Origin of the sequence: Serratia sp. EWG9 (assembly GCF_019913725.1) — a bacterium.
In the GTDB taxonomy this organism is placed as follows: domain Bacteria; phylum Pseudomonadota; class Gammaproteobacteria; order Enterobacterales; family Enterobacteriaceae; genus Serratia; species Serratia ureilytica.
The window spans coordinates 110,908-223,944 of the sequence record NZ_JADNRO010000006.1 but is presented as its reverse complement, the minus strand read 5'-3'; the positions used below and the strand labels follow the sequence as shown (position 1 = coordinate 223,944).

The following is a 113,037-nucleotide window of genomic DNA, read 5'->3' as shown; positions in this document are numbered from 1 at the left end:
GCGGCCAGTGGCTGACCAGCTTTAGCATGATGTTCCTGATGTACGCCCTCACCGCCGCCTACATTAGCGGCGCCGGCGAACTGCTCGCCACCAGCATCAGCCAATGGACATCGCAGGACTTCCCGGTGTCGCTCGGCGTCCTGCTGTTCACCCTGGTGGCCGGCGGCGTGGTGTGCATCGGCACCCACTCGGTCGACTTGTTCAACCGCATCCTGTTCAGCGCGAAAGTGGTGTTTCTGGTGGTGATGCTCGGCCTGATGTTGCCGAATATCCACCAGACCAATCTGATGACGTTGCCGCTGGAGCAAGGCCTGGCGTTATCGGCCATTCCGGTGATCTTCACCTCATTCGGCTTCCACGGCAGCGTGCCGAGCATCGTCAACTACATGGGCGGCAACATCCGCAAACTGCGTTGGGTGTTCATCATCGGCAGCGCCATCCCGCTGATCGCCTATATCTTCTGGCAGCTGGCGACGTTGGGCAGTATCAGCTCCGACACCTTCGTCGGCATTCTGGCGCAGCAGGCCGGGCTGAATGGCCTGTTGCAGGCGGTGCGTGATGCAGTAGCTTCGCCGCACGTTGAACTGGCGGTGCACCTGTTCGCCGATCTGGCGCTGGCGACCTCGTTCCTCGGCGTTGCGCTTGGGCTGTTCGATTTCCTGGCTGACCTGTTCAAGCGGCAAGATAACGTGCGTGGCCGCCTGCAAACCGGCGCCATCACCTTCCTGCCGCCGCTGGCCTTCGCGCTGTTCTATCCGCGCGGTTTCGTGCTGGCGCTGGGTTTCGCCGCCATCGCCCTGTCGGTGCTGGCGCTGCTGCTGCCTTCGCTGCTGGTGTGGAAAACTCGCCAAAAGCATCAGGCGCAGTACCGCGTCTGGGGCGGCACCCCTGCGCTGGCGCTGGTGTTTGTCTGTGGGGTAACGGTGATCGCCATCCAACTGGGCATCGCCAGCGGCATGCTGCCGGCGGTCGGGTAAGCGACGAAAGACAAGGAATGATAAAGAGAAAGGGGCCGCCATGGCCCCTTTTTGCTGAGCGTCAGAAGCTCAGACCGACACCGACATAAGGGCCATCGGCCAGGGTGTTGTCGCGACGCCCGTCTTTGCCTTCCATCTGCATGTAACGGTAGCCCACGTCCACGCTCAGCGGACGGAACTTCCAGCGCAGGCCGCCGCTGGCTTCGTTATAGGCCTTCACGCCGCTGGTGAAAGACTCAGGGGCAAAATAACCTTCGCCGTGCAGGCTGAAGTAACGGTTAATTTCCCACTCCAGGCCGCCGCCCAGCGCCACCGCCCCGCCGCTTTTCCCGTCTTTCGGGCTGAGGTACAGCGCTTTGGCGCCCACGGTCGCCGTCAACGGCCCCAGCGGCACGCCGAAGTTCAACCCCACGCTGCCGACGTTGCCGTCATGGTCGCTGCGCGCCCAGTTGCCGGTCAGGCCCAGACCTGAAGAGCCGGTGCTCATACCAACGCCCAGGTTGGTGTAGTGTTGCCCGGCTTCGCCCGACACGCTGATGGCGTTCGCCGCGCCGGTCACAAACAGCAATCCTGCCGCGCACGCGACCCAAGTCTTTTTCATCATCTTTCCCTCTGGTTTGTCATCCGTACCGAATGATCGAATCAACGCAAAATAATAACGTCATGAGTCTATACCAAAGCGCAATGAGTATTTAAGGGATAAAAGCGAAAAAATTCTTCAATAATCAAATAAATGTAAAAATTTGCAAACAAAAATCCATATTCGTCAAGGCGATGCCAACGATAACCGAGACCTATTTGCCGTCGCTCGGCAATAGGGCTACAACTAGTAGTGGCTTTGACCAAGGTCAGGGGAAGAAGCCCCGCCAAAGGACTATGCTGATGAACGCTTAAACCGCCCGAATCTTTACTTAACTGCACTACGATAAGGAGCAAGTGATGAGCAAGAAAGGACTGACCACCGCAGCCGGCGCCCCGGTTGTCGATAACAATAACGTGATCACCGCGGGCAAACGCGGCCCGATGCTGTTGCAGGACGTGTGGTTCCTGGAAAAACTGGCCCACTTCGACCGCGAGGTCATCCCCGAGCGCCGCATGCACGCCAAAGGATCCGGCGCCTACGGCACCTTTACCGTCACCCATGACATCACCCGCTACACGCGCGCCAAGATCTTCTCCGAAATCGGTAAGCAGACCGACATGTTCATCCGCTTCTCCACCGTCGCCGGTGAGCGCGGCGCGGCCGACGCCGAACGCGACATTCGCGGTTTCGCCATGAAGTTCTATACCGAAGAAGGCAACTGGGATTTGGTGGGCAACGATACGCCGGTGTTCTATCTGCGCGATCCGCTGAAATTCCCCGATCTCAATCACGTGGTGAAACGTGATCCGCATACCAACCTGCGTAATCCAGTGTACAAGTGGGATTTCTTCTCTCACCTGCCGGAATCGCTGCACCAGCTGACCATCGACTTCAGCGATCGCGGCATTCCCAAGTCCTACCGCCACATGCACGGTTTCGGCAGCCACACCTTCAGCTTTATCAATGCCGCCAACGAGCGCTTCTGGGTGAAATTCCACTTCCGCTGCGAACAAGGCATTGAAAACCTGATGGATGAAGAAGCGGAAGCGATCATCGCCAAGGATCGCGAAAGCTCACAGCGCGATCTGTTCGATGCGATCAAACGCGGCGACTTCCCGCGCTGGAAACTGCAAATTCAGATCATGCCGGAACACGAAGCCTCGCAGACGCCGTATAACCCGTTCGATCTGACCAAGGTCTGGCCGCACGGCGACTACCCGCTGATCGACGTCGGCTTTTTCGAGCTGAACCGCAACCCCGACAACTACTTCTCCGAGGTCGAGCAGGTGGCGATGAACCCCGCTAACGTGGTGCCGGGCATCAGTTTCTCGCCGGATAAAATGCTGCAGGGCCGCCTGTTCTCCTATGGCGATGCGCACCGCTACCGCCTGGGCGTCAACCACCACCAGATCCCGGTGAACGGCGCCAAATGCCCGTTCCACAACTATCATCGCGACGGCGCGATGCGCGTGGACGGCAACAGCGGCAACGGCGCAACCTACGAACCGAACAGCTTTGGCCTGTTCCAGGAACAGCCGGACTTCAGCGAACCGCCGCTGAGCATTGAAGGCGCGGCCGACCACTGGAATCATCGTGAAGACGACGATTACTACAGCCAGCCGCGCGCGCTGTTCAACCTGCTGAGCGCCGAAGAGCACCAGCGCATGTTCACCCGCATCGCCGGCGAACTGTCGCAGGTGCCGGAACACATCCAGCGCCGTCAGGTCGAGCTGTTCACCAAGGTGCACCCGGACTACGGCGCCGGCGTCGCCAAGGCGTTGGGACTGAAATAACCCGCCGTCATCATTCGCTCAGCCGCCCTTTCGGGCGGCTTTTTTATGCCTGACGCAGGCGCTCCGCCACCCACGCCTGCAACCGGCGGCGCGAAATCTTGATGCCGCCGTTTTTCAGCTCATCAGGCAGCGGAAGCAATGCCGTCGGGCGTTGGAAATTGGCGAGCTTATCCTGCGACCAGGCGAGCAGCGTCGCCAGCGACAGCGACGGATCGCCGTCGATCACCGCCACCGGCCGCTGGCCGAATTCGGCGTCCGCCACCGGCACCACAAACGCCTGCGTGATCTGCGGATGCGCCACCAGCACGCGTTCGATATCTTCCGGCTGCACCCCTTCGCCGCCGCTGAAAAACAGGTTGTCCAGCCGGCCGAGAATTCGCAGTTCCCCCTCGATCATCGCGCCGCGATCGCGGGTCGGGAACCAGCCCTGCTCATCGGCCAACGGCTGCAGATGCCCATGGCGCCAGTAGCCAAGCGCCAGGCTGTCGGCGCGGATCCAGACCTCTTCATCCACCAGTTTTACCTCGCGGCCGCCGAGCGGCAGGCCGACACCCGCCCGCGCATCGGCGCGCTTGGCGCACACCGTGGAGGCCAGTTCGGTCAGCCCGTAGCCGCACCAGCAACGGATCCCCGCCGCCTCCGCCCGTTCGGTCAGTTCCACCGGGATCATCGCGCCGCCGAGCAGCACCGCCTTCAGCGTCATGCCCGCCAGCGGTTGCGCCAGCAGCCGCCACAGCTGGGTCGGCACCAACGAGGCATGCGTGCATCCCGCCAACGCCTCGTTCAGCGGGTGCATCTCGCGCACCGCCAACCGGGCGCCCGCCGCCAGCCAGCGCCAGACAATGCCCTGTCCGGAAACGTGAAACAGCGGCAATGACAGCAGCCAGCAATCCTCGCGCTGAAACGCCATCAGCCCCAACACCCCGGCGGCGCTGGCCAGATGGTTGGCATAGCTGTGCGCGGCCGCTTTCGGCATGCCGCTAGAACCGGAGGTCAACGTCAGCGTCGCCAGACGCTGCGCATCCCACGTCGGCAGGTCTGGCCAACGCGGCTCGGTTGACGGCGGGGTCAATCGAATCACGTCTTCCGACAGCGCCGGCAACGAGTCCGGGCCGAAGACAAAGGTCATATCCAATTCCGGCAACAGCTGCGCCAGCAGCGGCGTCGGCAAGGCGGGATTGAGCGGCAACAGGCGTGCGCCGCACTGCAACAGCGCCAGATAGGCCAGCAGCAGTGGATAGCTGTTTTTACCGCACAGCGCCACGCCGCAGCCCGGTTCAACGCCCTGATGCTGGAAATCCGCCGCCAGCTCATCCACCTGGCTCTGCAACGCCAGCCAGCTCAGCGGTTGTTCGCCGAGCATCAGCGCCGTCGCCTGCGGCTGAGTGCGCGCCCAGTGTCGCCACGGCCAATCGTTCAACGGCGCCATAGGCACTCCAGCGCCGAGACATCCAGCAGCGGCAACGCGCTGCCCGGCCACGGGCGCAGCACCTGCGCCTGCATCAACCCCAGCGTGTCCAGGCCCGGCACGGTATCCGGCGTCAGCCAATGGGCGATGCGCGCCAGTTGAGTCAACCCCAGGCTGGATTCGAGGCTGGAGCTGATCACCGCCGTCAGGCCCGCCGCGTGCGCCTGCGCCACCAGCGTCTGGCAACGCGCCAGGCTGCCGACCAGCGTCGGCTTGATCACGATGGCCGCCACGCCCGGCTCGGCCTGCACCACAAAGTCCGCCTCCCGCACGCTCTCATCCCAGGCGATGGCGATACCGGTCGCCCGGGCGAAGTCGCGCGATTCATCACGGGTCTTGCAGGGCTCTTCCAGGAAGGCGATGCGATCGCGCCACGCCGGGTTAACGTACCTGGCGAAGCCGTCGGCCTTGGCGCGGGTCCAGCTGCGGTTGGCGTCCAGCCGCAGCCGCAGATCCGGCAGCGCCTCCAGCAACACGTTGACGATCATGCCGTCCCGCACCGCCTCATACAGCCCCACCTTCACCTTGGCGACTTTCTCGCCCGGCAAAGCGCTCAATGTCTCGAACAGCTCATCCGGATCGCCGGTGCACAGCGGCGCCTTGCGAAAATCCGCCTGCATCGGCAAACGCTGCTCCAGCTCGGCCTGCGCACAGCTGAGCCCAAAGGCCACCGAGGGCAGCGCGCTGTGCTCCGGTTCGTTGCCCGCCAACCACGCCTGCAGCCAGCCCAACGCGGCCTGTTCGGCCTGCGCCGGCGTTTCCCGGCTGAATTCCGGCAGCGGCGCGATCTCGCCCCAACCTTCACGCTCGCCCTGACACAGCTGCACCACCCATCCGTCACGCGTTTTCAACCGTTGATTGCGCAGCACCACGCCCGCCTCCATCGGCAGGCTGTAACGGTATAGCGCCGCGCTGCGGTTTGCCCCGCTCATTACGGGTTACGCTTGAATTTGCTGAAGTCCGGTTGGCGCTTCTCGTTGAACGCGTTGCGCCCTTCCTGCCCTTCGTCGGTCATGTAGAACAGCATGGTGGCGTTGCCCGCCAGCTCCTGCAAACCGGCCTGGCCGTCGCAGTCGGCATTCAGCGCCGCCTTCAGGCAGCGCAGCGCCATCGGGCTGTTCTGCAGCATTTCGCGGCACCAGCGCACCGTCTCTTTTTCCAGATCGGCCAGCGGCACGACGGTATTGACCAGGCCCATGTCCAGCGCGGCGGCGGCGTCGTACTGGCGGCACAGGAACCAGATTTCGCGCGCCTTCTTCTGGCCGACGATGCGCGCCATGTAAGACGCGCCCCAGCCGCCGTCGAACGAGCCCACTTTCGGGCCGGTCTGGCCGAAGATGGCGTTATCCGCCGCGATGGTCAGATCGCACATCATGTGCAGCACGTGGCCGCCGCCGATCGAATAGCCGGCCACCATCGCCACCACCGGCTTCGGGCAGGTGCGGATCTGGCGCTGGAAGTCCAGCACGTTGAGGTGATGTACGCCGCTGTCGTCGCGATAGCCGCCGTAGTCGCCGCGCACTTTCTGATCGCCGCCGGAGCAGAAGGCCTTATCGCCGGCGCCGGTCAGAATAATGACGCCGATGCCGTCGTCGTAACGGGCGTTGGCCAGCGCGTCGATCATCTCTTTGACCGTTTGCGGGCGAAACGCGTTGCGCACCTGCGGCCGGTTGATGGTGATTTTGGCGATGCCGTCGGCGGACTTGTGATACAGAATGTCTTCGAAATCGCCGGTGCAATCCTGCCAGGCGATAGCGGCATACAGGTATTCTTCATTCGGATAAAGCATGTTCGGTTCCTTTAACCAGGGTTAACGAGAAAGGTCTGCAGCTCGGCGACGAAATCCTGCGGATTGGCCAGATGCGCGTTGTGGCCGGCCTGCGGCACGATGCGCAACGGCAACCCGGCGTCGCGCGCCAGCCGTTGAAATTTGGGGTCGTTCTCACCGCACAGCACCCGCAGCGGCACGGTCAGTTGGCGCAGCTGCGACGCCAGATAAGGCTGTCTCCCGAGCGAGGTGGCTTCGAGCATGTCGGCAATCGCCGGGCCGCTGTTGACCGAACGCGCGGCGATCAGCGCCTGGCGGTGCACATGGCTAAGCTCTTTGAACACCGGCTGCTGATACCAGTCCGCCAGGACTTCGGCAATCGGCTCACTGCGAAAACGCGCCGCCCATCGCGCATCCTGCTCGCAACGATCGCGGCGCTGTTGTTCGTCCTCAAGCCCCGGGTTGCCGCCCTCGACGATCACGCCTTGCAGGCCGTCATGGCGGCCGTGGCAAGCGTGATACATGGCGATGCGCCCGCCGAGCGAGTAGCCCACCAACCAATAACGTTCAATATTGCGCAGTTGCAGGGTCGCGGCGATTTGCGCGCTGATGTCGTCGAAGCCGCGGCAGCTCACCGCCACGGAATCGCCGTGGCCGGGCAGATCGATGGCCAGCGACGGCCATTCCGGGCAACGCGCGGCGATCACCCGCCATTCATTGTTGTTGCCCAGCAGGCCGTGCAGCCATACCAGCCACGGACGCCCCGCTTCGCCCTGTTGCAAAATTCGCGTCGCCAGCATCATTGCACCGCCATCTGTTGCACCAGGTATTGCAGGCTTTCGGCCCCTGCGCTCGGCGACACCTGCAGTTCTATCAGCGTGGCGCCGCCGCGCCGCCAGCCTTGCTCAACCGCCTGTTGCAGTTGGCGCCAGTTTTCCGGCCGCGCGTAGTCAAGCTGGAACATCGCCGCCGCGTGGCTGAACTCGACGTTCTGCGGCATGCAGTAAAAGCGTTGGCGCTCCTCGTCCGGCGTCGGCAACAGCGAGAAAATTTGGCCGCCGTTGTTATTGACGACGATCAGCACCGTCGGCGCCGAACAGTGGCGCAACAACGCCAGCGCATTGAGGTCATACAACGCGGAAAGGTCGCCCACTACCGCCAACGTCGGCCTGGCGGTGGCGCGCTGTACGCCGGCGGCGGTGGAAATCAGACCGTCGATGCCGCTGGCGCCGCGGTTGCTGAATACCGGGTAAGCGACAGGCAGCGTGGTTAACGCGTCGATCAGTCGCACCACCAGGCTGTTGCCGAGAAACAGCTGGCCGTTCTCCGGCAGCAGTTCCGGCAGGCGGTGCGCCAGCTGCGCTTCGCCAAAGTTATCGTGCAGATGCGTGGACGCCGCCGTCAGCGCCTTATCCGCCAAGGCGCCAGCCCGGCGGCCCACGGCGCGCGCGGTTGCGCCGGATGCTGCGCCAACCACTGCGCCACCCCGGCACGCAGACGCCGCCCCTGGTGCTGGGCCGGATCGAGCCGCCCCGGCAGCTCGTCGATGACCCAATACTCTTCCGGCCGACACTGCGCCTGCCACTGCAGCAAGCGTTTACCGGTCAGACTGCCGCCGAACTGCACCACCAGCTGCGCGTCTTGCAACACGCGCTGCGCCTGCGGATGAGCGAGCCATAAATCGGCGCAGGGCAGCGGTTGCCCGGTCTGCGACAGCGCATCGCCGATCAGCGGCCAGCCCAGCGTCTCGGCCCAGTCGGCCACCTGTGCGCCCTCTTCCGCGCTCATGCGGCCAGCCAGCACCACGCCGCGTTTTTGCCGCCAGAAGAACCAGTCCGGCTGCGGCGACGGCGCCGCACGCGTCTCGCTTTCCTGCAGCCAAGGCCGATCGCTCTGCCACCAGTCGCCCAGCGCGGCAGACCAATCGGCATACTGACGTTCATCGCCGCCGTACAGCGGTTCGGCGAACGGGCAGTTAATATGCAACGCGCCGTGCTGCAGGCGCGCCATCGCGCTGTCGACGCTGGAGGCCAGCCACGCGGCCGGAATATCCGGCGTAGGACGCGGCAGATCGATCGCCAACGTCGGGTGGCTGCTGTAGAGGCCGTTTTGACGGATCGCCTGATTGGCGCCGCAGTCGATCAGTTCCGGCGGCCGATCGGCGGTGAGAAACACCAGCCGCTCACCGGTCAGGCCGGCCTCGATTAAAGCCGGGTAAAGGTTCGCCGCCGCGGTGCCGGACGTGACAATCACCGCTACCGGCTCACGCGCCGCCTTCGCCAGCCCAAGCGCCAAATGGCCAAGCCCGCGTTCATCAAAGTGGGTATGACAGATAAAAGATCGGTTGGCCGCAGCGGCCAGCGTCAACGGCGTGGAGCGCGATCCCGGAGCGATACAAACATGCCGCACCCCATGGCGGGCCAGCGCCTCGAGCAGCACAGCCGCCCACCGGCGATTAAAAACACTTGTCGACATAGTTCGCTCACAAGTCAGTTAGCAGAGATCGTCCCCGGCGCAGCCGACGGACGCCGCGCCTGTAGTTACGCTCTGTATTATATGAGGTGTTATTTTCACGGCTTTTGCGCCAGCGCAAAAACGCCGTATATCCCTGGGTGTTTACACCAGATAATTATTTGATTTAGAACAAAAAATAAACAATAAATACACAAACACTTTACACCTGCGGCGACATGGTCTCAATCCGTCCGCACAAAAAACAGGGGAATAGCGCCCCGCCTGCGGCGGCTAGCGGAAAGTATAGGCGGGATATGGAAGAACTATCGGAGAAACAGCGGGATGAAGCACACAGTCTGCAGAAAAGAACGAGGCGGCTTGCGCCGCCCCTGGGCCGTGATTTATTTGCGGGCCAGCAGCAGCCCCAGCACCAGCCCGACGGTGGCGCCGATGCCTACGCTGTGCCAGGGTTTATCCCGCACATAGTCGTCGGTGCGGTGCACCGCTTCTTTGGCGCGGGCATAGTAGGATTCGCCGGTGTTCACCCAGCGCGCCTTGACCTCACTCAGCGCCTGCTCGGCGTGCGACTTGATGTCGATGTAGGCCTGATCCGCGCGATCGCCGCTGTATTGCAACACTTCTTCCAGCGTTTCGGTCAGCATTCTCAGATCGTCATCCAGCGTAGTTTGCTCAGCATCCGTATGTCTTGCCATCGTGAGATCTCCGTGGTTGAAAAATTAAGCGTTCCTACACTATAGACAACGATCGTCACCTGCGGCCATCGGACTTTTACCCTAAAACACTAATTGCACCTTGGCGGCCTGGCGCTTGTCGCCGGCAAACTCCAGCGCCTGCGCCAGTTGGTCCCCGGCGAACTCCGCCGACAGCAGCGGCAGCGGATCGACCACATCACCGGCCAGCCAGGCCACCGCCAGCGCGAATTCCTCCACGAAGCGGAAGGAGCCGAGCAGATTCAACTCCTTGGCGATCAACAGCATCAGCGGGAAATCAGGGAAGCTGCCGCCCATCCCGACCTGCACGACGGTGCCCTTGGCGCGCGTGACTTCCAGGCAGCGCTGCAGCGACGTCGGATGCCCTGCTGCCTCGAAAGCGATGTCGAAATAGCCTTTGTGTTGCTGATATACGCTGAAATCGTCGTCTGCGGCATGCAGACAGCGGTCCGCCCCCATCTGGCCGGCGAGCGCCAGACAGCGCGGGCTGAGATCGGCGCAGACGATCTCGGCGGCGCCCAGCGCTTTCAGCGCCGCCACCAGCAAACAACCGATCGGGCCGACGCCGGACACGAAAACCGTTTTACCCTTCACCGCGCCGGGCTGTTTCGCCGCGTGGATCGCCACCGCCAGCGGTTCGGCGAATACCATCACCCTGTCGTCGCGATCGGCGGCGTAAGGAATGCACTGCGCGCTATCCACCACCTTGTATTGGGTGAAAGCGCCGTCGACGTGCGGGAAATACATCGCGCTGCCGAAAAAACGCATCTCGACGCACTGATTGCTTTGCTGTGCCAGACAATATTTGCACTGCCCGCAGGGTTTGCTGGGATTGAGCGCCACCTTCTGCCCGATCGCCAGCTGCGGCGAATCGCTGGCGACCACCTCGCCGATCGCCTCGTGGCCCAGCACCATCGGCTGGCGTACCTGAAAATTGCCGACCTTCCCTTCCTGAAAGTAATGCAGGTCCGAGCCGCAGATGCCGCCGCGGCGGATTTTCACCAGCGTGCCCTGCCCCTGATAATTCACTTCTTGCGCGATCACCGCCACGTCGCGTTTGCCGTTGACCATGCAGGACTGGGTTTGAATTTTCATCTCAACACTCCACGAAAGAGGGATTACACCGCGGCGGACATGCCGCCATCGACAAACAGCAGTTGCCCATTGACGAAGCTGGAAGCGTCGGCGGCCAGGAACACCGCCGCGCCGATCAGCTCCTGCGGATCCCCCCAACGCGCGGCGGGCGTGCGCTGGGTCAGCCAGGCGGTAAAGGCCGGGTCGTCGGCCAACGCCTGTGTCATCTCGGTTTTGAAATAGCCGGGGGCAATGCCGTTGACCTGAATGTTGTAACGCGCCAACTCCACGCACATGCCGCGCGTCAGCATTTTCACCGCCCCTTTCGACGCCGCGTAAGGGGTGATGGTGTCCCGCCCCAGTTCGCTTTGCATCGAGCCGATATTGACTATCTTGCCGCGCCGGCGCGGCACCATGTAACGGGCCACGGTCTGCGACACGATGAAGACCGCCTTCTGGTTGACGGCGATGATGTCGTCCCAGTCTTGCTCCGGGAATTCGGTGAAGGGATGACGGCGCTGGATGCCGGCGTTGTTGATCAACACGTCTATCGCGCCGATGTCCGTTTCGATACGGCCGATGGCGGCATGCACCGCCTGAGAGTCGGTGACGTCGAACGCCGCCGCGTCGGCGCGCAGCCCCTCTTCGCGCAGGCGATCGGCGGCGTGCCGGGCATGTTCTTCGGTGGTGGCGTTGACCAGAATATGCGCGCCTTGCTGCGCCAGGCCGCGCGCCAGCAGAAAACCGATGCCGCGCGAGGCGCCGGTGATCAAGACGGTTTTGTTATCCAGAGAAAACAGGTTGTTCATGGTGATTCCCGGCCTTCAGGCCTCCAATCGGACAGGCCTCTATCTCAGCCGATTGTTACCGGTAAAAACGTGATGGAAATCACTGAAAATAATGTTACGAAACCCTGTTACCCTTAACGTGAACTCACGCAGACAGCGAGAGAACAAAGCCAATCTATCCAATTGAAAAATAGCCACTTTCAATAAAATCGCATGCGTTGTTATCACCAAATCGATTTGTTAACATACCGCTATCCACCCTTGCCGCGCCGCCCGTTAAGGCTACCGAATGAAACACCCCCGCGTAACGCTACAGGACATCGCGCAATTGGCCGGCGTGACCAAAATGACCGTCAGCCGTTTTCTGCGCACGCCGGACAAAGTGGCGGCCGACACCGCTGAACGCATTGCGCAGGTCATGCGGGAGCTGAACATCACTGACGTCGATACCGCACAGGCCGGCAGAAAACCGCGCATCGGCGTGTTGATCCCCTCTTTCAATAACCAGATTTTCGCCGATCTGCTGGCCGGCATCGAATCCGTCACCCAGGCGCGGGGTTATCAAACGCTGGTGGTGAACTACGATTACAGCCCGCAGCGGGAAGAAGAGCAGATTGCACAGCTGCTGGCTTATCCAATCGCCGGGCTAATCCTCACCGATTCGGCGCACACCTTGCGCGCTGAGACCTATCTCGCCGCCGCGAAAATTCCCATCGCGCAGGTGATGGATCTCGACGCGCCGCCGGGGCGGATCGCGGTGGGATTTGACAATGAACAGGCGGGGTATGACATGACCGCCGCGCTGCTGGCCAGCGGCAAACGCCATATCGTTTACTTTGGCGCCATGTCCGACGCCCGCGACACTAAACGTTACCAGGGTTACTGCCGCGCCATGGCGGCTCAGGGGCAAACGCCGCGCCAGATCACGCCGCATCGGGTCTCATCGGTTTCGATCGGCGCCGACATGCTGGCGATGGCGCGCGAACGCTACCCGCAGTTGGACGGTATCCTGTGCACCAACGACGATTTGGCGGTAGGCGTGTTGCAGGCCTGCCTGCGTCTCGGCGTGCGCGTGCCGCAGGAGGTTGCGCTATCGGGTTTTCACGGTCTGGATATCGGCCAGGCGACCACGCCGGGCATCGCCAGCGTGATCACGCCGCGCTTTGAGATGGGTAAGGCCGCCAGTGAACTGTTGCTGCAGCGGATCGCGGGCGAGCCCTGCGCCGAGCGTCTCGATCTGCACTACCGCCTCTCACTCGGCGGCACCGTTTGAGCCGGCATGCCGGCTGACCGGCTGTGCGGCGCGGGCTTTTTCGCTGCGCGCCGCCCACCACAGCCCGCTGTTTTTCATCGCATAGCCGAATAGCAGGCCCACCAGCAAAGAGAGCGTCACCAGCGGCCAGTCGCCGCCGCCGGCGAAGGTCGCACAGGCGCCGATAAAGGTGCCGGGCACGAACCCCAGCCATTGCTGTTTGGCCTGTATGCACATCAAGAACGCCACGGCGCCGGTCAGCAGATACCCCAGCAAACTCCATTGCGGCGCCAGTTCGCTGCCGTGGATGATGACCATTGCCCAGAAAACGCCGCTGCAGCAGGTCAACGCGCCGATCAACAGCCCTTTCAGGCCGCCCTGCGGGCAGGCGAAATAGGCCGTGCAGCCGAGAAAACCGGCCCAACCGATCAGGCCCAGACTGACGGCAACCCATCCCCAAACGCCGGACAGGATCCCGGTGGTGACGGCAATGGCGAAAAGAACGTTCATAAAGTGACCTGCAGCAAAAAGAAAGCGCGCAGTTTACCCGAAAACAGGCCAATTTATGCGATACAAATCACATCATAAATGTAATTAAAGAATCATTAATTATAAAAAATAGATATTCATCACAAAATAATTAGCAAGGGAACCCCACCCGGGACGTTTTCCATGCCAGCAACAGGCACACTGCGCTGCTGCTCAAGAACAGCAAATGGGTCGCCTGCTGCAGATCGACGCGATCGACCACCACGCCCAGCAAGATCGGCACCCAGTTGGCGATATAAGCGATAACGTAAAACAGAGAAAGCAAACGCGCATGGCTGGTCGGCGGCGAAATCAAGTTCACCAGGGTCGCGCTGCCGACGAAAATGGCGCCGTAGGCATAGCCGGCCACCACCAGCCCCACCGCCGCCAGCCCCAGAGAATGCCACTGGATCGCCATGGCGAACACCACTGCCGCCAGCACCTGCGCCAGGCAACCGAACAACAGCGAATGACGGGCGTTAACGCGGCGGCTCAGGATCTGGCTGATGCCGGCGATCAGCAGATACACCGCAATCGCATAGCCAAAGACGCCACGCTGGTGCATGCCTAACAGCGTTTCCGCCACGCCGGGGCCGATTGCCAAAATACTGGCGGCCAGCGCCCAACAGACAAACAGCGCGCCGGCGCACACAAAGAATTTACCGCCGGTAGCGCGCAGGCCATCGAGCAGCGTGCTTTTTTCCTGTACGGCCGGCACAGCGCGGGCCGGCGACGCAACCTGGCCACGCGGCCACAGCAGCATGACGCCCAACGCCGCCATGGCGGCAATGGCCATGATGAAAACGAACGGCAGCGTCGTAGGATGAAAACCGGTCTGCAAAGCGATGCCGCTGAAGATCGGCCCCAGCGCTAATCCGGTGGTGAATGACAGCGTTGCGATTAACGCCGCGCTTTTACCGCCGTCGCGCGGTCCAAACCGCACCAACGCGATGTTCGCCGCGCCGGTCAGCGCCCCGGTGCCTACCCCGGCCAGCAGCCGCGCCATCAGCATCATGGCAAAGGTATCAGCCAGCGCGAACAGCAGCGCGCCGCTCAACACCACCAGCAACGCCGGCACGATCATGCTGCGTAAATCCTTTACTTTGCCGGCCAGATTGCCGACGCCGAACAAAGAGATCAGCACGCCGGCGGCATAGGCGCCGTAGATGACGGTCAGACTGACCGAGCTTAGCGCAAGCTGCTGCTGATACAGCGGATAAAGCGGCGTCGGCGCGCTGCTGTTCAGCAATGCCGACATCAAAGCCAGCGCCAGGAACAGTAAAATGGCCGTGCGCGACGCCTGTGCGTTTGCTGGCGCCGCGTCCTGGATGGCGGTATTTTCTGACATGCTTCCACTCCCAAAGTCGGCAGGCGGCGGCCTGCCATCGTCGTCTTTCCTCACCCGGTCTGCCGGGAACGGCGCTTATCATAGCGTTACGGCGACGGGCGAAGTATCGTCAAGAATGAATCACCCTGATGCATTCTTGCATCACCGGAGAAATAACCGCCGATGTGCGTGCCGTTGACCGTCTTTCTCTCCCTCCAGGCGGAACAACGCTTTATGATAGATACCGGTATCGTTCGCCCGGCCCGCACTGCTCCCCTGGCGCCGACAAATCTGCAGAGAGGAAATGGCATGATGAATTGGGATGACGCGCGCTTCTTTCTGGCCGTCGCACGCTGCGGCACGTTACGTAAAGCCGCCAACCAGCTGCAGGTTGATCAGGCGACAGTCGGCCGACGTCTCACCGCCCTGGAAAACTCGCTGGGTTCGAAATTGTTTATCCGCACGCCAAAATCCTTCTCCCTCAGCCCGCTGGGCGAATCCATGCTGGCGGACATGATGAAGATGGAAAATGCCGTGCAGGCGATCGCTCGCAAAGCCGCCGGCGGCGACGAAAGTCTGTGCGGCAACGTGCGCATCGCCACCACCGATACCCTGGCCGAAGCCTTCGTGATACCGGCGCTGCAAGATCTGCGGCAACGCTATCCGGCCATCACCGTCACGCTGTTGACGGCGCTGAACATCACCGATATCGCTTACCACAGCGCGGATCTGGCGATCCGCGGCGCGCGCCCCGATGACGATGAGCTGATCATCAAACGCTTAGCCACTATCGAAATGGGCCTGTACGCCAGCCCGCACTATCTGGCGCAACGCGGCATGCCGGTCAAAGGCGAGCAGCTGCGCGGCCACGATCTGCTGATGTTCCCGCGCGAACTGGTGCCGCGCCACTGGAGCAATTTCGGCGGCGAGACCCTGTTCGAGCCCAACGCCGTGCTGCAATGCAATTCGCAGCTGTTGTTACGTTCGGCCACCCGCAGCGGGCTGGGCATCGGGCTGCTCTTGTCGTGCCTGGCCGACCACGACCCGGAACTGGTGCGCCTCTTTCCCGAGAGCAAAGACTGGGTGGATATCTGGCTGGTGCTGCACCCCGATTTGCAACGCGCCGCTCGCGTGCGCGCGGTGGTGCAGGCGCTGGAAACGTCGTTTAGCGCCCATTACGACTGAGCGCCGTTTCTCCATAAAAAAAGGCCGCCGAAGCGACCTTTTTAACGTCTGAAGCGTTATCAGAACGTCGGCTGAGCCATCTGCACCAGCGAAATCAGCGGCTGAGGATAAACCCCCAACAGCAGCACCAGCGCGGCTGAGATCAGCACCACGACGCCACCGGCGGTCAACGCCCAGTTGTTCGGGGTGTCGCGCTGCAGCGATTCCGGCGCGCTGAGGAACAGGCTGACGGTCACGCGCAGGTAGTAGTACAGGCCGATGGCGCTGCCTACCACGACCGCGCCGGTCAGCCACCACAGATGCGCGCTGACGCCCATCGCGATCACGAAGAACTTACCGATAAAGCCCAGCGTCATCGGGATACCGGCCAGCGACAGCATCATCACCGTCATTACCGCGGACAAGATTGGCTTATGCCAGAACAGACCACGGTAAGAGAACAGCGAATCCGCATCCGGGCCGCGGTATGGGCTGGACATCAGGCTGACCACGCCGAAGGCGCCCAGGCTGCTGAACAGGTAACCGGCCAGATAAACGCCGGCGGTTTCCAGCGACAGCTGATGGGTTTGCACCGCAATCAGCGCCACCAGCAGGTAGCCCAGGTGAGCGATCGACGAGTAGCCCAGCAGACGCTTGATGTTGGTCTGGCTGATGGCCATCAGGTTACCGAACAAGATGGAGCAGAACGCGATGATCGACAACACCATGCGCAGCGCTTCGTTGTCGGCGGCCGGGGCATACAGGAACAGACGCATCACGACCGCAAAGATCGCGATCTTGCTGGCGGTCGCCAGGAAGGTCGAGACCGGCGCAGGCGCGCCCTGATAAACGTCCGGCGTCCACAGTTGGAACGGCACCAGCGACAGCTTGAAGCCCAGACCGACGATCATCATGCCCATGCCGGCCAGGATCAGCGGCTGGTGCATCATGTTTTCCTGCAGGCTCTTGCCGAGGCCGGCCAGCGACAGATCGCCGGATTCGGCATACAGCAGCGCCATGCCGAACAGCAGGAACGACGACGCGGCGGCGGACAGCAGCATGTACTTGATGGCGGCTTCCAGCGGGCGCTTCTGGCGGTAGGCATAGCCCACCAGGCCGAACAGCGGCAGCGAGATCAGCTCGATACCGATGAACAGCGAAGCCAGATGGTTGGCGCTCGCCAGCAGGATGCCGCCCATGGCGGCGATCAGCACCAGCAGGTAGAACTCTTCGCGGTTATCCGGATAGCCGACCAGCCACGGATACGCGAAGGTGCAGGTCGCCAGACTCGCCAGCAGCACCAGCCCGGTGTAGAACATCGAGTAGCCGTCAACCCGCAGCAGCGGGGTGACGTCCATTGGGCCTGCCTGGCCGACAAAGTACAGCGAAAGCAGCGCCAGGTTGAGACCGATCACGGTCAGGGTGGCGTTGATAAAGTGGTCGCGTCGCCACGCAATGCCTAGCATCACAACCACCACCGTCAATCCGACGATCAACAGCGGCAGCAGTGCGATCAGTTGTTGAGGAGTTATTGTCATGGCGAATTACGGCCTTGTTGTTGAAATTGCTGAAACTGACGAACCAAACCAGTGTTGCACGTTGCTCATCGCCGCGTTGGAAGTATCCAGAATCGGCTGCGGGTAAACCCCCAGCAGAACCAGCAACACCACCAGCAGCAGAATGATGAACAGTTCGCGCGCGGTCATGCCCTGCAGCGGCTGGTCGGATTTAGGCGCACCGTAGTAAGCGCGCTGCATCATGATCAGCGAGTAAACCGAAGCGAACACCAGACCGAAGGTGGAGATCACGGTGATCACCGGCACCACCTGGTAGCTGCCGAACAGAATCATGAATTCGCCGACGAAGTTACCGGTACCCGGCATCCCCAGCGTAGCCACGGCGAAGAACAGCGACAGCGCAGGGATGAACTTGATGCGCCCCCACAGGCCGCCCATCTGACGCATGTCGCGCGTATGCAGACGTTCATACAGCTGGCCGCAGATGATAAACATGCCGGCGGCGGACAGGCCGTGCGCGATCATCTGGATAACCGCGCCCTGGTAAGCCAGCTGGCTGCCGGTGTAGATGGCGATCAGCACGAAGCCCATGTGCGATACCGAGGTGTAAGCGATAAGGCGCTTGATGTCGGTTTGCGCGAACGCCATCCAGGCGCCGTAGAAGATGCCGATCACCCCCAGCCACATGGCGATTGGCGCGAACTCGTGCGAAGCCTCAGGGAACAGCGGCAGGCTGAAACGCAGCAGGCCGTAGGCCGCGGTTTTCAGCAAGATGCCCGCCAGGTCAACGGAACCTGCGGTTGGCGCCTGGCTGTGCGCATCCGGCAACCAGCCGTGCAGCGGCACCACCGGCATTTTCACCGCGAAGGCGATGAAGAAGCCCAGCATCAGCATATATTGCACGTTGTGGGACATCGGCGTTTGCAGCAGGTCTTCGTAATCGAAGGTCCACACGCCGGTGGCGTTGTAGTGCACGAACACCAGGCCCAGGATCGCAATCAGCATCACCAGACCGCTGGCCTGGGTGTAGATGAAGAACTTGGTCGCCGCGGTGATGCGGGTTTTACCGTCCGACGCCTTGTGACCCCACAGCGCGATCAGGAAGTACATCGGCACCAACATCATTTCCCAGAAGAAGAAGAACAGGAACATGTCGATGGCGAGGAACACGCCGATAACGCCGCCCAGGATCCACAGCAGGTTGAGGTGGAAGAAGCCCTGATACTTCTGGATTTCACGCCAGGAACAGAGGATCGCCAGCACGCCCAGCAGACCGGTCAACACCACCATCAGCAGCGACAGACCGTCCAGCGCCAGGTGGATGGAGATGCCGAAGCGCGGGATCCACGGCAGCAGGAATTCGCTCTGCCACTGCGGAATGCCTTTCGGCGTAGTCAATGTATAGCCGCCCTGCATCCACAGCTGCAGAGAGAGCGCCAACGTCAGCCCCATTGCGATCAGCGCTATCCAGCGCGGCACCTTAGTACCGAAGCGCTCAAGCTGCCAGCACAGCAGACCGCCGATAAAGGGGATAAGAATTAGCCAAGGTAATAGCATGGCGTTTTGTGTCCCTTATACGAATAATTTCAAACTTTGTACGTAGCGCCTGCCCGGCGCTACGCCCGAAAAATGCGTCTGTTTAAATTATTCAATTAAACCAAAATCAACAGAGCCAATACGACCACTGCACCCACACCCATAGACGCTATATACCAACGCACCTGACCGTTCTCGCTCACCGTCAGACCGCGGTTCCCCCAGCGGGAGAAGACGGCCGGCAGATTCATCAGCGAGTTCAGCGGATCGCGTTGCAGCAGCTTCGCAATGCCCAGGTACGGCTTGACGAACACTTTGTCATACAGCCAGTCGAAGCCCCAGGCATGGAACCACCAGGTCGAGAAGAAACGACCCGGCGCGCTGTTGGCGATGCTGTTGACCAGGCTGCGTTTGCCCAGCCACAGCGCGGCCGCCAGCAGAATGCCGACGATAGCCACCACGCCGGAGGTGATTTCAAGCCGCAGCACGCTGCCGTGCGCCAGCTCGGTGGTCTCCGGCAGCACGCCCTGCAACGGCGGCACGATCATCGCGCCGACGAAGGTGGACAGCACCAGCAGAACCAGCAGTGGCAAGTGGTGAGTGATGCCTTTACCGGCATGCGCTTTGATTTTCTCTTCGCCATGGAACACGATGAAAATCATACGGAAGGTGTACAGCGAGGTCATGAACGCACCGACCAGGCCGGCAACCATCAGGTTGATGTGGCCGTTGGCCATCGCGCCCGCCAGGATCTCGTCCTTACTGAAGAAGCCGGCCGTGACCAGCGGCAACGCAGACAGCGCCGCGCCGCCCACCAGGAAGCAGACGTACACCAGCGGGATGCTCTTGCGCAGACCGCCCATCTTGAAGATGTTTTGCTCGTGGTGGCAAGCCAGGATCACCGAACCGGACGACAGGAACAGCAGCGCCTTGAAGAACGCGTGGGTCATCAGGTGGAAGATCGCCGCGTCCCATGCCTGCACGCCCAGCGCCAGGAACATGTAACCGATCTGGCTCATGGTGGAGTAAGCGAGCACGCGCTTGATGTCGGTCTGCACCAGCGCGGCGAAGCCGGCCAGCAGCAGAGTGACCGCACCGACGATGCCCACCAGGTGCAGCACTTCCGGCGCCATCAGGAACAGGCCGTGCGTGCGGGCGATCAGATAGACGCCCGCGGTCACCATGGTCGCAGCGTGGATCAGTGCGGAAACCGGGGTTGGGCCCGCCATCGCGTCCGCCAACCAGGTTTGCAACGGCAGCTGCGCCGATTTGCCGACCGCGCCGCCCAGCAGCATCAGGGTCGCCCAGGTGATGGCCGTGTCGCCCACCGCCAGTTTCTGCGGCGCCAGGATCATCAGCTCGCGGATGTTCAGCGTGCCCAGCTCGTTGTAGAGGATGAACAGCGCGAACGCCAGGAACACGTCGCCCACGCGGGTCACGATAAAGGCTTTCATCGCCGCCGCGCCGTTGGCCGGATCTTTGTAGTAGAAACCGATCAACAGGTAGCTGCACAGGCCCACGCCTTCCCAACCCAGGTACATCAGCAGCAGGTTGTCCGCCAGCACCAATACCACCATGCTGGCGATAAACAGGTTGGTGTAAGCGAAGAAGCGCGAATAGCCCTCTTCACCGCGCATGTACCAGGAAGCGAACATGTGGATGAAGAAGCCGACGCCGGTGACCACCGACAGCATGGTCAGCGACAGGCCGTCCAGCACCAGAGTCACGCCGATATTGAAGTTGCCGACGGCCATCCAGGTCCACAGGCTTTGCTCGAACAGCTGCACGCCGGCGGCTTTCTGGGCGAAGAAATCCATCGCCACATACACCGTGACCAGCGCAGCCAGGCCGATAGAACCCACGCCGACGGTGGCCGCCGTGTTTTCAGACCAACGACCGCGGGAAAATGCCAACAGCAGGAACCCGATCAGCGGTAGCAGAATTGTTAAATATAATAGGTTCATCCGCGCATCTCACTGACAGTATCAATATTCAGGGTATGACGACGACGGTAGAGCTGCAGCAGCAGCGCCAGGCCGATACTGGCCTCGGCTGCCGCCAGGCTGATCGCCAGGATGTACATCACCTGTCCGTCCGCCTGGCCCCAGTAGCTTCCCGCCACGATAAACGCCAACGCCGCAGCGTTGATCATCACTTCCAGGCTGATCAGCATAAACAGCAGGTTGCGGCGCACCAGCAGCCCGGTCAGCCCGAGCACAAACAGGATAGCCGCCAGGATCAGGCCATGTTGAAGAGGGATCATGCTTGCTCCTCCGATTTTCTTCTCGCCATTTCGCCACTCGCCGGCGCGTTGCTCAGCACCTCGCCAGGCTTGTGCTCGCGGCCGATATGGAAGGCGACAACCAGACCCGCCAACAGCAGCATTGAAGCCAGCTCAACCGCCAGTACGTAAGGCCCGAACAGGCTGATGCCCACCGCCTTCGCGTCGACCATCTCACCGCTGATACCCTGATCGGATACGCTGCGGATCGCGACGATCAATACCACCAGCAGCGCCAGCGACAGCAGGCCAGGCCCGATCCACACCGTCGGCTTCATCCAGTCGCGCTCTTGCTGCTGCACGTTGCCGAGGTTCAGCATCATCACCACGAACACGAACAGCACCATGATGGCGCCCGCATAAACGATGATTTCCAACGCGGCGGCAAAGTAGGCGCCGAGAGAGAAGAAGACTGCCGAGATCGCCAATAACGAGACGATCAGATACAGCAGCGCATGCACAGGGTTGGTATGGGTGATCACGCGAATCGTCGCGGCCACCGCAATCAAACCTGCCAGATAAAATGCAATTTCCATGCTTGCTGGCTCCTTAGGGCAACAGACCTTTGACGTCGATCGGTTTGGCTTCGTTTTCGGCTTCGCCTTTGGCTTTGCCGTCAATCGCCATACCGGCCATCCGGTAGAAGTTATATTCCGGATATTTACCCGGCCCCGAGATCAACAGATCTTCTTTTTCGTACACCAGATCCTGACGCTTGTACTCACCCAGTTCGAAATCCGGCGTCAGCTGGATAGCGGTAGTCGGGCAAGCCTCTTCGCACAGGCCACAGAAAATGCAGCGCGAGAAGTTGATGCGGAAGAACTCCGGATACCAACGGCCGTCTTTCTGTTCCGCTTTTTGCAGCGAGATACAGCCGACCGGGCAGGCAACCGCACACAGGTTACAGGCGACGCAGCGCTCTTCGCCGTCCGGATCGCGCGTCAGCACGATGCGGCCGCGGTAGCGCGGCGGCAGGTAAACCGGTTCTTCCGGGTACATCTGGGTTTCACGCTTGGCGAAGGCATGCATGCCAATCATCCAAATGCTGCGCACCTGGGTGCCGAAACCAACCACTAACTCTTTCAATGTCATGGTTTATTCACCCCTTATTGAGCGTTGTACAAAATGACCGCGGCGGTTGCCAGCAGGTTCAGCAGCGTCAGCGGCAGGCACACTTTCCAGCCGAAAGACATCACCTGGTCATAACGCGGACGCGGCAGCGCGGCGCGGATCAGGATGAACATCATCATGAAGAAGGCCGTTTTCAACGCGAACCAGATGAATGGCGGCAGGAACGGACCCTGCCAGCCGCCGAAGAACAACGTCACAATCAGGGCGGACACGGTGACGATACCGATGTATTCCCCCACGAAGAACAGACCGAACTTCATGCCGGAATATTCGATGTGGTAACCGTCAGCCAGTTCCTGTTCGGCTTCCGGCTGGTCAAACGGGTGACGGTGACACACCGCCACGCCGGCGATCGCGAAGGTCACGAAGCCGAAGAACTGCGGAATGACGTTCCAGACGTGCGCCTGCGATTCAACGATAGCCTGCATGTTGAACGAACCCGCCTGCATCACCACGCCCATCAGCGACAGGCCAATGAACACTTCGTAGCTCAGGGTTTGCGCGGAGGCACGCATCGCGCCCAACAGCGAGTATTTGTTGTTGCTCGACCAGCCGGCGAACAGCACGGCGTACACCGCCAGGCCGGCCATCATCAGGAAGAACAGAATACCGATGTTGAGATCGGACACCGCCCAGGTCGGGCTGACCGGCACGATGGCAAATGCCAGCAACAGGGAAGTAAAGGCGATCATCGGCGCCAGGGTGAAGATCACCCGGTCGGAGAATCTCGGCACCCAGTCTTCCTTGAAGAACATTTTGATCATGTCGGCGACCAGCTGCAGCGAGCCGCCCCAGCCTACGCGGTTCGGTCCGTAACGGTTCTGGAACAGGCCGAGCAGGCGGCGTTCGCCGAAGCTCATGAACGCCCCGCACGCCACGACCACCAACAGGATCACGACCGCTTTAAGAACGGCGATCAGAATGTCGATCACCTCAGGGGTAAACCAGCTCATCGTGCCGCCTCCCGCAGATTGTCTACCTTAGCACCCACCAAAATCGGCGGGATCCCTGGCAAGCCGAGCGGCAAACCAACCTGGCCCTGGGTCAGGGTTTCACTCAGACGCACCGGCAGACGCAAGGTCTGGCCCGCACAGCTGAACTCCACCAGGCTGCCCGCGTTGACGCCAAGCGTCGCCGCGTCGGCCGGGTTGACCATCACGTAGGCTTCCGGCATGCGCTGCTGGATCACGTGAGAGCGCTGCGACATTTCATCGCTGCCGAACAGGTGGTAGTAAGGCGCGACACGCCAGCCGTCGTTCGGATTGAAGGCGGCTGGCACGCGGTCGAAGTAACCGAGGCTGCCCTCCCCCGCTTCGATCAGGCGCACGCCCGGATCGCCGTGGCGCAGTTTGCCGCCCACTTCAGCCTGGAACTTGTTCCATGCCTGCGGTGAGTTCCAGCCTGGCGCCCAGGCGAACGGGATCTGCTGACGATCGGCCAGCGGGCTGTTGTTCCCTTCCATCGAGAAGGCGAACATGGTGTCTTTATCCTGCGGCTGACGCGGCTCGTGCACGCTGATGTTGGCGCGCATGGCGGTACGGCCGCTGGAACGGTGCGGCGAACGCGCCAGCTTCTGACCGCGAATGCGGAAAGTCGCGTCCGGCGCGGCATCGACGATGCCCTGCAGCTGCGGCAACGCGGCGACGCAAGCGGCGATCACGTCATCGAGCTGAGTCCAATCCACATGGCGGCTGGTGTAGGTGGAGTGCAGCGAGTGCATCCAGCGCCAGCTTTCCAGCATCACGGTGAACTGATTCTTCTTGGCGTCGTCGTAGTAAGCCGGATCGTATACCTGGAAGAAGCGCTGCGCGCGGCCTTCCTGGTTGATCAGCGTACCGTCGCTCTCGGCGAAGCTGGCCGAGGAGAGGATCAGATTGGCTTTGTCCATGATCGCGGTGCGCTGGTGATCGGCGACGATCAGGTTGCTGACCTTGGCCAACGCTGCGTCCACCTGCGCCGCCGGCGCATGGCGATAGAGATCGTTTTCCATCACGATGGCGGTATCGGCTGCGCCGCTCGCCAGCTGTTCCAGCGCCTGATCGAGCGAACCGCCGCCGATCATCGCCAGGCCCATGCTGTTGGCGGCGCCCGCCACGAAGGTGATGCCGACGTCGGAACCGCGGCCCTTCAACGCTTTGGCGATGTTGGCCGCCGCTTCGATGATGGCTTCGCTGCCGGCGTTGCTGCCGGTAATGATCAGCGGTTTGCGTGCGCCGGTCAGCGCCTGCACGATGATGTCGACTTTCTTGTTCAGGCCATCGGCCAGATCGTTCACCGCCGGCGCCGCGCTATCCAGCGCGTGCGCGATGGCGAAGCCGAAGCGCGCCTGCTCGTCTACCGGCGCGCGGTAGTTCCAGGCGGCGATGTCGTCCAGGCGGGTATTGTCGACGTTGGTGGTAAACAGCGGGTACTTGGCGTGCTGGCCGATGTTCTGCACCGCCGCGATCTGCCAGTCGGCAACGCGCTGCGCCGCCGCCATCGCGCGGGCTTTACCCTTGACGGCCTGACGCACGGACAGCGCGATGCGCGCGCCGGTTTGCGTCAGGTCTTCGCCCAGCACCAGCACCGCGTCGTAATCTTCGATCTCACGCAGCGCCGGCGTATGAACGCCGCCGTTCTTCAGCACGTTCAGCATCAGCGCCAGGCGTGATTGCTCCGCCTGAGCGATACCGGTGTAGTAGTTCTCGGCGCCGACCAGCTCGCGCAGCGCGAAGTTGCTTTCCAGGCTGGCGCGCGGGGAGCCGATGCCGATGGTTTTCTTCGCCTGACGCAGGATGTCCGCCGCGCCCTGCATCGCCTGCTCGGCGTTCAGGGTGATCCAGTCGTCGCCGCGCAGCTGCTGCGGTTGACGCGGACGATCTTTCTGGTTGACGTAGCCGTAACCGAAACGGCCGCGGTCGCACAGGAAGTAGTGGTTCACGCTGCCGTTGTAACGGTTTTCGATACGGCGCAGCTCGCCATAGCGCTCGCCCGGGCTGGTGTTACAGCCGATGCTGCACTGCTGGCAAATGCTCGGCGCGAACTGCATGTCCCATTTACGGTTGTAGCGTTCGGAATGCGTTTTGTCGGTGAAGACGCCGGTCGGACACACTTCCACCAGGTTGCCGGAGAACTCGCTTTCCAGCGTGCCGCTTTCCGGGCGACCGAAGTAGACGTTGTCGTGCGCGCCGTACACGCCGAAGTCGGTGCCGTCCGCATAGTCTTTGTAGTAACGCACGCAGCGGTAGCAGGCGATGCAGCGGTTCATCTCGTGCGAGATAAACGGCCCCAGCTCCTGGTTGTTGTGGGTGCGCTTGGTGAAGCGGTAGCGACGGAAGCTGTGGCCGGTCATTACCGTCATATCCTGCAGGTGACAGTTACCGCCTTCCTCACAGACCGGGCAATCGTGCGGGTGGTTGGTCATCAACCACTCGACCACGCTTTCACGGAACTGCTTCGCTTCGCCGTCATCGATGGAGATGAAGGTGCCATCGGATGCCGGGGTCATACAGGACATCACCAAACGGCCGCGCGTATCTTCCGCGTTTTGGTATTGCTTTACCGCACATTGGCGGCAAGCGCCGACGCTTCCCAGCGCCGGATGCCAGCAAAAGTAAGGAATATCAAGGCCGAGGGAGAGACAAGCCTGCAGCAGGTTGTCCGCCCCGTCTACCTCATACTCTTTGCCGTCTACATGAATCGTAGCCATAGTCAGCATGCTTCCAAGTGGCCTGCCTTGCGGCAGGCGTTAATCAAAAATTCTGGCCGTGTTCGGGCGAGTCGGCTTACCAGCGTTGCTTCAGCAGATTGTTCGGCTGAATGCCGCCAATCGCATGCGCGTTGCCGAAGTGCTGCACGGCGATACCCGCCTCGAACTCTTCACGGAAATATTTAATCGCGCTTTGCAGTGGCTCTACGGCACCTGGCGCGTGGGCGCAGAAGGTTTTGCCCGGGCCGAGGGAACGGCACAGCTGTTCGAGGGTTTCGATATCCCCCGGCTGCCCTTCGCCGTTTTCCAACGCACGCAGGATCTTCACGCTCCACGGCAGGCCGTCGCGGCATGGCGTACACCAGCCGCAGGACTCGCGGGCGAAGAACTCTTCCAGGTTGCGCACCAGCGGCACCATGCCGATCTCGTGGTCTACCGCCATCGCCAACGCGGTGCCGAGACGGCTGCCGGCTTTGCCGATCGCGCCGTATTCCATCGGCAGATCGAGGTGATCGGCGGTCAGGAAGTCGGTGCCCGCGCCGCCCGGCTGCCAGGCTTTGAAACGCAGACCGTCGCGCATGCCGCCGGCGTAATCTTCCAGGATTTCGCGCGCGGTGGTGCCGAACGGCAGCTCCCAGACGCCCGGATTTTTCACCCGGCCGGAGAAGCCCATCAGCTTGGTGCCTTTGTCTTCACTGCCGGAGATGCCGGTGTACCACTCCACGCCGTTCGCCAAAATGGCCGGCACGTTGCACAACGTTTCGACGTTGTTGACGCAGGTCGGCTTGCCCCAGACGCCGGCGCTGGCCGGGAATGGCGGCTTGGAACGCGGGTTGGCGCGGCGGCCTTCCAGCGAGTTGATCAGCGCGGTTTCTTCGCCGCAGATGTAACGGCCGGCGCCGGTGTGCACGATCAGCTCGAAATCAAACCCGGTGCCGAGAATGTTCTTGCCCAGATAGCCGGCTTCGGTGGCTTCCGCGATGGCGCGACGCAGGTGCGCCGCCGCTTCGATGTACTCGCCGCGCAGGAAGATGTACCCGCGATAGGCTTTCAGCGCGAACGCGGAGATCAGCATGCCTTCCACCAGCAGGTGCGGCAGCTGCTCCATCAGCAGGCGGTCTTTATAGGTGCCCGGCTCCATCTCATCGGCGTTACACAGCAGGTAACGGATGTTCATGGATTCGTCCTTCGGCATCAGGCTCCACTTCAAACCGGTGGAGAAGCCCGCGCCGCCGCGGCCCTTCAGCCCGGAATCTTTCACCAGGCCGACGATCTCGTCCGGGGCCAGGCCTTTGAGGGCCTTCTCTGCGCCGGCATAGCCGTTTTTGCTGCGGTATTCGTCCAGCCACAGCGGCTGCTTGTCATCGCGCAGACGCCAGGTCAGCGGATGCGTTTCGGGAGTGCGTACAATGTGCTTGGTCATTGATACTGCTCCAGTAGCGTCTCGATATCTTCAGGCTTCAGCTGACTGTGCGTGTCGTCATCAATCATCATGGTCGGCCCTTTATCGCAGTTGCCCAGACAGCAGGTCGGCAGCAGCGTGAAGCGGCCATCAAAGGTGGTTTGACCCGGTTTGATGTTCAGCTTCTTCTCGATAGCGGCCTGAATGCCCTGGTAACCGGTGATGTGACAAACAACGCTGTCACAATAACGGATCACGTGACGTCCTACTGGCTGACGGAAAATCTGGCTGTAGAACGTGGCCACGCCTTCTACGTCGCTGGCGGGGATGCCCAGCACTTCCGCGATGGCGTAAATCGCACCGTCCGGAACCCAGCCGCGCTGCTTCTGCACAATTTTCAGTGCTTCGATGGAAGCGGCGCGCGGATCCTCGTAATGGTGCTTTTCGTGCTCGATCGCATCACGTTCTTCCGCGCTCAGTACAAATGCATCAACGCCGCTCTGAGGAGCGGCTGCATTGATGGGCTCGAGCGCATCGTTGACTGCGTGATTGTCTTTTTGAGAGTCCATAGTTAGCGGTCCACATCTGACATTACAAAATCGATACTACCCAGATAGACGATCAGGTCGGAAACCAGGCTGCCTCGGATGACCGATGGGATCTGCTGCAGGTGCGCAAAGCTCGGCGTACGTACCCGGGTGCGGTAGCTCATGGTGCTGCCGTCGCTGGTCAGGTAGTAGCTGTTGATCCCTTTGGTGGCTTCAATCATCTGGAATGATTCGTTGGCTGGCATCACCGGGCCCCAGGAAACCTGCAGGAAGTGGGTGATCAGCGTTTCAATGTGCTGCAGCGTGCGCTCTTTCGGCGGCGGCGTGGTCAGCGGGTGATCGGCCTTGAACGGGCCTTCCGGCATATTGTTCAGGCACTGTTCGAGGATGCGCAGGCTCTGGCGCAGCTCTTCCACCTTCAGCATCACGCGGGTGTAGCAGTCACTGTTGCCGTCGCCGACCGGCACTTCGAAGTCGAAGTTCTCGTAGCCGGAGTACGGGCGCCATTTACGCACGTCGAACTCGACGCCGGTGGCGCGCAGACCGGCACCGGTCACGCCCCATTCCAGCGCTTCTTTGGCGTTGTAAGACGCGACGCCGATGGAACGGCCTTTCAGAATGCTGTTCTTCAGCGCCGCTTTCACGTAGGAATCCAGACGCTTCGGCATCCATTCGAGGAATTCACGCAGCAGGCGATCCCAGCCGCGCGGCAGATCGTGCGCGACGCCGCCGATGCGGAACCAGGCCGGGTGCATACGGAAGCCGGTGATCGCTTCCACCAGATCGTAGATCTTCTGGCGGTCGGTAAAGGCGAAGAACACCGGGGTCATCGCGCCGACGTCCTGAATGAAGGTGGAGATGTACAGCAGGTGGCTGTTGATGCGGAACAGTTCGGACAGCATCACGCGAATGGTGTCAACGCGCTCCGGCACCTTGATGCCGGCCAGCTTTTCAACCGCCAGCACGTAAGGCATTTCGTTCACGCAGCCGCCGAGGTATTCGATGCGGTCGGTGTACGGAATGTAGCTGTGCCAGGATTGACGCTCGCCCATCTTCTCGGCGCCGCGGTGGTGATAGCCGATATCCGGCACGCAGTCGACGATCTCTTCGCCGTCCAGCTGCAGAATGATGCGGAACGCACCGTGCGCAGACGGGTGGTTCGGGCCGAGGTTGAGGAACATGAAGTCTTCGTTCTCGGTGCCGCGCTTCATGCCCCAGTCTTCCGGCTTGAAGGTCAGCGCTTCCATCTCCAGATCTTCTTTCTGCTTGGTCAACACGAAAGGATCGAATTCGGTGGCGCGCGCCGGGTAGTCCTTGCGCAGCGGGTGCCCTTCCCAGGTCTGCGGCATCATGATGCGCGACAGGTGCGGGTGGCCGTCGAAGGTGATGCCGAACATTTCCCAGGTCTCGCGCTCATACCAGTTGGCGTTTGGGAACACCTTGGTGGCCGTCGGCACGTGCAGGTCTTTTTCAGACAGCGCCACCTTCAGCATGATGTCGCGGTTGCGCTCGATGGAAATCAGATGGTAGAAAACGGAGAAATCCGCAGCGGGCAGGCCGTCGCGGTGGGTGCGAAGACGTTCGTCCACGCCATGCAGATCGAACAGCATGACATACGGCTTCGGCTGTTTTCTCAGGAACGTCATTACTTCCAGTAACTGGTCAGGTTTAACCCATACCACGGGCATGCCGGTGCGGGTGGCCTGAACAGTAAAGGCTTCCGGCCCAAAACGGTTGCGCAGTTCGCCGATCACCGGGTCGTCAAGGTGATCTCGGGTCTGCCAGGCAGGCAAGGCGTCGTGCGTCGTCAAATCTGTCATAATTTTTTTTCACCACACTAAAGGGTTATTCGCCGCAAGTTTCACTTTTCGCTGTGTTAACCAATAGCGCACTAAGATGGACGTTAAATGAACGTCTTAAATCTCGTCAGGCGTCCGGAGGTTGGTCACCGCGATGCGCTCGCCGTGTTTACGCTCTCTTTCAGACTGCATATTGGCGCGGTAAACGCCCTGATCGCCGACAACCCACGACAGCGGGCGACGTTCTTTGCCGATGGATTCCTGCAGCAGCATCAGCGCTTGCATGTAGGCTTCCGGACGCGGTGGGCAGCCGGGAATGTACACGTCGACCGGCAGGAACTTGTCCACGCCCTGCACCACGGAATAGATGTCGTACATGCCGCCGGAGTTGGCGCAAGCGCCCATCGAGATCACCCACTTGGGCTCCAGCATCTGCTCGTACAGGCGTTGGATGACCGGGGCCATCTTGGTGAAGCAGGTGCCGGCCACCACCATCAGGTCAGCCTGACGCGGGGAGGCGCGCAACACTTCCGCACCGAAACGCGCCACGTCGTGAACGGCGGTAAACGACGTCACCATCTCCACATAACAGCACGAAAGACCGAAGTTATACGGCCAAATAGAGTTTTTACGCCCCCAGTTCACCATGTCATGCAGCGCATGCTCGAGTTTACCCATGTAAACCGTGCGGTGGACCTGTTGTTCCAGGGGATCGGCGACGATCTCCTGTTTTTGCAGGGGATAACGGTCGTTCTCACCGTTCGGGTCTATGCGGGTGAGCGTATAGTCCATCTTAATGCCTCGCTGTTACTGCGGATGACTGTTGGTGTTAGTGATCGTGCTAGGTTTGCTGCGGCGTTGGGAACGCGCCGGAGTCCAATCCAACGCGCCGATGCGCACCAGATAAACCAGACCGGCCAATAGCACCAAAATGAAAATGGCGGCTTCGATAAAGCCTACCCAGCCGCTCTCGCGAATCGAGACCGACCAGGCATACAGGTATAAGGCTTCAACGTCGAAAATCACGAAGAACATGGCCACCAGGTAGAACTTGGCGGACAAACGCATGCGCGCCGTGCCGACCGAGTCGATGCCTGATTCAAACGGGGTGTGTTTGGCGCGCGCCCGGGCTCTCCCGCCCAAGAAGAACGCGCCCAGCAGCATTAAGCCGCAGAGCCCAATAGCCACAACGAGAAATACGGCGAACGCCCAGTGATGAGCGATAACTTCAGTGGTTGTTGACATACTCTATGCTTACTCATCAAAAGTGGCGTCGATCGCACTGCTCTTGTCACCGGCAGTTAGTGCGCCACATCGATTTAAGGGAAGGATAAATAACCACACAAACAAACTGCTTTTACAGCGAGTTAGGCAGCGTTTTTCTGTGGGCTTTTTACTCCTTTCTATAACCTTTTGTCAACTTTGACAAAAGTATCTACACACTAGTTTACATACGTATCATTTGATTAACATTTGATGCGCCAGGGACAGGCTAAATCGTGTCAGTTAATTTTTGTGTAGAAACAGATAGATATAAACCAACATGCACATTTCAGTTTTACTATACCATTGTCTCAGGAATTCCCTGTTCTTCCACTCACTACCTAGGGGTATTTTTTTGATCCAGGACACGTTTTCAGCATAAATCCTCAAAAAAAGTGTGGCCCTTTAACAATTTTCCTCAAATTGAGCCGCAAAAACGGCCGCTATAAGCTAACAAAATAACCCTGCTATTACCATGCCTTTAACCCATTCAATCTTATTGCTCAAAAAACGAACTTAGCGTATTAAACCCGGCCAAACTCTCTTTTCAGTAACGCTTAAAAGTTAACAAAACAGCCAACTCAAGTTAAAAAACAAACCAAACACATATAAATAAAATTTTAGGTAAAAAAGGACAAAAAAAACCTCCGCCGAAGCAGAGGTTTTCATCAGATATCGCGCCGCAGCGTTATTCTTCTTCGTCCACCAGGCTGGCGTCATCCTGATCGCTCTGGAGACCGCCTTCCGCACCGTTGAAGCCATAGCCGTCATTGCCGCCCTGCATCGCGCTGAAGATGGCCATCGCCAGCTCGTTGCTGCACTGCGCGTTTTTGCACAGCGCATACTGGGTATCCGGCAACGGCGGCAAACCTTCCGCCGCGCCCAGCACCCGCAGGTCAGGGCTCATCATCTCGATCGGCCGCGCGGTCACGCCCAGGCCGGCCTTGCAAGCCGCCCGCACCGCGGACAGCGTGGAAGCGACGTAGGCGATGCGCCACGGGATGCCGGCTTCGTCCAACTGCTTGATCGCCAGCGAACGGAACGGGCTTGGCTCGTCCATCACCACCAGCGGGATCGGCTCGCCGGCCTGGTAATGGTAATCGGCGGCGCAGTACCACAACGTCGGCGACGTGCGCAGCACGATGTGCGGATGCCCTTCGGGATCGGCCGTGGTCACCGCCAGATCGATCTCGCCCTCTTCCAGCAGATCGACCATCGTCGTGCTGCGCTTCACGCGCACGTCAATAGCCAGCTTCGGATAGATGGCGGTTACGCGGTTCAGCAGGAAAGGCAGAATGGTATCGGCGGTGTCGTCGGAAGCGCCGATGGTCAGAACACCTTTAATATTGTTGTACATCAGAGAGGTACAGGCTTCATCGTTAAAGCGCAGGATTTTTCTGGCATAACCGAGAAGCTGAATACCATGCTCAGTCAGAAGTTTGTTGCGCCCATGGCGGGCAAACAGTTCTTTGCCGACCAGTTGCTCTAATCGCTGCATTTGTTGGCTGACGGCTGATTGAGTACGGCAAACGGCGACAGCCGCCGCTGCGAAAGTATTCAAATCAGCAACCGCAACAAAGGTTCTTAGCAGATCGAGGTCGAGATTAAGTATCGGACGATTTGCAGTTGTCATAGTGTATTCTTCACTTTTTTAAATTCTAATTTACGAACTACTACCCTGGTGTGTTTCTCAGACGCCGTTGAAAAAGGACGGAGCCTGTTATGACAGTACCCCACTCATAAGTGGAGGGCAAAAAAATTACTTATGATTCGTTACCTCTATCGCTTTTTGAAATGCGATCTATCGATGCTGCTTATAGAACGCGGGGGACTAAATGCCGGCATACGGGGAAAACCCCCACCGGGCCTGAGATTTTACTCATTCATACTGCCTAATTTCCACTCCATTCGTGCTACTGATAACCCTTATCAACTGGCGTTCAGACTGCATTTACGAGCAAGAAATATAAATAATTAACGGCACCGACTTCGTATCACCACGCAATGAATTTAATAAATTCAATCAGTAAGATTTTTACTTTAAATAATATTCTCATAACCACATAAACAATGCTTAAGATAAAATATAAAGTAAAGCTTATGTAAATATGCCATTTTTCTTAGTGTGGTGTGTCATCTGACAACCCGCTATCAGACAACTCCGGTATTATCGTTCCTTTACAGTTACTGAAAACCATTCTCCCTTATGGCTTATCAGTTCTCCACACCCAAGCGCTGACGCCAGCGCGTCGCGTTGAACGACGCTCGATTTCACAGAACAAAACCCTAGTAAAATTATAGTTCATGAAATTATGAACCACAAAATAACTTTACCTTTGCTTATCATAACTAAAATCCCCCGTTACGACATGCATTTGCACCAAAGGCGTGCAAAACCCTTCAAAAGCAACTACGCCAGGAGTACATTGGGCGGGTTGCGGCGTCCCACGGTAGGAGCGCCCCTATCCCAGCAAAAGGCTCAACTTTTTATGTCCCCCATTGAGAAATCCAGCAAACTGGACAACGTCTGCTATGACATTCGCGGCCCGGTGCTTAAAGAAGCTAAACGTCTTGAAGAAGAAGGCAATAAAGTCCTGAAACTGAACATCGGCAACCCTGCCCCGTTCGGCTTCGACGCCCCGGACGAAATCCTGGTCGACGTGATCCGCAATCTGCCCACGGCGCAAGGCTACTCCGATTCCAAAGGCCTCTTCTCGGCGCGTAAAGCGATCATGCAGCACTATCAGGCGCGCAACATGCGTGACGTGACCGTTGAGGATATCTACATTGGCAACGGCGTCTCCGAGCTGATCGTTCAGTCCATGCAGGCGCTGCTCAACAGCGGCGACGAAATGCTGGTGCCGGCGCCGGACTATCCGCTGTGGACCGCCGCAGTGTCGCTGTCCGGCGGCAAGGCCGTACATTACCTGTGCGATGAGCAGGCCGGCTGGTTCCCGGATCTGGACGACATCATCAGCAAGATCACCCCGCGCACCCGCGGCATCGTGATCATCAACCCGAACAACCCGACCGGTGCGGTCTACAGCAAAGCGCTGCTTGAGCAGATCGTCGAGATCGCCCGTCAACACAACCTGATCATCTTCGCCGACGAGATCTACGACAAGATCCTGTACGACGAAGCAGAGCACCACTCTATCGCCGCGCTGGCGCCGGATCTGCTGACCGTGACCTTCAACGGCCTGTCGAAGACCTACCGCGTGGCGGGCTTCCGCCAGGGCTGGATGGTGCTGAACGGGCCGAAAAAGCACGCCAAAGGTTATATCGAAGGGCTGGAGATGCTGGCTTCGATGCGCCTGTGCGCCAACGTGCCGATGCAGCACGCGATTCAGACCGCGCTGGGCGGTTATCAGAGCATCAGCGAATTCATTCAGCCCGGCGGCCGCCTGTACGAACAGCGCAACCGCACCTGGGAATTGCTCAACGACATCCCGGGTGTCTCTTGCGTGAAGCCGCAGGGCGCGTTGTACATGTTCCCGCGCATCGATGCCAAACGCTTCAACATCCATGACGACCAGAAGCTGGTGCTGGATCTGTTGCTGCAGGAAAAAGTGCTGCTGGTGCAGGGCTCCGCGTTCAACTGGCCTTACCCCGATCACGTGCGCATCGTCACCCTGCCGCGCGTAGACGAACTGGAAATGGCGGTCGGCAAGCTGGGCCGCTTCCTGGAAGGCTATCACCAATAATCATCAGGGGCGCAGCGCCTCGCTGCGCCCTTCCCTCACAGCCCGGTTGCAAAATTCGCCGACACTGCTTCACAATGGGGCCCTCACTTGCCGTTAAAGAGAGCACCATGAGTCAGAGCCATTTCTTCGCCCATCTGTCCCGCCTGAAACTGATCAACCGCTGGCCGCTGATGCGCAACGTGCGCACCGAGAACGTCTCCGAACACAGTCTGCAGGTGGCCTTTGTCGCCCACGCGTTGGCGGTGATCAAGAACCGCAAATTCAACGGCAACCTCAACGCCGACCGCGTTGCGCTGTTGGCGATGTACCATGACGCCAGCGAAGTGATCACCGGCGACATGCCGACGCCGATCAAATACTACAATCCGCAGATCGCCCATGAGTACAAGAAGATCGAAAAGATCGCCCAGCAAAAGCTGCTGGACATGATCCCGGCGGAGCTGCGCAACGATTTTCGCACCATTCTCGATGAGCATTATTACAGCGAAGATGAAAAGCAGGTGGTGAAGCAGGCTGACGCGCTGTGCGCCTACCTGAAATGCCTGGAAGAGCTGTCTGCCGGCAACAACGAATTCACCCTGGCCAAGGCGAGGCTGGATAAAACCATGGAACAGCGCCGCAGCCCGGAGATGGACTACTTCATGGAAGTGTTCATTCCCAGCTTCAGCCTGTCGCTGGACGAAATCAGCCTCGACAGTTCGCTGTAACCCCGCCGGCGCAGCCTCGCTGCGCCGTTAAAAACCGTAGAGCCACGGCACCACAATCACGCTGACCGCCATCACCAGCAGGGTGAACGGCACGCCGAGACGCACGAAATCGCCGAACTTGTAATTGCCCGGCCCCAGCACCAGCGTGTTGACCGGTGAAGAGACCGGCGTCATAAAGGCGGCGGACGCGGCGATGGCGATAATCATCGCGAACGGGTATGGCGAGACGCCCATTTCGCGCGCGGCGGCGATGGCGATCGGCGCCATCAGCACCGCCGTCGCGGTGTTGGAAATAAACAGCCCGATAGTCGCGCACAAGACGAACAGGCACAGCAGCATCACGCGCGGCCCCGCCCCGCCGGCGACATCCATCAGCCCGCTGACGATCAGACTGACCCCGCCGGTCTTTTGCAGCGCCTGCGCGAACGGCATCATGCCGACGATCAAAATGATGCTCGGCCAATGGATCGATTTATAAGCGCTCTCCATGTCGATACAGCGGAATTTGCCCATCAGCAAACAGGCGATCAGCGCCGCAATCGGGTTGGGGATTTCGTCGGTCAGCATCATCGCCACCATCAACGCCAGGCAAAACAGCGCGTGCGGCGCCTGCGTGATGGCCGGCGCCACTTCGTCCACTTCGGCCGGCAAGTTGAGCACGATAAAGTCATGGGTTTTGGCCTGCAGTTGACGAATCGCCTTCCAGTCGCCGATCACCAGCAAAATGTCGCCCAGCTCCAGCGGCTCGTCCACCAGTTTGCCGCCGAGCGTCTCGCCGTGGCGGCGGATGCCCACCACGTTCAGATCGTAGCGGCTGCGGAACGCCGCTTCGCGCAGGCTTTTGCCCAGCAGCGCCGAGTCAGGGATCAGCGAGACCTCCGCCATGCCGACGTTGCGCGACTGTTCCGAGAAGTAATCGCCGCGCAGCACCATCGGCTCCAGCCGCTGTTCGCCGCAGAATTCGCGCAGATCGATCTGGCTGTCCGACATGTCGATCAAGAGGACGTCGCCCTCGCGCAGCTCGGTGCTGCCGGAGGCGCTGACCATCACCCGCCGAAAGCGTTTCCAGCGTTCGATGCCCACCACGTTGGCGCCGTAGCGCGCACGCAGATGCAGTTCATCCAGCGAACGCCCGATCAGCGGCGAAGCGCTGCGGACAGCCAGCCGCCGCGCGCGGCCGGTCAGTCTGTAATCGCGGATCAGATCGCGGAAGGTGCGGCGCTGCCAGCCGTCGCCGGCTTTGCCCGTGTCACCGCTGCCCAGCCAACGCCGGGCGATCAGCATGTAGCCGACGCCCAGCGCCAGCACCACCAGGCCGATCGGCGTCACGCTGAAGAAACCGAAACCATGGATGCCTTCGCGCACCAGCTCGCTGTTGACCACCATATTGGGCGGCGTGGCCACCAACGTCATCATGCCGCTGATAAGCCCGGCGAAGCTGAGCGGCATCATCAGCCGCCCCGGCGCGATCTTCATTCTGGCCGTCACGCTGAGCACCACCGGGATAAAGATCGCCACCACGCCGGTCGAGCTCATAAATGCCCCCAGCCCGGCGACCGTCACCATCAGCAGCATCAACATTTTGGTTTCGCTGCTGCCGGCCACTTTGACCAGCCAGTCGCCCACCTGATAGGCCACCCCGGTGCGCACCAACCCTTCGCCGATCACGAACAGCGCGGCGATCAGAATCACGTTGGGATCGCTGAACCCGACCGTCGCCTCCTGCAGGCTGAGCGTACCGCTCAGCACGAAGGCGATGATCACCAACAGCGCCACCACGTCCATGCGCAGCTTGTTGGTGGTAAACAGCACGATGGCAATCAGCAGTAAACTCAGCACCCACAGTAATTCGCTGTTCAAAACGGCCTCATCCGGCAAATGTCCAAGGGCTTAAAAAATAGCATAAAAAAAACCCGCAAAGGCGGGGTCTAATCAATTAGGGTGAAGATAATGCCACTCAGGCCAGTAGGCGAACGATCGCGCCCTGCGCCGTTTTATCAACGGCGATCTGCGCCAGCGAATCCAGCCGCAGGTCAACCTGCTCCAGCTTCGGCGCGTCGGCCGGGGCGTTGACCGCAATCACCTGGCAGCCCGCCGCCAGCCCCGAAAGAATGCCGGCCGGCGCGTCTTCAACCACCACGCACTCGTGCGGCGCCAGCCCCAGACGTTCGGCGCCCAGCAGGTAGGCATCGGGCTGAGGCTTGCCGTGTTTAACCTGCTCGGCGGTGATGAACACCGCCGGCTGCGGCAAACCGCCGGCCTGGCGGCGAGCGCCGGCTACCGGCACCGAACCGGAGGTGACGATCGCCCAAGGGATGCCGAGCGCGTTCAGGCGCGCCAACAACGCGATGGCGCCCGGCAGCGCGCGAACGCCTTCGGTATCCTGCGCTTCCACCTGCTCCAGCAGTTGGAACTCGCGCTGAATTTCCGCTTCGCTTTCACCCGGCATAAAGTGGCGCAGAGAAGTAATGGCCTGTTTACCGTGAATGAAGTCCAGCACCGCTTGCGGATCGACGCCGCGACGCTCGGCCCAGTGCGTCCAGGCGCGCTCTACCGCCGGCAGCGAATCCACCAGGGTGCCATCAAGATCGAACAGAAAACCCTTACACTCCACAGAAAACCTCTTTTTAATCAAGCATTGATGATTTGCGCTATCTCAACGGCGCTCAAGTGATACTGGCGCGGGCAGGCCAGCCAGATCGCCAGCATACGCTGGTATTTTTCCCACATTTTGGTCTGGGCGTTGAAACCGTGGCTGCCGGAATCGAAGTGAGTATAGCGCCCCTCGGTGTTGACCAGGAAACGCACATAGCTCAGGTAGCGCGCCTCGGTGGCGGCGTCGAAGCCGAGAAACGCCAGGCGGCGCTCGTCCAGCCCCTGTTTCTCTTTCAGATTGCCCCAGGAAACCTGCAGCGCATGGTGCATCTCCATCACGTTGATGATGGTGCGGCACACCTCTTCGCTCAGTTCGCCAAAGTCACGATCCAGCTCGCGCATTTGCAAGCCGAAGCCGCGTTCAACGATGGTTTGCAACCGGCGATAACGATCGCTGTTGTCCGGATCGAGTAGCGTCATCATCTTGTACTGATTCGACAGGATCAGGCGCTGGGCATGGGTCATTTCCATCAGGATTTCCTCATTTCTGTATGATGGCGGGAGCATCGCACAGCGCAAGAACGCAGGAAATCACAACTCGACCGTTCTTTGATTTAAACCGGGGTTATTGGCGCTTTGACGAGAAAGGCCGCATCAGCGCGGCCTTTTCATTACAGATCGTCGAGGAAGGTTTTATCCAACTGCTTGAAGGCGCGCTTAAGCAGATCGGCCAACGTCTGATAGGTGGGCGTGCCCTCGAGCGGCGCCACCGCCTGCCCGGCTTCCGTCAGCTTGTTGCGCACCTCATGGAACCATTGCAGCAGCGTCGGCGGCAGCGGCGTAACAGAGCGACGCCCCAGCCACCACAAGCCCTGCATCGGCAGGCTGCAGGCAAACAGCGCGGTGGCGATCGCCGGGCCGAGCTGGCCGCCCAGCGCGATCTGCCAGGTCAGCGTGAAAATCGCCAACGGCGGCATGAAACGGATAGCGAAACGGGTGGCACGCGCAACGCGGTTCTCCGGAAAGACCGGTGCCAGACGTTTGTCTGACGGCCAGGTTTTCATATAATGCTGCCCGCGCTGGAAGACCTGAAACCAGCTTACGGAACCGGACGGTTTGCTCGTCATTGCGTACCTCAACGTCACGTAAAGAAACTAAAAGCGTGCTGCCAGAGCCCATACTAAAAAATTTGAAGCTTTAAATTTATTTTGTGTTTGCACCGGGCTATCGGTATCCTAAGCCGGCCTTGTGGCCGGTAGAAGATGACGTAAATTTTGTCAACTTTTAGCCCTATAAAAATCAAGATTATTTAAACCGCAGAGAAATCATCGGTTTTTCCATCATCCTGTGATTTGTGCACTTCACATGATGTTAATCATAAATGTCATCGGCACTATGCGCTACGCTTGTTGTCTGATTGACGATTAATTCACCACGTGTGTTCGATTTTCTTTTAACAACACGACTATTTAAGTAGGTACTTCCATGTCGAGTAAGCTAGTACTGGTTCTTAACTGCGGCAGTTCTTCTCTGAAATTCGCCATCATCGATGCCGTTAACGGCGACGAATTCCTCTCCGGTTTGGCCGAGTGTTTCCACCTGCCTGAAGCTCGCATCAAGTGGAAAATGGACGGCGCCAAACACGAAGCTGCCCTGGGGGCCGGCGCTGCACACAGCGAAGCGCTGAACTTCATTGTTAATACTATTCTGGCACAAAAACCAGAGCTTTCTGCGCAGCTGACCGCTATCGGCCACCGCATCGTGCACGGCGGCGAGAAGTTCACCGCTTCCGCCGTGATCAACGACGAAGTTCTGCAGGGTATCAAAGATTCCGTGCCGTTTGCACCACTGCACAACCCAGCTCACCTGATCGGCATCGCGGAAGCGCTGAAATCCTTCCCTCACCTGGCTGACAAGAACGTTGCCGTGTTCGACACCGCGTTCCACCAGACCATGCCGGAAGAATCTTACCTGTACGCCCTGCCGTACAGCCTGTACCGCGACCACGGCGTTCGCCGCTACGGCGCACACGGCACCAGCCACTTCTACGTGACTCAAGAAGCCGCGAAGATGCTGAACAAGCCGGTAGAAGAAGTGAACGTGATCACTTGCCACCTGGGCAACGGCGGCTCCGTCACCGCAGTGCGCAACGGCCAGTGCGTTGACACCTCCATGGGTCTGACCCCGCTGGAAGGCCTGGTGATGGGCACCCGCAGCGGTGACATCGATCCGGCTATCATCTTCCACCTGCACGATTCTCTGGGCATGAGCGTTGACCAGATCAACAAGATGCTGACCAAAGAATCCGGCCTGCTGGGCCTGACCGAAGTCACCAGCGACTGCCGTTACGTTGAAGACAACTACGACAGCAAAGCCGACGCCAAACGCGCCATGGACGTGTTCTGCCACCGTCTGGCCAAATACGTCGGCGCCTACAGCGCGCTGATGGAAGGCCGTCTGGACGCGGTGATCTTCACCGGCGGCATCGGCGAGAACGCCGGCATGGTGCGTGAGCTGACCCTGAACAAACTGGGCCTGCTGGGCTTCGAAATCGACCACGATCGCAACATGGCCGCTCGCTTCGGCAAATCCGGCGCCATCACCAAAGACGGCAGCCGCCTGGCGCTGGTGATCCCGACCAACGAAGAGTTGGTCATCGCGCAGGACGCATCCCGCCTGACCGCGTAATGCTCTCAAAACACCGTCAGCCCAGGCTGACGGTGTTGTTTTAGCCTCATGTTAATCGTGAAGAGGACTATTCTGTGTCACGTACTATTATGTTGATCCCCACCGGCACCAGCGTCGGCCTGACCAGCGTCAGCCTGGGTGTCATCCGCTCCATGGAGCAAAAAGGCGTTCGTCTGAGCGTGTTCAAACCTATCGCTCAACCGCGCACCGGCGACAACGCACTCGACCAGACCACCACCATCATCCGCAGCAACTCCACCATTCCGGCGGCCGAACCGCTGCGCATGGACTACGTTGAGGGCCTGCTGAGCTCCAACCAGCAAGACGTGCTGATGGAAGAGATCGTGGCGCGTTACCACGAGAACACCAAAGACGCGGAAGTGGTGCTGATCGAAGGCCTGGTGCCGACCCGCAAGCATCAGTTCGCCAACGCGCTGAACTACGAGATCGCCAAAACCCTGAACGCCGAGATCGTCTTCGTGCTGGCGCTGGGCAACGACTCCCCGGCGCAGCTGAAAGAGCGCATCGAACTGGCGCGCACCAGCTTCGGCGGCAGCAAGAACAAAAACATCACCGGCGTTATCATCAACAAGCTGAACGCGCCGGTCGACGATCAGGGCCGCACCCGTCCTGACCTGTCCGAAATCTTCGACGACTCCACCAAGGCCAGCATCGCCCACGTCGATCCTGCACAGCTGTTCGCCAACAGCCCACTGCCGGTTCTGGGCTGCGTGCCGTGGAGTTTCGATCTGATCGCCACCCGCGCCATCGACATGGCTCGCCACCTGAAGGCCCGCGTGGTCAACGAAGGCGACATCATGACCCGCCGCGTGAAGTCCGTGACTTTCTGTGCGCGCAGCATCCCACACATGCTGGAACACTTCCGCCCAGGCTCCCTGCTGGTGACCTCCGCAGACCGCCCTGACGTGCTGGTCTCCGCCTGCCTGGCCGCGATGAACGGCGTGGAAATCGGCGCCATCCTGCTGACCGGCGGCTACGCCATCGACGAGCCGATCAAGAAGCTGTGCGAACGCGCCTTCCAAACCGGCCTGCCGGTGTTCATGGTTGACACCAACACCTGGCAAACCTCGCTGAGCCTGCAGAGCTTCAACCTCGAAGTGCCGGCGGACGACCACCAGCGCATCGAGAAAGTGCAGAACTACGTGGCCAGCCACATCAGCACCGAGTGGATCGACTCGCTGACCGCTACCTCTGAGCGTTCACGCCGCCTGTCTCCACCGGCGTTCCGTTACGAACTGACCGAGCTGGCGCGTAAAGCCGGCAAGCGCATCGTGCTGCCGGAAGGCGACGAGCCGCGCACCGTGAAAGCGGCGGCCATCTGCGCCGAACGCGGCATCGCGGAATGCGTGCTGCTCGGCAACCCGGACGAGATCCAGCGCGTCGCGGCAGCGCAAGGCGTTGAGCTGGGCAAAGGCATCGAAATCGTCGATCCGGTCGCCGTGCGTGAAAACTACGTGCCGCGTCTGGTTGAGCTGCGTAAGAGCAAGGGCATGACCGAAGTGGTCGCGCGCGAGCAGCTGGAAGACAACGTGGTGCTCGGCACCCTGATGCTGGAACAAGGCGAAGTCGACGGCCTGGTCTCCGGCGCGGTTCACACCACCGCCAACACCATCCGTCCGCCGTTGCAGCTGATCAAAACCGCACCGGGCAGCTCGCTGGTGTCCTCCGTGTTCTTCATGCTGCTGCCTGACCAGGTACTGGTCTACGGCGACTGCGCGATCAACCCGGATCCGACCGCCGAGCAGCTGTCTGAAATCGCCATCCAGTCTGCGGATTCCGCCGCGGCCTTCGGCATCGAGCCGCGCGTGGCGATGATCTCCTACTCCACCGGCAACTCCGGTGCGGGCAGCGACGTAGAGAAAGTGCGCGAAGCGACCCGTCTGGCGCAGGAAAAACGCCCGGATCTGATCATCGACGGCCCGCTGCAGTACGACGCAGCCATCATGGCCGACGTCGCCAAGTCCAAGGCGCCGAACTCGCCGGTGGCCGGCCAGGCGACCGTGTTCATCTTCCCGGATCTGAACACCGGCAACACCACCTACAAAGCGGTACAGCGTTCCGCTGACCTGGTCTCCATCGGGCCAATGCTGCAAGGCATGCGCAAGCCGGTGAACGACCTGTCGCGCGGCGCACTGGTTGACGATATCGTCTACACCGTCGCGCTGACGGCGATCCAGTCTTCCCAGGCTGACGCTGCCGCCGCCAAGGCGTAATAAACCGTTAAAAAAAGCCAGTCAGGTAATCCTGACTGGCTTTTTTATGCCTGATACTCTTGGTGATGATGCTGTTTTAGACAATACCCGCCAAATCCGCAGCACCCACCATCATCGCCAAGCGCTGACGCCCCGTGCAGAAAAATCAATGGTAGGCATGATGGGGGTTTGGCTGTTCGTGGCATAGAAAAATGCCGAATTCGTAAAGGAATACACCTTCCCGGAAAAATTGATGGTGACGCGGTTGCCCTCGCCGCGGATAGTTGCATCAGCCCGATCCGCCGTCAAAATTGGCGCGCTTTGACTCAGCACGTTTATAGGGTCGCCATCCAGGCTTCCGTTCAAATAGTAACGATACACATCCGTGTCGGTGGCCCCCGCATTCTGGTACTCGGTGACATAGAGCCAAATCTCGTCGGTCAACTGCTTTTTGCTGTAGAGCTTATCGTCATAAGTCTCGCGGGTGGCATACCAATACCCCGCAAAGCCAACGACAATAACCAACAAAACCGTCGTCAATAGCCGATGAGCCCATTTAGTAACCATGCCGAGTTGCATAATCAATTCCTTGTTTGATCCAATATTGATCCCGAGGGTCATCACCATACGGCGGGCGTTGATACCAATGACTCCATTCTAACCGCGATGTTCCTGCACGTGACTGAGCAAATCCAGCGCCCATCAACAAAATATCTGCGGGAATTCCAGCCGCGGTACCGGTTGCACCATAATTGAAATTACCAAAGTTAGCCAAGGCGCGATTTTGCTGTTTGTAATCCCAGGGGCCCCGATTTTTTACCTGATGGTAGAACCAATAGTAAGTACCAGGCAACGCCATGTTGCGTGGTTGCCCCTGCCTGCGCGCCTCGCGCAAGTTTCTGGCAAGAACAGTAAAACCGCCTGGCGGCAGTAATGGAACCACGGCCATAATCTCCTCCTTGAGAGCCGGATGTCATTTAATCATAGGGTTTATAAAAAATTCACACAGTGTCTTATTCACTGCACGTATGAATAAGACAGCATGACGAAAATCATTCACCAAATAAATTTAACACATTGTATTTATTTGATTTATTCCCTCATTATCATATTTTATCCCTGTATTGACCAGTTATTATCAATGAAAAAAAAGTCCCCTAAGGGACTTTATAATGGATAGCATGTTGATAAACGTCTCAGGGCAGAACAACTCGCGGGTAATAACCAATTCGATTACCGATTAAGTATGCCGGTAATTCCTATTCTGCTTTACAATAACTGCCCGGCAGCCTCCAGAATATGCTCGGCGGTCAGGCCGTACTCCTGCTGTAAAAACGCCTGGGTGCCCACCTGGCCGTAACGCTCCTTCACCCCCACGCGCCGCATCGGCGTCGGGCATTCCTCCGCCAATACCTCCGCCACCGCCGACCCCAGCCCGTTATGAATGCTGTGGTTTTCACAGGTGACGATGCGTCCGGTCTTGGCCGCGTAGGTTTTGATCAGTTCACGGTCAATAGGCTTGAGGGTGAACATATCGATCACCGCCGCGCTGACGCCCTGCCGCGCCAGCATCTCCGCCGCCTTCAGCGCCTCCGCCACCATGATGCCGTTGGCGATCAACGTGATATCGTCGCCGTCGCGCAGCAGGTTGCCCTTGCCGATGGTAAAGCGCGAGCCGTCCTGGTAGATGCGCGTCGCCTGCTTGCGGATGGTGCGCACCCAGTAGAAGCCGCGCAGATCCATCAGCTGGCGCAGAATGTCGGCGAACATGGTGGCGTCGGTCACTTCCAGCACCACCGAGTGCGCCAGCCCGCGCACGATGCCCATATCCTCGAACGACATGTGGGTGCCGCCGTTGTGGCAGGCGCTCACCCCAGCGTCGGAAGCGATCACCTTGACGTTGTTGCGCTGATAATCCAGCGACATGAACAGCTGATCGAAACAGCGGCGGCTGGCGAAGGCGGTAAAGGTGTGCACGAACGGCACCCGGCCAGTCAGCGACAGTCCGGCGGCGACGCCGATCACGTTGGCCTCCATGATGCCGCAGTTAATCACGTGCTGCGGGTGATCCTTATGCACGCCGTCCATCGCCATGGAGCTCATCAGATCCGCCTCCAGCGCGATGATCGGCGCGCCCGCTTCAATCTGCCGCCTGACCGCGCCGGCATAGACTTTGCGCATTTCGACGGCGTCGTTTTCCAACTGCGTCACTACGTTAAACATGGGCGGCCTCCAGTTCGGCGATGGCTTTTTCAATCTCCTGCTGCACGTCCGGCGTCAGGCGCAGGTGGTGTGAGTTCGACAGGTTTTCCAAATAGGTCACCCCCTGTCCCTTGATGCTGTCGAGCACGATCGCCAGCGGCCGCTGTTCTCCGCCGCGCGCCGGCCTCACCGCCGCCAGCAGCGCCGCAATGTCGTCGCCCTTGATGGTCTGCACCTCAAAGCCGAAAACGCGGAACTTGGCGGCCAGATCGAACGGTTGGATCACCTCGTCCAGCGCGCCGTCCAGCTGCTGTTTGTTGTAATCGATAAACAGCGTCAGGTTGTTCAGATTGTGGTGGGCGATAAACTGGAACGCCTCCCAGCACTGCCCTTCGTTCAGTTCACCGTCGCCGAGGATGCTGAACACCCGATTGCGGCGCCCCGCCAGCCGATGGGACAGCGCCATGCCGGCGGCGATCGACACACCCTGCCCCAGCGAGCCGGTAGTGGCGTCCACGCCGCGCGTGCGCAGCCGGTCCGGATGGCTCGGCAGGCGCGTGCCGTTCTGATTGAGGGTTTGCAACTCCGCCAGCGGGAAGTAGCCCTTGATCGCCAGCGTGCTGTACAGCGCCGGGCCGGCGTGCCCCTTCGACAGCACGAAGTCATCGCGCTCCGGCCAGTCCGGATCCGCTGGATCGATGCGCATCACGCCGCCGTACAATACCGCCAGCGTCTCGACCACCGACATACAGCCGCCGTAGTGGCCGAACCCCAGCCCGGTCAACGCCTTCAATGTTTCCAGGCGGATGGCGCGCGCCAGGGCGCGCAGCTCTTCAATTTCCATTTCGCTCGTTGTGTCGTTCATCACTCTGCCCTCGTTATTTCTCGACGCGGTCAGCGGCCGGCGCGCCTTTGCGTTTTCCCAGGAAGTTATGCGCCACCAGCAGCGCAAACACGGCGACAATCGCCAGCATGATCATCTCTTTCGACATAAAGCGCGCCATGTTGCCCAGCAGGATGCCGATCGCGCCGAAGTCGGCGTCGGAGAAGGTAGTGTTGGCAAAGCCCAGCGCCCCCAGCACAGGCAGCAGCAGCACCGGCAGGAAGGTGATCAGCAGACCGTTGGCGAAAGCGCCCAGCATCGCGCCGCGCCGCCCGCCGGTGGCGTTGCCGAACACCCCGGCGGTAGCGCCGGTGAAGAAATGCGGCACCACGCCGGGCAGGATCAGCACCATCTTCAGTTGCCCCAGCAGGAACAGCCCGGCCAACCCGCCGAGGAAGCTGAACAGGAAGCCGATCAGCACCGCGTTGGGGGCATAGGGGTAAACCACCGGGCAATCCAGCGCCGGCCGCGCGTTAGGCACCAGTTTTTCCGAGAAGCCGGTGAACGCCGGCACGATCTCCGCCAGAATCAAGCGCACGCCCTGCAGGATAATGAATACCCCGGCGGCGAAGGTGATGGCCTGGATAATCGAGTACACCAGGTAGTTCTGGCCGCCGCTGAGCTCGCTTTCCACATAGGCCCGCCCGGCGCAGATCGCCAGGATCAGGTAGATGACGATCATGGTCATCGAGATCGAAATGGAGCTGTCGCGCAGGAAACTGAGGTTTTTCGGCAGGTTCATCTCTTCGGTCGAGCGCGAGTTTTTCCCCACTTTCGAGCCGATCCAACCGGACAGCACATAGCCCAGGGTGCCGAAGTGGCCGAAGGCGATATCGTCGTTGCCGGTGATGCGGCGCATATAGCGCTGGGCGATCGCCGGGAAGAACGCCATCACCAGCCCCAGGGTCAGCGCGCCGGTGAACACCAACTGTACGCCCTCGAAGCCCGCCACCGTCAGGATGATGCCGATCATGCAGGCCATGTAGAAGGTGTGGTGGCCGGTGAGGAAGATGTATTTCAATCGGGTAAAGCGCGCCACCACGATATTCGCCACCATGCCGAACGCCATGATCAGCGCGGTGGAAGCGCCGTATTTCTCCAGCGCGATGGAGACGATGGCTTCGTTATTCGGAATGATGCCCTGAATATTAAACGCGTGTTCGAACATGCCGCCCAGCGGATTGAGCGACCCGACCAATACCGTGGCGCCGCCGCCCAAAACGATAAAGCCAAGAATGGTTTTTACCGTGCCTTTCACCACGTCGGAAAACGATTTCTTTTGCGCCAGCAAACCGATCAGCGCAATAAGCCCGACCAGTACCGAAGGCACCTTTAATATATCCACCACAAACTTAAGCGTTTCCTGGATAAACATATCCACCTCGCCAATCGTTTTATTCAGATGATTGAGTGGGCTTCGAAGTAAGCGCGCAGCTTGGCTTCAAGCTCATTAATGTCGATGATGTTGCTGATCACCACCAGCTGCTCGGCCGGTACGCTGGCGCTGTCGGCGATGTCTTTCGCCATCACGAACACGTCGGCGGCGCCGGGAGTGGCGGACGACAGATCGGAGTGTTCGACCTCGGCCTCCACCCCCATCTTTTTCAGCACCTTTTTAATGTTCATTTCCACCATAAAGCTGCTGCCGAGACCTGAACCGCAAATCGCCATGATTTTCATGATATCCACCTGTTGAATTTAGCGTGTAGGGTAGCGCCGCCGGGAATATTCCCGACGTTATGGGCATTAATAATGTTCCTGGTGATTAAACGTTAATAGCGGGCAATAATATCCTCAATTTGCCGTTTATCTGTGGCGTGAAATAACGCTTCCATCGCCGTGTTATCGGAAAATAATTCCGCCAACTGCGAAATCATTTCAATATGACTGTTGCCGTCGGGTGCGGAAAGCATCACCACCACCTGAACCGGATCGTTATCCGCAGAATGAAAATTCACGCCCTGGTGGATCTTCAACAGCGACAGCCCCAGCGCGTTGGCGCCCTGCTCCGGCCGCGCGTGCGGCATCGCGATGCCCGGCGCCAGGACGAAGTAGGGGCCAAGCAGCTCCTGCTGATGAAAGATGGCCGTCAGGTAATTCGGCGTAATCACGCCGCGTTGCAGCAGCGGTTGCGCGCTCAGCGTTACCGCCTGGCGCCAGTCCTCCACCCGTTCGCACAGCTGTATATGATCGGCGGTCAGCCATTCTTTCAGCACGTTACCCTCCCAAGCGTTGATGGTTTCGGCTGGTGATTAATTCACCGACGACGGTAAAACTTTAATCAACCCCTCTCGGCTGCACAGTGATTGGCATCACAAAGATAGCGCTACCAAAGCGCTATCATGCAGAACTGTGATAGCGCTATCAAAACGCCATGCCGCGGCGCGGCGTTAACCACAATTTTTTCTCGCTCTTCCGGGTTACGGGGTAGAATGTGCCGCATACTGGGATCGTCGAAGCCGCGCCGTCGGCTTCCCACCATCACAATCTTTATGCGCCGCGCGCGCATTTCAGTCGGGATTAGGCATGTCGATCGGTAAAAAACGCCGCAGCACAGGCAGGGTGACGTTGGCTGACGTAGCGCAGCTGGCGGGCGTCGGCACCATGACGGTGTCGCGCGCGCTGCGCACGCCGGAACAGGTTTCGGACAAACTGCGCGAGAAGATAGACGCGGCGGTAAACGAGCTGGGCTATCTGCCCAACCTGGCCGCCAGCTCGCTGGCCTCGGCCTCGTCCTACACCATCGCCATGGTGGTGCCCAGCCTGTCCGAATCCGGCTGCGCCGAGATGTTCGCCGGCCTGCAGAAAGTGCTGCAGCCCGCCGGCTATCACATCATGCTGGCGGAGTCGCAGCACCACCTGGAACGCGAGGAGAAACTGCTGGAGACGCTGCTCTCTTACAACCTGGCGGCGGCGGTGCTGCTCAGCGTCGAGCATTCGCAAAATGCCCGCAACGCGTTGATCGCCGCCAACATTCCGGTGGTGGAGATCGGCGCCGTACGCGCCGATCCGATCGACATGAGCATCGGCATCGATTACGTGGCGGCCATGTATCAGCTGACGCAAACGGTGATCGCCAGCGGTTACCAGAATGTCGGACTGCTGTGCGCCAATCAGGAGCAGTGGATTTTCCAGCAGCACCTGCAGGGCTGGCACAAGGCGCTGCTGCGCAACCATATGTCGCCGCATCGGGTCATCAACGCCGCGCAGCCCGCCAGCTTCAGCACCGGCGCGCAGCAGCTGCCGGAATTCTTGCTGGCCTGGCCGGAGCTGGACGCGCTGGTGTGCGCGTCGGACGAACTGGCGGGCGGCGTGCTGTATGAATGCCAGCGGCGGCGCATCAAGGTGCCGGATAATCTGGCGGTGGTGGGCTTCGGCAACAGCGAGTTCAGCCGGGTGTGCCAGCCGCCGCTGACCACCATGACCATTCCGCATCGCGACATCGGCATTCAGGCCGGCCAGGCGCTGCTGGCGCGGCTGAACGAGCATCCCTGGCAGCCGCCAGGCTCCCTGCCCGCCACGCTGTGCCGCCGCGACAGCTGCTGAATCCGCCCGTAAAAAAAGCCGGTCGATGACCGGCTTTTCCATGCGCAGGCGGCTCAGTGATTGTCGAGCGGCTTGCCGTAATCCTGTTCATTGTTGCGCGTCAGCCACAGCGACAGCGCCTTCAGCGAATCCGGGGTAAACTCGTCGCAGCGGGCGGTGATCTCTTCCGGCGTCAGCCAGCACACCTCGGCCACTTCTTCTTCCTGCAGCGCGAACGGCCCGTGCGATACGCAGCTGAACAGCGCGCCCCACACCCGGCACTGCTCTTCCTCAAAGTAGAACAGACCGTGCTCGGCGAAAGGCACGCCGGCGATGCCCAGCTCCTCTTCCGCCTCGCGGCGCGCCGAATCCAGCACGTTTTCACCGCTTTGCACTACGCCGCCCGCCGTCGCGTCCAGCCAACCCGGGTAGAAGTCCTTGATCTCGGTGCGACGCTGCACCAGAATTTTTCCCATCCCATCATGCACCACAATATAGGTAGCACGATGACGCAGCCGCTCCGCCCGCATCTGTTGACGACTGGATTGAGCAATCACCTCGTTTTGCTCGTCGACGATATCAACCCACTCGGTATCTGCAGCCTGACCCTGTTCCGCCATCCTCTAAAACCTTCTATTTTGGCGCGATGCAATCCCGCGCGCTGGTTAATCAATGAGTGTTTTTCAAAGATTTTTATTGTGTGTGTATAAATTAGTGCGTTTAGCGTGTTAACGCCACCTCCGCGACGACCTTGCCGTCGTCGAGCGTCAGCACGCGCAAAGTGCCGCTTTCCAACATGCCGTAGCTGGCGGGAAAGCCCCCTTTCGGGATGCTGACCGAGCCCGGATTGAAGCAATAGATCTCACCCTGCCGCTCCGCCTGCGGCAGATGCGTATGGCCATAGGCCAAGACGTCACCGCAGGATAACGGCGGCAGTGCCGAGGGATGATAAAGGTGACCGTGGGTCAAAAACAATCGTCTTTTTTGCAGTAAAACCTGTTGCCAGGGCGCCTCGATGGGAAACGTCAGCAGCATCTGATCGACCTCGCTGTCGCAATTGCCGCGAACGGCGATGATCTTGTCGCTATAGCGATTCAATCGTTCGGCAACCTGAGCGGGCTGATACCCGGCGGGCAACGCGTTGCGCGGGCCGTGATTCAGCAAATCACCCAGAAGAATCAGCCAGTCGGCGCCGTGTTGTGCGAACAATTCCAGCACGCGTTCGGTCGCCGGCAGCGAACCGTGGATATCCGAGGCGAACATCAGCTTCATAACCTTGTCCTATAGAGGGAAATAAGCGCCATTTTACCGCGCCGGCGCCGTGCGGCAAACCGCCGCCCGCCCCGGTGGAGAATTGTGATCCAACTGTGCAGATAGCATCGGACGAATCCCACATAGCCTGCTATCCTTAGCTGCTATTGTTGGATCTCTGATATACCTTTGTGCGCGGCGAAGACCGCAGCAACGTGTAATGAATTACAGATCACCTTACCGCAGGAGGCAACATGATTGACCTGTATTACGCGCCTACTCCCAATGGTCACAAGATCACCTTGTTTTTGGAAGAGGTCGGCTTACCCTACCGTATCCATCGCGTAAACATCAGCGCCGGCGAGCAGTTCAAACCGGACTTTCTGAGCATTTCTCCCAACAACAAAATCCCGGCGATCGTCGATCAGCAACCGGTGGACGGCGGCGCGCCGATCAGCCTGTTCGAATCCGGGGAAATCCTGCTGTATCTGGCGGAGAAGACCGGCAAGCTGCTGAGCAAGGGCCTGCGCGAACGCGCCGCTACCCTGCAGTGGCTGTTCTGGCAAGTGGCCGGATTCGGGCCGATGCTCGGGCAGAATCACCACTTTAACCACTACGCGCCGCAGCCGGTGCCTTACGCCATCGAGCGTTACCATCTGGAGACCAAGCGGCTGTACGGCGTGCTGGAAGCTGAACTGCAAAAACACCCGTACCTGGGCGGCGATAACTACAGCATCGCCGATATCGCCACCTACCCGTGGGTCGTGTCGCATCCGCGCCAGCGCATCGATCTGGCGGATTACCCGGCGGTGCGCAACTGGTTCGAGCGCATCAGCAATCGCCCGGCGACCGAGCGCGCCTACAAACTGGCCGAACAAGCCTAAGTGCCTCCCCCGACTCCCCGTCGGCCGGGGAGTCACATCGTCCCTGCGTTATCATTTCCCTACTTTCCGTGTATTCTGAACGCTAATAATCAGACCTATGGAGAATCTCTGATGTCTTTCAGTCAACCCGACGCCGTTATTCGCATTAAAAATCTGCGGCTGCGCACGTTCATCGGTATCAAGGAAGAGGAAATCAACAACCGACAGGACGTCCTGATCAACGTGGTGATCCACTACCCGGCGGACAAGGCGCGCAACAGCGAAGATATCGCCGATGCGCTCAACTACCGCACCATCACCAAAGCGATCATCCGCCATGTGGAAGATAACCGTTTCGCGTTGCTGGAAAAATTAACGCAGGATGTGCTCGATATCGTAAAAGAACACGCCTGGGTGACCTATGCTGAAGTGGAGATAGATAAACTTCTGGCCCTGCGCTACGCCGACTCGGTTTCCATGACCATGAGCTACCGCCGGGACTAATTCAGGGAGGTCGACCATGCGGATCCTGATCACCGGCGCAACGGGATTGATAGGCAGCAGCCTGACGGCAAGACTGCTGGCGCTTTCTCACCACATTACGGTGCTGACCCGAGACGAACGGCGAGCCCGAGCCCGGCTGGGCGACCGGCCGAGCTATTGGCGAACGCTGGACGACCGGCAATCGCTGGATGAATTTGACGCGGTGATCAACCTGGCCGGCGAACCTATCGCCGACAAGCGCTGGAGCGCGCAGCAGAAAGAGCGGCTGTGCCGCAGCCGCTGGGATCTGACCGAACGCTTGGCGAAGCTGATCAAGGCCGGCAGCACGCCCCCCGGCGTGCTGATTTCCGGTTCCGCCGTCGGCTACTACGGCGATCAGGGGCAGGCGGTGGTGACCGAAGAGGAGCCGCCGCACGACGAATTCACCCACCAGCTGTGTCAACGCTGGGAAGCGCTGGCGCTGCAGGCGCAAAGCGACGCCACCCGCGTCTGCCTGCTGCGCACCGGCGTGGTGCTGGCGCCACAGGGCGGCGCGCTGGCCAAAATGCTACCGCCGTTCCGCTTCGGGCTCGGCGGCCCGATCGGCGACGGTCGCCAATACCTGCCGTGGATCCACCTCGAAGACATGGTCAACGGCATTATTTATCTGCTGGATCACGCCACCCTGAGCGGCCCGTTCAACATGGTCGCTCCCTACCCGGTGCACAACGAGCAATTCGCCGCCCAATTGGCCAACGTGCTCGATCGCCCGGCGTTTCTGCGGGTGCCGGCGTTCGTCATGCGGCTGTTGATGGGGGAAGCGGCGGTGCTGGTGCTCGGCGGCCAGCGGGCGGTGCCGAAGCGCCTGGAAGAGGCCGGTTTCCACTTCCGTTATCTGGAGCTGGAACAGGCATTGGATGACGTTGTCAATCAGCGGGCCGAAGCCCGCTGATCTGAGGTTACTTCAACGCGCCGGACAGGAACTGCTGCAGGCGCGGGCTTTTGGGATTGCCGAACAGCTCGGCCGGCGGGCCCTGCTCTTCGATCAACCCTTTGTGCAGGAAGATCACGTGGTTCGAAACGTGGCGCGCAAATTCCATTTCGTGCGTCACCACCACCATGGTTTTTCCCTCCTCCGCCAGCTTCTGCATGATGCGCAGCACCTCGCCCACCAACTCGGGATCCAGCGCCGACGTCGGTTCGTCAAACAGCAGCACTTCCGGCTCCATCGCCAATGCGCGGGCAATGGAGACGCGCTGCTGCTGGCCGCCCGACAGGTGCACCGGGTACTTGCCGCGCGCCCGCTCGTCGATGCCCACTTTATCCAGGTAGCGCACCGCGCGCTCGTGCGCGTCGGCCTTGCTCAGCCCCAGCACCTGCACCGGCGCCTCCATCACGTTCTCCAGCACCGTCATATGGCTCCACAGGTTAAAATGCTGGAACACCATGGTCAGGCGGGTGCGCAGCAGCTGCAGCTGCTTCTTGTCGAATACCTTCAGCTGGCCGTCCTTGTCGCGCACCATGCGAATATCTTCGTTGTTCAGGCTGATCGAGCCTTCGCTCGGCTTCTCGAGGAAGTTGATGCAGCGCAGAAAGGTGCTTTTGCCGGAGCCGGAGGAGCCGATGATGCTGATCACATCCCCGGCGTTGGCCGCCAGCGAGACGCCCTTCAGCACCTCGTGATCGCCATAGCGTTTGTGCAGTTCCGTGACGGCTAATTTATTCTCAGACATGGTTTTTCTTCCCGTCATTTATCAGTGACTAACGTGTGCCATCCAGCGTTTTTCAGCTTTGCGGAACAGGCTGATTAACACGTAGGAGATGATCAGGTACAACACCGCCGCAATGCCGAAAGCGTAAAACGGCTGATAGGTCGCGGCATTGATGTCGCGCGCAATCTTCAGCAGGTCCGGCACGGTGGCGGTAAACGCCAGCGCGGTGGAGTGCAGCATCAGGATCACTTCGTTGCTGTAGGCCGGCAGCGCGGTGCGCAGCGCCGAAGGCAAAATGATGCAGCGATACATCTTGAAGCGCGAGAAACCGTAGGCGTTGGCGGCCTCGATTTCACCGTGCGGCACCGAGCGGATCGCCCCGGCGAAGATCTCGGTGGTATACGCGCAGGTGTTGAGCGTCAGCGCCAGGATAGTGCAGTTGAGCCCGCTGCGGAAAAACGCGTTGAGAAACTCGCTGCCGCGCACGATTTCCAGGCTGTACATGCCGGAGTAGAACACCAGCAACTGCACGTACAGCGGCGTGCCGCGAAACACGTAGGTGTAGAGCCACACCGGGAAACGCACCCAGCGCAGGGAAGAGACGCGCGCCACCGCCATCGGGATCGCCAGCAGCCCGCCCATCACCACGGAGGCGATCAGCAGCCACAGCGTGACCGCCACGCCGGTGAAACGGTAGCCATCGCTCCACAGCAGCGACTGCCAATACTGTTGCAAAATCTCGATCATAGCTCGGCCCTCTTGACGCCCAGTGAGTAACGCCGTTCAAGCCACAACAGCACGCCGTTGGAAACGGTAGTGAAAATCAGGTAAACCACGCCGGCTACGATGGCGAAGAAGAACGGCTGATAGGTGCCTTTCCCCGCCAACTGCGTGGCTTTCACCACGTCGTTCAGGCCAAGGATAGACACCAGCGCCGTCGCCTTCAGGATCACCTGCCAGTTGTTGCCGATGCCCGGCAAGGCGAAGCGCATCATCGCCGGGAACAAAATGCGCCGAAAGATCTGCGCGCCGCTGAAGCCGTAGGCCGTCGCCGCCTCAATCTGCCCTTTCGGCACCGCCAAGTAGGCGCCGCGGAAGGTTTCGGTAAAGTACGCGCCGTAAATAAAGCCGAGGGTAATGATGCCGGCGCCGAGCGGGTCGATATCGATCTGCGAGAAACCGAGCAGCGTGGTGATGTTGTTCAAGGCGATTTGCAGGCCATAAAAAATCAGCAGCATCAGCACCAGATCGGGCACGCCGCGGATCAGCGTGGTGTAAGCGCCGAACAGGCCGGAAATCAGGGGGTTGTGGGAGAGTTTGCCGCCGGCGCCGATCAACCCGATCACCACCGCCAACAATACGGAACTGAGGGCCAACTCCAGCGTCACCAGAGCCCCCTCGAAAATCAGTTGGGAATAGCCTTGCAGCATCTACTTCACCCTGTCGTCTAGGATCCGAACCATCGGAGCCGGCGCACCGGCCCCGCAGTCACAGCATGGAACGGTTAGCGGATTAGCCGCCGTAGACGTCGAAGTCGAAGTACTTTTTCGCGTATTTATCGTAGGTGCCGTCTTTGCGCATCTCGGCGAAGGCTTTGTCCAGCGCCGCTTTCAGCTCGGTATCGGTTTTGCGCAGCCCCATGCCGGTGCCGACGCCAAAGAATTTGTCATCCTTCACCGATTCGCCGGCGAACGCATAGTCTTTGCCCGGCGGCTGTTTCAGGAAGCCATCGCTGCCCGCCACTTCATCCTGGAAGGCGGCGTCGATGCGCCCGGAGGCCAGATCGGCGTAGACCAGATCCTGGTTCTGATAAGGCACCACGGTGACGCCCTTCGGCTGCCACATGGCGTTGGCGTAGGCTTCCTGGGTCGTGCCCTGCAGCACGCCCACGCTCTTGCCTTTCAACGCATCCACGGTAGGCAACAGCTTAGACCCCTTCGGCGCGATCAGGCGGGCGTTGGCGGCATACAGCTTGTCGGTAAAGGCGATTTCCTGCTGGCGTTTTTCGGTGATGGACAGCGAAGAGATGATAGCGTCGATCTTTTTCGCCTTGAGGGATGGGATCAGCGCGTCAAAGTCGCTCTCCACGAAGGTGCATTGGGTATTTATGCGTTTGCACAGCTCTTTGGCCAAATCGATATCGAAGCCGACCAGCTCGCCTTTGGCGTTTTTGGATTCAAACGGCGCATAAGTCGGATCGGTGCCAATCTTCAATGTCGATGGGATAGCGGCGAATGCGCTGTTTGCGGCCGCCAAAGCCAAGACTAAAGGAAGAACCTTAACCAGCTTTTTCATAAATTACCCTCAAATTGATTTTTTTGATGCCACTACGGGCATTACTTTTCCCCACCAAATCAATTTGCAGTAATCGTGCCACATTAGGTGCTACGGGCGGAGGGAACGGCTCCGGCCTTCACAATACTGTTTCCTGGGACGATAACCGCAAAATTAAATCGGCCGCTCGGGGCCGCGCCACTGGCAGCCGCGACAGGACGGCGCCATGAAACAGTGAACGTGATGAAGTGGGATCATTATGGTGCATGCGCCGCCCTAATTCAGTGCGGTGTTGCACAAATGTACCAATTTGGGGATGAAAATGTTAATCAGCACCCTGCCAACGGGTGAACAGATCGGCCGGCAATTCGATATCAAACTGATCGATCACCCGATTGACGGTCTGATCGATGATGTCTTCCACGCTTTTCGGCTGGTGATAAAACGCCGGCACCGGGGGCATGATCACCGCGCCCATTTCCACCGCCTGCGTCATCAGCCGCAGGTGCCCAAGGTGCAACGGCGTTTCACGCACGCACAATACCAGGCGGCGGCGTTCTTTCAGCACCACGTCGGCGGCGCGGGTCAGCAGTCCGTCGCTGTAGCTGTTGACGATGCCGGACAGCGTTTTGACTGAACAAGGCAAAATCGCCATGCCCAGTGTTTTGAAGGAACCGGAAGAGATGGCGGCGGCGATATCGCGCGCATCGTGAACCACATCGGCCAGCGCCTGCACTTCACGCAGACTGTACGGCGTTTCCAGCGCCAGCGTCTGCCTTGCAGCGTTGCTCATCACCAGATGGGTTTCCACCTCTGCGACGTCGCGCAAGACCTGCAACAGGCGCACGCCGTAGATCGCGCCGCTGGCGCCGGAAATGCCGATGATGAGTCGTTTCATGAAGAATGGCCTCTGCCGTAAAAAGTAAAAAATAAGATCAGGCAGACTTTGCCGCAATGGCGAGGGATAAGCAAGTTCACAGGAGCAAGGCGCACCGCCGCAGACGCGACGATGCCCCCTGATGGATCAACACAGGCGGTTAGCCTTCGTTATGCAGTTCCAGATTTTCCGCTTCGGTTTGTCCCCGCAGCGCCTTGGCGTCGTCGTTGCGCAGCGACTCCAGGTATTCCAGATAGCTTTGATCGACGTCTTTGGTCACGTAGATGCCGTTGAATACCGAGCATTCGAACTGGGTGATGTCCGGGTTTTCTTCACGCACCGCTTCGATCAGATCGTCGAGGTCCTGGAAGATCAGCCCATCGGCGCCGATGATTTGGCGGATTTCATCCACTTCGCGCCCGTGGGCGATCAGTTCGTTGGCGCTCGGCATGTCGATGCCGTAGACGTTAGGGAAACGCACTTCCGGCGCGGCGGAAGCCAGGTACACGCGCTTGGCGCCCGCTTCGCGCGCCATCTCGACGATCTGCTCTGAGGTCGTGCCGCGCACGATGGAATCATCCACCAGCAGCACGTTCTTGTCGCGGAACTCGGCGCGGTTGGCGTTCAGCTTGCGGCGCACCGACTGACGACGCGCCTGCTGGCCCGGCATGATGAAGGTGCGGCCGACGTAGCGGTTCTTCACAAAGCCCTGGCGGTAGGGTTTGTCGAGAATGCGCGCGATCTCCAGCGCGATGTCGCAGGAGGTTTCCGGAATCGGGATCACCACGTCGATGTCCAGATCTTCCCATTCGCGGGCAATCTTCTCGCCCAGCTTCTGGCCCATGCGCACGCGGGCGCTGTAGACCGAGATCTTGTCCATAAAGGAGTCCGGGCGCGCGAAATAGACGTATTCGAACAGACACGGATTGGTTTTCGGATTCTCTGCGCACTGGCGGGTGAACAACTGGCCCTTGGTGGTGATGTACACCGCTTCGCCCGGCGCCACGTCGCGCAGGAATTCAAAGCCCAGGGTATCCAGCGCCACGCTCTCGGAAGCCACCATATACTCGCTGCGGCCATCTTCCAGCGTGCGTTTGCCGATCACCAGCGGACGAATGCCGTACGGGTCGCGGAACGCCAGCAGGCCGTGGCCGATAATCATCGCCACGCAGGCGTAAGCGCCGCGCAGTTGCTGATGCATGGCGGCGACCGCGGTAAAGATGTTGTCGGCCTCCAGCGGATAATGCGGGAAGCGATCCAGCTCGCTGGCCAGCACGTTCAGCAGGATTTCCGAGTCGGAGGTGGTGTTGACATGGCGGCGGCCGCTTTCGAACAGCTTTTGGCGCAGCTCATGGGCGTTGGTCAGGTTGCCGTTGTGGGCCAACGTAATGCCGAACGGCGAGTTGACGTAGAAAGGCTGGGCCTCAGAGGCGCTCGAGCTGCCGGCCGTCGGGTAACGCACATGGCCAATGCCCATGTTGCCCTGCAAGCGTTGCATATGGCGCGCCTCAAATACATCCTTCACCAGGCCGTTGGCTTTGCGCAAACGGAACCCGTTGTGGGCGTCAATGGTGACGATGCCTGCGGCATCCTGGCCACGGTGCTGAAGCACCGTCAGCGCATCATAAATCGACTGGTTTACCGGCATAAAACCGGCGATACCGACAATACCGCACATGTTGTCTTTTCCTCATCAGCGCTACCGCCCCGGCAATTGGGTCGGCAAGAAACTCGACGTGCTCTGCAGGTAGTCAAAGAACCACCTGATGACGTAACTGAACTGGGGAATCAGCTGCGACTGTTTCCAGTCGGCACTTTGTGAAAAGCCGGTAAAGGTATCCAGGAAGAACAGGATCGCCGCAACGATCAACACGCCGCGCAATGCGCCGAAGCAGATGCCCAGCACCCTGTCGGTGCCCGACAGCCCGGTTTTCTCTACCAGTGAGCTAATCACATAGTTAACAATAGCCCCTACGATCAGGGTCGCGATGAACAAAATCGCGATCGCGATGCCGTTTCGCACCAGTTCATCTTCAAAACGAGTGAAATAGACCGCAAGGTAAGAGTAGAAATGGCTGGCAACAAAAAACGCACATCCCCATGTCACAAGTGACAATGCTTCGCGAACAAACCCTCGGATCAGGCTCACCAGAGCCGAAAATCCAATCACCGCTATAATGACGTAATCAATCCAGACCATGAACTATTCCAATGATGAATCGCCCCTGCATCCAATTCGCGGCGAATTCTAACAGAAAAAGAAAACGTTTGCGTAGGGGATTTCCTACCACGTTACAAATAAAAAGCGGCGATTAAAAAATTCCCAATCGCCGCGCCTACATAGGTGATTTCGCCTGTAAAAGGCGCGGTTTCTCTCGAGATCTCTCCACCACTCCTTAATTCAGGGGCGCATCCTGCTGCGCCCCTGCGGGGTTTAACGACCGTACGGCTTCACCTGTCCGCTCAGCCCGCTGATCGAGTTCAGCGACGGCAATGCCGCCTGCAGCTTCTGCTTGGAAGCATCCGGGCCGACGTAGATGCGGGTGATCTGCCCTTGCACCGGCGTTGACGGCACGGTGAAGGCGCGATAGCCCGAAAGACGCAGCGAAGCGACAATCTCGTTCGCCTTGGCGGCATTCTTCAACGCCCCGAGCTGCACGACATAGGCTTGCCCAGCCGGCGCTTTTTCTTCCGCCGGTTTCGGCTGCGGTGCCGGCTCAGGCTTCGGCGTCGGTTCAGGTTTCGGCTCCGGCTTAGGCGTCGGTTTCACTTCCACCGGCTTCGGCTGCGGCGCCGGTTTCGGTTTCACCTCTACCGGTTTGGTTTCCACCGGTTTCGGCTTAGGCTGCTGCTGCACCGGCTGAGGACGCGTCTCGACCGGCGGCGGCGCCACCTGCGTCGGTTGCTGAGCATTCTGTCGCACCGCCTGTTGCGCCGCCGCTTCGTTGGCCGCCTGCTGCTCGACCAGCGCGCCCGCCCCTTCCGGCGGCTGCGCCGGCAACGGCTGCGTCACCGGCGGCAACACGTCGTTCTCTTCGACGTCGCCCGCCTTCGGCACCAAAGGAATGGCCGCGAATTCATCCTCGTAATGCTTCTTTTTGCCGTCCAGCAACCCTGGCAGGATAATCACCCCCAGCGCCACCAGAATCACGGTTCCGACCAGTCGGTTCTGAAATTTACTCGCCACTCACACTCCCCGCATCTCGTCTGACGCCGCCATCACCTGCGCAACGGTGTGGAACGATCCACAGACGATCACAATATCCTGTTTATCAGCATCCTGCATAGCCTGCCGCCAGGCAGTTTCGACATCATTAAAGCGTCGCGGTTCCGCCAGATGTTGCGCCAGCAGTTCAACGCTGGCGCCGCGCGGGCCGTCGAGCGGTGCGCAGTACCATTCATCCACCTGCTCGCTCAGGCAGGCCAGCGTACCGGCGATGTCCTTGTCCGACAGCATGCCCACCACCGCGCGCACCTTGCCGCCGTCGCGCGGCAGCTTGGCCAGACGCCCGGCGAGATAGCCGGCGGCGTGCGGGTTGTGCGCCACATCGAGGATCAGCATCGGCTCCCGCCGCACGATCTGGAAACGCCCCGGCAGCGTCGCCTGCTGCAGCCCGGTGAAGATCGCGCGCTCGTCGATTTCCAGCGGGGAACAGTTCAGCGCCGCCAGCGCGGTAGCGGCGTTGGCCAGCGGCACGTTCGGCGTCGGCAGATCGGTCAGCTGCGTGTCGCCGCCCTGCCACTGCCAGCGATCGCCCTGCTCGCTGAAGCTCCAGGCTTCACCGCGGCGATACAGCGGCGCGCCCAGCGTTTCGGCGACCTGGCGAATGCTGTCCGGCATGTCGGGTTCGCCCACTACCGCCGGCTTGCCGCTGCGGAAAATGCCGGCCTTTTCACGGCCGATGCTTTCGCGATCGTTGCCCAGCCAGTCGGTGTGATCGAGCGCGATGCTGGTGATCACCGCCACGCTCGGATCGACGATGTTGGTGGCGTCGAGACGTCCGCCCAGGCCGACTTCCAGGATCACCACGTCCAGCCGCGCCTGTTTGAACAGCTGCAGCGCCGACAGGGTGCCGAATTCGAAATAGGTCAGCGACGTTTCGCCGCGGCCGGCTTCAATGGCGGCAAACGAGCGGCTGTGCTCCGCTTCGCTCAGCTCTTCCCCCTGAATGCGCACACGTTCGGTGTAGCGCACCAGATGCGGTGAGCTGTAAACGCCGACGCGCAGGCCGGCGGCCAGCAGAATAGCTTCAAGGGTGCGACAGGTCGTGCCTTTGCCGTTAGTGCCGGCAACGGTGAACACCGTGGGAGCGGGGGTCAGTAAGTCCAGATGCGCCGCGACGCGCTGTACGCGCTCGAGGCCGAGTTCGATCGCCTGGCTGTGCAGACGTTCCAGATAGTAAAGCCACGAGCTCAATGGCGACGTGGCTTGGGGAATTTGGTGGTTTTGCATGAGTCCCATCACTGAACTTGGGTTCATTAATCCATCAGGGCACCACCCTCACCGCGGTAAAGGCGATGCGCTTCGTCACTGCCGCCCACCTGCAAACCGCAACGTCATAGGCCGCGGCCGGCAGGGAACGGGCATCAGCCGTCACTTAGCCACAAAGTGGCGGCTGAACCCGGGCGGGATCCGTCTTTGCCTCAGGCGTCGGCCTGCTGCTCCGGCTCAATGACCGGCGCGGCCTCATCGAAATGCGGCTGCGGCTGGTTGGTCAGCTTGGACAGAATGCTCGCCAGCGTTTGGCGCATTTCCGGGCGGCGAACGATCATATCGATCGCGCCTTTTTCGATCAGGAACTCGCTGCGCTGGAAGCCCGGCGGCAGTTTCTCGCGCACGGTCTGTTCGATCACGCGCGGGCCGGCAAAGCCGATCAGCGCTTTCGGCTCGGCGATGTTGATGTCGCCCAGCATCGCCAGGCTGGCGGAGACGCCGCCCATGGTCGGGTCGGTCAGCACGGAGATGTACGGCAAGCCGCGCTCCTGCATTTTGGCCAACGCCGCGCTGGTTTTCGCCATCTGCATCAGCGACATCAGCGCTTCCTGCATGCGCGCACCGCCGCTGGCGGAGAAGCACACCAGCGGACAGTTGTCCTCCAACGCCTGCTCAACCGCACGCACGAAACGCGCGCCAACCACGGAAGACATCGAACCGCCGATGAAGGCGAATTCAAAGGACGCCGCGACGATCGGCATGCCGTACAGCGTGCCCTTCATCACCACCAGCGCATCTTTCTCGCCGGTCGCTTTCTGTGCGGCGACCAGACGATCTTTATAGCGCTTGGAATCCTTGAATTTCAGAACGTCCTTCGGCTCCAGATCGCTGCCCAGCTCCACTTCGCTGCCTTCGTCCAGCAGGGTATGCAGACGCGCGCGCGCGCTCATACGCATGTGGTGGTCGCACTTCGGGCACACTTCCAGATTCCGCTCCAGCTCGGCGCGGTAGAGAACCTGGCCGCAGCTGTCGCATTTAGTCCAGACCCCTTCAGGAATGCTCGCCTTACGGGTTTGTGTGATATTGCTCTTGTTAAGAATTCGTTCAATCCAGCTCATCGATGACCTTTCTGTTTGAACCTGGCACACGCCAGTCCGCTGTTCATGCTTTAACAATCCCCCTGAAAACACCCCCAATGAAAAAATGCCCGTTCGCCGCGCGGCAAGCGCGCGACCGAGGCATCGGCTTCAGGGTTGTTCGCAGGAACAGACCATAATGTCGCTCATTAAACCATATCGGCCCGACGCTGTGGACAAAAAACTGGTCGAACCGACAGGTTGAGCGATGTTTTTATTGTTTTTGCTGGCGGGCGGCGGCGCGCTTGTGGCGCCAAATTTCAATCACGCCCGGCAGAATCGAAACGATGATGATCCCGACGATCAGCAGTTTCAGGTTCTCCTGTACCACCGGCAGATCGCCGAACAGGTAGCCAGCATAAGTGAAGAGCAGCACCCAAACCAGTGCGCCAATCACGTTGTAGGCGGCGAAGTGGCGATAGGACATATGCCCCATGCCGGCGACGAACGGCGCAAAAGTACGCACGATCGGCACGAATCGCGCCAGAATAATCGTTTTCCCGCCGTGCTTCTCATAAAACTGATGCGTTTTATCCAGGTAGCTGCGGCGGAAGATTTTCGAATTCGGGTTGCTGAACAGCTTCTCGCCGAACAACCGCCCGATAGTGTAGTTCACCGCATCGCCGATGATCGCCGCCACGGCCATCAACGCCACCATGGTGTGCACGTTCAGATCGTTGGTCGGCAAAGCCGCCAGCGCGCCGGCGACGAACAGCAAAGAATCCCCCGGCAGGAACGGCGTCACCACCAAACCGGTCTCGCAAAACAGGATCAGGAACAGAATAGCGTAGACCCACATGCCGTATTGTGCGACCAGTTCGGCCAGGTGCACATCAATATGCAGAATGAAATCAATAATAAACTTGATGATGTCCATAAATTCTCTCATTGATGCCGGGCGTTTCAATCACCCGGCAGAAGCACAAGGGAGCGACGCTTTCAGGCGTGCCGGCGTTTAATCGTCGGGTAAAAACAGCGGCCCCATCGGCGGCCGCGGGATGCCAAAGTGGTCGGGATAGTCCACGGAAACCAGATACAGCCCCTCGGCTCGCGCCGTCGCCGCCGCCAGATTGCGATCCTTCAGCGCCAGCAGCTCGGCCATCCAGTTCTCATCCTGATTGCCGCAGCCGATCTCCATCAGGCTGCCGACGATGTTGCGAACCATGTGATGCACGAAGGCATTCGCCTTGATATCTACCACAATATATTCGCCGTAGCGCGTAACCTTAACGTGTTTTACGCAGCGCCACGGGGTGCGCGACTGGCATTGCACCGCGCGAAACGAGGTAAAGTCGTTCTCGCCCAGCAATGCCTGCGCCGCCCGATGCATGCGGTCCGCGTCCAGCGGGTGATAGAAATGCGTCACCCCCTGTTGCAACACCGCCGGCCGGTAGCGATGGTTGAAAATAATATAGCGGTAACGGCGCGCGGTGGCGCTGAAACGCGCGTGAAAATCATCGGCGACGGGGCTCACCCAGCGCACCGCGATGTCCGGCGGCAAATGGGTGTTGACGCCCATCGTCCAGGCGGCGTCCTTGCGGCGCGCGGTGGTTTCGAAGTGCACCACCTGCCCGGTGGCGTGCACCCCGGCGTCGGTGCGCCCGGCGCACAGCACGTTGATCGGCGCATCCGCCACCTTGCTCAACGCCTGCTCCAGCCGTTCCTGCACGCTGGCCACTTCTTGCTGCCGCTGCCAGCCGTAGTAACGGCTGCCGTCATATTCGATGCCCAGCGCTACCTTCAGCGTCGGCTGAGCGGGCGAGACCACCTCAGACATCAGTACATCTGCTCCTGCACCAGACGCTCGGCGGTTTCGATCGCCATCAACGCGCCGCCGAAGCGGACGTTGTCCGCCACCGTCCAGAACTGCAACAGCTCGGGGATGCCGTAATCGTTGCGCAGACACCCGATACTGAGCGCATCGCTGCCGGAAGCTTCGGTGACCTGAGTCGGGTAATCATCCTCTTCACTCAGTTGAACGTCTTCGACCTCTTCAAGCTCGCTGCGCGCCTCTTCGGCGGACAGCGGACGCAGCGCTTCCAGATGCACGACCTGGGCGTGGCCATAAAACACCGGCGACTGGATGCAGCTCACCGAAATCGGCAACCCTTCGTCCTGCAGCACCTTGCGCACCTGATCGACGATCAGGCGTTCTTCGCGCACGCTGCCCTGCTCGTCGGCGACAAGCGGCAGCATATTAAACGCCAGCTGTTTAGAGAAAACGCCTTCTTCGGCCGGGATGCCGTTCAACAGCCGCGCGCTCTGGCCGGCCAGATCGTCCACCGCCGCCTTGCCGCGCGAGGATACCGACATCAGCGTCGTGACGTGCAGGCGCGACAGCCCCGCCTGTTCGGTCAGCGGTTTGATCGCCGTCAGCAGTTGGCTGACCATGCTGTCGGCCACCGCGACGATGTTGCGGTTGCGGTAATCCGCCAGCACCTGCGGGTTAACGCCAGGCACCACCAGCGGCACATCCGGTTCCATGGCGAACAGGCCGCTGGTGTCGATCACCAGACAGCCCATATTGCCGGCCTCTTCGGCATAGCGCGCGGAAGCGTCGCTGCCGGCGACGAAGAAGGCCAGTTGCGCCTGCGACCAATCGAACTCTTCGGCGTTTTGCACCAGAAGAGACTTGCCGTTGAAGCGCACATTGGCGCCCGCGCTGCGTTCGCTTGCCAGAGGATAGAGCTCACCCACCGGGAACTGGCGTTCCTGCAACAATTCCAGCAACGCTTCACCTACCGCGCCAGTGGCGCCGAGCAGCGCGATATTCCAGCCGTCAGACATTGGGTTTTCTCCAGAGTATTTCATTCATAAAAGCAGACGGGCAGTGCAGCCACCGCCCGATAATCTTTGCCGCTCACTGTAGCGGCGTTGGCTTAAGACAACCTTACGCGCTACGCGATGCTGAAGCCCAACTTGCCGAGCAGCTCGGCGCTGGCGCTGTCATCGCATTGCACGGCCAGCGAAGACCACTCGCGGCGTTCCTGGTAGTGCTTGCGCAGGCGATCGAACTCGCCCGGTTGCCCGGCGACTTTGCGCAGCGGCGCATCATCGCGGCGCACATCATACACCAAGTGCATCAATCGTTTTAACCGCGCTTCATCCAGCGGGCCGTTGAGACGGATCTGGCTGAACTCCGGCACCGGCAGCAGCGAGGCCAGCGCCACCTGTTGCGGCTGCCCCAGATGGCGGCTGAACGCTTCGAACACCTGGGTGGTGCCGCGCGCCTTGCCTTCCAGCGTATACCCGGCGATGTGCGCGGTGCCGATATCCACCCGCGCCAACAGCGGCAAGGCGAGATCCGGCTCCGGTTCCCACACGTCCAGCACCGTGCTCAGCTTTTTGCCTTTTTCCAGCGCCTGCAGCAACGCAGCGTTATCCACCACCGGCCCACGACAGGCGTTGATCAGAATGCGATTGTCCGGCAACGCCGCCAGCAGATCGGCGTCCGCCAGGTGCAATGAATGATACGGGCCGGATTTATTCAGCGGCGTATGGAAGGTCAGCACGTCGGCCTCGGCCACCAACTTCTCCAGTGGCCAGAATTCCCCGGCGTCGCCGCGATCGGCGCGCGGCGGATCGCACAGCAGCGTGCGCACGCCCAGCGCTTTGAGGCGCGCGTCCAGACGCGAACCGACGTTGCCCACGCCGACGATGCCGACGGTTTTATCCCGCAGTTGGAAGCCGTCGCGCTCGGCCAGCAGCATCAATGCGGAGAACACATACTCGACCACCGCGATGGCGTTGCAGCCCGGCGCGGCGGAAAACCCGATGCCCTGCCGTTGCAGCCAGGCGTCATCGACGTGATCGGTGCCGGCGGTAGCGGTGCCGACAAAGCCGATGCGGCTGCCGGCCAACAAGGCTTCATTGACCTTGGTGACCGAACGCACCATCAGCGCGTCGGCATCCGCCAGCGCCTCAAGCGGGATCGGACGCCCCGGCACCGCCCGCACGTCGCCCAGGCGGCTGAACAGCTCGGCCGCATACGGCATATTTTCATCAACCAGAATTTTCACTGTGTTCTCCGACGGTTTACGGCTATTTGTCTGCGAAATAGTGTGCCACTGAATCAGGCACGGCGAAAGCGCTCAGGGGTGGTGCCGGCGATCTGCTGGAACATGACGATAAAGGCCGACGCGGAGCTGTAGCCGACCTCCAGCGCCACGTCCTGCACGGTTTTGCCCTGTTCGAGCAGCGACACGGCGTGCAGGAACCGCAGGCGCTGGCGCCATTCGCTGAACGGCATGCCCAAATCCTGCTGGCAGCGGCGAGACAGCGTGCGCTCGGTGGTGTATACCCGCTTCGCCCACGTCGCCAGCGAAGTGTTGTCCGCCGGGCAATGTTCCAGCGCTTCCAGCACCGGCGCCAAAAACTTGTCGTCCGACGACGGCAGATAGGTTTGCTGGCGCGGCGACAGATGCAGCTGGTCGATCAGCACCTGGCAGAGGCGTAAATCCGCCTCCGTCTGCGGAATGTACTGTTTGCGCGCATAGAAATCCTCGGCGATGGCGCGAAAGATCGGCGTCACATTGACCAGGCAAGGATCGGCCGGCATGCCGGCGCACAGCGCCGGCGCGATGTCCACCATGCGGCACTGCGCCAGCCGCTGGTTGTAACAGGAGTGTTCGATGCCCGCCGGCGTCCACAGCACGTACTCCGGCGGCGCCAGAAAGCGCTGCCCGCCGATGCGCAGCACCATCACCCCGGCTTTGACCCACATCAATTGGCCCCAGGTATGGCTGTGCGGCTGGAATTCGGTGCGGACGTTGAACTCCTCGCAACGAAACTGCACCGGGTTTGGCGCCGGGATCAGCGACTCGGGGAAATGGCGGATTTCTGGCATGGTTTCGTCCCGTGATTTGTCTTATTTACGCCGATTTTTGTCTGAATATCGTTATATATGATAAACCGGACACGCGTAGACTAGCCAGCATGTTGGACGCTATTGAGAATAATTGTCATGAATATGCTTTTCCCCCTGCTGGCCGTGCTGATTTGGTCGATTAACGCCGTCGTCAGCAAACTCTCCGCCACCGCCATCGATCCGGCGGCCATCTCGCTCTACCGCTGGCTGCTGGCGCTGATCGCCCTGACGCCGTTTGTGCTGCCGGGCGTGCTTCGCAACTGGGCGCAGGTGTGCGCCAACTGGTGGAAGCTGATGATCCTCGGCTTGCTCGGCATGGTGCTGTATCAAAGCCTGGCCTATTACGCGGCGCACAGCGTCAGCGCGCTGTTTATGGGCATCATCGTGTCGCTGATCCCACTGCTGACCATCCTGATCAGCATCGTACTGCTGCGCATTGCGCCGACCGTCGGCGTGCTGCTCGGCAGCATTCTCTCCTTCTGCGGTTTGATCTGGCTGGTCAGCGGCGGTCAGCCCGGCGCGCTGTTGCAGCACGGTATCGGCAAAGGGGAATTGATGATGCTGCTCGCCACCGCCTCTTACGCGCTGTATGGCGTGTTGACCAAACGCTGGGCCATCGCGCTGCCGAACTGGCAATCGCTCTACGTGCAGATCCTGTTCGGCGTGCTGTTGCTGCTGCCGAATTTCCTGATGGCGCAGGATGTCGGCTTGAACGGCCATAACCTGCCGCTGGTGCTGTTCGCCGGCATTCCGGCCTCGATCATCGCGCCGTACCTGTGGATCCAGGGCGTCCTGCGCCTGGGCGCCAACACCACCTCGATCTTCATGAACCTGGCGCCGGTGTTTACCGCCGCTATCGCGGTGCTGTTCCTGCATGAACAATTGCACGGTTACCACCTGATCGGCGGCGGCATCACCCTGCTGGGCGTGATCCTGTCGCAGCGGCTGCGCACGCCGCTGACGCGTAAAGCCAAAGCCCCGGCGGCAGGCGCAGATTCCTGCAAAGAACAGGCCTAAGCCAGCAACCTGAAACGCACCCGCACCAACAGGCCGCCCAGCGCGGCGGAGCTCAACAGCTCCGGGCGGGTGCCGTGATACGCGGTGATGTCCTTCACCAACGCCAATCCCAAACCGGCGCCCGGCTGGTCGCCCACGTTGTCCAAACGATGAAACGGCTGCAGCGCCAACGCCTTGTCCTGCAAGGCGATGCCCGGGCCGCTGTCTTCAATCTCCAGCACCCCTTCCCCCGTAGTCTTGTCCCGCGTAAGGCGGGCGGTCACCACGCCCTGGCGCGGCGTGTATTTCAGCGCGTTGTCCAGCAGATTGGCGCACAGCTCGGCCAACAGCAGCGGCTCCCCCGCGACCTGACACGCCGCTTCACCCTCGAAACCAAGATCGATCTGTTTGCTGCGCGCCTGCGGCAAGCGAGAGAAACAGGCGTCGCGCAGCACCTGCGCCAAATTGACCGGCTGCAGCTTGCGATCGGCGCTGTGCTCGCTGGCTTTCAGGCGCGAGAGGTGCAGCAGACGGTCGGTGAGCGCCACGGTGTTATCCAGCGTCGCGCTCATCGCCTGCAGACTTTCGCGCCACTGCTGCGGCCGATCGCTGGCCAGCGCCACCCCGACCTGGGTCTTCAGCACCGCCAGCGGGGTGCGCAGCTGGTGAGAGGCGTCGGCGCTGAAGCGTTCCTGACGCGCCACCATCAGCCGCAGCCGTTCGATGTAACGATTAAAGGCCACCAGCAGCGGCTGCATCTCCGACCAGGGAAGAACCCGCGGCAAAGGCGTCAGTTCGCCCGGATCGCGCCGCAGCATGATGCCGGAGAGTTTACGCATCGGCTTCAACACCCGCTTGAGCAGCGCGAACGCCAGGATCAGGGTCAACACCACCACCGTGCCCTGGCTCAACAGCGCCGCGATCATCATCTGCCGCGCCAGGTAACGACGCGATTCCAGGGTTTCCGCCACCAGAATGGTCGCCATGCCGCTCACGCCCGACTCGTTGACCGGTTGAAACAGCGCCGCCACGCGGATCGCCGGCCGAGGTATTCCGCATCGTAGAAATGCACCAATGCCGGATAGAGGGTGGAGCGTGGAATGTGGGGCGGCAACGACGGCAAATCGTCATAGCCCGAGATGCTTTTCCCCTGCGGCGAGATCACCTCGTAATAGAGCTGATCGTTCATGTTGCGCTCGAAGCTGTCGAGCACCACATAAGGCACATCGACCGCCAGCTTGCCTTCGCGCACCACCAGCCGCTCCGCCACGGTGCGCGCCGACGCCAGCAGCGTGCGGTCGTAGGCCAGGGTGGCGGCGCTCATGGCGCTGAAGTAGTGGGTGTAGATAGAGATGCCGCCCAGCGCCAGCAGCGGCAGGCCAAAAAACAGCAGCAGTTGATAAAACAGCGAACGCGGCGCGTTAAACCACCGCATTGCACAGTTCCAGGCTGTAGCCCAGACCGCGCAGCGTGACAATCGCCACGTCGCTGCCCTGCAGCTTTTTCCGCAAACGGTGTACGTAAAGCTCGATGCTCTCCGGATTGGCCTCGTCAGACAGCGTAAACACCTGCTCAAACAGCTGCTGCTTGGCCACCGGGCGGCCGCGCCGGTGCATCAGCGCGGTCAGCACCGCCAGCTCGCGCGGCGTCAGCGCCAGCGGTTTGCTCTCCAGCAGGAAATAACCTTCGTCATGATAGGTCAACGCGCCGTATTGCAACGCCGGCTGCGCGGCGCCGACGCTGCGGCGCAGCAACGCCCGAATGCGCGCCTCCAGCTCGTCCAGTTCGAACGGTTTGGTCAGGTAGTCGTCCGCCCCCAGATTCAGGCCTTTCACCCGGTCGGTCACGTCGGTGCGCGCCGTCAGCAACAGCACCGGCAGATCCTGCCCGCGCTTGCGCAGCGCGCCAGCAAATCGAGACCGTTCAGACGCGGCAATGCCACATCCAGCACCGCCAGCGCATAGCGTTCATTAAGCAACAGGTGGTCGGCGGCCACGCCGTCCGGCGCGACGTCGACGGCAAATCCGGCGCCGGTCAGCGCCTTTTGCAACCAGTGAGACAGCTCGGGGTGATCTTCAACCAATAACAGTCGCATGTTCCCATTCCATTGATTTACCTGAACAACCAGACACCGATGCGGCGTCTGTTAACAGGTCGATAACAGAGAATGGCATGGAAAATAAGGGGATAAAAGAGCGCCGCGCCGCCAGTTTTGGGAGCTGGCACACAATTATGCGTACTGGGGCGCGCTCGTGTGACGCCTCAGATCAGCGTGATGGGGCTATCGGCGAGAGCAAGATCCAACACCGGACGCAGCTTGTCGGCGGTAAACGGCGAAGAAACCAGCACGGAGCGGTTGTTGGCGGCAAACACCAGATCGATGCCGGTCACGCAGGCGGTCATCGGGCAGACATACTTTTCACCGTCGGCGTTGACGAAATGCAGCTCAAATACGCCAATCTCAGGGCGCAAGCGCTTCACACGACACTGCCCGGCTTCTCCCGCCATCTCGGCGTAGACCTCTGGCAAGCGTTTAATCGCACATACCTTGGCGCTGTCCCTGCCGCCAAACAATTTCCCTAACGAAAACATATCACTGCATCTCTATTCATTTTATTACAGATGATTTTAACGCGAATGACTATCGGCAATCCTGACATTACGCAGGGTTTTGGCCGGTTTTGCGCGCTGTTCTCTGCGCCCATTCTATGTTAGCGCACCCGCCGTTCGCTCGCGACAAGAGACCCTAATCACAGACTGGAAACTTTTCCGGCCACTGAAAGGTAAATGAAAGGTTGTTGTTTTAACAATTCCGCAACCGCATTCGGCGGGATTCACCATCAGACAATACCGAGGGTAAGTCACAATGAAAAAAATAATGACCCGTACCTTTACCGCCGCCGCCCTGTTGCTGGCGGTCTCTCAGGCCTTTGCCGTGGAAGCGCCCAAACGCACCGAATGCATTGCGCCGGCCAAACCCGGCGGCGGCTTCGATCTGACCTGCAAACTGATTCAGGTATCGCTGCAGGACACCAAGGCCATTGATAAACCGATGCGCGTCACCTATATGCCCGGCGGCGTCGGCGCGGTGGCCTACAACGCCATCGTCGCGCAGCGCCCGGCGGAGTTCGGCACCGTGGTGGCCTTCTCCGGCGGTTCACTGCTCAACCTGGCTCAGGGCAAGTTCGGCCGCTACAACGTGGACGACGTGAAATGGCTGGCGGCGGTCGGTACCGACTACGGCATGATCGCGGTGCGCGCCGACTCGCCTTACAAAACCTTGAAAGACTTGATGGACGCTTTCCAAAAAGATCCCAACAGCGTGGTGTTCGGCGCCGGCGCCTCGATCGGCAGCCAGGACTGGATGAAAACCGCACTGCTGGCGCGCGAAGTCGGCGTGGATCCGCGCAAGATGCGCTACGTGGCGTTCGAGGGCGGCGGGGAACCGGTCACCGCGCTGCTGGGCAACCACATCCAGGCGGTATCCGGCGATCTGAGCGAAATGGTGCCTTACCTGCAGGGCGACAAGATCCGCGTGCTGGCGGTGTATGCCGAGCAACGTCTGCCGGGCCAGTTGGCCGATATTCCCACCGCCAAAGAGCAGGGATACAGCCTGGTGTGGCCGATCATTCGCGGCTTCTACGTCGGGCCGAAAGTCAGCGATGAAGAGTATCAGTGGTGGATCGACACCTTCCAGAAAATGATGGCGACCGACGAATTCAAGCAGCAGCGCGATCTGCGCGGCCTGTTCGAATTCAACCTGACCGGCAAAGAGCTGGACGCCTACGTGAAGAATCAGGTTGCCCAATACCGTGAGCAGGCGAAAGTGTTCGGCCTGGCCAAATAACCGCAGGGGAAAACCATGAGCGATCGTATTTTTGCCGGCTTTTGGCTGCTGCTGTGTATCGGCGGGCTGTTCATCGGCTGGGGCATCCAGAGCGAATACAGCTATGAACCGCTGGGGCCGCGCCCTTTCCCGCTGGCGATCCTCAGCCTGATGGCGCTGTGCGCGGCGCTGCTGTTGCTGCGCCGCCCGCAGGCGGTGGAATGGCCGCACCACAAGGTGATGCAGCGGCTGCTGGTGCTGGTGATCACCCTGGTGCTGTATGCCTGGGGGTTTGAATGGCTCGGCTTTCCGCTGGCGACCGCGCTGCTGACGTTCAGCATCGGCCTGCTGTTTCAGGCCAGCCTGCCGGCAGCGGCCATCTCCGGCGTCATCATGGGCGCAGCGTTGTACTACGCCTTTGACCAACTTCTCGATGTCACACTGCCGCTCGGCGCCTGGCTGAGCTAACGGGAGCGATGATGGATACCTGGATGTATTTGACCCAAGGGTTTGAAGTGGCGCTGGTGCCGCAAAACCTGATTATCGCCCTGATCGGCTGCTTCGTCGGCACCATCGTCGGCCTGTTGCCGGGGTTGGGGCCGATCAACGGCGTGGCGATCCTGCTGCCGCTGGCGTTCGCCCTCAAACTGCCGGCCGAATCGGCGCTGATCCTGCTGGCGACGGTGTATATCGGCTGCGAATACGGCGGGCGCATCTCGTCGATTCTGCTCAACGTGCCGGGTGATGCGGCGGCGATCATGACCGCGCTGGACGGCTACCCGATGGCGCAGCAGGGGCGCGCCGGCGTGGCGCTGTCCATCTCGGCGGTCAGCTCGTTCGTCGGCTCGATGATCGCCATCGGCGGCATTATTCTGTTCGCGCCGCTGCTGGCCCGCTGGTCGCTGGCCTTCGGCCCGGCGGAGTATTTTGCCCTGATGGTGTTCGCCATCGCCTGCCTCGGCAGCATGATGAGCCAAAACCCGCTGAAATCGCTGCTGGCGGCGTTGATCGGCCTGGGGCTGGCGACGGTGGGCGTCGACGCCAACACCGGCGTTTACCGCTTTACCTTCGACAGCGTGCACCTCTCCGACGGCGTGCAGTTTATCGTGGTGGTGATCGGCCTGTTCTCGGTCAGTGAAATTCTGCTGATGCTGGAAAGCACCAGCGCCGGGCAAAAGCTGGTACGTAAAACCGGCCGGTTGCTGTTCAACCGCAAAGAAGCGGCGCAGTGCGCAGGCCCGACCCTGCGTTCGTCGGTGATCGGCTTCTTCGTCGGCATTCTGCCGGGCGCCGGCGCTACCATCGCCAGCGCGCTGACCTACATGACCGAAAAGAAAATCAGCGGCAACAGCGACACCTTCGGCAAAGGCGACATCCGCGGCGTAGCGGCGCCGGAAGCGGCCAACAACGCCTCGGCCTGCGGTTCGTTCATTCCGATGCTGACGTTGGGGGTGCCGGGATCCGGCACCACGGCGGTGATGATGGGGGCGCTGACGCTGTATAACATCACCCCCGGTCCGGCGATGTTTACCGAACAACCGGATATCGTCTGGGGGCTGATCGCCGCGCTGCTGATCGCTAACGTCATCTTGCTGATCATGAACCTGCCGCTGGTTGGCCTGTTCACCCGCATGCTGACCATCCCGCTGTGGTTCCTGGTGCCGGCGATCGCCGCGGTTTCCGCGGTGGGGGTTTATGCGGTGCACAGCACCACCTTCGACCTGCTGTTGATGGTCGGGTTGGGGGTGTTCGGCTATATCCTGCGGAAAATGCACTTTCCGATGTCGCCGCTGATTCTGGGCTTCGTGCTGGGTGAGATGCTGGAGCAGAACCTGCGTCGCGCGCTGTCGATCAGCAACGGTGAATTCGGCATCCTGTGGAGCAGCAGCATCGCGCAAACGCTGCTGGTGCTGGCGGTCGCGGTGCTGGCGCTGCCGCCGCTGCTGCGCCTGATGCGCAAACGCAGCCATCCGGCGGCCGAGGCCAAGGCCGAGTAACGCGTAACGGGCGGGAATTTCCCGCCCGTTGTGTTTAACGGCGCAAGGCCGCAATTCCCCTTTCCAGCGCCCCGATATCGTCATCGACGAGCAGGGGCTGAATCACCGCAAAGTCCGCCTCAGGCAACTCATAGAGCCGCAAGGCGAGCAAGCGCGCGATAACTTCCGGCGCGAATCGCCAACGGATAAACCTCGCCGGATTGCCGCCGACGATGGCATAAGGTTCAACGTCGCCGGTCACCACGCTGCCGGCGGCGACGATCGCCCCCTCGCCTATCGAGACCCCTGGCATCAACATCGCCCGCATGCCAATCCAGCAACCGTCGCCCAGCCGGGTATCGCCTTTGGGGCGGTACGCCTGTTTGATGGTTGCCATAAACGGATACAGGCTCAGCCAGTCGATGCGATGGGTATGGTTGCCGCCCATCAGGATCACCGCTTCGGCCGCGATGCAGACATAGTCGCCGATCAGCAGGCGGTCTATTTCTCCCAGCGGCTGCCATTGCCGGCTTACCGCGTCGCCGTGCAGATAGCGCACTACCGAGCGTTCGAAGCCGTTATCCCAACAGTCGCTGTAGTAGCTGTGGGTGCCTTTGACGATGATATTCGGGTTAGTCACCGTCTGATGCAGCAGCTCGGTGTTGGACCAGTGTTTTTCGGACATGGCGTATTCTCTTGTTACGGGAATAAAAGCCACGGAACGGAAGGTCTGTGGCCGTGTTGTCGTTCACTCAACACGGCCATTCAAGCGATAAGCGCTCGTTTCAACCTCGGGTTATTCATGATTACCGCCTCTCTTGCGAGGCGAAATGGTAACCGATCACGCCTCGGCGGTCTTGCTTTTCAACAGCAGCACCCCACCCATGACCAACGCGCTGCCCAGCAGCTGCAGCTGATTCATGTTTTCCCCCAGCAGGAAATAGGCGATCACCGCGGTGAAAACCAGCTCCAACGACAGGATCAGGTTGGCTACGGCCAGCGGCAGCGTTTTCAGGCTGATGTTATACAACCCGAAGCCCAACAGCGTCGGCCCGGCGGCCAGCGCCAGCAGCAACAGCCAGCCGCTCCACTGAATGCCCTGCGCACCGTGCGACAGGAACCACAGATCGCCGGCCATGCCGTGGAACGCCGCCAGCGGGAACGTCGTCAGCGCCGCGTTGAACATCAGCTGATACAGCGCCGAAAAACCGAAAACGTACAAAATGGTGTTCCACACCGGATAGCCCCGTTCGCTGGCCACCCGCCCGCCGAGGGTATACAGGGTATAGCCGATGCCCGACAGCATCCCCACCAGCAGCCCCAACAAGTCGAAGTGCTGGTTGCCCATGCTGTCACCGTTGCTGACCAGGAAACAACCGCCCAGGCTGATGGCGATCACCAGCAGTTGGCGCAGCGTCAGGCGTTCGCTGTACATCACCCAGCCGAGGAACACGGTAAAGCCCACCGAACAGTAGGTCAGAATGGTCGCCACCGATGCGCCGTTCAGCGCCACCGACAGCGTCCACAGGCTGTTGAACAGCGCCAGCAGCAGTCCGTAAAGCGCGTAGAACAATACCTGTTCACGGCGCAGGCGCGCCCACTGCGGTTTCACCACCAACAGCAGCGGCAACAGCACCAGCGCCACCAGCGCCGCGCGCCAGAACGCCAGCACGAAGGTCGGCAGGTGATAGTATTCGGTCAGCGCGCGGATGATGATGGCGGTAAAGGCCAGCAGCATGGCGCTGATAATGGCGATGACGTAACCCTGGCGGCTGCCCTGAAAGAGACGCGCGCCGGGCAGCAAAGGCCGGGCGGAAACGCCTGACGGTAATGACATGAGATCCTCGGGAAAATGGCGACATAAATGCTCAGGCGCACAGTGTAACGCGGCCATATTTTCCCACTATAGCCACTTTTCGGCCTTGTCATGCAGGCCACTTTTCTGCGCTTGAAGCCCTGTTGACATGGGGTATAGTAAAAAGCTCTCTCCCTAACCGGGCCAATTTCGCATGCACATTCCGTTAGATCGCGAGCAGGACGTTCCGCTCTATTTACAGATCGAAGAAGCGCTGCGGCGCGCCATCCTCACCGGCGTGTTCGTGGATGGCGACAAGCTGCCCTCGACGCGCACGCTGGCGGCCGAATTGGCGGTCAGCCGTTTGACGGTGGATAACGCCTATGCCGAACTGGCGGCCAAGGGCTTTTTGCACCAGCGCCGCGGCAGCGGCGCCTATGTTGTGCACCCGCAGGCGCAAACGCGCCCGGCCCGGCCGACCAGCGATGCCCCCTTCCCGCTGGAGAGCTTCACCACCCTCACCTCGCGGCTGGACGGCTATGCCGACGCCCCGCTGCCGGAGGGGCTGATCAACTTCGCCGCCGGCGTCGGCAGCCCTAAGGTGTTCCCGCTGGAGGCATTTCGCAAAGTGCTGCTGTCGGTGCTCAGCCGCCACGCGGAAGAGGCCTTCAGCTACGGCGAATACTGCGGCTACTACCCGCTGCGCGATACGCTGAGCCGCATTCTCAGCGCGCAGGGCATCCCCACGCAGGCGGAACAGGTGCTGATCACCAACGGCTCGCAGCATGCCATCAGCCTGGTGGTGCAAAGCCTGCTGGCGCCGGGCGATACGGTGATCGTCGAAGAACCGACCTACGCCGAAGCGCTGGGCCTGCTGCGCCAGCACCGCATCAATATCGTCACCGTGCCCGGCGATCGCCACGGCATGCTGGTCGAACGATTACCCGAGTTGCTGGAACGCCACCGCCCCAAATTGATCTACACCATCCCCAACTTTCACAATCCGACCGGCCGTTGCCTGAGCGAAGCTCGCCGGCGGCGCCTGCTGGCGATCGCCCAACAGGCCGGCGTGGTGATCCTGGAAGATGACTTCGTCGGCGATCTGCGTTACCAGGGCAAACAGCTGCCGTCGCTGCGTGCGCTGGCGCAACCGGGCGCGGTGATCTACGTCAGCACCTTCTCCAAGATGCTGCTGCCCAGCATGCGCATCGGCTATCTGGTGGCGGACAGCGAGCACTATCAGCGTTTCGCCAGGCGCAAGCACGTCGACAGCTTCACCAGTTCCAGCCTGATCCAGCGGGCGCTGGACGCGTTTGTCACCGTCGGCCGTTACGACAAGCAGCTGCGCCGCGCCGGGCGCGTCTATCGCCTGCATCTGGAAGTGATGATCGACGCGTTGCAACGGCGGTTGCCGCCGGGGTGCCGTTTCGAAACGCCGCAAGGCGGCTTGTTTATCTGGCTGACGCTGCCCGCGACAGTGACCACCACCGAGCTGATGCCGGTGGCCTGGCGGCACGGCGTCACTTTCGCGCGCGGCGAATGCTTTTATGCCCAGGAACAGCTGGGCGCGCACAGTCTGCGGCTAAACTTCGCCGCCAACTCGCCGCCGCAGATTGAAGAAGGTATCGCCCGGCTTAGCCGGGCGATTGAGGAAGTGATAGCAGAGAAAAACGCCGGTTAGACGGCGGCCCACCACAGCCGCAGCTTCATCCCCCAGTAGCTGGTCCAGCCGGTGGTGCTCTGCACCACCTTGCCCTGCGAGACCACCACGAAGGTCGGCGTCACGCCAATCTGCCACTGCGCCGACAGCGTACCGGCCGGATCGTTGACCACCGGCAGCGCCAGCCGTTTGCGCGCCAGCCACTGTTTCACCTGGGTATCGTCGCCCGATCGCAGCGCGACGGTCAGCACGTTGCCGCCCGCCGCCTGCAAACGGGCGACGTCCGGCGTGGTGAAACGACAAACGCCGCACCAGCTGGCCCAGAAGTAAACCAGCAGCGGCCGCTCATGACTGAGCTGCGCCAACGACACGCGCTCGTCATCCAACGTGGTCAGCGTCTGGGCATCGAAGGCCGGCGGCGCCTGCGGCGCGTTCAGCCAATCCATCACCGTGATCACCGCCAGTGCGATCAGCGCCAGCAGCAGCAACTCGCGCCCCCAGCGCTTGAGCTTAGCCATGGTTGGCCTTCGCCAGCTGCTGCTTCACCATCGCTTCCAGCTCTTCATAGGACACCGCCCCCGGCAGCATCCGATCGCCGATCAGCGTCGCCGGCGTCCCTTGTACGCCCAGTTGTTCCGCCAATTCCATATTGGTGCGCAGCGTGGTCATGCTCTGTTCGCTCGGCGCCACCGCCTTGACGCCGGTTTTCTCCTGCGCGGCGGCGATGCTGGCCTTGTCGTGGAAGCCCTTTTTCGCCATCAGCCGCTGATGCAAGGCCCAGAATTGCTCCGGGTGCTGCTGCCAGGTGGTGAGCGCCACGCGCGCCGAACTGACCGAACTTTCGCCCTTGAACGGCAACAGCTTCACCACCAGCGCCACATCCGGGTATTGCTTGACGATTTTCTCCAGCATCGGATCAAACCGCTTGCAGTACGGGCAGTTATAGTCGGTAAAGGTCACCAGCGTCAGCTTGGCGTTGGCGGCACCGAGGCGCGGGCTGGCCGGATCCTGATACAGCGTTTTGGCATTCTGCTTGATAGCCTGGCTGATTTGCTGGCCTGCGGTTTGCTGCTGCCAGGCGTCCACCGCCTGCGCCAGAATGTCCGGGTTGGACACCAGCGTTTCGCGGATCATCTCTTTGATACGCGCCTCTTGCGCCGGGGTGAAAGGCTCGGCGGCCCACACCGGGGCGGCGATGATCATCAGTAAAATCAGTAGCTTTTTCATTGTTCGGTTCCTTTGGCATGGGAAAGCGTTTGCAGCACGGCGTCACGGGTCAACAGCGGGGATAACACCTCGCCGTCCGGGCTGCCGGGGCCATAGATTTGGTTGAAAGGCACGGCGACGCTGCCGCGCTTTTGCAGGAAGGCGCTGATGTCGGCCGACGGGCGGCTCCAGTCGCCGCGCAGCGCGACCACGTCATCGGCGCTCAACGCCCGCTGTACGTCATCGCGTAGCAGCACATTGAATTTGTTGGCTTTACAGGTCACGCACCAGTCGGCGGTGACGTCGACGAACACCCGTTTATGTTGCGCCAGCGCCTCGGCGATCGCCTGTTCGCTCAGCGGTTGCCACTGCACCCGATCCTGCAACGGCTGGCGCCACAGACCGGCGGTCAGCGAACCGGCCAGCAAGACGGCGCCCGCCAGCACCAACGTGCCCGCCGCCAGCTTGGCCGCCAACCGTGCCCCCTGCCGGCGCCACACCGCCAGCAGCAACGCCAGCAGCGCCAACCCCCCCAGCCACAGCGTAGCCTGCACGCCGATATGATTGCTCAGCAGACTCAGCAACCACAGCGACGACGCCAGCATCAACAACCCCATCGCCAGCTTGACGGTATTCATCCAGCGGCCGGGACGCGGCAACCGCAGCGCCAGCGAAGGCCAGGCGGCGATCAGCAGCCACGGCAGGCTCATGCCGATGCCGAGCGCGATGAACATGCCCCACAGCACCGGCAGCGACGCCGCCAGCGCGAAGGCCACCGCCGTGCCAAGAAACGGTGCCGAGCACGGCGTCGCCAGCAGCGTGGCGAACGCGCCCTGCCAGAAATGGCCGCTCAGACCATGCCCGTTATGGGTGGCCAGCGACGTGTTCAGATCGGAAGAGAGGCGCAGATGAAACAGGCCAAACAGGTTGGCGCTGAACAGCAGCGTCACCAGCACCATAAAGCCGATAAACCACGGATTCTGGAACTGAATGCCCCAGCCGAGCGCGTGGTTGCCGAGCCGCAGCAGCGTCATCAGCAGGGCCAACGCCATAAACGAGGCGACAATACCCAGCGACGATGCCAGGAACTGCAGCCGTACGCTGCGCCGATCGCGCCGCTCCACCTGCAGGATGGAACCGAGCTTGATGCCCAACACCGGCAGGACGCACGGCATCAGATTGAGGATCAACCCGCCCGCCAGCGCCATCAATACCGCCTGCCATAACGGAAATGCCGCACTGGCGGGCGCGGCCAGCGGCTCGCCGATCGGCAGCGTAATCTGCTGCGCCATGCCGCCGTCGTCGATCACCAGCGTCAGCGTTTTGCCGCGCAGATCCGGCGCCGCCTCTCCCCAACCATCGCTGACCGGGACTCGCGCCAGCAACTGATCGTCGTCGGTTTCAACCTGCGGCTTGCCGAGATCGGCATCCGCCAGCGTATCGAAGAACAGCGCGGGCCGCTGCCAACCGTCGGCGCGTTCGGCGGCAATCTGCAGCTCACCGCTGCGATACCCGGCCTTGACGTTATCCGTCAACCCGGCGGCGATCGGCACTTGCCCCATCGCCTGCGCGAAGTCGTGATTAAACTGCGGATCGTTCGGCGCCGTCAGGTCCAGACTGAACGGGTAGTCGGTCAGAATGCAGACATTGCTGCAGGTGGACAACGTCAAAGAGCCCGCCAGCGGGCCGGATACCGAGCCTGGCATCACGATCGGCAGCGTGACCCGATCGTGATAGCCCTGGGTGGAAATGCCGGCCACCTCGAAACGCTGCGGCGTCGGCCAGTGCCAGGTCGCCGGCGGCGGGTGGCCTTGCCAGACGATAGCCGGCGCGATGCCGCCTTCACCCGGGGAACGCCAGTAAGTTTTCCAGCCTTTTTGCAGCTCGACCGACAGCAGCAGACGGGTCTCTCCCGGCTGTGACGTGTCGGCGCGCAGCCGCACCTTGGCATGATCGTTGGCCGGATTTTGCAGCCAGCCGCTGTCCGCCGCCTGCAAGGCGGGCAGCCACAGCATAAACAGGCAAGCGCAGGCCAGCCTGATAATTTTCAACATGTTAATTCTCCATAAATGATTAATTCACCGCGAAAAACGGGCGATTAACTCATTCACGGAAGACGCATAATCGAAGGTGCACCCTGAGGGTGGGCGGAGAAATGGCGCGAGGAGGAGGAATGCGCAGACGCGCGGCAATGGTCGGCGCCAACAGCGCCAGCAGCAGACCCAGACCGAACAGCATGGTTTCGAACATTACCGGCGGCGCGGCCAGCAATGATTTGGCGCTCAGTTCACAGGGCGTCGGCTGCGCTTCGGCGGCGGCGTCGCTGGATTGAACGGCGGTAGCGGCCGGGATCCCCAGCGTTTGCTGCAGCGCATGCAGGCCCGCCATGCGCTGGGTCATGCACGTCAGCACCACCAGGCAAGCCAGGCATAAAAACCATTTTGCAATCCGCTGCCGTTTAACCATGCCATCCTCATGTTCAGATCTGGGGTTATCTTAGCGGCGCAGACGCGATTAGCAACGTTTTGTCGGTAAAGAAATGTCTGAGCGGCGGTATTGATGGCGGCGAATTACAGGTATCATAGAGGGTAAGCCTGCGCTTTTCGCCGGGTACGATGACGATTCTCTCCTCCAGGCACACTGCGGGGATACACAGCGAAGGACTGGTGATATGCAACCTTTGAGTGGGCCGGGCACCCCAATCGCCGGCGAGCGCCCCCCTTCCCCGGGCAAAACGGCGGCCACTGACGATCAACCCCTCTCTCCGGCGCAGCGCACAACGCTGGAAAAACTGATCGTGAAAATCATGACGCTCAGCCCGGTAAAATCGGCGGAGATCTGGGCGTCTCTGCGTCACGATCTCGGCGCCGACAAAGGCGGCGAACTGCTGGCGCGCCATTTTCAACCGGCGGAACAGCTGCTGCAAACGCGCCTGACGCAGGCGCAGCAAAACCATGCCGGGCGCCAACTGCTGCAACAGCTGGCCGAGTTGCTGCCGCAGGGCAATAATCGCCAGGCGGTCAGTGACTTTATTCGTCAACGGTTCGGCCATACGGTGTTGAGCCAGTTAAGCCCACCACAGCTGCAGCAGGTGCTGAATCTGTTGCAGACCGGCGGCCTGACCATTCCCCAACCGCAGCAAACCGCCACCAGCGATCGCCCGCTGCTGCCCGCAGAGCATCAAAGCCTGCAGCAGCAGGTCACCAAACTCAGCGCCGCGACCGGTGAAGCGCCGGCTAAAATTTGGCAAACGTTGTTCGATCTGGCGGGCGTGAAAACCAACGATCCGCTGCCGGCGCGCCACTTCCAGCTGCTGAACCAGTTTTTACAGGTGAAGGTGGCGCTCAGCCCGCAGAACGCGCCAACGCTGAACAACCTGCTGGCGGCGCTCAAACAGCCGGCGGATGAGCAAGAACTGCAGCAGATGAACGACTATTGCCAGACGCGCTTCAACTGCGGCGCCAACGCGCCGCTGACGCATCCGCAAATGAGCGACGCCATTCATCAGCTGTTTGCCCGCCGTCTGGACAAAGCCGGCCAGGCGCAGCCGATCGCAAGCCCCTCTATCGAACCGCAGCCGCTGCTCAACCCGCTGATCGCCGCCCTGCCTCTGCCGCTGCAAAAAGCGCTGAGTAAGCCCGCCGTGGCGCTGATCCTGCTGCTGTTGGCGTTGGCCGTCGTGCTGGCGCTGGTGTTTTAACGCCTCAGGCGCAGCCGCAGTCCGCTGCGGCCGCCCGGGAGCGCAGCGACCCCGGCAGTTCGCCGATGGCCAACGGATGGCCGTCGCGCAGCCAGAAATCCAGCCCGCCAATCAACTCCTTCACCCTAAACCCCAACTTCGCCAGCTTGTAGGCGCCTTTGGTGGAACCGTTGCAGCCGATGCCGTCGCAGTAGGTCACATACACCTTTTGGCGATCCAGGTGCGCCGTGCCGGCTTCATCCATCAGGCGATGCGGCAAGCTGAATGCGCCGGGGATATGCCCGGCGGCGTACAGCGCCTCCGCACGGGTGTCGATCACCACCATCCCGTCCACGCCATTGCGCAAATCTTCCGCCACGTCCCAGGCATCCGCATAGCGGCTCAGCTTGGCCGCCAGATAGGCCAGGCTCTCTTCCGGCGCTGCCGGCGGAAAGGCCAGCACCAAGGATTCTTTCGACATATCACTCACTCCCGTTGATCAAGACAGATGACAATAGTGCCCGATTTTGGTCTTATGATTGATACCCATTTTTTACTCATGATAAGACCCATTATGCGGCACACGCTGATCACGCTGTTTCAGCAATCGCCCCAGGCCATCGGCACGCTGCGCGATCGTCTGTGTGCGGCATTGCGGCAGGCCATCCACCACGGCGCATTGAGCGTTGGGCAACGGCTGCCCTCCAGCCGAGTGCTGGCTGGGGATCTGAACCTCTCAAGGGTGACCGTCGAAGCAGCGTACGGCCAGTTGGAGGCGGAGGGGTATTTGCAGCGCCGCGTCGGCCAGGGCACATTTGTGGCTATCCGCATCGCCAAATCGCCGCCGCCGGCGACCCGCACCGCCATGCCGCGCCTTTCGCTGCGCGGCCAACAGATCGTGCACACCGGCGGCTGCCGCGATCCGCAGCATCCTCAGGCCTTCGCAGCCGGCTCGCCGGACCTGCGCGCGTTTCCGCTGGCCCTGTGGAAGCAGTTGACCGCTCAACGCCTGCGCCTGCAGGGGGAAAGCCTGCTGCGCTACGGCGATCCGCAAGGCTATCTGCCGCTGCGCGAAGCCATTGCCGCCCACGTCAATCAAACGCGCGGCGTAGTCTGCGATGCGAGCCAGGTTATCGTGCTGACCAGTTCGCAGCAGGCGCTGCAAATGATCGCCACCTTACTGTTGGACAGCGGCGACAGCGTCTGGATGGAAGAGCCGGGTTACACCGGGGCGAGAAACGCCTTTATCAGCGCCGGCGCCGCGCTGACGCCGGTAGCGGTAGACGGCGATGGCCTGCGAGCAGAACCTTCCTTGCCCGATCCGCGTTTGATTTATCTGACGCCCTCGCACCAATACCCGACCGGCGCGGCGCTCAGCCTGGCACGCCGCTTGGCGTTGCTGGCGCAGGCGGAGCGGCAACAGGCCTGGATCATTGAGGACGATTACGACAGCGAGTTTCACTACGACGGGCTGCCGATTCCGGCGATGCAAGGCCTGGATCGCCATGGCCGGGTGCTCTATCTCGGCACCTTCTCCAAATCGTTGTTCCCTTCGCTGCGGCTGGCGTACCTGATCGTGCCGCCCGCGCTGGTCGCCCCCTTCGTCACCGCACGCACGGTCTATGACGGCCACAGCGCGCAATTGATGCAGGCGGTGACCGCCGAGTTCATCCGCCAGGGGCACTTCGCCGCGCATATTCGTTACATGCGCCAGCTCTACCACAGCCGGCGCGATGTGCTGCTGACGGAAGTGCGCGAAAAGCTGAGCCACTTCGCCACGGCCGCTCCCGCCGCCGGCGGCCTGCAGCTCAGCGTTTGGCTGCCGCCCGGCCGGGAGGCGGCGCTCAGCCAACAGGCGCGGCGGCTCGGCGTCCTTACGCCCGGGTTAACGGCGCAATACCAAACGGTTCAGGCCCAGCGCGACGGCTGGCTGCTGGGTTTTTCGGCCCTGACGCCGGGCGAGATCCGCAGCGCCGTCGAGCGGCTGGCGCGGATCGCCGCGGCTTAGCCCTGCCCCGGAGAGACGCCGGCCGGCTTATTGCTCGGTCAGGCGCATCTCCGCCACCAGCGGCAGGTGATCGCTCACCGCCGGCCAGTGCACGCCGTTCCAATCGCCGCTGGCGTTCGGCACCGTCAGGCTGTCCAGATGCCAACGCTGCGCATTGCCGCTAAAGATGTAATCCACCTTGATTTCGGCGTTTTCCGCCGGCCAGCTGCGGCCGTCCTGCCCGTTGGGCATGATGTCGTTCCAATAGCGGCTCAGCTCCAGCCAAGTGACGCTGCCCGGCACGTCGTTCATGTCGCCGAACAGCAGTTTGATGCCACGCACTTCGATGGTGCGATCGTTCAGCTCCCGCACCTGATCCAGTCGCATCATCGGATCTTCCTTGGTATCGAGGTGGGTGTTGAACAGGGTGATCGGCGTCGGGAACTCCGGCACATCGACCTTGGCGCTGAAGGCGATGCGCTGCTCGCGCTGGCCGGACGGCAACGGATAGATCACGGCGTCGTGCAGCGGATACTTCGAGAGAAACGCCAGGCCGTATTCACCGCCGTCGAAATCGATCGCCCGGCCGAACACCGCCTGCATGCCGGTCAGCTTCGCCAGTTCCGCCGCCTGATCGACCCGCCCGCTGCGGGCGGTGAGTTTATCCACCTCCTGCAGCGCCACCACGTCGACGTTCATCGCGCGAATCGCCTTGGCGATGGCGGTCATGTCGCTGACCTTGCCGGCGGCGATATTGAAGCTGGCGACGCGGATCTTCGGCGCCTGTTCCAGTTCGTAGGTTTTGTTCTTCAGGCCGCCCAACGCGCTGGCCACCTCGCGGCTGTTGGCGTTGCTGTTGGCGTGCCCGGTATCGGCGGACGACCAGGCGCTGTGAGAGATGCCCAGGGACAGTAAGGTGATGAGCAAAGCGTGACCGGTGTGCATGAATTCTCCTTGAGGGACAGATAAGTGTTATGCGGGCGCTTCCCGGCCCACAGCTAACACCGATTTTGCCGCAGAAACCTGCGACTATTTCCTAGTTGCACCGCTATTTTTCGTTTCTGCGCGATGCTTCGCATTCTGGCGGTTTACGCATTGCGCCGTTGGACAATCGGCTGATTTCGTTTTAAAACCGGTAGATTGCCAACCGCGAGGAGTTCCGATGACCAGCCCGATTGCCGAACAGCTTACCGAACGTTTCTTCCGCTACCTGGCCGTCACCAGCCAGAGCAACGCCGCCGCAACCGCCCTGCCCAGCACGCCGGGACAGCATGAGATGGCGCAACTGTTGGCGGACGAGCTGCGCCGGCTCGGCCTGGCCGACGTTCAAATCGACGAGCACGCCACCGTGACCGCCCGCAAGCCCGGCACCCAACCCGGCGCGCCGCGCATCGGCTTCATCACGCATATCGACACCGTGGACGTCGGCCTGTCGCCCGAGATTCGCCCGCAGCGCCTGCGCTTCACCGGCGAGGATTTATGCCTGAATGCCGAGCAGGACATCTGGCTGCGTACCGCCGAGCATCCGGAGATCCTGCCCTACCGGAACGAAGAGATCCTGTTCAGCGACGGCACCAGCGTGCTGGGCGCCGACAATAAAGCGGCGGTCACCGTGGTGATGACGCTGCTGGCCAACCTGACCGCGGCCGATCGCCACGGCGATATCGTGGTGGCGTTCGTGCCGGACGAAGAAATCGGCCTGCGCGGCGCCAAGGCGCTGGATCTGCAGCGTTTCCCCGTCGATTTCGCCTACACCATCGACTGCTGCGAACTGGGTGAAGTGGTGTACGAGAATTTCAACGCGGCGGCGGCGGAGATCCGCATCGAGGGGGTGACCGCCCACCCGATGTCGGCGAAAAACGTATTAATCAACCCGATACGCATCGCCAACGACATCATTAACCGATTCGACGTGCAGGATACCCCAGAGCACACCGAAGGGCGCGAGGGCTATTTCTGGTTCACCGATCTGGCCGCCAACGCCAATCAGGCGACGCTGAAGGTGTCGATTCGCGACTTCGATCGCGCGGCGTTCGAGGCGCGCAAGGCCCGCCTTGAGGAGACGGTGCGCCAGGTGGCGGCCAACTATCCGCGGGCCAACGTCAGCTGCAGCGTCAGCGACATCTACAGCAACATCAGCAACGCCATTGGCGAGGACCGCCGCGCCATCGATCTGATCTTCGGCGCCCTCGCCGCCCACGGCATCCCGCCGAAGGTGATCCCGATGCGCGGCGGCACCGACGGCGCGGCGCTCTCCAGCCGCGGCATCCTGACGCCCAATTACTTCACCGGCGCGCATAACTTCCACTCGCGCTTCGAGTTTTTACCCGTCAGCGCCTTCGTGAAATCCTATCAGGTGACCCGCAGCATTTGCCTGCTGGCCGCACGACAAAGCGGCCAACCGGCTTAGCTCATCACCCAGCCGAGCAACGCGGCCCATACCAACAGCGGCAGCGAATAATAGTGGAAGCGCAACCAGATCTTGCGCTCCCCCGCCATGCGCAGCGCAATCAGGTTGGCGAGCGATCCGATCGCCAACCCGAAGCCGCCGGCGTTGACCGCATAGGCCAGCTGAGCGCTGGAGGGCACATAGTTGAGCAACAGTATGGTGGCCGGCACGTTGCTGACGATCTGCGACAGCCCGACGCCCAACGCATACACGCTCCCCTCGCTCAGCCCGGCGATGGCGGCGAACGACGGCTGAAGCGGCGGCAAACGGGTAAACAGGCCGACATCGATGAACATGGCGGCGAACACGAAAATCAGACTCCAGTCGATCTGCAACAGCACTCGGCGCGCCAGCAGCAAGAAACCGGCGAACACCGCCAGCAGCCCGTACAACGGCAGATCGAAATCGAGACACAGCAGGAAAACCGCATACAGCCCTACACAGCTCAGCAACAGCGGCCGCTGGTAGGGATATCCCTCGGTATTCGGCGTTTTCACGATGTCGCGCGCCGGGAAGCTGAACCAGGTCAGCGCCAGCAGGCTCAACATCATTGCGGCGCCAAACGGCGCCATCTGGCCGATGAAACCGAGGAAAGAGAGGCCGGAGCGGCTCCACAGCAGGATATTTTGCGGGTTGCCGATCGGCGTCAGCAACGAACCGGCGTTCACCGCCAGCGCCTGGAAGATGATCAAGCGGCCAACCGGCAGCGCCGACAGCTTTTTTAGCGTGATGGTGAGCGGAATGACGATAAACAGCGCCACATCGTTGGTCAGAAACGACGACAGCAGCGCGGCGGAAAACACCAGGAACAGCGCCAGCCGCCGTTCGCTGTACAAGCGGTTGATAATCTTGCGGCCGACAAAATCGAAGTAGCCGCTGACCTCCACCCCTTTGGTCAGCAGCATCAGCCCCAACAGGGTGATGAGGGTACGGCCGTCGATGAAACCACCCAGCGCCGACAGCGGTTGCGGATGAAAAGCGAACATCGCCACGCCGGCCAGCAGCAATGCATGCAAGAAGCGATCTTTGACAAAGGGGTGGATAAGCCGAGAAATGGCGGTTGAACTCATAGCGGCAGTGTGAACCTCACCGAAAAGAATGGGCAGACGTTAGCTCAGACGCGGCTTCAGCGCCAGCAAAATGCTATTTTACCTTTATCCGCTTTTCATTTGCCGCGCTTTACTTTATTTGTAGCGGCTTTCACGGTTTTCAAAGGACATGTTATGGCTTCCCTGCTCGCCAAAGGGGCGTTGCTCAGCGCCTTATGCGCCCTGCTCGCCGCCTGTGACGATCCCGCCTCTCGCCCGCAAATCGATATCGACGGCAAGACCATGGGCACCTTCTACAGCGTTAAGGTCAGCGGTGACGTCGCGATCGGCAAACAAGAGCTGCAGCGGCAGATCGACACGGTGCTCGAACGGGCCAACGACGATATCTCTACCTACCGCGCCGATTCGGTGCTGTCGCGGTTTAACCGCAGCGCCAGCCTCGAGCCGCAGCCTATCCCGCGCGGCATGGCGGACATCGTATTGATGGCACAACGCATCGGCCACGATACCGGCGGCGCCATGGACATCACCGTCGGCCCACTGGTGAACCTGTGGGGGTTCGGCCCAGACAAGCATCCGGTCAAGGTGCCGGAACAGGCGCAGATCGACGCGGCGAAGCAGAACATCGGCCTGCAGCACCTGAAGCTGATCAGCGACAATCGCGGGGAGTGGCTGCAAAAAGATCTGCCGGGCATGTATGTCGATCTCTCGACGCTGGGCGAAGGCTATGGCGCCGATGAGCTGGTGCGCCTGATGAACCGTCACGGCATTACCAACTACCTGGTGTCGGTAGGCGGCGCGGTCTCTTCGCGCGGCGTCAACGGCCAGGGCAAACCCTGGCGGGTGGCGATCCAAAAGCCGACCGACCGTGAAAATGCGGTGCAGGCGCTGGTGGATCTGCACGGTTACGGCATCAGCACCGCCGGCAGCTACCGCAACTACTTCGAACAAAACGGCCAGCGTTACTCCCATGTCATCGATCCGACCACCGGCAGGCCGATCAACCACCGGCTGGTTTCCGCCACGGTGATCGCCCCGACCGCACTCGAGGCCGACGGCTGGGATACCGGCTTGATGGTGCTGGGCCCGGAGAAAGCGTTGCAGCTCGCAGAAGAGAAAGGGCTGGCGGTCTACCTGATCAGCAAAACCGACGACGGTTTCAGCGCCGTGATGACGCCGCAGTTCAAAGCATTTTTAGTGCAGTGAGATAAAAAAGCCCGGCGCGCAATGGCCGGGCTTATTCCTGTTCCGCGCCGATCACTTGGTCAGCGCGATGATGCCGAGGGTCAGACCGGCAACCGCCGCCGCACCGCCGGCGATCGCGCCCGCGGTTTCCCAGTTATCCTGAGTGGTGCCCTTCATACAGGTGTTGGTGTGCACCAGACGCCCCTGGTCATCGTAGACCGGCACGCAGGGAGAATCGGTGGCGCATCCGGCCAACACGGCCGACAGTAACCCAACCGCAATTAACTTTTTCATACTTCTTGCCTCAATGTTCGATCACTTTAGAAAGCTACGCCGAGCGATAATCACGCTACCTGGCTATTGTATGCCCAACGCGTGTAATGGCGAGGTAATGATGTGTCAGGGGATGTGATTTGGGAAAACTCCGAGCGCCCGGCCGGTGGGCTTCGGGCAGTAAAAAGCCCGCGAAAACGCGGGCTTGTTGGCGGAATGACGCGCCGGCGGGATTATTTCGCCAGTTTGCGCATCACCAGCGTGGCGTTGGTGCCGCCGAAGCCGAAGCTGTTGGACATCACGGTGGTCAGCTCGCGCTGGGTCGGCTGAGTCACGATGTTCATGCCGGCCGCCTGTTCATCCAGGGTTTCGATGTTGATGCTCGGCGCGATAAAGCCGTGCTCCAGCATCAGCAGGCTGTAGATCGCTTCCTGCACGCCCGCAGCGCCCAGCGAGTGGCCGGTCATCGCCTTGGTGGAGGAGATGGCCGGGGTATTGTCGCCGAACACTTCACGAATGGCGCCCAGCTCTTTCACGTCGCCTACCGGCGTAGAGGTGCCGTGCACGTTGATGTAATCGATCGGCGCATCCAGATCCTGCATCGCCATCTTCATGCAGCGCACTGCGCCTTCACCCGAAGGGGCAACCATGTCGGCGCCGTCGGAAGTCGCGCCGTAGCCGACGATTTCCGCATAGATGTGCGCGCCGCGCGCCAGCGCGTGCTCCAGCTCTTCAACCACCACCATGCCGCCGCCGCCGGCGATGACGAAACCGTCACGATCGGCGTCATAGGTGCGGGACGCTTTTTCCGGCGTGTCGTTGTATTTGGTGGACAACGCGCCCATCGCATCGAACTCGCAGGCCATTTCCCAGCACAGCTCTTCGCCGCCGCCGGCGAACACGATGTCCTGTTTGCCCAGCTGGATTTGCTCAACCGCGTTGCCGATGCAGTGCGCGGAGGTGGCGCAAGCGGAGCTGATGGAGTAGTTCACGCCGTGGATTTTGAACGGCGTTGCCAGGCAGGCGGAAACGCCGGAAGCCATGGCCTTGGTCACCACGTACGGGCCAACCGCTTTCAGGCCGCGCGGGCTGCGCATCGCATCGGCGCCGAACACCTGGAAGCGCGGAGAACCGCCGCCGGAACCGGCGATCAGGCCCACGCGCGGGTTGTTTTGATACTCTTCTTCCTTCAGGCCGGAAGACGCGATCGCTTCTTGCATCGCCAGGAAGGCATAAATGGAAGCGTCGCTCATGAAACGCACCGCCTTGCGGTCGATCAGGCCGGTAGTGTCGAGCTTAACTTGCCCCCATACGTGACTACGCATGCCGGAATCTTTCAGCTCCTGGGAGAAAGTGATCCCAGAACGTCCTTCCTGCAGGCTTGCCAGGACCTCCTGCTGGTTATTACCAATGCTGGAGACAACTCCCAGGCCAGTAATCACTGCACGTTTCATTCAATACCTCTTCCACTATTAACCTACGGGATTTTGCATCGCACTTTAGCGTACAGATGTAAGCCGAACAAGTCCGATCAGCGTTTTTCAGCTTTATTGTTGTCCAGTTTGCGCCGGGGCGCCAGCGCCGTTAGAATTCGCGGCATCCCTTGAATTTCGAGCCATTGACCGTGAACCACGCCCCCATCCAAACCGCAACGCTAACCTGGAACGAACAGGGTACACCTGTTTCGAAACAGTTTGATGACGTCTATTTTTCCAATCAGGATGGGCAGGAAGAAACCCGCTACGTCTTCCTGCACGGCAATCGGCTGCCGCAACGTTTCGCCGCCCATCCGCGCTCGCTGTTTGTCGTGGCGGAAACCGGGTTCGGCACCGGGCTCAATTTTCTCACGCTGTGGCAGGCCTTCGCCGGCTTCCGTCAGGCTGAGCCGGACGCGACGCTGCAGCGCCTGCACTTTATCAGCTTCGAAAAATTCCCCCTCCAGCAGGCTGACCTGGCGGCGGCGCATGCGCGCTGGCCGGAGTTGGCGCCTTATGCCGACGAGCTGCGCGCCCAGTGGCCGCTGCCGTTGCCGGGTTGCCATCGCCTGCTGTTAGCCGAAGGACGCATTACGCTCGATCTGTGGTTCGGCGACGTCAACGATCTGCTGCCGCAGTTTGACGCCAGCATGAATAACCAGGTGGATGCCTGGTTCCTCGACGGTTTCGCGCCGGCAAAAAACCCCGACATGTGGACCGATCAACTGTTCGCCGCCATGGCGCGCTTCGCTCGGCCGGGAGGCAGCTTCGCCACCTTTACCGCCGCCGGCTTCGTGCGCCGCGGCTTGCAACAGGCCGGTTTTCAGGTCAACCGCTGCAAAGGCTTCGGCCAAAAGCGTGAGATGCTCGCCGGCGAGCTCCCGGCCGATGCGCAGCCCACCGCACATCCGGCGCCCTGGTATCGACGCCCGGCGGCGGACAACACCGCCGACATCGCCCTGATCGGCGGCGGCGTCGCCAGCGCGCTCACCGCGCTGGCCTTGCTGCGCCGCGGCGCCACCGTCACGCTGTACTGCGCCGATGAGCAGGCGGCCGAGGGCGCATCCGGCAACCGCCAGGGCGCGATTTATCCTTTGCTGAACGGCAGCGGCGACGCGCTGGAGATCTTTTTCAGCGCCGCGTTTCCCTTCGCCCGCCGCCAGTACGATGCCCTGTTGCAACAAGGCGTCGCCTTTGATCACCAGTGGTGCGGCGTCAGCCAGTTGGCCTATGACGAAAAGAGCGGCGCCAAGATCGCCAATATGCTGAAAACCGACTGGCCGCAGGCCTTGGCGATGGCGGCCGACCGCGAGACGCTCAGCGAACGGTGCGGCGTCGATACCGGCTTTGGCGGCATCACCTACCCGCTAGGCGGCTGGCTCTGCCCGGCCGAGCTGACGCGCGGCGCTATCGCGCTGGCGCAGCGTCAGGGCTTGGTCTGCCACTACCGGCACGATGCACAGAGGCTGACGCAGGAAGAAAACGGCTGGCGCATCGATTTCGCCAACGGCGACAACCGGCACCATGCGACGGTGATCCTGGCCAACGGCCATCGGTTGGCCGAACTGGCGCCGACGGAAGCCCTGCCGCTGTATTCGGTTCGCGGGCAGGTGTCGCATATCCCGACCTCGCCGGCCCTCGGTCAATTGAAACAGGTATTGTGTTACGACGGTTACCTGACGCCGGTTAATGCCAACAGCGGCCACCACTGCATTGGCGCCAGCTACCAGCGCGGCGACATCGCCACCGACTACCGCGAGCAGGAGCAACAGGAGAACCGCGAGCGCCTGCTGCGCTGTCTGCCGGAGCAGGCCTGGCCGCAGCAGGTGGACGTCAGCGCTCATCAGGCGCGCTGCGGCGTGCGCAGCGCCACCCGCGATCATCTGCCGATGGTCGGCGCGCTGCCGGACTATCAGGCCACGCTGGCACAGTATCAGGATTTGCAGCGGCAGAACCAGCGCGGCGAAACCGTCGCCGATGCGCCGCTCTATCCCGGTCTGTTCGCTATCGGCGGGTTAGGCTCGCGCGGCTTGTGTTCGGCGCCGTTGGCGGCGGAAATTTTGGCGGCGCAGCTGTTCGGCGAGCCGTTGCCGGGCGATGCGCGCCTGCTGGCGGCGTTGAATCCGAATCGGATGTGGGTGCGGAAATTGCTGAAAGGGCGTGCGGTTTAATCAACCTTGAGGGGCGCGGCGACGCGCCCCGGCATGACGATCAGGCGGCAGGGGTTGCAGCCTGATAGAGGTTTTCCCACATGCCGCGCACCAGGATCTGATCCGGCGGCGAGAGTTCCCCGGCGGCGATCGCTTTGTGCAGGCTCTCCTCCACCCGCGCTTTCAGCGCTTCGGCGGTGTGTTCGCCCTGCTCTTCCGCCTCGGCCACCGCCAGCGTCAGATGACCGCGCAGGTAGCCACCGGCAAACAGTTCATCATCGCTGGCGTGCTCTACCATGTCATCAATCAGCGCCAAAATGCGCGCTTCAAATTCTGCGATCATCAAATTTCCTCATTAAATAACGGGCTGTGGCGTCAGTTGAGATCTTCCGGATACGGAAAGTACTCGGCCGCCAACGGTGGCGTATTGTAGAACGATTGCAACGCCTGAATAAAGCGCGCAGGCCTTGTGGGTATTCCCTGCTCCAGCAGCGCCAATACCCGGGCGCGCACCTTGCGTTGGAACGCGATGCGATCCGGCTCGCAGTCGCCGTTCAGGTTGTCGCAGCTGACGTTGAACGGGAAACCGGCTGCCACGCAGAACATCCATTCCAGCGCCTGCGGTTTGATCTCTACCGCTTCAAATTCGCTCTGGGTCTGCGCGTCCCGCCCATCCGGGCAATACCAATAGCCGAAGTCCACCAGTTGGCGGCGCGCGTCACCGGCGATGCACCAGTGCGAAATTTCATGCAGGCCGCTGGCGTAGAAACCGTGGGCGAACACGATGCGGTGATACGGCAATTCGTCGTCGGCCGGCAGGTAGATCGGTTCGTCGTCGCCCTTCACCAGGCGGGTGTTGTAGTCATCGCTGAAGCAGCGATTGAAGATCTCGATCAACTGCTCATAATGATGGCGGGTCTGCGTGTCTGACATAAAAAACTCTATAACCACAAAAATAAAGAGGCCATTATACCCGATAACCGGCGGGGGGATACGGGCGCATAAACGGCGCCCATTTTCATCGTCAGCCGTGCACGAAGGCGGACAGCCACTGCTGAATCTCTGCACCGTGATTGTCGTAAAGCAGCTTGAGGCTCATCACCAGCGAGACGATCACGATCATCGGCCGAATCAATTTCTGGCCACGGGTCAGCACCATGTGCGCGCCCAAACGCGCCCCCAGCACCTGCCCCACCAGCATCACCAGACCGATGCTCCACACCACCTTGCCGCCGATGATGAACAGCGCCAACCCGCCGACGTTGGAGGTAAAGTTCAGCACTTTGGCGTGCGCCGTAGACTTGGCGAGGTTGAAACCGCACAGCGTCACGTAGGCCAGCGCGTAGAATGAGCCGGCGCCGGGGCCGAAGAAACCGTCGTAAAACCCGACGCAACCGCCGGCTACCAGCCCGAACGGCAAGGCGCCGAGGCGGCGTTGACGATCTTCCTCACCCAGTCGCGGCATCAACAAGAAATAGAGACCGATGCCGATCACCAGCAGCGGCAACATCTGCCGCAGCAAATCGGCGCGCATATGCTGCACCAGAATCGCGCCGGCGATCGAGCCGATCAGCGTCAGAAAAATCGTCAGCTTCTGGTCGTTGAGGTTCACCGCTCGCCGACGAATGAAGTACAGACTGGCGGAGAAAGAGCCGCCGACCGACTGCAGCTTATTGGTCGCCAGCGCCTGCGCCGGAGGAACCCCCACTGCCAGCAAGGCCGGCACCGTCAGTAATCCGCCGCCGCCGGCGATGGAGTCGATAAACCCCGCCAGCAGCGCTACCGCAAACAACACCCCGAGCATCTCGGGGCCAATGACGAACCAGTCCATGTGTTATTCCGCTGAGAAATGGTGATCCAGCAATGCCTGACAGCTAGGCGGTAACGGCGGCGGCACGGGTTTGCCCGGCTTCGCGTTCGGCTGATGCGGTACGAACCAACTCGCCAGTTCGGCGCCGCAGCCATCGCCCGGCGGCGGCGTATCCTGCTCCTGGCACTCCAGGCTGCCGGCCGGACAACGCAGACGCACGTGCATATGCGCACGGTGGCCGAACCACGGCCGCACCTTGTGCAGCCAGGCGCGATCGGCGCCGGCGTCCAGGCACAGACGCTGCTTGATCGCCGGGTTGACGAAGATGCGCGTCACGTCCGCATCCTGCGCCGCCAGTTTGATCAGCGACTCAATCTGCGGTTGCCATTGGCTCGCCACCACCTGTTTGCCGTCGCCCGACACCAGGTCGATCGGCTGCGGCTTGAGCAATTGCTGCGCGCTCCAACGTTGGCGCGGCAGCTGCAGCCAGATGTCGACGTCGAGCCCAGACTGGTGGCTGGCGTGGCCGCTGCTGAAGCGCCCGCCGGCCGGCATCGCCATGTCGCCGATCAGCACCGTACCCAGCGCTTTCTGGTTCGCTTTGCTGCTGAGGCGCTGTATGAACGCCAGCAGATCCGGATGGCCGAAATAGCGGCGCTGGTCGGTACGCATCACCTGATAGTCCGGTGAATTCAGCGGCAACGGCTGCGCGCCGATGATGCAGCCGTTGGCGAAACCGCCCACCGCCTGCGGCGCGCCGGCCACCGGATGGTCGATTTTCTGCCACGGCGTCAGCGCCATGGCGGAAGCGGAGGCCGTCAGGGCCACCAGGCCCAACATCCAGTTTTTCATGGCGATTACCAGCGAGGCACGTCGGAAACCACATCACCGTTTTGCGCACGCTGGCGCAGCAGGTGATCCATCAACACGATCGCCATCATCGCTTCGGCGATCGGTACGGCGCGGATGCCCACGCACGGATCGTGGCGACCGCGGGTCACCATTTCCACCGCTTCCCCGTGGCGATTGATGGTGCGGCCCGGCACCATGATGCTGGAGGTTGGCTTCAGCGCCAGATGCGCGATCACCGGTTGGCCGCTGCTGATGCCGCCGAGAATGCCGCCGGCATGGTTGCTTTGGAAGCCTTCCGGGGTGATTTCATCGCGGTTTTCGCTGCCGCGTTTGGTCACCACGGCGAATCCGTCGCCGATCTCCACGCCTTTCACCGCGTTGATGCTCATCAGCGCGTGCGCCAGATCGGCATCGAGGCGGTCAAACACCGGCTCGCCCAGGCCAACCGGCACGTTTTCCGCAATCACGCTGACCTTGGCGCCGATGGAGTCACCCTCTTTTTTCAGCGCGCGCATCAGTTCGTCCAGCGCTTCCAGCTTGTCCGGATCCGGGCAGAAGAACGGGTTCTGTTCGACCTGATCCCAGTCTTTCAGCTCGCAGGTCACGTCGCCGATCTGCGCCAGATAGCCGCGCACCTGCACGCCGAACTTCTGCTGCAGGTATTTCTTGGCGATAGCGCCCGCCGCGACACGCATGGCGGTTTCACGCGCCGAAGAGCGGCCGCCGCCGCGATAGTCGCGCAGACCGTATTTCTGTTCGTAGGTGTAGTCGGCATGCCCGGGACGGAACACGTCTTTGATGGCGCTGTAGTCTTGCGAGCGCTGATCGGTGTTTTCAATGATCAGACCGATGCTGGTGCCGGTGGTCACGCCTTCGAATACGCCGGAGAGAATGCGCACCTGATCCGGTTCGCGACGCTGGGTGGTGTAACGCGAGGTGCCCGGACGACGGCGGTCCAGATCGTGTTGCAAATCGGCTTCGGTGAGCGGGATGCCGGGCGGCACGCCGTCGACGATACAACCCAGCGCCACCCCGTGAGATTCACCGAAGGTGGTGACGCGGAAAATCTGCCCAATACTGTTTCCTGCCATCACGGCTCCTTACCGTTAGTCTTTTATCGTTATGAGGCCCGCCATGCGGGCCTTGGAAATGCGGCTTAGCTGCGATAGAGGCTGAAGTGATCCTTGCAATCCACCAGCTGCTGTTTGGTCAGCATGAACACGCCGTCGCCGCCGTTTTCGAATTCCAGCCAGGTGAACGGGATGTCCGGATATTGTTCCATCAGATGTACCATGCTGTTGCCCACTTCACAAATCAGCACGCCGTCGTCGGTCAGGTAGTCCGGCGCGCACGCCAGGATGCGGCGCACCAGCTTCAAGCCGTCGCTGCCCGCCGCCAGCCCCAGTTCCGGCTCAAAGCGGAACTCCTGCGGCAGATCCGACATGTCTTCCGCATCGACGTACGGCGGGTTGGTGACGATCAGATCGTACTGGATCGCGGGAACGTCGCGGAACAGATCGGAACGGATCGGGATCACCTGGTGCTCGACGCCGTGCGCCTGAATATTGCGCTCGGTCACCGCCAGCACGTCGCTGGAGATGTCCACCGCGTCCACTTCCGCTTCCGGGAAAGCGTAGCCACAGGCGATGGCGATGCAGCCGCTGCCGGTGCACATGTCGAGAATATGGCGCGGCGGGTGCGGGATCAGCGCGCTGAAACGATCGTTGATCAACTCGCCGATCGGCGAGCGCGGCACCAGCACGCGTTCGTCGACGTAGAATTCCATGCCGCAGAACCAGGCCTTGTTGGTCAGGTAGGCGACCGGGATACGCTCGTTGACGCGGCGGATCACGCGCTCAACGATGCGATGGCGCTCGCTGGAAGTCAGACGAGCGGTATGCATGTCCTCCGGAATGTCCAACGGCAGAAACAGGCTTGGCAGCACCAATTGCACCGCTTCGTCCCACGGATTGTCGGTTCCGTGACCATAATAGATATTGGCGGCGTTGAAACGGCTTACCGTCCAGCGCAGCATATCTTGAATGGTGTGCAGTTCGTTCACTGCTTCGTCGACGAAAATTTTGTCCAATTTGCCCTCCGGCAGGCGCTGTGTTTCATGATTTAGCCGCATAGTTTGCCATGAAGCCCGCGACAAATCACGCGCGCCCCTCGCGCTTTTCACTCTGGCCCGAGTTTTGCGTCGACAGCGCTCATTCACAAGGTAAACTAGCGAAATAAACGATTTCCGGTGAATGAAGCATGAAGAACAAGCCCCCTCTGAGCAAAGACGAACAACAGCTCTTCAGAGAGTCGGTGGCGGGCGCAAAAAAGCTGCGCCAGGACACCATCGTCCACCGCCCGCCGAAGCTCAAGGTCAAACAGGTTGCGCCGCAGCGGCTGCTGCAGGAGCAGGTCGATGCCAGCTATTATTTTTCAGATGAATATCAGCCGCAGCTGGAAGAGGAAGGCCCGACGCGCTACGTGCGCCCCGGCAGCAGCCCGTATGAGCTGAAGAAGCTGCGACGCGGCGATTATTCGCCGGAGCTGTTTCTTGATTTGCACGGCCTGACTCAGCTGCAGGCCAAGCAGGAATTGGGGGCGCTGATCGCCGCCTGCAAACGCGAGCATGTGCACTGCGCCTGCGTGATGCACGGGCACGGCAAACACATTCTCAAACAGCAAACGCCGCTGTGGCTGGCGCAGCATCCCGACGTGCTGGCGTTCCATCAGGCGCCGAAGGAATGGGGCGGCAACGCCGCCGTCCTGCTGTTGGTGGAGCTGGCAGAATAGCCTCCCGCAGAAACGACTCAGGGCGATGTCAGACATCGCCCTGAGTTTATTCCGCACCGCATCCGCGGCTCACACTTTGGCCATCACCTGCGACGGGCTGACCTGCCATTCAAATTTGCCGTAGCTGCCGTCCGCCGGCAGATCGACGTTGGCGATCGCCGAGGTCGCGAACATCGGCGGGCACTCGCCCGGACACAGTTCCGCCACCAGATACCCCACCAGCGGCAGGTGCGACACGATCAGCACCGAGCTCACCCCTTGCATCGCCAGCGCCTGAAGATAGCTGCCGACTTGTTCGGCGTTCCCGCCCGGCGTCAGTTCGGGCAGCACTTCTTCGCCCTCCGGCAGCGTCAAGGCTTCACGCACCGTCGCCAGCGTCTGTTCGGCCCGCAGATAGGGGCTGACCAGCACGCGTTCAATATCCACAGACTTGGTGTTCAACCAGGCCGCCATCTGACGGGACTCGTCGCGGCCGCACAGGGTAAGGGGCCTTACCGCATCGCTGGCTGCCTCGAGCGCCGCCTCTCCGTGACGCATAATCAAAACTTGCATATTGCACCGCTGTTGTTGACAAAGTAACGCTATACAGAAACGCCGTGCGTGCTGTACCGCCGAGTTTTACAACCCCAAAGCCAAAGCTTTAAAACGATAACGCGCCGTCTCTTTATGGCGGCCGGGCATTTTGCCTGAAAGTTTGCGTAAAGAAAATGCTGTTTTTTACAGCAATCCTCCCCGGGCAAACCTCGATTGCTCATAGAACAATCAATTCAACGGGTTAAATTTTAACCTTTTCGCCATGAAAATTATTGATGGCGCTCAAGCTAACTTACCGCTGCCGCAGCCTTGCTGTACAGCCTCACGGGCTGACGCTGTCGCAAGGAGTGATGGCGATCACAACGCGGCCCTGTTGCAACTATAGTGCAAATCGGGCCGCCCTGCGTTCAACTCCCCAGCGGGTAAAAACGTTCGCCCTGCTGCGCCATGCGCTGCAGGCGCTCGCACGGCGCGAAGTGCTCGCCGTGCTGCTGACGCAGGTAGTCCAGCGTCTTCACCACTTTCTCGGCGCCGAGTTCATCCATATAACGGAACGGGCCGCCAAGGAACGGCGGGAAACCGATGCCGAATACCGCACCGATGTCACCGTCGCGCGCGCTGCGGATCACGCCTTCATCCAGACAGCGCGCCGCTTCGTTCAGCATCATCATCACGCAGCGCTGGGCAATGGTCGCCGGCAGCATATGCGCCTTCGGCGTGACGCCGAGCAACGTATACAATGAGGTGTCCGCGCGCTTACGCCGCTGACGCTGCTGCCCCTCGCTCGGGTAAAGATAGAAGCCGCGGCCGTTCTTGCGCCCTTTGCGCCCGTCCTTCAGCACCGCATCGAACGCGGCAGGCGCGGCGAAGCGCGGCCCCAGCGCCTCAACCAGCACCGGAATGATCTTGGTGCCGACGTCGATGCCCACTTCGTCCAACAGGGTGATGGGGCCGACCGGGAAGCCGAAGTCCATCAGCGCTTTGTCCAGCGATTCAATGGGCTCGCCTTCCAGCAGGCAGCGCGCCGCTTCGTTGATGTACGGCGCCAGGATGCGGTTGACATAAAAACCGGCGCTGTCGCCCACCACGATGGCGGTCTTGCCCTGCTTGTGCGCCAGCGCCACGGTGGTGGCGATGGTTTGTTCGCTGGTGCCGGCGTGCGGGATCACTTCCACCAGCGGCATTTTGTCCACCGGGCTGAAGTAGTGCAGACCGATCACCTGCTGCGGCCGCTGGGCCTGTTCGGCGATTTGACCGATAGGCAGCGAGGAAGTATTGGAGGCGAACACGGTATGCGGCGCGCAGTTCGCTTCGACCTCGGCCACCATCTTCTGCTTCAGCGCCAGATCCTCAAACACCGCCTCGACCACGATATCCACCTGCTCGAAGCCGGTGTAATCGGTAGAGCCGGAGATCAGCATCATCTGTTTTTGCCGTTCCGCCGGGCGCATGCGCTTGCTGCGCACCCGCTTGCCGAGCACGTCCCAACTGTATTTCAGCGCATGATTGATGCCAGTTTCATTGATGTCTTTGATGCGAACCGGCAAACCGCCGCGCGTGGCGGTGACGCAGGCGATGCCGCCACCCATCAGGCCGCCGCCGAGAATGCCGACGCGATGCAAGGCGCGCGGCTGAGCATCGCCGCCCCGCTCTTTTTTCAGCGCGGTGGAAGCGAAGAACAGGCTGCGCAACGCCGCCGATTGCGGCGTCATCGCCAGCTCGCCAAAGGCGCGCGCTTCGGCTTCATAGCCGCTGGCGCTGCCGTGATCCAGCCCGGTGCGCACCACCTGAATGATGCGCTCCGCCGCCGGGTAGTTGCCGTGCGTTTTCGCCAACGTTTTCTTGCGCACGATGCTGAACAGCAGATTTCTGCCCAGCGGGCCGTTGAGCAGACGATCCTGCCACGGCAGCTCGCGCTGATGCTTCCAGCCCTGTTTCACCCGCTCGATGGCGGTCTGCAGCAAAATCGATTGCGGCACGGCGTCGTCCACCAGCCCCATGCGCAGCGCCTGGCGGGCGCGAATGTGCTTGCCGGTCAGGATCATGTCCAGCGCCTTGGCGGCGCCTATCAGGCGCGGCAGGCGCTGAGTGCCACCGGAGCCCGGCAGCAGGCCCAGCTGCACTTCCGGCAGACCGAGCGCGGTTTTGTCATCCAGCGAACAGACGCGGCCGTGGCAGGCCAGCGCTAATTCCAGCCCGCCGCCCAGGCAGGCGCCGTGGATGGCCGCCACCACCGGTACCGGGAAGGCGGCGATCTGCGCCAGCGTGCTCTGCCCTTTCTTGGCCAGCGTTTCCGCCTCTTTGGCGCTGGTGCAGGCGGCGATCATGGTGATATCAGCGCCGGCGATAAACGAGTCCGGCTTGCCGGAAACGATCACCAGCCCTTCCAGCGCAGTATGCTGCTGCGCGCGGATCAGCACGTCGTTAACCTGTTCGACGAACTCGGCCTTGAGCGTATTGACCTTGTCGCCCGGCACGTCGATGGTGATCACCCCGATGTTGTCGGGGCGGATCGTCAGTTGAAAGGCCGACGGTTTGGCGCGCTGCTCGTGCAATGCGTTTTCGACGCTCATCATTCCACCTCCACGATCATCGCGGCCCCTAACCCGCCGGCGGCGCAGGCGGTGGTCAGACCCAGCCCGCCGCCGCGGCGTTTCAGCTCACGCAGCGTCTGGGTAATCATGCGCGCGCCGGTGGCGGCGAACGGGTGACCATAGGCGATAGAACCGCCCAATACGTTGAATTTGTCCATGTCCACTTCGCCGATTGCCTGGCTGCGGCCAAGCTTCTCGCGGGCGAACGCTTCGCTGGCGAACATCTTCAGGTTGGCCAGCGTTTGCGCGGCGAAGGCTTCATGCATGTCGATGAGCGTCAGATCGGCCAGGCCGATGCCGGCGCGATCCAGCGCCAGCGGCGTGGCGTAGGAGGGCCCCAGCAGCATGTCTTCCCACACGTCGATGGCGGCGAAGGCGAAACTGCGCAGATAGCCGAGCGGCTGCAGCCCCAGCTCTTTGGCGCGCGATTCGCTCATCATCAGCACCGCCGCCGCGCCGTCGGTCAACGGCGTGCTGTTGGCCGCAGTGACGCTGCCGTGTTTGCGATCGAATGCCGGTTTCAGCTTGGCGTAGGAAGCCAGGCTGGAGTCTTTGCGGATATTGTTGTCTTCAGAAAGCTGAGCGCGGTAAGGCGGCACGTAGGCGGTCATGACCTCGTCGCGCAGCCACCCCTCCCGCCAGGCCTTGGCCGCCAGCTCGTGGGAACGATGCGCCAGCGCATCTTGCGCTTCACGGGTGATGCCGTGGCTTTTCGCCATCTGTTCGGCGGTATCGCCCATGCGCAGGCCGGTGGAATACTCCGCCACCGCCGGCGGCACCGGCATCAGATCGCGGAATTTCAGCCGGCTGAACAATTTGAGGCGCTGCGACAGCGTGCGCGCCTTGTTGACGTCCACCAACGTGCGCGCCAGCGCCTTGCTGACGCCGATCGGCAAGACGGAAGAAGAGTCCGCCCCGCCGGCGATGCCGACGCTGATGCTGCCGGCCATGATGCTCTCCGCCACGTTGGCGATCGCCTGGAAGCTGGTGGCGCAGGCGCGCGACACGCTGTAGGCGTCGGTATGGACGCTCATGCCGGTGCCAAGCACGATCTCACGCGCGATGTTCGGCGCCTCGGGCATTTGCACCACCTGGCCGAACACCAGCTGTTCGATCAGTTGCGGCTCGATACCGCTGCGCGCCAACAGCTCGCTCACCGCCGTTTTCCCTAAATCCACCGCCGGAATGCCGTGATAGGCGGTCGCCTGTTTGGCAAAGGGGGTACGCAGTCCATTCACAATCGCAATGCGGTCACCATGACGGGTCACCAACGGCAGTGCCTTACTCATAAATGCTCCTGAAGAAAATAACGTCAGCGCAATGGGCAGAAAGAGGTCTGACCTGATGAGGTCATTGTTAACCAAACGGTTACATTTGGCAAACCGGCAGAGATCAAAACTGCGAGCAGGCGCACTTTCTATCGGGAACGAGGCGGGGAAGGAAATCCCCGGCGCGCAGCAGGCGGCGCCGGGGGTAAAGCGGGGATTAACGCAGGCCGAGCTGGAAGATCAGGGTTTCCGCCTGGCAGGCGAAGGTAAAATCGGCTTCCAATTGTACGCCGCCGTCAACCGGTTTAATGCTACTGCTGATGTCACAGGGATCGGATTCGACCGCGCGCGCCTTTTCGCTCAGGGCCGCCAGCATCGCCTCCGCATCTTGTTGATTGCTGAACACCTGGCTGTAGGATGCGGTGCAATCGGTGTTATCCATCACGGTGCCGACATCCACGCAGCAACACGCGGCGGTTTCCTGGGCGCTGCATTTATTAATTGCATCTGACATGGTTGGTTCTCCTCAAGGGCCTCTGTTATCAGCCCAAATTGCCGTTTTATTCACCGGCGCAAAGCCACAAAATTCTGTGGGTATTTTACGCTCCCAAGCCGGCAATCACTAGCACTTACTTTTACTGGGTGTTTTAAGTGATGGAAATCACAAATAAAAATGAGCGCCTGCTAAGAAATGGTAAGAATTTTGTTATTTACCACTGTCTTTTTGTTAAGCAGATCTCTTTTTTGATATCAGAGTGGAAATATTTCAAAAACAAACTTGCAACATTTTCACAGGTCAGACCTATACTTCAGCCACTGGTCTGATTTGTCTGAACGATAACGGACCCTACAATCCCGCGCTCCTTGTTACTTCGTGTAACAATAGTTTAAATAATAAACACATAATGAGGTTTTGGTCATGAGCCAGAAAAACCTATTGACTAAATCAGCTCTCGCAGCTGCAGTGGCAATTATTTCTTCAAACGTGTCTGCCGCAGGATTCCAGCTGAATGAGTTCTCATCAGCTGGTTTAGGACGTTCGTATTCTGGCGAAGGCGCCATGGCGGATACGGCGGCCTCCGCAAGCCGCAACCCGGCGTTGCTGATGATGTATACCCGCCCGGAACTCTCTTTCGGCGCAGTCTTCATCGATCCGGACGTCGATATCAGTGGCCAATCCCCTTCCGGCGCCAGTCTGGATGCGAAAAACATCGCGCCGACCGCCTGGGTGCCGAACCTGCATTATGTTCACCCGATTAACGATCAATTCGCCGTAGGCGGCTCGGTCACCAGCAACTTCGGTTTGGCGACCGAATACAACAACGGTTATGCGGCGGGCTCCATGGGCGGCAAAACCGATCTGGAAACCCTGAACCTGAACCTGAGCGGCGCTTATCGCCTGAACAAAAACTTCAGCTTCGGTCTGGGTTTTGACGCCGTCTACGCCAAGGCTAAACTCGAGCGTTACGCCGGCGATCTGCCAAAATTGATCGCCGGTTCAGGCAAATTGCCGCCACAGTTGGCCGGCCCGGTTTCGCAGATCCCGGCAGATACCCAAATTTCTCACCTGAAAGGCGACGAATGGGGCTTCGGCTGGAACGCCGGTATTCTCTACGAAGTGGATGAAAACAACCGTTACGGCTTCACCTATCGCTCTGAAGTCAAAATCGACTTCGACGGCGATTACAAGAGCAGCCTGCCTTCTGCATTCAACCCGCTGCTGGCCTCTCAAGGCCTGCCATGGGGCACCAACGGCACCACTATCCCGGGTTCTCTGAGCCTGCACCTGCCTGAAATGTGGGAGCTGTCCGGTTACAACAAAGTGGCGCCGCAGTGGGCCGTTCACTACAGCCTGGCCTACACCAGCTGGAGCCAGTTCCAGGAGCTGAAAGCCACCGGCAACAACGGCCAGACGCTGTTCCAGAAGCATGAAGGCTTCAAAGACGCTTACCGCATCGCGCTGGGCACCACCTACTTCTACGACGATAACTGGACCTTCCGTACCGGTATCGCCTTCGATGACAGCCCGGTGCCTGCCCAAAACCGTTCGATCTCCATTCCCGATCAGGACCGTTTCTGGCTGAGTGCCGGTACTACCTATGCATTCAACAAAGACGCCTCGGTTGACGTCGGCGTGTCCTACATGCACGGCCAGAAAGTCACCATCAACGAAGGTCCTTACACCTTCACCTCCGAAGGCAAGGCCTGGCTGTACGGCGCCAACTTCAACTACCGCTTCTAATCTCGCTTGAGATGGATGCCAAAGCGCCCCGCGGGGCGCTTTTTCTTTGCCTGTCGCTCGCCGCGGGCGTAAAAAAACCCGCCAGACGGCAGGTTTTCATGGGCATAAGGCCGGCGGTTACTGCGAGTCGATCTCGTCCAGATCGCCCTGAATCGCCTTGGCGTTCGGGTTCTCTTCCGGCTTGAGCGAACCGCCGTTGGCGATGAAGTCGTGGCGCTGGAAGTAAGCTTCGCGCACCATGACATAAGGATCGGAGGAGTTGCGCAGCAGGCCGTCGGAATCCAGCAGTTGAGCGCGGGTTTCGATACCCTCGACCACCCATTTGCCCGCCGACATCCAGAAAGTCAGGTAGCTCAGCATCGGATACAGCGTATCCGCAAAGTCGCCGCCGTCTTCACGCAGGGTAAAGCTGCCGTAGCCCGGCAGCATCACGTACGGACCGTAGCCCACATCGTAATGCCCCAACGTGCTGCCGAAACGGTTCGGCTCTTCGCGCGCCAGTTTCGGGTTGGCCATGCCGGCCACGTCGATCAGGCCGCCCATCCCGAGCAGGGTGTTCAGGAAGAAACGGTTGAAGTGGATCATCCCGCGGTAAGGATCGCCCTTCAGGAAGGCGTTGACCATGCTGGCCGGCTCTTCCAGGTTGGAGGTGAAGTTGCTGATGCCGTTACGCGCCGGCATCGGCACGTAGTCACGCCAGGCCACCGCGACCGGACGCAGGATATAAGGATCCAGGACGTTGTAGTTGAAGTCGAACATCGTCCGGTTAAATCCTTCCAGAGGATCGGAACGCCCTTGCGGCTCATTGTCTGGCGCGCTGGCACAGCCCACCAGTAATGCCGCTGCGAATGCCACCCCAGTCAGGCGAAAGTTCATATTTTTCTCCATAAAAACACGTTCGGTCTTATTTTTCAGGGACCTGCTTGTTTATCTGAACGCTAACCTGCTCTTTGCCGCTGAATGTCTGCAGCGAGCTTTCGCCGAACCAGTCCCCCGGCTGCGGCGTGGCCAATCCGTCCTGTGAGAGGCGCACACGCACCTGCACCTGATGCTGTGCCGAGAGTAGACGCTCGGGCATCATGGCGTTGCTGTCGTCCAGAGAGAAAGACAGCGGAAAACGGCTCAACGGCAATTGTTTTACCGCGACCGGCACCGGGCTGACGCCGTCGGTCACCGAGATAACCAGCGTCCCCTGCGGCGGCATGGCTTTCGCCGCCTGCGGTGACAGTGAAACAGTCACATTCAGTTTAACAGTTTCTCCGCCGGCCTGGGCTTTTGCTTGTGCAATACTGCGCTTTATCACTTCCGCGCGCGGATCGTTAGCCGGCAGCAGCTGCAGCATCACTTGCCAGGCGCCGATCGCCTGTTTGAAATCGCCCTGTTCGAAAGCGTTGAACGCCAACAGGCTGAGCACCCGCGGATCGCTGTGATTTTCCGCGATCATGCGCCGCAACAGCTGCGTCGCCTGCTTGTTATCCTCCGGATCGTTGGATCGCGTCAAGACCTCGGCATAGCCGAGCCGCACTTCCAGACTATTCGGATCCAATTGATAGGCATGAGCAAATGCCTGCGTGGCGGTGGTGGCGTTGTTCAACGCCATGCCGACGCGCCCCAGCATCATCCAGTCATTGATATTGCGATCGTCCTGCTGCAGCTCGGTGCGCAGCCCCAGCCCGAGGCGCGCGATCTCTTCCATGCTCAGCGGTTTGGCGCGCTCATTGGCGACGCGCTCACGCAATTCCGGCATTTGCGCCTGCACCAAACGCCAATCCAGCACCTGCGCCAACCCGCCGGTTTTCAGATAAAAGCCAACGGTCACCGCCAGCAATAACAACACGCCCGGCACTAACGCCCAACGGTTGATCGGTTTCACCTGCTCTGCCTGTTCGACGGGGATGTCGTTCAACAGGTTCTGTTGCAGCTCTTTAACCAGCTCCGGGCGCTCGGCCACCACGCCCTGCTGCTCGTCCTGCTCCAGTTCGCTGAGGCGATCCTGATAGAACGCCTTGTTCAGCGCATCGCGCGTAGCGGCGCTCTGCTTGCCGTGGCGCATCGCCGGCACCACCAGCAACGCGGCGGCGCCGGCCAGCAACACGCAAATAATCAGCCAAAAAGCCATTAGGGTTTCTTCCTGTCAGTCTCTTGCAACAACGCCGCCAGGCGCTGCCGTTCCCGTTCGGAGAATTCATCGTCCACCGCCGCGTCGGGCCGGCGACGGGTGCGCAGGATCACCACCGCCCCGCCTATCAGCACGAACAGCAGCGGGCCGATCCACAAGATCAGCGTCGCCGGCGTTACCGGCGGTTCGTAGGTGACGAAATTGCCATAACGCGCCACCATGTAATCGATGATCTGCTGCTTGCTTTGCCCCTGCATCATCAGCTCGTACACCTTGGTGCGCATGTCTGCGGCGATAATGGCGTTGGAATCGGCAATGCTGTTGTTCTGGCATTTCGGGCAGCGCAGCTGTTCGGTCAACTCGCGATACTGTTGCTCCTGCTCAACGGAGTTGAAGCGATAGGTATCGATCGCCGCAGCGGCGCTCCAGCTCAGCAATGCGGCGAACAGCAGGGCAATCAGCCTCATGCCTCACCCCCGTACTTTCTATACAGCGGCAGCACTTCCTGCTGCCAGACGCGCTCGTTCATGTCGCCGGCATGGCGATAGCGAATGATCCCCTGTCCGTCGATAAGGAAGGTCTCAGGCGCGCCGTACACCCCGAGATCCAATCCCAGCATGCCGTCGCCGTCGTACAGGCTGAGCGCATAGGGATTGCCGAGGGAATTAAGCCAGGTCACCGCCTTGGCGCGATCGTCTTTATAGTTCAGGCCGACCACCCGCACGCCGCGCGCCGCCAGCGTATTGAGATACTGGTGTTCCGCGCGGCAGGTCGGGCACCAGGTCGCCCAGACGTTGAGCAATATCGGCTTGCCGTCGCGCAGCACCGCCTGATCGTAGGTTTTGCCCGGCTGATCCAACGATTCCAGCCTGAAGGTCGGCACCGGTTTGCCGATCAGCGCCGACTCCAGCATGGTCGGATCTTCGCCGCCGGCGTTGCGCGTCAGTTGCACCATCAGGGCCGCCACCAGCAGCAGGAAGAGCACCAACGGGATAAACAGCAGCTTACGCTTCATGATTGCGCCTCCAGCTTGCCTTCACGCTTGAGCTTTTTGCTCATGCGATAACGCGGATCGAGAATGCACAGCAGGCCGCCGAGCGCCATAAAGACGCCGCCGAACCAGATCCAGCGCACGAAGGGTTTGTAATACAGGCGCACCGCCCAGGATCCGTCTTCCAGCTCCTCGCCCAGCGCTGCGTACAGATCGCGGCTGAACCCGCCGTCGATCGCCGCCTCGGTCATCATGCTGCGCGCCACGCTGTAGTAGCGTTTCTCCGCGTGCAGCGTCGCCTCCGGCTTGCCGTTGCGCGTGACGTCGATGATGCCGACGCCGCCGCTGTAGTTCGGGCCGCGAATGTCGTGCACGTCGCGGAACACGAAGTGATAGTTGTGGATATCCACGCTGTCGCCGGCCTTCATCCGTACGTCGCGCTCCACGCTGTAGTTCTGGCTGAAGGCGATGCCGATCACCGTCACCGCCACGCCGAGGTGGCCGAGCACCATGCCCCAGTGGCTGCGGGACAGCTGCCGCAGGCCGCGCCAGAAACCGTGACGATGGGTGGCGCGCTCATGCAGCTCCATCAGCGTCAGGATGATCACCCACAGCGCCATAATCAGGCCCACCACCGTCATGCCGGCGATGCTGTCCTGCAACAGCCACGGCAGCAGAATCGACAGCACCAGCGTCACCAGCAGCGCCACGCCGAGGCGGCGCCACAGCTTGCCCGGCTCATCGCGGCGCCAGCGCACCAGCGGCCCGATGCCCAACAGCAGCGCCAGCGGCGCCATCAGCCAGGTGAACATGGTGTTGAAGAACGGCTCGCCGATCGAAATGCTGCCCAGCCCCAACTGTTTGTGCACCAACGGCAGCAGCGTGCCCAACAGCACCACCAGCATGGCGGCGATCAGCAGCACGTTGTTGCCCAGCAGGAAGGTCTCGCGCGAGAAGGTCTCGTGCTGCACCCGGCTGCGCACCTGGCCGCCCTTGACCGCGTACAGCAGCAGCGAACCGCCGATGACGATCACCAGATAGGCGAGAATAAACATGCCGCGCGCCGGATCGGAGGCGAAGGAGTGCACCGAGACCAGCACGCCGGAGCGCACCAGGAAGGTGCCCAGCAGGCACAGCGAGAAAGCGGTGATCGCCAGCAACACCGTCCAGGCTTTGAACGTGCCGCGTTTCTCGGTCACCGCCAGCGAATGCATCAGCGCGGTGCCGGCCAGCCACGGCATAAAGGAAGCGTTCTCCACCGGATCCCAGAACCACCAACCGCCCCAGCCCAGCTCATAGTAGGCCCAGGCCGATCCGAGCACGATGCCCAGCGTGAGGAACACCCAGGCGGCGGTGGTCCACGGGCGCGACCAGCGCGCCCAGGCGGTGTCGAGCCGGCCGGCCATCAGCGAGGCGATGGCGAACGCGAAGGCGACCGAGAAGCCGACATAGCCCATGTACAGCAGCGGCGGGTGGAAGATCAGGCCGATATCCTGCAGCAGCGGGTTGAGATCGCTGCCGTCGATCGGGAAGTTAGGCAACGTGCGGGTGAACGGGTTGGAGGTCATGATGATGAACAGCAGGAAGCCGGCGGTGATCATGCCCATCACCGACAACACCCGCGCCACCGCGTCCTGTGGCATCGCCCGGCTGCACAACGCCACCGCCAGCGACCAGCAGCTCAGCAGCAGCACCCACAGCAGCAACGAACCTTCGTGCGCCCCCCAGGTGGCGGCGATGCGGTAATACACCGGCAGTTGGGTATTGGAGTTGGTGGCCACGTAGGCGACGGTAAAGTCATTGACCACGAAGGCATGCACCAGGCACAGGAACGCCAGCGCAATCGCGGCGAACATGCCGTAGGTCAGCGGGCGGGCCACCGCCATCATGCGGCTGTCCTGCCGCGCCGCGCCCCACTGCGGGTAAATGCTCAGCAGCAGCGCGATCGCCAGCGCCAGGCACAGCAGAAAACTGCCCAGTTCCGGCATCATGACTTGGCGCCCTCCGCCTGCGGCGCGTTATACGCTTCCGCCGGCCCTTTGTGATTCTCTTTCATCGCGTCGGCCACTTCCGGCGGGGTGTATTTCTCGTCGTGCTTGGCCAGCACTTCGCGCGCGTTGACCACGTTGCCCTCGCCCAGCACGCCCTGCGCCACCACGCCCTGCCCTTCGCGGAACAGGTCCGGCAGAATGCCGGTGTAGGTCACGCCGATCGCGCCGCGCGCATCGTAAATCTTGAAGCTGACCTGCAGCGTATTGGGATCGCGTTTCACCGAGCCGGGCATCACCATGCCGCCGATGCGCAGCCGCTGGCCGACCTCGGGCTTCTCATGGTTTTCGCCCTTACCCTGCAGGATTTCACCCGGGGTGTAGAACAGATCGATGTTGGAGCGCAGCGCGTACAGCATCAGGGTTGCGGTCAGCGCGATGCCGATCAGCACAACGATCGCCAGATAAAGGCGGCTTTTACGACGTGGATTCACAATGATTTCTCCCGCGGTGCGGCGGATTTTTGTTTTGATTGTTGCGCATGGCGAATGCGCCGCTCGCGCGCCTGACGGCGGCCGATCTCAGCGAGCAATAGCCGCCGCTGCCAGACGGTGTGCGCCACCAGCCCCAACAGCGAAATCAGCGTGACGGCAGCCGCCAGCCAGACATAGAAGGCATAACCGCCCATGGCGAAAAACGCCGGCCAGGAATCGAACGCGGCATTCATGACTGACGCTCCTTATTCACCAGCCCGGCAACCCACGGGCGCTGGCGCTCCTGGAACAGGATCAGATTGCGCAGGCGCATCAGCGTCAGCGTGATGAACAACAGCAGATAGCCGAGGATCGCCCAGCGCAGCGGGGTGCGCATGCTTGGCGCGATGGATTGCTGCATGTTGGTCGAGCCCTGATGCAGCGTATTCCACCATTCGACGGAGAAATGGATGATCGGAATGTTCACCACGCCCACCAGCACCAGAATGCCGGCGGCCCGGCCCGCCAGGCGACGGTCTTCAAAAGCGTTATACAGCGCGATGACACCCATATAGAGGAACAGCAGCACCAGCTCGGAGGTCAGCCGCGCGTCCCATACCCACCAGGTGCCCCACATCGGCTTACCCCAGGCGGAACCGGTCACCAGCGCGATAAAGGTGAACACCGCGCCGATCGGCGCCATCGCCGCCACCACGGTATCGGACATTTTCATCTGCCACACCAGGCCGATAAACGCCGCCACCGCCATCGAGGCGTAGATGCCCATCGACCACATGGCCGCCGGCACATGAATATAAATGATGCGGAAGCTGTCGCCCTGCTGATAATCCTTCGGCGCGAAGCCAAAGCCCCATGCCCAGCCGAGCAGCAGGCAGGCCGCCGCCGCCAGCCCCAGCCAGGGGATAAAGCGGCCGCAGACGTGATACAGCCGTTCGGGCCGCGCCAGTTGATGTAACCATTTCCACATTGTCGTCAGTGCTCACGGTAATTTTTATGCGTCGGCCGCTCCGAGCGTTCGAAACGGCGAAAATCTTCTGCGGGGTACGCTCTTGTCGGCCTTGCCCCGTCTGTTCATTCAATACGTTAGCTAGTGCACGCTCACTCGCAGCGCCGCCGCGGTGGCAAACGGCGCCAATGTCACGCTGCCCGCCAGCATCGCGCCGAGTATCGCCAGATAACCGTCGATCGGCATGCCCATCGAGGCGGCGTCGATCGCGCCGGTGGCGAAGATCAGCACCGGGATATACAGCGGCAGCACCAGCAGGCTGAGCAGCACGCCCCCTTTGCGCAGGCCGACGGTCAGCCCCACGCCGATAGCGCCGATCAGACTCAGCGTCGGCGTGCCGAGCAGCAGCGTACCCGCCACCGCCAGCCAGGTTTGCATATCAAGCGACAGCAGCAGCGCCACCAGCGGCGACAGGATCAGCAGCGGCAATCCCGTCACAACCCAGTGAGCACACACTTTGCCCAGCACCGTCATCGGCAGCGGCGTCGGCAGCAGCAACAGCTGCTCCAGCGAACCGTCGAGAAAGTCGTCGCGAAACAGCCGCTCCAGCGACAGCAGCGAAGCCAGCAGCGCCGCCACCCACACGATGCCCGGCGCAATGCGCGCCAGCAGCTGCGGTTCAGGGCCAATCCCCAGCGGGAACAGCGTGATCACAATCAGGAAAAACCACAGTGGGTTGACGATCTCCGCCCCTTTACGGCAGGCGATCTTCAATTCGCGACGCACCAGAGTCAAAAACATCACAAACTCCCCGCGTCGTGTTCCGCCAAACGAATTTTGCCCACCGTTTGGCTGACGCCGGCCAAATCCTGATGCGTGGTCAACAATACCATGCCGCCCCGCTGCGCATGTTGTTCAAAAAGGCTAATCAACTCGGCCACGCCCTGTTTATCGATTGCCGTCAACGGTTCATCGAGGATCCACAGCGGCGCCGCGCTGAGCCACAATCGCGCCAGCGCCACCCGCCGCTGTTGCCCGGCGGAAAGCTGCGCCACCGGCAGATCTTCGTACCCCACCAACCCCACCTGCTCCAGCGCGCGCCAGATGGCCTGATGCTCGGCCGCGCCGCGCACCGCCTGATAAAACTGCAGATTTTCAAAGGGTGTCAATACGGCTTTGATGCCCGGTTGATGGCCGATAAACAGCAAATCTTGCT

General features: G+C 60.9%; 108 protein-coding genes and 3 pseudogenes (2 of these 111 cut by a window edge). 24 read left to right on the top strand and 87 right to left on the bottom strand.

Annotation, left to right across the window (positions count from 1 at the left end; all coding sequences use genetic code 11):
* Window positions 1–977, top strand: partial view of a tyrosine transporter TyrP gene (gene tyrP, locus ITX55_RS15640; protein WP_004935940.1) — the 3' portion only. It extends 232 nt beyond the left edge of the window; the window shows 977 of its 1,209 coding nt (coding positions 233–1,209); its start codon lies beyond the left edge, outside the window; it ends in the stop codon at window positions 975–977.
* Window positions 978–1,038: 61 nt separating this feature from the next.
* Here tyrP and ITX55_RS15635 read toward each other — a convergent pair whose 3' ends face one another.
* Window positions 1,039–1,578, bottom strand: a complete 540-nt coding sequence (locus tag ITX55_RS15635; protein WP_033643844.1) for a YfaZ family outer membrane protein — start codon at window positions 1,576–1,578, stop codon at window positions 1,039–1,041.
* A 338-nt stretch (window positions 1,579–1,916) separates the two neighbouring features.
* Here ITX55_RS15635 and katA point away from each other — a divergent pair, with 338 nt between their 5' ends.
* On the top strand, window positions 1,917–3,353 hold the full coding sequence (katA, locus tag ITX55_RS15630; protein ID WP_033651930.1) for a catalase KatA: 1,437 nt from the start codon (window positions 1,917–1,919) through the stop codon (window positions 3,351–3,353).
* Window positions 3,354–3,396: 43 nt separating this feature from the next.
* Here the strand turns inward: katA and menE are convergent, their stop codons facing one another.
* The 8 genes and pseudogenes from menE to idnO form a co-directional block, all read right to left on the bottom strand.
* Complete coding sequence (menE, locus tag ITX55_RS15625) at window positions 3,397–4,782, bottom strand: o-succinylbenzoate--CoA ligase (protein ID WP_108681615.1); 1,386 nt, start codon at window positions 4,780–4,782, stop codon at window positions 3,397–3,399.
* The gene (gene menC / locus ITX55_RS15620; RefSeq protein WP_033643847.1) at window positions 4,770–5,753 is read right to left on the bottom strand and encodes an o-succinylbenzoate synthase; all 984 of its coding nucleotides are present in this window, start codon (window positions 5,751–5,753) and stop codon (window positions 4,770–4,772) included. Before menC ends, menE begins: the two co-directional genes overlap by 13 nt.
* Window positions 5,753–6,610: a 1,4-dihydroxy-2-naphthoyl-CoA synthase gene (gene menB, locus ITX55_RS15615; RefSeq protein WP_089197260.1), complete on the bottom strand. Its 858-nt coding sequence runs from the start codon at window positions 6,608–6,610 to the stop codon at window positions 5,753–5,755. Before menB ends, menC begins: the two co-directional genes overlap by 1 nt.
* An 11-nt stretch (window positions 6,611–6,621) precedes the next feature.
* Window positions 6,622–7,392 (bottom strand): 2-succinyl-6-hydroxy-2,4-cyclohexadiene-1-carboxylate synthase, encoded by a 771-nt coding sequence (gene menH, locus ITX55_RS15610; RefSeq protein ID WP_089197261.1) that lies wholly within the window; start codon window positions 7,390–7,392, stop codon window positions 6,622–6,624.
* Window positions 7,389–9,064, bottom strand: a pseudogene (gene menD / locus ITX55_RS15605) (2-succinyl-5-enolpyruvyl-6-hydroxy-3-cyclohexene-1-carboxylic-acid synthase). Before menD ends, menH begins: the two are co-directional and overlap by 4 nt.
* A 380-nt stretch (window positions 9,065–9,444) precedes the next feature.
* Window positions 9,445–9,756, bottom strand: coding sequence for a stress response protein ElaB (gene elaB / locus ITX55_RS15600; RefSeq protein ID WP_033643850.1), 312 nt, complete (start codon window positions 9,754–9,756; stop codon window positions 9,445–9,447).
* An 81-nt stretch (window positions 9,757–9,837) separates the two neighbouring features.
* Window positions 9,838–10,869 (bottom strand): L-idonate 5-dehydrogenase, encoded by a 1,032-nt coding sequence (idnD, locus tag ITX55_RS15595; RefSeq protein WP_033643851.1) that lies wholly within the window; start codon window positions 10,867–10,869, stop codon window positions 9,838–9,840.
* A gap of 23 nt (window positions 10,870–10,892) precedes the next feature.
* The gene (gene idnO / locus ITX55_RS15590) at window positions 10,893–11,657 is read right to left on the bottom strand and encodes a gluconate 5-dehydrogenase (protein ID WP_033643852.1); all 765 of its coding nucleotides are present in this window, start codon (window positions 11,655–11,657) and stop codon (window positions 10,893–10,895) included.
* Window positions 11,658–11,925: 268 nt separating this feature from the next.
* Between idnO and ITX55_RS15585 the strand changes: the two genes are divergently transcribed.
* Window positions 11,926–12,909, top strand: a complete 984-nt coding sequence (locus ITX55_RS15585) for a LacI family DNA-binding transcriptional regulator (protein WP_089192059.1) — start codon at window positions 11,926–11,928, stop codon at window positions 12,907–12,909.
* Here the strand turns inward: ITX55_RS15585 and ITX55_RS15580 are convergent.
* Window positions 12,889–13,398 (bottom strand): DUF1097 domain-containing protein, encoded by a 510-nt coding sequence (locus tag ITX55_RS15580; RefSeq protein WP_108681619.1) that lies wholly within the window; start codon window positions 13,396–13,398, stop codon window positions 12,889–12,891. The two genes, ITX55_RS15585 and ITX55_RS15580, sit on opposite strands and share 21 nt — an antisense overlap.
* A 130-nt stretch (window positions 13,399–13,528) precedes the next feature.
* Window positions 13,529–14,764 (bottom strand): MFS transporter, encoded by a 1,236-nt coding sequence (locus ITX55_RS15575; RefSeq protein ID WP_072627279.1) that lies wholly within the window; start codon window positions 14,762–14,764, stop codon window positions 13,529–13,531.
* 288 nt (window positions 14,765–15,052) lie between these two features.
* Between ITX55_RS15575 and ITX55_RS15570 the strand changes: the two genes are divergently transcribed.
* The gene (locus ITX55_RS15570) at window positions 15,053–15,928 is read left to right on the top strand and encodes a LysR family transcriptional regulator (protein ID WP_047574272.1); all 876 of its coding nucleotides are present in this window, start codon (window positions 15,053–15,055) and stop codon (window positions 15,926–15,928) included.
* A gap of 59 nt (window positions 15,929–15,987) precedes the next feature.
* On the opposite strand, the gene nuoN is transcribed toward ITX55_RS15570, so the two are convergent.
* From nuoN to lrhA, 14 genes are all read right to left on the bottom strand, one after another.
* Window positions 15,988–17,445, bottom strand: coding sequence for an NADH-quinone oxidoreductase subunit NuoN (gene nuoN, locus ITX55_RS15565; RefSeq protein WP_033635324.1), 1,458 nt, complete (start codon window positions 17,443–17,445; stop codon window positions 15,988–15,990).
* Between the two features lie 6 nt (window positions 17,446–17,451).
* A complete protein-coding gene (gene nuoM / locus ITX55_RS15560) occupies window positions 17,452–18,981 on the bottom strand; it encodes an NADH-quinone oxidoreductase subunit M (protein WP_033643857.1) in 1,530 nt (509 codons plus the stop codon).
* A 95-nt stretch (window positions 18,982–19,076) separates the two neighbouring features.
* Entirely contained in the window at window positions 19,077–20,924 is a 1,848-nt protein-coding gene (gene nuoL / locus ITX55_RS15555; protein ID WP_004936005.1) for an NADH-quinone oxidoreductase subunit L, read from the bottom strand.
* Entirely contained in the window at window positions 20,921–21,223 is a 303-nt protein-coding gene (gene nuoK, locus ITX55_RS15550) for an NADH-quinone oxidoreductase subunit NuoK (protein ID WP_004936014.1), read from the bottom strand. Before nuoK ends, nuoL begins: the two co-directional genes overlap by 4 nt.
* On the bottom strand, window positions 21,220–21,777 hold the full coding sequence (nuoJ, locus tag ITX55_RS15545) for an NADH-quinone oxidoreductase subunit J (RefSeq protein ID WP_019453717.1): 558 nt from the start codon (window positions 21,775–21,777) through the stop codon (window positions 21,220–21,222). Before nuoJ ends, nuoK begins: the two co-directional genes overlap by 4 nt.
* A 13-nt stretch (window positions 21,778–21,790) precedes the next feature.
* Window positions 21,791–22,333, bottom strand: coding sequence for an NADH-quinone oxidoreductase subunit NuoI (nuoI, locus tag ITX55_RS15540; RefSeq protein ID WP_025160170.1), 543 nt, complete (start codon window positions 22,331–22,333; stop codon window positions 21,791–21,793).
* 14 nt (window positions 22,334–22,347) lie between these two features.
* Window positions 22,348–23,325, bottom strand: coding sequence for an NADH-quinone oxidoreductase subunit NuoH (gene nuoH / locus ITX55_RS15535; RefSeq protein WP_033643858.1), 978 nt, complete (start codon window positions 23,323–23,325; stop codon window positions 22,348–22,350).
* Window positions 23,322–26,060 (bottom strand): NADH-quinone oxidoreductase subunit NuoG, encoded by a 2,739-nt coding sequence (gene nuoG / locus ITX55_RS15530; RefSeq protein WP_080376483.1) that lies wholly within the window; start codon window positions 26,058–26,060, stop codon window positions 23,322–23,324. Before nuoG ends, nuoH begins: the two co-directional genes overlap by 4 nt.
* 76 nt (window positions 26,061–26,136) lie before the next feature.
* On the bottom strand, window positions 26,137–27,483 hold the full coding sequence (gene nuoF / locus ITX55_RS15525) for an NADH-quinone oxidoreductase subunit NuoF (protein WP_015378579.1): 1,347 nt from the start codon (window positions 27,481–27,483) through the stop codon (window positions 26,137–26,139).
* Window positions 27,480–28,031 carry an NADH-quinone oxidoreductase subunit NuoE gene (gene nuoE, locus ITX55_RS15520; protein ID WP_033651941.1) on the bottom strand — a complete coding sequence of 184 codons (552 nt, stop codon included), beginning with the start codon at window positions 28,029–28,031 and terminating at the stop codon, window positions 27,480–27,482. The genes nuoF and nuoE overlap by 4 nt, the downstream gene beginning before the upstream one ends.
* Before the next feature lie 2 nt (window positions 28,032–28,033).
* Window positions 28,034–29,830: an NADH-quinone oxidoreductase subunit C/D gene (nuoC, locus tag ITX55_RS15515; protein ID WP_033651942.1), complete on the bottom strand. Its 1,797-nt coding sequence runs from the start codon at window positions 29,828–29,830 to the stop codon at window positions 28,034–28,036.
* A gap of 96 nt (window positions 29,831–29,926) precedes the next feature.
* The gene (locus ITX55_RS15510; protein ID WP_004936039.1) at window positions 29,927–30,601 is read right to left on the bottom strand and encodes an NADH-quinone oxidoreductase subunit B family protein; all 675 of its coding nucleotides are present in this window, start codon (window positions 30,599–30,601) and stop codon (window positions 29,927–29,929) included.
* A 15-nt stretch (window positions 30,602–30,616) separates the two neighbouring features.
* Complete coding sequence (nuoA, locus tag ITX55_RS15505) at window positions 30,617–31,054, bottom strand: NADH-quinone oxidoreductase subunit NuoA (RefSeq protein WP_094141781.1); 438 nt, start codon at window positions 31,052–31,054, stop codon at window positions 30,617–30,619.
* Window positions 31,055–31,760: 706 nt separating this feature from the next.
* On the bottom strand, window positions 31,761–32,705 hold the full coding sequence (lrhA, locus tag ITX55_RS15500) for a transcriptional regulator LrhA (protein WP_033643860.1): 945 nt from the start codon (window positions 32,703–32,705) through the stop codon (window positions 31,761–31,763).
* A gap of 856 nt (window positions 32,706–33,561) precedes the next feature.
* On the opposite strand from lrhA, the gene ITX55_RS15495 reads away from it, so the two are divergent.
* Together ITX55_RS15495 and yfbR are read left to right on the top strand one after the other, a co-directional pair.
* Entirely contained in the window at window positions 33,562–34,776 is a 1,215-nt protein-coding gene (locus tag ITX55_RS15495; protein WP_019453720.1) for a pyridoxal phosphate-dependent aminotransferase, read from the top strand.
* Window positions 34,777–34,883: 107 nt separating this feature from the next.
* Window positions 34,884–35,483: a 5'-deoxynucleotidase gene (yfbR, locus tag ITX55_RS15490; RefSeq protein ID WP_108681621.1), complete on the top strand. Its 600-nt coding sequence runs from the start codon at window positions 34,884–34,886 to the stop codon at window positions 35,481–35,483.
* 27 nt (window positions 35,484–35,510) lie between these two features.
* On the opposite strand, the gene ITX55_RS15485 is transcribed toward yfbR, so the two are convergent.
* The 4 genes from ITX55_RS15485 to yfbV form a co-directional block, all read right to left on the bottom strand.
* Window positions 35,511–37,343 carry an SLC13 family permease gene (locus ITX55_RS15485; protein WP_033643862.1) on the bottom strand — a complete coding sequence of 611 codons (1,833 nt, stop codon included), beginning with the start codon at window positions 37,341–37,343 and terminating at the stop codon, window positions 35,511–35,513.
* A 97-nt stretch (window positions 37,344–37,440) separates the two neighbouring features.
* Window positions 37,441–38,097, bottom strand: a complete 657-nt coding sequence (locus ITX55_RS15480; protein ID WP_094141784.1) for a sugar phosphatase — start codon at window positions 38,095–38,097, stop codon at window positions 37,441–37,443.
* A gap of 17 nt (window positions 38,098–38,114) precedes the next feature.
* A complete protein-coding gene (locus tag ITX55_RS15475; protein WP_033643864.1) occupies window positions 38,115–38,609 on the bottom strand; it encodes a YfbU family protein in 495 nt (164 codons plus the stop codon).
* Between the two features lie 140 nt (window positions 38,610–38,749).
* Window positions 38,750–39,205, bottom strand: a complete 456-nt coding sequence (gene yfbV / locus ITX55_RS15470) for a terminus macrodomain insulation protein YfbV (protein ID WP_004936061.1) — start codon at window positions 39,203–39,205, stop codon at window positions 38,750–38,752.
* A gap of 358 nt (window positions 39,206–39,563) precedes the next feature.
* Between yfbV and ackA the strand changes: the two genes are divergently transcribed.
* Together ackA and pta are read left to right on the top strand one after the other, a co-directional pair.
* Window positions 39,564–40,766, top strand: a complete 1,203-nt coding sequence (gene ackA, locus ITX55_RS15465) for an acetate kinase (protein WP_004936063.1) — start codon at window positions 39,564–39,566, stop codon at window positions 40,764–40,766.
* Window positions 40,767–40,840: 74 nt separating this feature from the next.
* Complete coding sequence (pta, locus tag ITX55_RS15460) at window positions 40,841–43,000, top strand: phosphate acetyltransferase (RefSeq protein ID WP_004936066.1); 2,160 nt, start codon at window positions 40,841–40,843, stop codon at window positions 42,998–43,000.
* Between the two features lie 111 nt (window positions 43,001–43,111).
* On the opposite strand, the gene ITX55_RS15455 is transcribed toward pta, so the two are convergent.
* From ITX55_RS15455 to ITX55_RS15425, 7 genes are all read right to left on the bottom strand, one after another.
* Complete coding sequence (locus ITX55_RS15455) at window positions 43,112–43,558, bottom strand: hypothetical protein (protein WP_033652000.1); 447 nt, start codon at window positions 43,556–43,558, stop codon at window positions 43,112–43,114.
* The gene (locus ITX55_RS15450) at window positions 43,536–43,928 is read right to left on the bottom strand and encodes a polymorphic toxin type 44 domain-containing protein (RefSeq protein ID WP_071997811.1); all 393 of its coding nucleotides are present in this window, start codon (window positions 43,926–43,928) and stop codon (window positions 43,536–43,538) included. Before ITX55_RS15450 ends, ITX55_RS15455 begins: the two co-directional genes overlap by 23 nt.
* Before the next feature lie 320 nt (window positions 43,929–44,248).
* Complete coding sequence (locus tag ITX55_RS15445) at window positions 44,249–45,202, bottom strand: transketolase family protein (protein WP_099782591.1); 954 nt, start codon at window positions 45,200–45,202, stop codon at window positions 44,249–44,251.
* Entirely contained in the window at window positions 45,195–46,046 is an 852-nt protein-coding gene (locus tag ITX55_RS15440) for a transketolase (protein ID WP_199559784.1), read from the bottom strand. The genes ITX55_RS15445 and ITX55_RS15440 overlap by 8 nt, the downstream gene beginning before the upstream one ends.
* A 13-nt stretch (window positions 46,047–46,059) precedes the next feature.
* Window positions 46,060–47,439 (bottom strand): PTS ascorbate transporter subunit IIC, encoded by a 1,380-nt coding sequence (locus tag ITX55_RS15435; protein WP_004936074.1) that lies wholly within the window; start codon window positions 47,437–47,439, stop codon window positions 46,060–46,062.
* A gap of 23 nt (window positions 47,440–47,462) precedes the next feature.
* Entirely contained in the window at window positions 47,463–47,744 is a 282-nt protein-coding gene (locus ITX55_RS15430) for a PTS sugar transporter subunit IIB (RefSeq protein WP_025303676.1), read from the bottom strand.
* Between the two features lie 92 nt (window positions 47,745–47,836).
* Window positions 47,837–48,280: a PTS sugar transporter subunit IIA gene (locus ITX55_RS15425; RefSeq protein ID WP_033651946.1), complete on the bottom strand. Its 444-nt coding sequence runs from the start codon at window positions 48,278–48,280 to the stop codon at window positions 47,837–47,839.
* 310 nt (window positions 48,281–48,590) lie between these two features.
* Between ITX55_RS15425 and ITX55_RS15420 the strand changes: the two genes are divergently transcribed.
* Window positions 48,591–49,610: a LacI family DNA-binding transcriptional regulator gene (locus ITX55_RS15420; RefSeq protein WP_042785105.1), complete on the top strand. Its 1,020-nt coding sequence runs from the start codon at window positions 48,591–48,593 to the stop codon at window positions 49,608–49,610.
* Window positions 49,611–49,663: 53 nt separating this feature from the next.
* Here the strand turns inward: ITX55_RS15420 and yfcD are convergent, their stop codons facing one another.
* The gene (gene yfcD / locus ITX55_RS15415; RefSeq protein ID WP_004936086.1) at window positions 49,664–50,209 is read right to left on the bottom strand and encodes an NUDIX hydrolase YfcD; all 546 of its coding nucleotides are present in this window, start codon (window positions 50,207–50,209) and stop codon (window positions 49,664–49,666) included.
* Between the two features lie 100 nt (window positions 50,210–50,309).
* Window positions 50,310–50,861: a phosphodiesterase gene (gene yfcE, locus ITX55_RS15410; RefSeq protein ID WP_033643871.1), complete on the bottom strand. Its 552-nt coding sequence runs from the start codon at window positions 50,859–50,861 to the stop codon at window positions 50,310–50,312.
* 233 nt (window positions 50,862–51,094) lie between these two features.
* Here yfcE and yfcG point away from each other — a divergent pair, with 233 nt between their 5' ends.
* The 3 genes from yfcG (at window position 51,095) to ITX55_RS15395 (ending at window position 53,138) form a co-directional block, all read left to right on the top strand.
* Entirely contained in the window at window positions 51,095–51,724 is a 630-nt protein-coding gene (gene yfcG / locus ITX55_RS15405) for a GSH-dependent disulfide bond oxidoreductase (protein WP_016926886.1), read from the top strand.
* Between the two features lie 111 nt (window positions 51,725–51,835).
* On the top strand, window positions 51,836–52,207 hold the full coding sequence (folX, locus tag ITX55_RS15400) for a dihydroneopterin triphosphate 2'-epimerase (protein WP_025303682.1): 372 nt from the start codon (window positions 51,836–51,838) through the stop codon (window positions 52,205–52,207).
* A 16-nt stretch (window positions 52,208–52,223) separates the two neighbouring features.
* Window positions 52,224–53,138: a TIGR01777 family oxidoreductase gene (locus ITX55_RS15395; protein ID WP_033643873.1), complete on the top strand. Its 915-nt coding sequence runs from the start codon at window positions 52,224–52,226 to the stop codon at window positions 53,136–53,138.
* 7 nt (window positions 53,139–53,145) lie between these two features.
* Here ITX55_RS15395 and hisP read toward each other — a convergent pair whose 3' ends face one another.
* The 15 genes from hisP to ITX55_RS15320 all read right to left on the bottom strand — a co-directional run bounded on the left by hisP (window position 53,146) and on the right by ITX55_RS15320 (window position 67,466).
* Window positions 53,146–53,919, bottom strand: a complete 774-nt coding sequence (hisP, locus tag ITX55_RS15390) for a histidine ABC transporter ATP-binding protein HisP (protein WP_004936098.1) — start codon at window positions 53,917–53,919, stop codon at window positions 53,146–53,148.
* 21 nt (window positions 53,920–53,940) lie between these two features.
* Window positions 53,941–54,645 carry an ABC transporter permease gene (locus ITX55_RS15385; RefSeq protein WP_033643875.1) on the bottom strand — a complete coding sequence of 235 codons (705 nt, stop codon included), beginning with the start codon at window positions 54,643–54,645 and terminating at the stop codon, window positions 53,941–53,943.
* Window positions 54,642–55,328 (bottom strand): histidine ABC transporter permease HisQ, encoded by a 687-nt coding sequence (locus ITX55_RS15380; protein ID WP_033635345.1) that lies wholly within the window; start codon window positions 55,326–55,328, stop codon window positions 54,642–54,644. Before ITX55_RS15380 ends, ITX55_RS15385 begins: the two co-directional genes overlap by 4 nt.
* 82 nt (window positions 55,329–55,410) lie before the next feature.
* Complete coding sequence (gene hisJ / locus ITX55_RS15375; protein ID WP_033643876.1) at window positions 55,411–56,193, bottom strand: histidine ABC transporter substrate-binding protein HisJ; 783 nt, start codon at window positions 56,191–56,193, stop codon at window positions 55,411–55,413.
* Between the two features lie 304 nt (window positions 56,194–56,497).
* Window positions 56,498–57,070, bottom strand: a complete 573-nt coding sequence (locus tag ITX55_RS15370) for a UbiX family flavin prenyltransferase (RefSeq protein ID WP_033643877.1) — start codon at window positions 57,068–57,070, stop codon at window positions 56,498–56,500.
* A gap of 139 nt (window positions 57,071–57,209) precedes the next feature.
* Window positions 57,210–58,727 carry an amidophosphoribosyltransferase gene (purF, locus tag ITX55_RS15365; protein ID WP_033632500.1) on the bottom strand — a complete coding sequence of 506 codons (1,518 nt, stop codon included), beginning with the start codon at window positions 58,725–58,727 and terminating at the stop codon, window positions 57,210–57,212.
* A gap of 21 nt (window positions 58,728–58,748) precedes the next feature.
* Window positions 58,749–59,249 (bottom strand): colicin V production protein, encoded by a 501-nt coding sequence (gene cvpA / locus ITX55_RS15360; RefSeq protein WP_004936119.1) that lies wholly within the window; start codon window positions 59,247–59,249, stop codon window positions 58,749–58,751.
* A 234-nt stretch (window positions 59,250–59,483) separates the two neighbouring features.
* On the bottom strand, window positions 59,484–60,236 hold the full coding sequence (dedD, locus tag ITX55_RS15355) for a cell division protein DedD (protein WP_033643878.1): 753 nt from the start codon (window positions 60,234–60,236) through the stop codon (window positions 59,484–59,486).
* On the bottom strand, window positions 60,237–61,502 hold the full coding sequence (gene folC / locus ITX55_RS15350) for a bifunctional tetrahydrofolate synthase/dihydrofolate synthase (protein WP_182074579.1): 1,266 nt from the start codon (window positions 61,500–61,502) through the stop codon (window positions 60,237–60,239).
* Between the two features lie 191 nt (window positions 61,503–61,693).
* Complete coding sequence (accD, locus tag ITX55_RS15345; RefSeq protein WP_033643880.1) at window positions 61,694–62,602, bottom strand: acetyl-CoA carboxylase, carboxyltransferase subunit beta; 909 nt, start codon at window positions 62,600–62,602, stop codon at window positions 61,694–61,696.
* A gap of 232 nt (window positions 62,603–62,834) precedes the next feature.
* Entirely contained in the window at window positions 62,835–63,497 is a 663-nt protein-coding gene (locus ITX55_RS15340; protein ID WP_004936130.1) for a DedA family protein, read from the bottom strand.
* A 78-nt stretch (window positions 63,498–63,575) separates the two neighbouring features.
* A complete protein-coding gene (gene truA, locus ITX55_RS15335) occupies window positions 63,576–64,397 on the bottom strand; it encodes a tRNA pseudouridine(38-40) synthase TruA (protein WP_033651950.1) in 822 nt (273 codons plus the stop codon).
* Window positions 64,397–65,407 (bottom strand): aspartate-semialdehyde dehydrogenase, encoded by a 1,011-nt coding sequence (locus ITX55_RS15330; RefSeq protein WP_223085203.1) that lies wholly within the window; start codon window positions 65,405–65,407, stop codon window positions 64,397–64,399. The genes truA and ITX55_RS15330 overlap by 1 nt, the downstream gene beginning before the upstream one ends.
* A 110-nt stretch (window positions 65,408–65,517) precedes the next feature.
* Entirely contained in the window at window positions 65,518–66,639 is a 1,122-nt protein-coding gene (gene pdxB / locus ITX55_RS15325) for a 4-phosphoerythronate dehydrogenase PdxB (RefSeq protein ID WP_033643884.1), read from the bottom strand.
* A gap of 53 nt (window positions 66,640–66,692) precedes the next feature.
* The gene (locus ITX55_RS15320) at window positions 66,693–67,466 is read right to left on the bottom strand and encodes a helix-turn-helix domain-containing protein (protein ID WP_089192067.1); all 774 of its coding nucleotides are present in this window, start codon (window positions 67,464–67,466) and stop codon (window positions 66,693–66,695) included.
* Window positions 67,467–67,583: 117 nt separating this feature from the next.
* Between ITX55_RS15320 and ITX55_RS15315 the strand changes: the two genes are divergently transcribed.
* Window positions 67,584–68,504 (top strand): DMT family transporter, encoded by a 921-nt coding sequence (locus ITX55_RS15315; RefSeq protein ID WP_197755837.1) that lies wholly within the window; start codon window positions 67,584–67,586, stop codon window positions 68,502–68,504.
* Here ITX55_RS15315 and ITX55_RS15310 read toward each other — a convergent pair.
* The 3 genes and pseudogenes from ITX55_RS15310 to ITX55_RS15300 form a co-directional block, all read right to left on the bottom strand.
* Window positions 68,501–69,918, bottom strand: a pseudogene (locus ITX55_RS15310) (sensor histidine kinase N-terminal domain-containing protein). The gene ITX55_RS15315 and the pseudogene ITX55_RS15310 sit on opposite strands and share 4 nt — an antisense overlap.
* A pseudogene (tctD, locus tag ITX55_RS15305) lies at window positions 69,905–70,578 on the bottom strand (transcriptional regulator TctD). Before tctD ends, ITX55_RS15310 begins: the two co-directional pseudogenes overlap by 14 nt.
* A gap of 167 nt (window positions 70,579–70,745) precedes the next feature.
* Window positions 70,746–71,075: a hypothetical protein gene (locus ITX55_RS15300; protein ID WP_047025296.1), complete on the bottom strand. Its 330-nt coding sequence runs from the start codon at window positions 71,073–71,075 to the stop codon at window positions 70,746–70,748.
* Between the two features lie 274 nt (window positions 71,076–71,349).
* Between ITX55_RS15300 and ITX55_RS15295 the strand changes: the two genes are divergently transcribed.
* Genes ITX55_RS15295 through ITX55_RS15285 form a run of 3 tightly spaced genes read left to right on the top strand, consistent with a single transcriptional unit; the run spans window position 71,350 to window position 74,306 of the window.
* Complete coding sequence (locus ITX55_RS15295) at window positions 71,350–72,330, top strand: tripartite tricarboxylate transporter substrate binding protein (RefSeq protein WP_033643890.1); 981 nt, start codon at window positions 71,350–71,352, stop codon at window positions 72,328–72,330.
* A 15-nt stretch (window positions 72,331–72,345) separates the two neighbouring features.
* A complete protein-coding gene (locus ITX55_RS15290; protein WP_033643891.1) occupies window positions 72,346–72,777 on the top strand; it encodes a tripartite tricarboxylate transporter TctB family protein in 432 nt (143 codons plus the stop codon).
* An 11-nt stretch (window positions 72,778–72,788) separates the two neighbouring features.
* A complete protein-coding gene (locus ITX55_RS15285; RefSeq protein ID WP_042785109.1) occupies window positions 72,789–74,306 on the top strand; it encodes a tripartite tricarboxylate transporter permease in 1,518 nt (505 codons plus the stop codon).
* A 34-nt stretch (window positions 74,307–74,340) separates the two neighbouring features.
* Here the strand turns inward: ITX55_RS15285 and ITX55_RS15280 are convergent, their stop codons facing one another.
* Together ITX55_RS15280 and ITX55_RS15275 are read right to left on the bottom strand one after the other, a co-directional pair.
* Window positions 74,341–74,970 (bottom strand): CatB-related O-acetyltransferase, encoded by a 630-nt coding sequence (locus ITX55_RS15280; RefSeq protein ID WP_042785110.1) that lies wholly within the window; start codon window positions 74,968–74,970, stop codon window positions 74,341–74,343.
* A 156-nt stretch (window positions 74,971–75,126) separates the two neighbouring features.
* Window positions 75,127–76,122 carry a DMT family transporter gene (locus tag ITX55_RS15275; protein ID WP_033651959.1) on the bottom strand — a complete coding sequence of 332 codons (996 nt, stop codon included), beginning with the start codon at window positions 76,120–76,122 and terminating at the stop codon, window positions 75,127–75,129.
* A gap of 172 nt (window positions 76,123–76,294) precedes the next feature.
* Between ITX55_RS15275 and ITX55_RS15270 the strand changes: the two genes are divergently transcribed.
* Window positions 76,295–77,761 carry a PLP-dependent aminotransferase family protein gene (locus ITX55_RS15270; protein ID WP_042785111.1) on the top strand — a complete coding sequence of 489 codons (1,467 nt, stop codon included), beginning with the start codon at window positions 76,295–76,297 and terminating at the stop codon, window positions 77,759–77,761.
* Here the strand turns inward: ITX55_RS15270 and ITX55_RS15265 are convergent.
* Genes ITX55_RS15265 through ITX55_RS15250 form a run of 4 tightly spaced genes read right to left on the bottom strand, consistent with a single transcriptional unit; the run spans window position 77,758 to window position 81,412 of the window.
* Window positions 77,758–78,258: a protein disulfide oxidoreductase gene (locus ITX55_RS15265; protein ID WP_042785112.1), complete on the bottom strand. Its 501-nt coding sequence runs from the start codon at window positions 78,256–78,258 to the stop codon at window positions 77,758–77,760. The genes ITX55_RS15270 and ITX55_RS15265 overlap by 4 nt on opposite strands.
* The gene (locus ITX55_RS15260) at window positions 78,251–78,967 is read right to left on the bottom strand and encodes a DsbA family protein (protein ID WP_089192072.1); all 717 of its coding nucleotides are present in this window, start codon (window positions 78,965–78,967) and stop codon (window positions 78,251–78,253) included. Before ITX55_RS15260 ends, ITX55_RS15265 begins: the two co-directional genes overlap by 8 nt.
* Window positions 78,964–81,000 carry a protein-disulfide reductase DsbD gene (locus ITX55_RS15255; RefSeq protein ID WP_223085201.1) on the bottom strand — a complete coding sequence of 679 codons (2,037 nt, stop codon included), beginning with the start codon at window positions 80,998–81,000 and terminating at the stop codon, window positions 78,964–78,966. The genes ITX55_RS15260 and ITX55_RS15255 overlap by 4 nt, the downstream gene beginning before the upstream one ends.
* A 49-nt stretch (window positions 81,001–81,049) precedes the next feature.
* Entirely contained in the window at window positions 81,050–81,412 is a 363-nt protein-coding gene (locus ITX55_RS15250; protein ID WP_042785115.1) for a hypothetical protein, read from the bottom strand.
* Window positions 81,413–81,617: 205 nt separating this feature from the next.
* Between ITX55_RS15250 and flk the strand changes: the two genes are divergently transcribed.
* Entirely contained in the window at window positions 81,618–82,646 is a 1,029-nt protein-coding gene (flk, locus tag ITX55_RS15245; protein ID WP_103100926.1) for a flagella biosynthesis regulator Flk, read from the top strand.
* 4 nt (window positions 82,647–82,650) lie between these two features.
* Here flk and ITX55_RS15240 read toward each other — a convergent pair whose 3' ends face one another.
* Complete coding sequence (locus ITX55_RS15240) at window positions 82,651–83,106, bottom strand: rhodanese-like domain-containing protein (RefSeq protein ID WP_033651965.1); 456 nt, start codon at window positions 83,104–83,106, stop codon at window positions 82,651–82,653.
* Between the two features lie 93 nt (window positions 83,107–83,199).
* Here ITX55_RS15240 and ITX55_RS15235 point away from each other — a divergent pair, with 93 nt between their 5' ends.
* On the top strand, window positions 83,200–84,633 hold the full coding sequence (locus tag ITX55_RS15235; protein WP_172448705.1) for a PLP-dependent aminotransferase family protein: 1,434 nt from the start codon (window positions 83,200–83,202) through the stop codon (window positions 84,631–84,633).
* 27 nt (window positions 84,634–84,660) lie between these two features.
* Here the strand turns inward: ITX55_RS15235 and ITX55_RS15230 are convergent, their stop codons facing one another.
* A complete protein-coding gene (locus ITX55_RS15230; RefSeq protein WP_223085200.1) occupies window positions 84,661–85,557 on the bottom strand; it encodes an endonuclease/exonuclease/phosphatase family protein in 897 nt (298 codons plus the stop codon).
* A gap of 217 nt (window positions 85,558–85,774) precedes the next feature.
* Here ITX55_RS15230 and pepT point away from each other — a divergent pair, with 217 nt between their 5' ends.
* Window positions 85,775–87,022, top strand: a complete 1,248-nt coding sequence (gene pepT, locus ITX55_RS15225; protein WP_099782558.1) for a peptidase T — start codon at window positions 85,775–85,777, stop codon at window positions 87,020–87,022.
* On the opposite strand, the gene ITX55_RS15220 is transcribed toward pepT, so the two are convergent.
* Entirely contained in the window at window positions 87,019–88,131 is a 1,113-nt protein-coding gene (locus ITX55_RS15220; RefSeq protein ID WP_108681645.1) for an SLC13 family permease, read from the bottom strand. The genes pepT and ITX55_RS15220 overlap by 4 nt on opposite strands.
* Window positions 88,132–88,284: 153 nt before the next feature.
* On the opposite strand from ITX55_RS15220, the gene apbE reads away from it, so the two are divergent.
* Window positions 88,285–89,316, top strand: coding sequence for an FAD:protein FMN transferase ApbE (apbE, locus tag ITX55_RS15215; protein WP_223085199.1), 1,032 nt, complete (start codon window positions 88,285–88,287; stop codon window positions 89,314–89,316).
* Window positions 89,317–89,367: 51 nt separating this feature from the next.
* Here the strand turns inward: apbE and ITX55_RS15210 are convergent, their stop codons facing one another.
* Window positions 89,368–89,589 carry a hypothetical protein gene (locus tag ITX55_RS15210; RefSeq protein ID WP_004936201.1) on the bottom strand — a complete coding sequence of 74 codons (222 nt, stop codon included), beginning with the start codon at window positions 89,587–89,589 and terminating at the stop codon, window positions 89,368–89,370.
* Between the two features lie 212 nt (window positions 89,590–89,801).
* Entirely contained in the window at window positions 89,802–91,022 is a 1,221-nt protein-coding gene (fabB, locus tag ITX55_RS15205; protein WP_016926857.1) for a beta-ketoacyl-ACP synthase I, read from the bottom strand.
* A gap of 170 nt (window positions 91,023–91,192) precedes the next feature.
* Between fabB and mnmC the strand changes: the two genes are divergently transcribed.
* Window positions 91,193–93,214, top strand: coding sequence for a bifunctional tRNA (5-methylaminomethyl-2-thiouridine)(34)-methyltransferase MnmD/FAD-dependent 5-carboxymethylaminomethyl-2-thiouridine(34) oxidoreductase MnmC (gene mnmC, locus ITX55_RS15200; protein WP_108682333.1), 2,022 nt, complete (start codon window positions 91,193–91,195; stop codon window positions 93,212–93,214).
* A 40-nt stretch (window positions 93,215–93,254) separates the two neighbouring features.
* Here the strand turns inward: mnmC and ITX55_RS15195 are convergent, their stop codons facing one another.
* The 6 genes from ITX55_RS15195 to prmB all read right to left on the bottom strand — a co-directional run bounded on the left by ITX55_RS15195 (window position 93,255) and on the right by prmB (window position 97,944).
* Window positions 93,255–93,536 carry a YfcL family protein gene (locus ITX55_RS15195; RefSeq protein WP_016926855.1) on the bottom strand — a complete coding sequence of 94 codons (282 nt, stop codon included), beginning with the start codon at window positions 93,534–93,536 and terminating at the stop codon, window positions 93,255–93,257.
* Window positions 93,537–93,568: 32 nt separating this feature from the next.
* Entirely contained in the window at window positions 93,569–94,126 is a 558-nt protein-coding gene (locus tag ITX55_RS15190) for an elongation factor P hydroxylase (RefSeq protein ID WP_108681647.1), read from the bottom strand.
* Window positions 94,127–94,217: 91 nt separating this feature from the next.
* On the bottom strand, window positions 94,218–95,024 hold the full coding sequence (locus ITX55_RS15185) for a sulfite exporter TauE/SafE family protein (RefSeq protein WP_047025284.1): 807 nt from the start codon (window positions 95,022–95,024) through the stop codon (window positions 94,218–94,220).
* A gap of 3 nt (window positions 95,025–95,027) precedes the next feature.
* Entirely contained in the window at window positions 95,028–95,855 is an 828-nt protein-coding gene (gene mepA, locus ITX55_RS15180; protein WP_108681649.1) for a penicillin-insensitive murein endopeptidase, read from the bottom strand.
* 5 nt (window positions 95,856–95,860) lie between these two features.
* Window positions 95,861–96,946, bottom strand: a complete 1,086-nt coding sequence (gene aroC / locus ITX55_RS15175; RefSeq protein ID WP_033643909.1) for a chorismate synthase — start codon at window positions 96,944–96,946, stop codon at window positions 95,861–95,863.
* Between the two features lie 65 nt (window positions 96,947–97,011).
* Window positions 97,012–97,944 carry a 50S ribosomal protein L3 N(5)-glutamine methyltransferase gene (gene prmB, locus ITX55_RS15170; protein ID WP_004936224.1) on the bottom strand — a complete coding sequence of 311 codons (933 nt, stop codon included), beginning with the start codon at window positions 97,942–97,944 and terminating at the stop codon, window positions 97,012–97,014.
* Between the two features lie 170 nt (window positions 97,945–98,114).
* On the opposite strand from prmB, the gene smrB reads away from it, so the two are divergent.
* Complete coding sequence (gene smrB / locus ITX55_RS15165; RefSeq protein WP_025303720.1) at window positions 98,115–98,645, top strand: endonuclease SmrB; 531 nt, start codon at window positions 98,115–98,117, stop codon at window positions 98,643–98,645.
* Between the two features lie 69 nt (window positions 98,646–98,714).
* Here the strand turns inward: smrB and sixA are convergent, their stop codons facing one another.
* The 4 genes from sixA to ITX55_RS15145 all read right to left on the bottom strand — a co-directional run bounded on the left by sixA (window position 98,715) and on the right by ITX55_RS15145 (window position 103,555).
* Window positions 98,715–99,197, bottom strand: a complete 483-nt coding sequence (gene sixA, locus ITX55_RS15160) for a phosphohistidine phosphatase SixA (protein ID WP_004936230.1) — start codon at window positions 99,195–99,197, stop codon at window positions 98,715–98,717.
* A gap of 389 nt (window positions 99,198–99,586) precedes the next feature.
* Complete coding sequence (fadJ, locus tag ITX55_RS15155) at window positions 99,587–101,752, bottom strand: fatty acid oxidation complex subunit alpha FadJ (protein WP_108681651.1); 2,166 nt, start codon at window positions 101,750–101,752, stop codon at window positions 99,587–99,589.
* Complete coding sequence (gene fadI / locus ITX55_RS15150; protein ID WP_046896287.1) at window positions 101,752–103,062, bottom strand: acetyl-CoA C-acyltransferase FadI; 1,311 nt, start codon at window positions 103,060–103,062, stop codon at window positions 101,752–101,754. Before fadI ends, fadJ begins: the two co-directional genes overlap by 1 nt.
* Before the next feature lie 196 nt (window positions 103,063–103,258).
* Window positions 103,259–103,555, bottom strand: a complete 297-nt coding sequence (locus tag ITX55_RS15145) for a YfcZ/YiiS family protein (RefSeq protein WP_072145088.1) — start codon at window positions 103,553–103,555, stop codon at window positions 103,259–103,261.
* Window positions 103,556–103,960: 405 nt separating this feature from the next.
* Between ITX55_RS15145 and fadL the strand changes: the two genes are divergently transcribed.
* Window positions 103,961–105,283, top strand: a complete 1,323-nt coding sequence (gene fadL, locus ITX55_RS15140) for a long-chain fatty acid transporter FadL (protein ID WP_033651974.1) — start codon at window positions 103,961–103,963, stop codon at window positions 105,281–105,283.
* A 117-nt stretch (window positions 105,284–105,400) separates the two neighbouring features.
* Here fadL and mlaA read toward each other — a convergent pair whose 3' ends face one another.
* The 10 genes from mlaA to ccmA form a co-directional block, all read right to left on the bottom strand.
* The gene (mlaA, locus tag ITX55_RS15135; RefSeq protein ID WP_033643913.1) at window positions 105,401–106,159 is read right to left on the bottom strand and encodes a phospholipid-binding lipoprotein MlaA; all 759 of its coding nucleotides are present in this window, start codon (window positions 106,157–106,159) and stop codon (window positions 105,401–105,403) included.
* A 28-nt stretch (window positions 106,160–106,187) separates the two neighbouring features.
* A complete protein-coding gene (gene ccmI, locus ITX55_RS15130; protein WP_042785125.1) occupies window positions 106,188–107,402 on the bottom strand; it encodes a c-type cytochrome biogenesis protein CcmI in 1,215 nt (404 codons plus the stop codon).
* The gene (locus ITX55_RS15125; RefSeq protein WP_033643915.1) at window positions 107,402–107,869 is read right to left on the bottom strand and encodes a cytochrome c-type biogenesis protein; all 468 of its coding nucleotides are present in this window, start codon (window positions 107,867–107,869) and stop codon (window positions 107,402–107,404) included. Before ITX55_RS15125 ends, ccmI begins: the two co-directional genes overlap by 1 nt.
* A complete protein-coding gene (locus ITX55_RS15120) occupies window positions 107,866–108,417 on the bottom strand; it encodes a DsbE family thiol:disulfide interchange protein (RefSeq protein WP_033643916.1) in 552 nt (183 codons plus the stop codon). The genes ITX55_RS15125 and ITX55_RS15120 overlap by 4 nt, the downstream gene beginning before the upstream one ends.
* A complete protein-coding gene (locus ITX55_RS15115; protein ID WP_033643917.1) occupies window positions 108,414–110,384 on the bottom strand; it encodes a heme lyase CcmF/NrfE family subunit in 1,971 nt (656 codons plus the stop codon). Before ITX55_RS15115 ends, ITX55_RS15120 begins: the two co-directional genes overlap by 4 nt.
* Window positions 110,381–110,875, bottom strand: coding sequence for a cytochrome c maturation protein CcmE (ccmE, locus tag ITX55_RS15110; protein WP_004936264.1), 495 nt, complete (start codon window positions 110,873–110,875; stop codon window positions 110,381–110,383). The genes ITX55_RS15115 and ccmE overlap by 4 nt, the downstream gene beginning before the upstream one ends.
* A complete protein-coding gene (gene ccmD, locus ITX55_RS15105; RefSeq protein ID WP_033643918.1) occupies window positions 110,872–111,108 on the bottom strand; it encodes a heme exporter protein CcmD in 237 nt (78 codons plus the stop codon). Before ccmD ends, ccmE begins: the two co-directional genes overlap by 4 nt.
* Window positions 111,105–111,842 (bottom strand): heme ABC transporter permease, encoded by a 738-nt coding sequence (locus ITX55_RS15100; protein WP_042785127.1) that lies wholly within the window; start codon window positions 111,840–111,842, stop codon window positions 111,105–111,107. Before ITX55_RS15100 ends, ccmD begins: the two co-directional genes overlap by 4 nt.
* A 120-nt stretch (window positions 111,843–111,962) precedes the next feature.
* Window positions 111,963–112,622: a heme exporter protein CcmB gene (ccmB, locus tag ITX55_RS15095; RefSeq protein ID WP_108681653.1), complete on the bottom strand. Its 660-nt coding sequence runs from the start codon at window positions 112,620–112,622 to the stop codon at window positions 111,963–111,965.
* Window positions 112,622–113,037, bottom strand: the 3' portion of a protein-coding gene (gene ccmA, locus ITX55_RS15090) for a cytochrome c biogenesis heme-transporting ATPase CcmA (RefSeq protein ID WP_015378626.1). The gene runs 217 nt beyond the window's last position; the window shows 416 of its 633 coding nt (coding positions 218–633); the start codon falls outside the window, past its right edge — the gene reads right to left on this strand; it ends in the stop codon at window positions 112,622–112,624. Before ccmA ends, ccmB begins: the two co-directional genes overlap by 1 nt.

Excerpts from the sequence above, each read along its gene's own strand:
- ITX55_RS15635 (WP_033643844.1), bottom strand. The coding sequence starts at position 1,578 with ATGAAAAAGACTTGGGTCGCGTGCGCGGCAGGATTGCTGTTTGTGACC.
- katA (WP_033651930.1), top strand. The coding sequence starts at position 1,917 with ATGAGCAAGAAAGGACTGACCACCGCAGCCGGCGCCCCGGTTGTCGAT.
- menE (WP_108681615.1), bottom strand. The coding sequence starts at position 4,782 with ATGGCGCCGTTGAACGATTGGCCGTGGCGACACTGGGCGCGCACTCAG.
- menC (WP_033643847.1), bottom strand. The coding sequence starts at position 5,753 with ATGAGCGGGGCAAACCGCAGCGCGGCGCTATACCGTTACAGCCTGCCG.
- menB (WP_089197260.1), bottom strand. The coding sequence starts at position 6,610 with ATGCTTTATCCGAATGAAGAATACCTGTATGCCGCTATCGCCTGGCAG.
- menH (WP_089197261.1), bottom strand. The coding sequence starts at position 7,392 with ATGATGCTGGCGACGCGAATTTTGCAACAGGGCGAAGCGGGGCGTCCG.
- elaB (WP_033643850.1), bottom strand. The coding sequence starts at position 9,756 with ATGGCAAGACATACGGATGCTGAGCAAACTACGCTGGATGACGATCTG.
- idnD (WP_033643851.1), bottom strand. The coding sequence starts at position 10,869 with ATGAAAATTCAAACCCAGTCCTGCATGGTCAACGGCAAACGCGACGTG.
- idnO (WP_033643852.1), bottom strand. The coding sequence starts at position 11,657 with ATGAACAACCTGTTTTCTCTGGATAACAAAACCGTCTTGATCACCGGC.
- ITX55_RS15585 (WP_089192059.1), top strand. The coding sequence starts at position 11,926 with ATGAAACACCCCCGCGTAACGCTACAGGACATCGCGCAATTGGCCGGC.
- ITX55_RS15580 (WP_108681619.1), bottom strand. The coding sequence starts at position 13,398 with ATGAACGTTCTTTTCGCCATTGCCGTCACCACCGGGATCCTGTCCGGC.
- ITX55_RS15575 (WP_072627279.1), bottom strand. The coding sequence starts at position 14,764 with ATGTCAGAAAATACCGCCATCCAGGACGCGGCGCCAGCAAACGCACAG.
- ITX55_RS15570 (WP_047574272.1), top strand. The coding sequence starts at position 15,053 with ATGATGAATTGGGATGACGCGCGCTTCTTTCTGGCCGTCGCACGCTGC.
- nuoN (WP_033635324.1), bottom strand. The coding sequence starts at position 17,445 with ATGACAATAACTCCTCAACAACTGATCGCACTGCTGCCGCTGTTGATC.
- nuoM (WP_033643857.1), bottom strand. The coding sequence starts at position 18,981 with ATGCTATTACCTTGGCTAATTCTTATCCCCTTTATCGGCGGTCTGCTG.
- nuoL (WP_004936005.1), bottom strand. The coding sequence starts at position 20,924 with ATGAACCTATTATATTTAACAATTCTGCTACCGCTGATCGGGTTCCTG.
- nuoK (WP_004936014.1), bottom strand. The coding sequence starts at position 21,223 with ATGATCCCTCTTCAACATGGCCTGATCCTGGCGGCTATCCTGTTTGTG.
- nuoJ (WP_019453717.1), bottom strand. The coding sequence starts at position 21,777 with ATGGAAATTGCATTTTATCTGGCAGGTTTGATTGCGGTGGCCGCGACG.
- nuoI (WP_025160170.1), bottom strand. The coding sequence starts at position 22,333 with ATGACATTGAAAGAGTTAGTGGTTGGTTTCGGCACCCAGGTGCGCAGC.
- nuoH (WP_033643858.1), bottom strand. The coding sequence starts at position 23,325 with ATGAGCTGGTTTACCCCTGAGGTGATCGACATTCTGATCGCCGTTCTT.
- nuoG (WP_080376483.1), bottom strand. The coding sequence starts at position 26,060 with ATGGCTACGATTCATGTAGACGGCAAAGAGTATGAGGTAGACGGGGCG.
- nuoF (WP_015378579.1), bottom strand. The coding sequence starts at position 27,483 with ATGACCAAGCACATTGTACGCACTCCCGAAACGCATCCGCTGACCTGG.
- nuoE (WP_033651941.1), bottom strand. The coding sequence starts at position 28,031 with ATGGACTCTCAAAAAGACAATCACGCAGTCAACGATGCGCTCGAGCCC.
- nuoC (WP_033651942.1), bottom strand. The coding sequence starts at position 29,830 with ATGACAGATTTGACGACGCACGACGCCTTGCCTGCCTGGCAGACCCGA.
- ITX55_RS15510 (WP_004936039.1), bottom strand. The coding sequence starts at position 30,601 with ATGGACTATACGCTCACCCGCATAGACCCGAACGGTGAGAACGACCGT.
- nuoA (WP_094141781.1), bottom strand. The coding sequence starts at position 31,054 with ATGTCAACAACCACTGAAGTTATCGCTCATCACTGGGCGTTCGCCGTA.
- lrhA (WP_033643860.1), bottom strand. The coding sequence starts at position 32,705 with ATGACAACTGCAAATCGTCCGATACTTAATCTCGACCTCGATCTGCTA.
- ITX55_RS15495 (WP_019453720.1), top strand. The coding sequence starts at position 33,562 with ATGTCCCCCATTGAGAAATCCAGCAAACTGGACAACGTCTGCTATGAC.
- yfbR (WP_108681621.1), top strand. The coding sequence starts at position 34,884 with ATGAGTCAGAGCCATTTCTTCGCCCATCTGTCCCGCCTGAAACTGATC.
- ITX55_RS15475 (WP_033643864.1), bottom strand. The coding sequence starts at position 38,609 with ATGGAAATGACCCATGCCCAGCGCCTGATCCTGTCGAATCAGTACAAG.
- yfbV (WP_004936061.1), bottom strand. The coding sequence starts at position 39,205 with ATGACGAGCAAACCGTCCGGTTCCGTAAGCTGGTTTCAGGTCTTCCAG.
- ackA (WP_004936063.1), top strand. The coding sequence starts at position 39,564 with ATGTCGAGTAAGCTAGTACTGGTTCTTAACTGCGGCAGTTCTTCTCTG.
- ITX55_RS15455 (WP_033652000.1), bottom strand. The coding sequence starts at position 43,558 with ATGCAACTCGGCATGGTTACTAAATGGGCTCATCGGCTATTGACGACG.
- ITX55_RS15450 (WP_071997811.1), bottom strand. The coding sequence starts at position 43,928 with ATGGCCGTGGTTCCATTACTGCCGCCAGGCGGTTTTACTGTTCTTGCC.
- ITX55_RS15445 (WP_099782591.1), bottom strand. The coding sequence starts at position 45,202 with ATGTTTAACGTAGTGACGCAGTTGGAAAACGACGCCGTCGAAATGCGC.
- ITX55_RS15440 (WP_199559784.1), bottom strand. The coding sequence starts at position 46,046 with ATGAACGACACAACGAGCGAAATGGAAATTGAAGAGCTGCGCGCCCTG.
- ITX55_RS15435 (WP_004936074.1), bottom strand. The coding sequence starts at position 47,439 with ATGTTTATCCAGGAAACGCTTAAGTTTGTGGTGGATATATTAAAGGTG.
- ITX55_RS15430 (WP_025303676.1), bottom strand. The coding sequence starts at position 47,744 with ATGAAAATCATGGCGATTTGCGGTTCAGGTCTCGGCAGCAGCTTTATG.
- ITX55_RS15420 (WP_042785105.1), top strand. The coding sequence starts at position 48,591 with ATGTCGATCGGTAAAAAACGCCGCAGCACAGGCAGGGTGACGTTGGCT.
- yfcD (WP_004936086.1), bottom strand. The coding sequence starts at position 50,209 with ATGGCGGAACAGGGTCAGGCTGCAGATACCGAGTGGGTTGATATCGTC.
- yfcE (WP_033643871.1), bottom strand. The coding sequence starts at position 50,861 with ATGAAGCTGATGTTCGCCTCGGATATCCACGGTTCGCTGCCGGCGACC.
- yfcG (WP_016926886.1), top strand. The coding sequence starts at position 51,095 with ATGATTGACCTGTATTACGCGCCTACTCCCAATGGTCACAAGATCACC.
- folX (WP_025303682.1), top strand. The coding sequence starts at position 51,836 with ATGTCTTTCAGTCAACCCGACGCCGTTATTCGCATTAAAAATCTGCGG.
- ITX55_RS15395 (WP_033643873.1), top strand. The coding sequence starts at position 52,224 with ATGCGGATCCTGATCACCGGCGCAACGGGATTGATAGGCAGCAGCCTG.
- hisP (WP_004936098.1), bottom strand. The coding sequence starts at position 53,919 with ATGTCTGAGAATAAATTAGCCGTCACGGAACTGCACAAACGCTATGGC.
- ITX55_RS15385 (WP_033643875.1), bottom strand. The coding sequence starts at position 54,645 with ATGATCGAGATTTTGCAACAGTATTGGCAGTCGCTGCTGTGGAGCGAT.
- ITX55_RS15380 (WP_033635345.1), bottom strand. The coding sequence starts at position 55,328 with ATGCTGCAAGGCTATTCCCAACTGATTTTCGAGGGGGCTCTGGTGACG.
- hisJ (WP_033643876.1), bottom strand. The coding sequence starts at position 56,193 with ATGAAAAAGCTGGTTAAGGTTCTTCCTTTAGTCTTGGCTTTGGCGGCC.
- ITX55_RS15370 (WP_033643877.1), bottom strand. The coding sequence starts at position 57,070 with ATGAAACGACTCATCATCGGCATTTCCGGCGCCAGCGGCGCGATCTAC.
- purF (WP_033632500.1), bottom strand. The coding sequence starts at position 58,727 with ATGTGCGGTATTGTCGGTATCGCCGGTTTTATGCCGGTAAACCAGTCG.
- cvpA (WP_004936119.1), bottom strand. The coding sequence starts at position 59,249 with ATGGTCTGGATTGATTACGTCATTATAGCGGTGATTGGATTTTCGGCT.
- folC (WP_182074579.1), bottom strand. The coding sequence starts at position 61,502 with ATGCAAAACCACCAAATTCCCCAAGCCACGTCGCCATTGAGCTCGTGG.
- accD (WP_033643880.1), bottom strand. The coding sequence starts at position 62,602 with ATGAGCTGGATTGAACGAATTCTTAACAAGAGCAATATCACACAAACC.
- ITX55_RS15340 (WP_004936130.1), bottom strand. The coding sequence starts at position 63,497 with ATGGACATCATCAAGTTTATTATTGATTTCATTCTGCATATTGATGTG.
- truA (WP_033651950.1), bottom strand. The coding sequence starts at position 64,397 with ATGTCTGAGGTGGTCTCGCCCGCTCAGCCGACGCTGAAGGTAGCGCTG.
- ITX55_RS15330 (WP_223085203.1), bottom strand. The coding sequence starts at position 65,407 with ATGTCTGACGGCTGGAATATCGCGCTGCTCGGCGCCACTGGCGCGGTA.
- ITX55_RS15320 (WP_089192067.1), bottom strand. The coding sequence starts at position 67,466 with ATGCCAGAAATCCGCCATTTCCCCGAGTCGCTGATCCCGGCGCCAAAC.
- ITX55_RS15315 (WP_197755837.1), top strand. The coding sequence starts at position 67,584 with ATGAATATGCTTTTCCCCCTGCTGGCCGTGCTGATTTGGTCGATTAAC.
- ITX55_RS15300 (WP_047025296.1), bottom strand. The coding sequence starts at position 71,075 with ATGTTTTCGTTAGGGAAATTGTTTGGCGGCAGGGACAGCGCCAAGGTA.
- ITX55_RS15295 (WP_033643890.1), top strand. The coding sequence starts at position 71,350 with ATGAAAAAAATAATGACCCGTACCTTTACCGCCGCCGCCCTGTTGCTG.
- ITX55_RS15290 (WP_033643891.1), top strand. The coding sequence starts at position 72,346 with ATGAGCGATCGTATTTTTGCCGGCTTTTGGCTGCTGCTGTGTATCGGC.
- ITX55_RS15285 (WP_042785109.1), top strand. The coding sequence starts at position 72,789 with ATGGATACCTGGATGTATTTGACCCAAGGGTTTGAAGTGGCGCTGGTG.
- ITX55_RS15280 (WP_042785110.1), bottom strand. The coding sequence starts at position 74,970 with ATGTCCGAAAAACACTGGTCCAACACCGAGCTGCTGCATCAGACGGTG.
- ITX55_RS15275 (WP_033651959.1), bottom strand. The coding sequence starts at position 76,122 with ATGTCATTACCGTCAGGCGTTTCCGCCCGGCCTTTGCTGCCCGGCGCG.
- ITX55_RS15270 (WP_042785111.1), top strand. The coding sequence starts at position 76,295 with ATGCACATTCCGTTAGATCGCGAGCAGGACGTTCCGCTCTATTTACAG.
- ITX55_RS15265 (WP_042785112.1), bottom strand. The coding sequence starts at position 78,258 with ATGGCTAAGCTCAAGCGCTGGGGGCGCGAGTTGCTGCTGCTGGCGCTG.
- ITX55_RS15260 (WP_089192072.1), bottom strand. The coding sequence starts at position 78,967 with ATGAAAAAGCTACTGATTTTACTGATGATCATCGCCGCCCCGGTGTGG.
- ITX55_RS15255 (WP_223085201.1), bottom strand. The coding sequence starts at position 81,000 with ATGTTGAAAATTATCAGGCTGGCCTGCGCTTGCCTGTTTATGCTGTGG.
- ITX55_RS15250 (WP_042785115.1), bottom strand. The coding sequence starts at position 81,412 with ATGGTTAAACGGCAGCGGATTGCAAAATGGTTTTTATGCCTGGCTTGC.
- flk (WP_103100926.1), top strand. The coding sequence starts at position 81,618 with ATGCAACCTTTGAGTGGGCCGGGCACCCCAATCGCCGGCGAGCGCCCC.
- ITX55_RS15240 (WP_033651965.1), bottom strand. The coding sequence starts at position 83,106 with ATGTCGAAAGAATCCTTGGTGCTGGCCTTTCCGCCGGCAGCGCCGGAA.
- ITX55_RS15235 (WP_172448705.1), top strand. The coding sequence starts at position 83,200 with ATGCGGCACACGCTGATCACGCTGTTTCAGCAATCGCCCCAGGCCATC.
- ITX55_RS15230 (WP_223085200.1), bottom strand. The coding sequence starts at position 85,557 with ATGCACACCGGTCACGCTTTGCTCATCACCTTACTGTCCCTGGGCATC.
- pepT (WP_099782558.1), top strand. The coding sequence starts at position 85,775 with ATGACCAGCCCGATTGCCGAACAGCTTACCGAACGTTTCTTCCGCTAC.
- ITX55_RS15220 (WP_108681645.1), bottom strand. The coding sequence starts at position 88,131 with ATGAGTTCAACCGCCATTTCTCGGCTTATCCACCCCTTTGTCAAAGAT.
- apbE (WP_223085199.1), top strand. The coding sequence starts at position 88,285 with ATGGCTTCCCTGCTCGCCAAAGGGGCGTTGCTCAGCGCCTTATGCGCC.
- ITX55_RS15210 (WP_004936201.1), bottom strand. The coding sequence starts at position 89,589 with ATGAAAAAGTTAATTGCGGTTGGGTTACTGTCGGCCGTGTTGGCCGGA.
- fabB (WP_016926857.1), bottom strand. The coding sequence starts at position 91,022 with ATGAAACGTGCAGTGATTACTGGCCTGGGAGTTGTCTCCAGCATTGGT.
- ITX55_RS15195 (WP_016926855.1), bottom strand. The coding sequence starts at position 93,536 with ATGATCGCAGAATTTGAAGCGCGCATTTTGGCGCTGATTGATGACATG.
- ITX55_RS15190 (WP_108681647.1), bottom strand. The coding sequence starts at position 94,126 with ATGTCAGACACGCAGACCCGCCATCATTATGAGCAGTTGATCGAGATC.
- ITX55_RS15185 (WP_047025284.1), bottom strand. The coding sequence starts at position 95,024 with ATGGACTGGTTCGTCATTGGCCCCGAGATGCTCGGGGTGTTGTTTGCG.
- mepA (WP_108681649.1), bottom strand. The coding sequence starts at position 95,855 with ATGAAAAACTGGATGTTGGGCCTGGTGGCCCTGACGGCCTCCGCTTCC.
- aroC (WP_033643909.1), bottom strand. The coding sequence starts at position 96,946 with ATGGCAGGAAACAGTATTGGGCAGATTTTCCGCGTCACCACCTTCGGT.
- smrB (WP_025303720.1), top strand. The coding sequence starts at position 98,115 with ATGAAGAACAAGCCCCCTCTGAGCAAAGACGAACAACAGCTCTTCAGA.
- sixA (WP_004936230.1), bottom strand. The coding sequence starts at position 99,197 with ATGCAAGTTTTGATTATGCGTCACGGAGAGGCGGCGCTCGAGGCAGCC.
- fadJ (WP_108681651.1), bottom strand. The coding sequence starts at position 101,752 with ATGAGCGTCGAAAACGCATTGCACGAGCAGCGCGCCAAACCGTCGGCC.
- fadI (WP_046896287.1), bottom strand. The coding sequence starts at position 103,062 with ATGAGTAAGGCACTGCCGTTGGTGACCCGTCATGGTGACCGCATTGCG.
- ITX55_RS15145 (WP_072145088.1), bottom strand. The coding sequence starts at position 103,555 with ATGTCAGATGCAATTAATAAATGCAGCGCCCAGGAAACCGCCGCGTGT.
- fadL (WP_033651974.1), top strand. The coding sequence starts at position 103,961 with ATGAGCCAGAAAAACCTATTGACTAAATCAGCTCTCGCAGCTGCAGTG.
- mlaA (WP_033643913.1), bottom strand. The coding sequence starts at position 106,159 with ATGAACTTTCGCCTGACTGGGGTGGCATTCGCAGCGGCATTACTGGTG.
- ccmI (WP_042785125.1), bottom strand. The coding sequence starts at position 107,402 with ATGGCTTTTTGGCTGATTATTTGCGTGTTGCTGGCCGGCGCCGCCGCG.
- ITX55_RS15125 (WP_033643915.1), bottom strand. The coding sequence starts at position 107,869 with ATGAGGCTGATTGCCCTGCTGTTCGCCGCATTGCTGAGCTGGAGCGCC.
- ITX55_RS15120 (WP_033643916.1), bottom strand. The coding sequence starts at position 108,417 with ATGAAGCGTAAGCTGCTGTTTATCCCGTTGGTGCTCTTCCTGCTGCTG.
- ITX55_RS15115 (WP_033643917.1), bottom strand. The coding sequence starts at position 110,384 with ATGATGCCGGAACTGGGCAGTTTTCTGCTGTGCCTGGCGCTGGCGATC.
- ccmD (WP_033643918.1), bottom strand. The coding sequence starts at position 111,108 with ATGAATGCCGCGTTCGATTCCTGGCCGGCGTTTTTCGCCATGGGCGGT.
- ITX55_RS15100 (WP_042785127.1), bottom strand. The coding sequence starts at position 111,842 with ATGTGGAAATGGTTACATCAACTGGCGCGGCCCGAACGGCTGTATCAC.
- ccmB (WP_108681653.1), bottom strand. The coding sequence starts at position 112,622 with ATGTTTTTGACTCTGGTGCGTCGCGAATTGAAGATCGCCTGCCGTAAA.